The sequence below is a fragment of the Saliphagus infecundisoli genome (assembly GCF_020177375.1).
Taxonomy (GTDB): Archaea; Halobacteriota; Halobacteria; order Halobacteriales; family Natrialbaceae; genus Saliphagus; species Saliphagus infecundisoli.
Genome location: NZ_JAIWHV010000001.1, coordinates 542,277 through 646,955 on the forward strand (window position 1 = coordinate 542,277; position 104,679 = coordinate 646,955).

The 104,679-nt window shown below is 68.6% G+C and carries 121 protein-coding genes, 2 tRNA genes and 1 pseudogene (2 of these 124 running past the window's edge); 56 read left to right on the forward strand and 68 right to left on the reverse strand.

The window, feature by feature from the left end; all coding sequences use genetic code 11:
- The 5 genes from LCF40_RS03010 to LCF40_RS03030 form a co-directional block, all read left to right on the forward strand.
- Positions 1-616, forward strand: the 3' portion of a protein-coding gene (locus LCF40_RS03010; protein ID WP_224827298.1) for a CDP-alcohol phosphatidyltransferase family protein. 134 nt of this gene lie to the left of the window's left edge; only the last 616 of its 750 coding nucleotides appear in the window; the start codon falls outside the window, past its left edge; its stop codon occupies positions 614-616.
- A 25-nt stretch (positions 617-641) separates the two neighbouring features.
- Positions 642-1,109, forward strand: a complete 468-nt coding sequence (locus LCF40_RS03015; RefSeq protein WP_224827299.1) for a hypothetical protein — start codon at positions 642-644, stop codon at positions 1,107-1,109.
- Positions 1,110-1,166: 57 nt separating this feature from the next.
- Complete coding sequence (locus LCF40_RS03020; protein ID WP_224827300.1) at positions 1,167-1,733, forward strand: phosphatase PAP2 family protein; 567 nt, start codon at positions 1,167-1,169, stop codon at positions 1,731-1,733.
- Positions 1,734-1,887: 154 nt separating this feature from the next.
- The gene (locus LCF40_RS03025) at positions 1,888-2,478 is read left to right on the forward strand and encodes a 50S ribosomal protein L15e (protein WP_114575759.1); all 591 of its coding nucleotides are present in this window, start codon (positions 1,888-1,890) and stop codon (positions 2,476-2,478) included.
- A 70-nt stretch (positions 2,479-2,548) separates the two neighbouring features.
- Entirely contained in the window at positions 2,549-2,983 is a 435-nt protein-coding gene (locus LCF40_RS03030; RefSeq protein ID WP_224827301.1) for a universal stress protein, read from the forward strand.
- Here LCF40_RS03030 and LCF40_RS03035 read toward each other — a convergent pair.
- From LCF40_RS03035 to LCF40_RS03050, 4 genes are all read right to left on the reverse strand, one after another.
- Positions 2,980-3,447: a pyridoxamine 5'-phosphate oxidase family protein gene (locus tag LCF40_RS03035; protein ID WP_224827302.1), complete on the reverse strand. Its 468-nt coding sequence runs from the start codon at positions 3,445-3,447 to the stop codon at positions 2,980-2,982. The two genes, LCF40_RS03030 and LCF40_RS03035, sit on opposite strands and share 4 nt — an antisense overlap.
- Before the next feature lie 48 nt (positions 3,448-3,495).
- Positions 3,496-4,863 (reverse strand): PQQ-binding-like beta-propeller repeat protein, encoded by a 1,368-nt coding sequence (locus LCF40_RS03040; RefSeq protein ID WP_224827303.1) that lies wholly within the window; start codon positions 4,861-4,863, stop codon positions 3,496-3,498.
- A gap of 2 nt (positions 4,864-4,865) precedes the next feature.
- Entirely contained in the window at positions 4,866-5,576 is a 711-nt protein-coding gene (locus LCF40_RS03045; protein ID WP_114575756.1) for a phosphoribosyltransferase family protein, read from the reverse strand.
- A 73-nt stretch (positions 5,577-5,649) separates the two neighbouring features.
- Positions 5,650-6,324: a helix-turn-helix domain-containing protein gene (locus tag LCF40_RS03050; protein ID WP_224827304.1), complete on the reverse strand. Its 675-nt coding sequence runs from the start codon at positions 6,322-6,324 to the stop codon at positions 5,650-5,652.
- Positions 6,325-6,407: 83 nt separating this feature from the next.
- Here LCF40_RS03050 and LCF40_RS03055 point away from each other — a divergent pair, with 83 nt between their 5' ends.
- Complete coding sequence (locus LCF40_RS03055) at positions 6,408-7,022, forward strand: methyltransferase family protein (protein WP_224827305.1); 615 nt, start codon at positions 6,408-6,410, stop codon at positions 7,020-7,022.
- Here LCF40_RS03055 and thrS read toward each other — a convergent pair.
- From thrS to LCF40_RS03075, 4 genes are all read right to left on the reverse strand, one after another.
- Positions 7,019-8,968: a threonine--tRNA ligase gene (gene thrS, locus LCF40_RS03060; protein ID WP_114575753.1), complete on the reverse strand. Its 1,950-nt coding sequence runs from the start codon at positions 8,966-8,968 to the stop codon at positions 7,019-7,021. The genes LCF40_RS03055 and thrS overlap by 4 nt on opposite strands.
- A gap of 192 nt (positions 8,969-9,160) precedes the next feature.
- The gene (pyrE, locus tag LCF40_RS03065; RefSeq protein WP_114575752.1) at positions 9,161-9,676 is read right to left on the reverse strand and encodes an orotate phosphoribosyltransferase; all 516 of its coding nucleotides are present in this window, start codon (positions 9,674-9,676) and stop codon (positions 9,161-9,163) included.
- A gap of 74 nt (positions 9,677-9,750) precedes the next feature.
- A complete protein-coding gene (locus tag LCF40_RS03070; RefSeq protein ID WP_114575751.1) occupies positions 9,751-10,296 on the reverse strand; it encodes a CDP-2,3-bis-(O-geranylgeranyl)-sn-glycerol synthase in 546 nt (181 codons plus the stop codon).
- 61 nt (positions 10,297-10,357) lie between these two features.
- The gene (locus tag LCF40_RS03075; protein ID WP_224827306.1) at positions 10,358-10,837 is read right to left on the reverse strand and encodes an FxLYD domain-containing protein; all 480 of its coding nucleotides are present in this window, start codon (positions 10,835-10,837) and stop codon (positions 10,358-10,360) included.
- Positions 10,838-11,011: 174 nt separating this feature from the next.
- On the opposite strand from LCF40_RS03075, the gene LCF40_RS03080 reads away from it, so the two are divergent.
- Complete coding sequence (locus LCF40_RS03080) at positions 11,012-12,055, forward strand: DUF7972 family membrane protein (RefSeq protein ID WP_224827307.1); 1,044 nt, start codon at positions 11,012-11,014, stop codon at positions 12,053-12,055.
- 26 nt (positions 12,056-12,081) lie between these two features.
- Here LCF40_RS03080 and LCF40_RS03085 read toward each other — a convergent pair whose 3' ends face one another.
- On the reverse strand, positions 12,082-12,609 hold the full coding sequence (locus tag LCF40_RS03085) for an HPP family protein (protein WP_224827308.1): 528 nt from the start codon (positions 12,607-12,609) through the stop codon (positions 12,082-12,084).
- A 194-nt stretch (positions 12,610-12,803) separates the two neighbouring features.
- Here LCF40_RS03085 and LCF40_RS03090 point away from each other — a divergent pair, with 194 nt between their 5' ends.
- Together LCF40_RS03090 and LCF40_RS03095 are read left to right on the forward strand one after the other, a co-directional pair.
- A complete protein-coding gene (locus tag LCF40_RS03090) occupies positions 12,804-14,168 on the forward strand; it encodes a TIGR00341 family protein (RefSeq protein ID WP_224827309.1) in 1,365 nt (454 codons plus the stop codon).
- 132 nt (positions 14,169-14,300) lie between these two features.
- A complete protein-coding gene (locus LCF40_RS03095; protein ID WP_224827310.1) occupies positions 14,301-14,477 on the forward strand; it encodes a hypothetical protein in 177 nt (58 codons plus the stop codon).
- 95 nt (positions 14,478-14,572) lie between these two features.
- On the opposite strand, the gene LCF40_RS03100 is transcribed toward LCF40_RS03095, so the two are convergent.
- Entirely contained in the window at positions 14,573-14,965 is a 393-nt protein-coding gene (locus LCF40_RS03100) for a universal stress protein (RefSeq protein WP_224827311.1), read from the reverse strand.
- A gap of 96 nt (positions 14,966-15,061) precedes the next feature.
- On the opposite strand from LCF40_RS03100, the gene LCF40_RS03105 reads away from it, so the two are divergent.
- Entirely contained in the window at positions 15,062-15,898 is an 837-nt protein-coding gene (locus tag LCF40_RS03105; protein ID WP_224827312.1) for a proline dehydrogenase family protein, read from the forward strand.
- 44 nt (positions 15,899-15,942) lie between these two features.
- Positions 15,943-16,716 carry a DUF502 domain-containing protein gene (locus tag LCF40_RS03110; RefSeq protein WP_114575745.1) on the forward strand — a complete coding sequence of 258 codons (774 nt, stop codon included), beginning with the start codon at positions 15,943-15,945 and terminating at the stop codon, positions 16,714-16,716.
- Between the two features lie 12 nt (positions 16,717-16,728).
- Here LCF40_RS03110 and LCF40_RS03115 read toward each other — a convergent pair whose 3' ends face one another.
- From LCF40_RS03115 to LCF40_RS03135, 5 genes are all read right to left on the reverse strand, one after another.
- Complete coding sequence (locus tag LCF40_RS03115) at positions 16,729-17,658, reverse strand: branched-chain amino acid transaminase (protein WP_114575744.1); 930 nt, start codon at positions 17,656-17,658, stop codon at positions 16,729-16,731.
- 99 nt (positions 17,659-17,757) lie between these two features.
- Positions 17,758-18,447 carry a 3,4-dihydroxy-2-butanone-4-phosphate synthase gene (gene ribB / locus LCF40_RS03120; RefSeq protein ID WP_224827313.1) on the reverse strand — a complete coding sequence of 230 codons (690 nt, stop codon included), beginning with the start codon at positions 18,445-18,447 and terminating at the stop codon, positions 17,758-17,760.
- Positions 18,444-19,151, reverse strand: coding sequence for a CTP-dependent riboflavin kinase (locus tag LCF40_RS03125; protein WP_224827314.1), 708 nt, complete (start codon positions 19,149-19,151; stop codon positions 18,444-18,446). The genes ribB and LCF40_RS03125 overlap by 4 nt, the downstream gene beginning before the upstream one ends.
- Before the next feature lie 66 nt (positions 19,152-19,217).
- Complete coding sequence (twy1, locus tag LCF40_RS03130) at positions 19,218-20,228, reverse strand: 4-demethylwyosine synthase TYW1 (protein ID WP_224827315.1); 1,011 nt, start codon at positions 20,226-20,228, stop codon at positions 19,218-19,220.
- 59 nt (positions 20,229-20,287) lie between these two features.
- Positions 20,288-20,593, reverse strand: a complete 306-nt coding sequence (locus LCF40_RS03135; protein ID WP_224827316.1) for a hypothetical protein — start codon at positions 20,591-20,593, stop codon at positions 20,288-20,290.
- Between the two features lie 296 nt (positions 20,594-20,889).
- Between LCF40_RS03135 and LCF40_RS03140 the strand changes: the two genes are divergently transcribed.
- The gene (locus tag LCF40_RS03140) at positions 20,890-21,153 is read left to right on the forward strand and encodes a DUF7968 family protein (RefSeq protein WP_224827317.1); all 264 of its coding nucleotides are present in this window, start codon (positions 20,890-20,892) and stop codon (positions 21,151-21,153) included.
- A gap of 12 nt (positions 21,154-21,165) precedes the next feature.
- Here LCF40_RS03140 and LCF40_RS03145 read toward each other — a convergent pair whose 3' ends face one another.
- On the reverse strand, positions 21,166-21,852 hold the full coding sequence (locus tag LCF40_RS03145; RefSeq protein WP_224827318.1) for an HAD-IIB family hydrolase: 687 nt from the start codon (positions 21,850-21,852) through the stop codon (positions 21,166-21,168).
- A gap of 175 nt (positions 21,853-22,027) precedes the next feature.
- Here LCF40_RS03145 and LCF40_RS03150 point away from each other — a divergent pair, with 175 nt between their 5' ends.
- Entirely contained in the window at positions 22,028-24,109 is a 2,082-nt protein-coding gene (locus LCF40_RS03150) for a hypothetical protein (protein WP_224827319.1), read from the forward strand.
- Positions 24,110-24,148: 39 nt separating this feature from the next.
- Here LCF40_RS03150 and LCF40_RS03155 read toward each other — a convergent pair whose 3' ends face one another.
- Both LCF40_RS03155 and LCF40_RS03160 read right to left on the reverse strand, forming a co-directional pair.
- Positions 24,149-24,286 carry a DUF7503 family protein gene (locus tag LCF40_RS03155; protein WP_198667809.1) on the reverse strand — a complete coding sequence of 46 codons (138 nt, stop codon included), beginning with the start codon at positions 24,284-24,286 and terminating at the stop codon, positions 24,149-24,151.
- Between the two features lie 304 nt (positions 24,287-24,590).
- Complete coding sequence (locus LCF40_RS03160) at positions 24,591-27,479, reverse strand: oligosaccharyl transferase, archaeosortase A system-associated (RefSeq protein WP_224827320.1); 2,889 nt, start codon at positions 27,477-27,479, stop codon at positions 24,591-24,593.
- 86 nt (positions 27,480-27,565) lie between these two features.
- Here LCF40_RS03160 and aglG point away from each other — a divergent pair, with 86 nt between their 5' ends.
- Positions 27,566-28,501, forward strand: a complete 936-nt coding sequence (gene aglG, locus LCF40_RS03165; RefSeq protein WP_224827321.1) for a glucosyl-dolichyl phosphate glucuronosyltransferase — start codon at positions 27,566-27,568, stop codon at positions 28,499-28,501.
- Here the strand turns inward: aglG and LCF40_RS03170 are convergent.
- Entirely contained in the window at positions 28,498-29,409 is a 912-nt protein-coding gene (locus tag LCF40_RS03170; RefSeq protein ID WP_224827322.1) for a glycosyltransferase family 2 protein, read from the reverse strand. The genes aglG and LCF40_RS03170 overlap by 4 nt on opposite strands.
- An 83-nt stretch (positions 29,410-29,492) precedes the next feature.
- On the opposite strand from LCF40_RS03170, the gene LCF40_RS03175 reads away from it, so the two are divergent.
- Together LCF40_RS03175 and LCF40_RS03180 are read left to right on the forward strand one after the other, a co-directional pair.
- Positions 29,493-30,215 carry a phosphocholine cytidylyltransferase family protein gene (locus LCF40_RS03175; protein ID WP_224827323.1) on the forward strand — a complete coding sequence of 241 codons (723 nt, stop codon included), beginning with the start codon at positions 29,493-29,495 and terminating at the stop codon, positions 30,213-30,215.
- Positions 30,208-31,452, forward strand: coding sequence for a CDP-glycerol glycerophosphotransferase family protein (locus LCF40_RS03180; protein WP_224827324.1), 1,245 nt, complete (start codon positions 30,208-30,210; stop codon positions 31,450-31,452). The genes LCF40_RS03175 and LCF40_RS03180 overlap by 8 nt, the downstream gene beginning before the upstream one ends.
- Before the next feature lie 29 nt (positions 31,453-31,481).
- Here LCF40_RS03180 and LCF40_RS03185 read toward each other — a convergent pair whose 3' ends face one another.
- Positions 31,482-32,906: a sulfatase-like hydrolase/transferase gene (locus LCF40_RS03185; RefSeq protein WP_224827325.1), complete on the reverse strand. Its 1,425-nt coding sequence runs from the start codon at positions 32,904-32,906 to the stop codon at positions 31,482-31,484.
- Positions 32,907-33,047: 141 nt separating this feature from the next.
- On the opposite strand from LCF40_RS03185, the gene LCF40_RS03190 reads away from it, so the two are divergent.
- On the forward strand, positions 33,048-34,127 hold the full coding sequence (locus tag LCF40_RS03190) for a glycosyltransferase (protein WP_224827326.1): 1,080 nt from the start codon (positions 33,048-33,050) through the stop codon (positions 34,125-34,127).
- Positions 34,128-34,232: 105 nt separating this feature from the next.
- Positions 34,233-35,657 (forward strand): sulfatase, encoded by a 1,425-nt coding sequence (locus tag LCF40_RS03195; RefSeq protein WP_224827327.1) that lies wholly within the window; start codon positions 34,233-34,235, stop codon positions 35,655-35,657.
- A gap of 67 nt (positions 35,658-35,724) precedes the next feature.
- Here the strand turns inward: LCF40_RS03195 and LCF40_RS03200 are convergent, their stop codons facing one another.
- Complete coding sequence (locus LCF40_RS03200; RefSeq protein ID WP_224827328.1) at positions 35,725-36,519, reverse strand: FkbM family methyltransferase; 795 nt, start codon at positions 36,517-36,519, stop codon at positions 35,725-35,727.
- Positions 36,520-36,580: 61 nt separating this feature from the next.
- The gene (locus LCF40_RS03205; RefSeq protein WP_224827329.1) at positions 36,581-37,855 is read right to left on the reverse strand and encodes a sulfatase; all 1,275 of its coding nucleotides are present in this window, start codon (positions 37,853-37,855) and stop codon (positions 36,581-36,583) included.
- A 180-nt stretch (positions 37,856-38,035) separates the two neighbouring features.
- Here LCF40_RS03205 and LCF40_RS03210 point away from each other — a divergent pair, with 180 nt between their 5' ends.
- On the forward strand, positions 38,036-39,478 hold the full coding sequence (locus LCF40_RS03210) for an oligosaccharide flippase family protein (protein WP_114575727.1): 1,443 nt from the start codon (positions 38,036-38,038) through the stop codon (positions 39,476-39,478).
- Positions 39,479-39,592: 114 nt separating this feature from the next.
- Positions 39,593-40,882: a UDP-glucose 6-dehydrogenase AglM gene (gene aglM, locus LCF40_RS03215; protein WP_224827330.1), complete on the forward strand. Its 1,290-nt coding sequence runs from the start codon at positions 39,593-39,595 to the stop codon at positions 40,880-40,882.
- A 351-nt stretch (positions 40,883-41,233) separates the two neighbouring features.
- On the opposite strand, the gene LCF40_RS03220 is transcribed toward aglM, so the two are convergent.
- The 4 genes from LCF40_RS03220 to LCF40_RS03235 form a co-directional block, all read right to left on the reverse strand.
- Positions 41,234-41,500 (reverse strand): hypothetical protein, encoded by a 267-nt coding sequence (locus tag LCF40_RS03220; RefSeq protein WP_224827331.1) that lies wholly within the window; start codon positions 41,498-41,500, stop codon positions 41,234-41,236.
- A 1-nt stretch (position 41,501) separates the two neighbouring features.
- Positions 41,502-43,643, reverse strand: a complete 2,142-nt coding sequence (locus tag LCF40_RS03225; RefSeq protein ID WP_224827332.1) for a S9 family peptidase — start codon at positions 43,641-43,643, stop codon at positions 41,502-41,504.
- Positions 43,644-43,738: 95 nt separating this feature from the next.
- Positions 43,739-44,758 carry a Gfo/Idh/MocA family protein gene (locus LCF40_RS03230; RefSeq protein ID WP_114575723.1) on the reverse strand — a complete coding sequence of 340 codons (1,020 nt, stop codon included), beginning with the start codon at positions 44,756-44,758 and terminating at the stop codon, positions 43,739-43,741.
- A 54-nt stretch (positions 44,759-44,812) separates the two neighbouring features.
- Positions 44,813-45,040, reverse strand: coding sequence for a DUF5795 family protein (locus LCF40_RS03235; RefSeq protein WP_224827333.1), 228 nt, complete (start codon positions 45,038-45,040; stop codon positions 44,813-44,815).
- 149 nt (positions 45,041-45,189) lie between these two features.
- On the opposite strand from LCF40_RS03235, the gene LCF40_RS03240 reads away from it, so the two are divergent.
- A complete protein-coding gene (locus LCF40_RS03240; protein ID WP_224827334.1) occupies positions 45,190-45,597 on the forward strand; it encodes a CBS domain-containing protein in 408 nt (135 codons plus the stop codon).
- A 47-nt stretch (positions 45,598-45,644) separates the two neighbouring features.
- Positions 45,645-46,064, forward strand: a complete 420-nt coding sequence (locus tag LCF40_RS03245) for a universal stress protein (RefSeq protein WP_224827335.1) — start codon at positions 45,645-45,647, stop codon at positions 46,062-46,064.
- Here LCF40_RS03245 and LCF40_RS03250 read toward each other — a convergent pair.
- Positions 46,061-46,285, reverse strand: a complete 225-nt coding sequence (locus LCF40_RS03250; protein WP_224827336.1) for a hypothetical protein — start codon at positions 46,283-46,285, stop codon at positions 46,061-46,063. The two genes, LCF40_RS03245 and LCF40_RS03250, sit on opposite strands and share 4 nt — an antisense overlap.
- A gap of 77 nt (positions 46,286-46,362) precedes the next feature.
- Here LCF40_RS03250 and LCF40_RS03255 point away from each other — a divergent pair, with 77 nt between their 5' ends.
- From LCF40_RS03255 to LCF40_RS03270, 4 genes are all read left to right on the forward strand, one after another.
- Entirely contained in the window at positions 46,363-47,559 is a 1,197-nt protein-coding gene (locus tag LCF40_RS03255) for a pyridoxal phosphate-dependent aminotransferase (protein ID WP_224827337.1), read from the forward strand.
- 131 nt (positions 47,560-47,690) lie between these two features.
- The gene (gene sod, locus LCF40_RS03260) at positions 47,691-48,293 is read left to right on the forward strand and encodes a superoxide dismutase (RefSeq protein ID WP_224827338.1); all 603 of its coding nucleotides are present in this window, start codon (positions 47,691-47,693) and stop codon (positions 48,291-48,293) included.
- 100 nt (positions 48,294-48,393) lie between these two features.
- Positions 48,394-48,669 carry a DUF5827 family protein gene (locus tag LCF40_RS03265; protein WP_224827339.1) on the forward strand — a complete coding sequence of 92 codons (276 nt, stop codon included), beginning with the start codon at positions 48,394-48,396 and terminating at the stop codon, positions 48,667-48,669.
- Complete coding sequence (locus tag LCF40_RS03270; RefSeq protein WP_224827340.1) at positions 48,666-49,475, forward strand: ATPase; 810 nt, start codon at positions 48,666-48,668, stop codon at positions 49,473-49,475. The genes LCF40_RS03265 and LCF40_RS03270 overlap by 4 nt, the downstream gene beginning before the upstream one ends.
- Here LCF40_RS03270 and LCF40_RS03275 read toward each other — a convergent pair whose 3' ends face one another.
- Positions 49,476-50,042 carry an MBL fold metallo-hydrolase gene (locus LCF40_RS03275; protein ID WP_224827341.1) on the reverse strand — a complete coding sequence of 189 codons (567 nt, stop codon included), beginning with the start codon at positions 50,040-50,042 and terminating at the stop codon, positions 49,476-49,478.
- A gap of 96 nt (positions 50,043-50,138) precedes the next feature.
- Between LCF40_RS03275 and LCF40_RS03280 the strand changes: the two genes are divergently transcribed.
- Both LCF40_RS03280 and LCF40_RS03285 read left to right on the forward strand, forming a co-directional pair.
- Positions 50,139-51,377, forward strand: coding sequence for a helix-turn-helix transcriptional regulator (locus LCF40_RS03280; RefSeq protein WP_114575713.1), 1,239 nt, complete (start codon positions 50,139-50,141; stop codon positions 51,375-51,377).
- Between the two features lie 86 nt (positions 51,378-51,463).
- A tRNA-Glu gene (locus LCF40_RS03285) sits at positions 51,464-51,538 on the forward strand.
- A gap of 18 nt (positions 51,539-51,556) precedes the next feature.
- Here LCF40_RS03285 and LCF40_RS03290 read toward each other — a convergent pair.
- The 7 genes from LCF40_RS03290 to LCF40_RS03320 form a co-directional block, all read right to left on the reverse strand.
- Positions 51,557-52,087, reverse strand: coding sequence for a hypothetical protein (locus LCF40_RS03290; protein WP_224827342.1), 531 nt, complete (start codon positions 52,085-52,087; stop codon positions 51,557-51,559).
- Positions 52,088-52,205: 118 nt separating this feature from the next.
- Complete coding sequence (locus LCF40_RS03295; protein ID WP_224827343.1) at positions 52,206-53,543, reverse strand: aminotransferase class III-fold pyridoxal phosphate-dependent enzyme; 1,338 nt, start codon at positions 53,541-53,543, stop codon at positions 52,206-52,208.
- Between the two features lie 38 nt (positions 53,544-53,581).
- Positions 53,582-54,916: an MgtC/SapB family protein gene (locus LCF40_RS03300; protein ID WP_224926082.1), complete on the reverse strand. Its 1,335-nt coding sequence runs from the start codon at positions 54,914-54,916 to the stop codon at positions 53,582-53,584.
- 57 nt (positions 54,917-54,973) lie between these two features.
- Positions 54,974-55,249, reverse strand: a complete 276-nt coding sequence (locus tag LCF40_RS03305; protein WP_114575891.1) for a PadR family transcriptional regulator — start codon at positions 55,247-55,249, stop codon at positions 54,974-54,976.
- 392 nt (positions 55,250-55,641) lie between these two features.
- Positions 55,642-55,788, reverse strand: a complete 147-nt coding sequence (locus LCF40_RS03310) for a hypothetical protein (protein ID WP_224827345.1) — start codon at positions 55,786-55,788, stop codon at positions 55,642-55,644.
- A 39-nt stretch (positions 55,789-55,827) separates the two neighbouring features.
- A complete protein-coding gene (locus tag LCF40_RS23665) occupies positions 55,828-56,205 on the reverse strand; it encodes a DUF7528 family protein (RefSeq protein ID WP_425600718.1) in 378 nt (125 codons plus the stop codon).
- Positions 56,206-56,349: 144 nt separating this feature from the next.
- Positions 56,350-56,799, reverse strand: coding sequence for a hypothetical protein (locus tag LCF40_RS03320; protein WP_224827346.1), 450 nt, complete (start codon positions 56,797-56,799; stop codon positions 56,350-56,352).
- A 339-nt stretch (positions 56,800-57,138) separates the two neighbouring features.
- On the opposite strand from LCF40_RS03320, the gene LCF40_RS03325 reads away from it, so the two are divergent.
- Positions 57,139-57,864 (forward strand): DUF7117 family protein, encoded by a 726-nt coding sequence (locus LCF40_RS03325; RefSeq protein ID WP_224827347.1) that lies wholly within the window; start codon positions 57,139-57,141, stop codon positions 57,862-57,864.
- Here the strand turns inward: LCF40_RS03325 and LCF40_RS03330 are convergent.
- The 3 genes from LCF40_RS03330 to glyA all read right to left on the reverse strand — a co-directional run bounded on the left by LCF40_RS03330 (position 57,861) and on the right by glyA (position 61,060).
- Complete coding sequence (locus tag LCF40_RS03330; RefSeq protein WP_224827348.1) at positions 57,861-58,736, reverse strand: tetrahydrofolate dehydrogenase/cyclohydrolase catalytic domain-containing protein; 876 nt, start codon at positions 58,734-58,736, stop codon at positions 57,861-57,863. The genes LCF40_RS03325 and LCF40_RS03330 overlap by 4 nt on opposite strands.
- Before the next feature lie 93 nt (positions 58,737-58,829).
- Entirely contained in the window at positions 58,830-59,741 is a 912-nt protein-coding gene (locus LCF40_RS03335) for a DUF7260 family protein (protein WP_224827349.1), read from the reverse strand.
- Positions 59,742-59,812: 71 nt separating this feature from the next.
- Positions 59,813-61,060 (reverse strand): serine hydroxymethyltransferase, encoded by a 1,248-nt coding sequence (gene glyA / locus LCF40_RS03340; RefSeq protein ID WP_224827350.1) that lies wholly within the window; start codon positions 61,058-61,060, stop codon positions 59,813-59,815.
- 311 nt (positions 61,061-61,371) lie between these two features.
- On the opposite strand from glyA, the gene tbsP reads away from it, so the two are divergent.
- From tbsP to LCF40_RS03390, 10 genes and pseudogenes are all read left to right on the forward strand, one after another.
- The gene (gene tbsP, locus LCF40_RS03345) at positions 61,372-62,190 is read left to right on the forward strand and encodes a transcriptional regulator TbsP (protein WP_224827351.1); all 819 of its coding nucleotides are present in this window, start codon (positions 61,372-61,374) and stop codon (positions 62,188-62,190) included.
- 8 nt (positions 62,191-62,198) lie between these two features.
- Positions 62,199-63,686: a PQQ-dependent sugar dehydrogenase gene (locus LCF40_RS03350; RefSeq protein WP_224827352.1), complete on the forward strand. Its 1,488-nt coding sequence runs from the start codon at positions 62,199-62,201 to the stop codon at positions 63,684-63,686.
- 45 nt (positions 63,687-63,731) lie between these two features.
- Complete coding sequence (locus LCF40_RS03355; protein ID WP_224827353.1) at positions 63,732-64,433, forward strand: RNase P subunit p30 family protein; 702 nt, start codon at positions 63,732-63,734, stop codon at positions 64,431-64,433.
- The gene (locus tag LCF40_RS03360; RefSeq protein ID WP_224827354.1) at positions 64,417-65,022 is read left to right on the forward strand and encodes a class I SAM-dependent methyltransferase; all 606 of its coding nucleotides are present in this window, start codon (positions 64,417-64,419) and stop codon (positions 65,020-65,022) included. The genes LCF40_RS03355 and LCF40_RS03360 overlap by 17 nt, the downstream gene beginning before the upstream one ends.
- Positions 65,019-65,553 (forward strand): annotated as a pseudogene (locus LCF40_RS03365) (Rpp14/Pop5 family protein). Before LCF40_RS03360 ends, LCF40_RS03365 begins: the two are co-directional and overlap by 4 nt.
- A gap of 2 nt (positions 65,554-65,555) precedes the next feature.
- Complete coding sequence (psmA, locus tag LCF40_RS03370) at positions 65,556-66,326, forward strand: archaeal proteasome endopeptidase complex subunit alpha (RefSeq protein WP_114575700.1); 771 nt, start codon at positions 65,556-65,558, stop codon at positions 66,324-66,326.
- Between the two features lie 43 nt (positions 66,327-66,369).
- Positions 66,370-67,095, forward strand: coding sequence for a ribosome assembly factor SBDS (locus LCF40_RS03375; RefSeq protein WP_114575699.1), 726 nt, complete (start codon positions 66,370-66,372; stop codon positions 67,093-67,095).
- Positions 67,096-67,135: 40 nt separating this feature from the next.
- Positions 67,136-67,474 carry a glutaredoxin family protein gene (locus tag LCF40_RS03380; protein WP_114575698.1) on the forward strand — a complete coding sequence of 113 codons (339 nt, stop codon included), beginning with the start codon at positions 67,136-67,138 and terminating at the stop codon, positions 67,472-67,474.
- Between the two features lie 108 nt (positions 67,475-67,582).
- Positions 67,583-68,158, forward strand: coding sequence for a DUF7110 family protein (locus LCF40_RS03385; RefSeq protein WP_114575697.1), 576 nt, complete (start codon positions 67,583-67,585; stop codon positions 68,156-68,158).
- A 90-nt stretch (positions 68,159-68,248) separates the two neighbouring features.
- Positions 68,249-68,524, forward strand: a complete 276-nt coding sequence (locus LCF40_RS03390) for a hypothetical protein (protein WP_224827355.1) — start codon at positions 68,249-68,251, stop codon at positions 68,522-68,524.
- 46 nt (positions 68,525-68,570) lie between these two features.
- Here the strand turns inward: LCF40_RS03390 and LCF40_RS03395 are convergent, their stop codons facing one another.
- On the reverse strand, positions 68,571-68,969 hold the full coding sequence (locus LCF40_RS03395; protein WP_224827356.1) for a RidA family protein: 399 nt from the start codon (positions 68,967-68,969) through the stop codon (positions 68,571-68,573).
- An 81-nt stretch (positions 68,970-69,050) separates the two neighbouring features.
- Here LCF40_RS03395 and LCF40_RS03400 point away from each other — a divergent pair.
- From LCF40_RS03400 to LCF40_RS03410, 3 genes are all read left to right on the forward strand, one after another.
- A tRNA-Leu gene (locus tag LCF40_RS03400) sits at positions 69,051-69,135 on the forward strand.
- Between the two features lie 333 nt (positions 69,136-69,468).
- A complete protein-coding gene (locus LCF40_RS03405; protein WP_224827357.1) occupies positions 69,469-70,548 on the forward strand; it encodes a CHRD domain-containing protein in 1,080 nt (359 codons plus the stop codon).
- Between the two features lie 348 nt (positions 70,549-70,896).
- The gene (locus tag LCF40_RS03410) at positions 70,897-71,208 is read left to right on the forward strand and encodes a cupin domain-containing protein (RefSeq protein ID WP_224827358.1); all 312 of its coding nucleotides are present in this window, start codon (positions 70,897-70,899) and stop codon (positions 71,206-71,208) included.
- Here the strand turns inward: LCF40_RS03410 and LCF40_RS03415 are convergent.
- Positions 71,205-73,112, reverse strand: a complete 1,908-nt coding sequence (locus tag LCF40_RS03415; RefSeq protein ID WP_224827359.1) for a beta-CASP ribonuclease aCPSF1 — start codon at positions 73,110-73,112, stop codon at positions 71,205-71,207. The genes LCF40_RS03410 and LCF40_RS03415 overlap by 4 nt on opposite strands.
- 347 nt (positions 73,113-73,459) lie before the next feature.
- On the opposite strand from LCF40_RS03415, the gene LCF40_RS03420 reads away from it, so the two are divergent.
- Positions 73,460-73,954, forward strand: coding sequence for a DUF7984 family protein (locus tag LCF40_RS03420; RefSeq protein ID WP_224827360.1), 495 nt, complete (start codon positions 73,460-73,462; stop codon positions 73,952-73,954).
- On the opposite strand, the gene LCF40_RS03425 is transcribed toward LCF40_RS03420, so the two are convergent.
- Complete coding sequence (locus tag LCF40_RS03425) at positions 73,955-74,716, reverse strand: hypothetical protein (RefSeq protein ID WP_224827361.1); 762 nt, start codon at positions 74,714-74,716, stop codon at positions 73,955-73,957.
- Positions 74,717-74,805: 89 nt separating this feature from the next.
- Between LCF40_RS03425 and nucS the strand changes: the two genes are divergently transcribed.
- Positions 74,806-75,555, forward strand: coding sequence for an endonuclease NucS (gene nucS, locus LCF40_RS03430; RefSeq protein WP_224827362.1), 750 nt, complete (start codon positions 74,806-74,808; stop codon positions 75,553-75,555).
- Positions 75,556-75,561: 6 nt separating this feature from the next.
- Here the strand turns inward: nucS and LCF40_RS03435 are convergent, their stop codons facing one another.
- From LCF40_RS03435 to gvpA, 5 genes are all read right to left on the reverse strand, one after another.
- Positions 75,562-76,938, reverse strand: a complete 1,377-nt coding sequence (locus LCF40_RS03435; RefSeq protein WP_114575690.1) for a GntP family permease — start codon at positions 76,936-76,938, stop codon at positions 75,562-75,564.
- A gap of 182 nt (positions 76,939-77,120) precedes the next feature.
- A complete protein-coding gene (gene mutS / locus LCF40_RS03440) occupies positions 77,121-79,844 on the reverse strand; it encodes a DNA mismatch repair protein MutS (protein WP_224827363.1) in 2,724 nt (907 codons plus the stop codon).
- Positions 79,845-79,889: 45 nt separating this feature from the next.
- Positions 79,890-80,399 (reverse strand): gas vesicle protein GvpO, halophile-type, encoded by a 510-nt coding sequence (gene gvpO / locus LCF40_RS03445; protein WP_224827364.1) that lies wholly within the window; start codon positions 80,397-80,399, stop codon positions 79,890-79,892.
- A 67-nt stretch (positions 80,400-80,466) separates the two neighbouring features.
- Positions 80,467-81,510, reverse strand: coding sequence for a gas vesicle protein GvpN (gene gvpN / locus LCF40_RS03450; protein WP_224827365.1), 1,044 nt, complete (start codon positions 81,508-81,510; stop codon positions 80,467-80,469).
- 4 nt (positions 81,511-81,514) lie between these two features.
- Positions 81,515-81,805, reverse strand: a complete 291-nt coding sequence (gvpA, locus tag LCF40_RS03455) for a gas vesicle protein GvpA (RefSeq protein ID WP_114575686.1) — start codon at positions 81,803-81,805, stop codon at positions 81,515-81,517.
- Positions 81,806-82,132: 327 nt separating this feature from the next.
- On the opposite strand from gvpA, the gene LCF40_RS03460 reads away from it, so the two are divergent.
- From LCF40_RS03460 to gvpM, 8 genes are read left to right on the forward strand one after another with little or no spacing between them, the layout of a single operon-like run.
- Positions 82,133-82,762, forward strand: a complete 630-nt coding sequence (locus LCF40_RS03460) for a GvpL/GvpF family gas vesicle protein (RefSeq protein WP_224827366.1) — start codon at positions 82,133-82,135, stop codon at positions 82,760-82,762.
- Positions 82,763-82,764: 2 nt separating this feature from the next.
- Complete coding sequence (gene gvpF, locus LCF40_RS03465) at positions 82,765-83,019, forward strand: gas vesicle protein GvpF (RefSeq protein WP_224827367.1); 255 nt, start codon at positions 82,765-82,767, stop codon at positions 83,017-83,019.
- A 2-nt stretch (positions 83,020-83,021) separates the two neighbouring features.
- Positions 83,022-83,561, forward strand: coding sequence for an Hsp20/alpha crystallin family protein (locus LCF40_RS03470; RefSeq protein ID WP_224827368.1), 540 nt, complete (start codon positions 83,022-83,024; stop codon positions 83,559-83,561).
- Positions 83,558-84,511, forward strand: coding sequence for a magnesium transporter (locus LCF40_RS03475; RefSeq protein WP_224827369.1), 954 nt, complete (start codon positions 83,558-83,560; stop codon positions 84,509-84,511). Before LCF40_RS03470 ends, LCF40_RS03475 begins: the two co-directional genes overlap by 4 nt.
- Positions 84,501-85,019 (forward strand): gas vesicle protein GvpJ, encoded by a 519-nt coding sequence (gvpJ, locus tag LCF40_RS03480; protein WP_114575681.1) that lies wholly within the window; start codon positions 84,501-84,503, stop codon positions 85,017-85,019. Before LCF40_RS03475 ends, gvpJ begins: the two co-directional genes overlap by 11 nt.
- Complete coding sequence (locus tag LCF40_RS03485; RefSeq protein WP_114575680.1) at positions 85,016-85,354, forward strand: gas vesicle protein K; 339 nt, start codon at positions 85,016-85,018, stop codon at positions 85,352-85,354. The genes gvpJ and LCF40_RS03485 overlap by 4 nt, the downstream gene beginning before the upstream one ends.
- On the forward strand, positions 85,351-86,244 hold the full coding sequence (gene gvpL / locus LCF40_RS03490) for a gas vesicle protein GvpL (RefSeq protein WP_380683279.1): 894 nt from the start codon (positions 85,351-85,353) through the stop codon (positions 86,242-86,244). Before LCF40_RS03485 ends, gvpL begins: the two co-directional genes overlap by 4 nt.
- Positions 86,241-86,522 (forward strand): gas vesicle protein GvpM, encoded by a 282-nt coding sequence (gvpM, locus tag LCF40_RS03495; protein ID WP_224827370.1) that lies wholly within the window; start codon positions 86,241-86,243, stop codon positions 86,520-86,522. Before gvpL ends, gvpM begins: the two co-directional genes overlap by 4 nt.
- 4 nt (positions 86,523-86,526) lie before the next feature.
- Here the strand turns inward: gvpM and LCF40_RS03500 are convergent, their stop codons facing one another.
- Positions 86,527-86,760, reverse strand: a complete 234-nt coding sequence (locus LCF40_RS03500) for a hypothetical protein (RefSeq protein ID WP_224827371.1) — start codon at positions 86,758-86,760, stop codon at positions 86,527-86,529.
- Between the two features lie 206 nt (positions 86,761-86,966).
- Here LCF40_RS03500 and LCF40_RS03505 point away from each other — a divergent pair, with 206 nt between their 5' ends.
- Positions 86,967-87,206 (forward strand): glutaredoxin family protein, encoded by a 240-nt coding sequence (locus tag LCF40_RS03505; RefSeq protein ID WP_224827372.1) that lies wholly within the window; start codon positions 86,967-86,969, stop codon positions 87,204-87,206.
- Between the two features lie 65 nt (positions 87,207-87,271).
- Here LCF40_RS03505 and LCF40_RS03510 read toward each other — a convergent pair whose 3' ends face one another.
- Positions 87,272-87,496, reverse strand: coding sequence for a hypothetical protein (locus tag LCF40_RS03510; RefSeq protein WP_224827373.1), 225 nt, complete (start codon positions 87,494-87,496; stop codon positions 87,272-87,274).
- Between the two features lie 24 nt (positions 87,497-87,520).
- On the opposite strand from LCF40_RS03510, the gene LCF40_RS03515 reads away from it, so the two are divergent.
- Positions 87,521-89,263 carry a MutS-related protein gene (locus tag LCF40_RS03515; protein WP_224827374.1) on the forward strand — a complete coding sequence of 581 codons (1,743 nt, stop codon included), beginning with the start codon at positions 87,521-87,523 and terminating at the stop codon, positions 89,261-89,263.
- A gap of 77 nt (positions 89,264-89,340) precedes the next feature.
- Here LCF40_RS03515 and LCF40_RS03520 read toward each other — a convergent pair whose 3' ends face one another.
- The 12 genes from LCF40_RS03520 to LCF40_RS03575 form a co-directional block, all read right to left on the reverse strand.
- Positions 89,341-89,616: a hypothetical protein gene (locus tag LCF40_RS03520; RefSeq protein ID WP_224827375.1), complete on the reverse strand. Its 276-nt coding sequence runs from the start codon at positions 89,614-89,616 to the stop codon at positions 89,341-89,343.
- A 116-nt stretch (positions 89,617-89,732) separates the two neighbouring features.
- Positions 89,733-91,493 (reverse strand): YcaO-like family protein, encoded by a 1,761-nt coding sequence (locus LCF40_RS03525; RefSeq protein ID WP_224827376.1) that lies wholly within the window; start codon positions 91,491-91,493, stop codon positions 89,733-89,735.
- Between the two features lie 51 nt (positions 91,494-91,544).
- A complete protein-coding gene (locus LCF40_RS03530; RefSeq protein WP_224827377.1) occupies positions 91,545-92,009 on the reverse strand; it encodes an RNA-binding protein in 465 nt (154 codons plus the stop codon).
- Positions 92,010-92,038: 29 nt separating this feature from the next.
- A complete protein-coding gene (locus tag LCF40_RS03535; protein WP_114575671.1) occupies positions 92,039-92,254 on the reverse strand; it encodes a DUF1918 domain-containing protein in 216 nt (71 codons plus the stop codon).
- Between the two features lie 46 nt (positions 92,255-92,300).
- Complete coding sequence (locus LCF40_RS03540; protein ID WP_224827378.1) at positions 92,301-92,954, reverse strand: hypothetical protein; 654 nt, start codon at positions 92,952-92,954, stop codon at positions 92,301-92,303.
- Between the two features lie 57 nt (positions 92,955-93,011).
- Positions 93,012-93,692 carry a type 1 glutamine amidotransferase domain-containing protein gene (locus LCF40_RS03545; RefSeq protein ID WP_224827379.1) on the reverse strand — a complete coding sequence of 227 codons (681 nt, stop codon included), beginning with the start codon at positions 93,690-93,692 and terminating at the stop codon, positions 93,012-93,014.
- 50 nt (positions 93,693-93,742) lie between these two features.
- Positions 93,743-94,729 carry a DHH family phosphoesterase gene (locus tag LCF40_RS03550; RefSeq protein WP_224827380.1) on the reverse strand — a complete coding sequence of 329 codons (987 nt, stop codon included), beginning with the start codon at positions 94,727-94,729 and terminating at the stop codon, positions 93,743-93,745.
- A 72-nt stretch (positions 94,730-94,801) separates the two neighbouring features.
- Positions 94,802-95,794, reverse strand: coding sequence for an ornithine cyclodeaminase family protein (locus LCF40_RS03555; protein ID WP_224827381.1), 993 nt, complete (start codon positions 95,792-95,794; stop codon positions 94,802-94,804).
- A gap of 42 nt (positions 95,795-95,836) precedes the next feature.
- A complete protein-coding gene (locus LCF40_RS03560; RefSeq protein ID WP_114575666.1) occupies positions 95,837-96,061 on the reverse strand; it encodes a DUF8015 family protein in 225 nt (74 codons plus the stop codon).
- A gap of 324 nt (positions 96,062-96,385) precedes the next feature.
- Positions 96,386-96,811 carry a DUF3054 domain-containing protein gene (locus tag LCF40_RS03565; protein WP_224827382.1) on the reverse strand — a complete coding sequence of 142 codons (426 nt, stop codon included), beginning with the start codon at positions 96,809-96,811 and terminating at the stop codon, positions 96,386-96,388.
- A gap of 55 nt (positions 96,812-96,866) precedes the next feature.
- Complete coding sequence (gene tpiA, locus LCF40_RS03570) at positions 96,867-97,511, reverse strand: triose-phosphate isomerase (protein WP_224827383.1); 645 nt, start codon at positions 97,509-97,511, stop codon at positions 96,867-96,869.
- 39 nt (positions 97,512-97,550) lie between these two features.
- Positions 97,551-98,087, reverse strand: coding sequence for a multiprotein bridging factor aMBF1 (locus LCF40_RS03575; RefSeq protein WP_224827384.1), 537 nt, complete (start codon positions 98,085-98,087; stop codon positions 97,551-97,553).
- Between the two features lie 121 nt (positions 98,088-98,208).
- Between LCF40_RS03575 and LCF40_RS03580 the strand changes: the two genes are divergently transcribed.
- Complete coding sequence (locus LCF40_RS03580; RefSeq protein ID WP_224827577.1) at positions 98,209-98,862, forward strand: cyclase family protein; 654 nt, start codon at positions 98,209-98,211, stop codon at positions 98,860-98,862.
- Between the two features lie 31 nt (positions 98,863-98,893).
- On the opposite strand, the gene LCF40_RS03585 is transcribed toward LCF40_RS03580, so the two are convergent.
- From LCF40_RS03585 to hisC, 3 genes are read right to left on the reverse strand one after another with little or no spacing between them, the layout of a single operon-like run.
- Positions 98,894-99,502, reverse strand: a complete 609-nt coding sequence (locus tag LCF40_RS03585; RefSeq protein ID WP_224827385.1) for a CDP-alcohol phosphatidyltransferase family protein — start codon at positions 99,500-99,502, stop codon at positions 98,894-98,896.
- Positions 99,499-100,014 carry an adenylate kinase family protein gene (locus LCF40_RS03590; protein ID WP_224827386.1) on the reverse strand — a complete coding sequence of 172 codons (516 nt, stop codon included), beginning with the start codon at positions 100,012-100,014 and terminating at the stop codon, positions 99,499-99,501. The genes LCF40_RS03585 and LCF40_RS03590 overlap by 4 nt, the downstream gene beginning before the upstream one ends.
- Positions 100,011-101,105 carry a histidinol-phosphate transaminase gene (gene hisC, locus LCF40_RS03595; RefSeq protein WP_224827387.1) on the reverse strand — a complete coding sequence of 365 codons (1,095 nt, stop codon included), beginning with the start codon at positions 101,103-101,105 and terminating at the stop codon, positions 100,011-100,013. The genes LCF40_RS03590 and hisC overlap by 4 nt, the downstream gene beginning before the upstream one ends.
- Positions 101,106-101,194: 89 nt before the next feature.
- On the opposite strand from hisC, the gene LCF40_RS03600 reads away from it, so the two are divergent.
- A complete protein-coding gene (locus LCF40_RS03600; protein WP_224827388.1) occupies positions 101,195-102,157 on the forward strand; it encodes a hypothetical protein in 963 nt (320 codons plus the stop codon).
- A 63-nt stretch (positions 102,158-102,220) separates the two neighbouring features.
- Here LCF40_RS03600 and rpsB read toward each other — a convergent pair whose 3' ends face one another.
- The 5 genes in view from rpsB to LCF40_RS03625 are tightly spaced (at most 7 nt apart) and all read right to left on the reverse strand, a layout consistent with a single transcriptional unit that may run on beyond the window.
- Positions 102,221-103,009, reverse strand: a complete 789-nt coding sequence (gene rpsB / locus LCF40_RS03605) for a 30S ribosomal protein S2 (RefSeq protein WP_224827389.1) — start codon at positions 103,007-103,009, stop codon at positions 102,221-102,223.
- On the reverse strand, positions 103,006-104,217 hold the full coding sequence (gene eno, locus LCF40_RS03610; protein ID WP_224827390.1) for a phosphopyruvate hydratase: 1,212 nt from the start codon (positions 104,215-104,217) through the stop codon (positions 103,006-103,008). Before eno ends, rpsB begins: the two co-directional genes overlap by 4 nt.
- Positions 104,214-104,399, reverse strand: coding sequence for a DNA-directed RNA polymerase subunit K (locus tag LCF40_RS03615; RefSeq protein WP_114575656.1), 186 nt, complete (start codon positions 104,397-104,399; stop codon positions 104,214-104,216). Before LCF40_RS03615 ends, eno begins: the two co-directional genes overlap by 4 nt.
- Complete coding sequence (locus LCF40_RS03620; RefSeq protein ID WP_114575655.1) at positions 104,399-104,593, reverse strand: DNA-directed RNA polymerase subunit N; 195 nt, start codon at positions 104,591-104,593, stop codon at positions 104,399-104,401. The genes LCF40_RS03615 and LCF40_RS03620 overlap by 1 nt, the downstream gene beginning before the upstream one ends.
- Before the next feature lie 7 nt (positions 104,594-104,600).
- A protein-coding gene (locus LCF40_RS03625; RefSeq protein ID WP_114575654.1) for a 30S ribosomal protein S9 crosses the window boundary here: on the reverse strand, positions 104,601-104,679 show its 3' portion. 320 nt of this gene lie beyond the right edge of the window; 79 of the gene's 399 nt are visible here — the last part of the coding sequence; its start codon lies off the right edge, out of view — the gene reads right to left on this strand; its stop codon occupies positions 104,601-104,603.

Sequence of the window (104,679 nt, forward strand, 5' to 3'; positions counted from 1 at the left end):
GCTCGTCGTCGGGGTGGCCTGGACGGGTCAGCTCTGGTACGTCAACTACGCCGTCGGGGCGAAATCGACCCTCGGCAGGCTCGGCCTGGCGAACGCGCTGACGATCCTCCGGGGGGCGCTGTACGCGGTCGTCGCGGGGTTCGTCGTCGTCCCCGCGGGGACGGCGCTGGCGTGGGTCCCCGCGGCGTGTTACGGTGCCGGCGTCCTCGTGGACAGACTCGACGGCGCCGTCGCGCGCACGGTCGGCCGGGAGACGGAACTCGGGCGGCGCCTGGACATGGCGTTCGACACGTTCGGGTTCGCCGCCGCGCCCCTCGTCGCGGTGCTCTGGGGCCTGTTGCCGGCGTACTACCTCGTCCTTTCGGCTGCGCGGTACGTCTTTGTCGCCGCCGTCGGACTCCACCGCCGGCGGGGCGGGCAGGTCCACCCGCTTCCGGACAGCGACCTCGGGAAGTACCTCGCGGGCGGCCAGATGGCGTTCGTGACCGTCGCGCTCGCGCCGCCCGCACCGACCGGCCTCGTCCACGCCGTCGCACCCGTCGTCCTCGCGCCCTCGCTTGCCGTCTTCGCGCGCGACTACCTCTACGCCACCGGCCGGCTCGGCGCCGAGGACTGATCCCCTTTCGAACCCCACGAACGGTATGCTCTTTCCGACCCACCTCCTCGCGGCGGCGTTGCTCTCCCGGGTCACGCGGCTGCCGGCGGCGTGGCTCGTCGTCGGCGCGGCGGTTCCCGACCTCGTCGACAAGCCACTGGGGGTCCTCGGCGTGACCGCCTTGTTTCACTCCGTGGGCCACTCGCTGGTCCTGGCCGTCGTCGTCGTGCCGATCGCGCTCTCGGGGCGGGCCGGCCTGGCGGTCGCGACGGGATGGGCGTCCCATCTCGCCCTCGACGTGACCCACGTCGTCGTCAACGGCCGGCCCGCCGACGCGTTGTTCGCGTTCTGGCCCCTGATCTCGCCGCCGGATCCGCTCGGGCTCCCGCCGGGCGCGTTCGTCGGGTACTATCTCGGTTCGCCCGCGTTCTTCATCGAGGTCGCCGTCTGGACGACGCTGGCGGCCGTCGCTCTCCGGAGTCGTCTCCGGGCTCGCCGGGCCGACGCGGGGTGATCGATCGCGGGGTGGCCGACCAGTGAGACTAATCCCGCGCGGCCGTAGCGTCGGTGCATGGACGCCGTTCTCGTCGAACTGCTGGAGGTCGTCGTGTGGCTCGACCACCGCGCGGTCGAACTGATGCTCGCGATTCGACACCCGGTGGTGACGAAGTTGCTGACGTCGGTGACGGGCCTCGGGTCGGCAACCGCGGCGCTCGTCTTCCTCGGCGTGTGCAGGCTCGCGGGGTGGACCGACGAACTCCGGTCGGCCGGGATCGCCCTCGGGCTCGCCGGCATCGCCGTCCTGGCGTTGATGTGGACGATCCGGCGCCCGTTCCCCCCGGAGCCGGTCTGTCTGACCGACGGGTCCCCCACGGTCGCCACCTCCTTTCCGTCCGGACACGCCGCCGTCGTGGCGGTGTACGCGATGACGGCCCGTCGCTCGGCCGTAGTGCCGGTCGCCCCGGTCGCCGTCCTGGCGGGGGCGGTCGCGGTCTCCCGGGTCTATCTGGGGACCCACTACGCCTCGGATACGCTCGCGGGGCTCGTGATCGGCGTCTGTGCGTTCGTCCTCGCCCTCCGGCTCCGCGAGCGTTTCGACCTTGACGCCGCCGTCGCGGGGCTTCGGTCCCGTCAATGACTCCCGCCGTCGGGGTTCGAAGCCCTTATACTCACAAACCGGATAGCTGGGGGCAACTACTGGACGGCGGGCACCAGTGGGCACCCGTTCGGAATCGGCCACGGGTCGGCATGTGACCTCTCGGGGTTGAACCGGAAACGCCCGCAGGTACACCATGGCAAAGAGCTTCTACTCACACATCAAGGAGGCATGGAAGGACCCCGGCGACGGAAAGCTCGGGGAGCTCCAGTGGCAACGAAAACAGGAGTGGCGCGACCAGGGCGCCATCGAGCGCATCGAGCGCCCGACCCGCCTCGACAAGGCCCGCGGACTGGGCTACAAGGCAAAACAGGGCGTCGTCGTCGCACGCGTCGCCGTCCGGAAGGGCACTGCCCGCAAGCAACGCCACAAGGCGGGCCGGCGATCGAAGCGCCAGGGCGTCAACCGGATCGGCCGCCGGAAGAACATCCAGCGCATCGGTGAGGAGCGCGTCACCCGGAAGTATCCCAACCTGCGGGTGCTCAACAGTTACTGGGTCGGGGAGGACGGCTCCCAGAAGTGGTTCGAAGTGATCCTCGTCGATCCGAACCACCCGGCGATCGAGAACGACGACGACCTGGGCTGGATCTGTGGCGACGACCACGAGAACCGCGCGCTGCGCGGACTCACCGGGGCCGGCAAGAAGAACCGTGGTCTCGACAACCGCGGCACGGGCGCCGAGAAGGTCCGTCCGAGCAACAACGGCGACCGCGGCCGCGGGAAGTAACGGCTTGCGTCGTCGGGAACCTTGTGACGCGTGGCGGGCACTTATTCCGGTGGCGACCGTATCGCCAACCATGGCGTCACACGTACTCGTCCCGGTCGACGACTCGGAGCGATCCGCAGACGCCCTCGAGTTCGCCCTGAACGAACACCCCGACGCCCGGATCACCGCGATCCACGTGATCGATCCCTCGGACTTCTACGCGGCGACGAGCGTCGAGACCGGCGGGATGGTGGACTACGAGCAGCTCCGCCAGAGCCACGAGACCCGCGCGGACGGGATCCTCAAGGACGCCCGCGAGCAGGCAGCCGAGCACGGCATAGAGATCGAGACCGACGACGTCGTCGGCAGCGTCCCGGGGTCGATCGTCGACTACGCCGAGGAGGAGGGCGTCGACCACGTCGTGATCGGTAGTCACGGCCGGACCGGTGCGAGCAGGATTCTCCTGGGAAGCGTCGCCGAAACCGTCGCCCGGCGGTCGCCGGTGCCGGTGACGATCGTCCGCTAGCGCTCCGGAACCGACGCGAGACTTCCCGCGTACGACTGGTCGCGGGCGACGACGGTCTCCGGTTCGAAGCGGATCAGTCCCCAGCGGTCGGGATCGAGGTCGTGGAACATCGGATCCCATTCCTCGCGGTCGGGGCCGAGATACTTTCCGAGCAGGTGCTCGACGCGTTTGCCGTCGAGCGGGACGATCGAGGCCTCTCCGCGCATCCCGACGTGTCTGACCAGTCCCTCCGTCGGATCGAAGTCGACGACCGCAAGCGCCGTCTCCGGACGCTCGCGGACGCGTTTCGCATAGGACTTCTCGACGGTGTCGGCGATGATCCAGACGCACTCGTCCTCCCAGAGAAACCACAGCGGTGATATCCGGGGACGGCCCTCCGGGGTCGCGGCTCCCAGGAAACAGAACAGCGGACGGTCGAGCACCGCCTCGATCCCCTTCTCGAGGGTGTTCTCGACGATCTCCATGGACCCAACGATGGGCCGGGGGGACGAATAGGTTTCCCGAACCGAGTTTCAGGAGTCGCCGACCAGGCAGTAGGCGTGGCCCGGGACGTCGACGATCACGTCGGCGTCCTCGCCGTCGTAGTTCGAGACGACCGCGCGTTCGGCGTAGTAGATCCGGCCGTCGCGGGGGACGACCTCGCTCGTGACGGTGCCCCGGTTCCCCACGCGCCACCGCCGGTCTCCGGTCTCCGCGTCGAGGGCGTAGGCGCCCGTGTCGTAGGAGCCGACGAGGACCGTCTCCCCCGTGGTGGCGAGTGCGCCGATGACGTCGCCGCCGACGTCGGCCCGCCAGACCTCCTCGCCGGTTCCCGCATCGAGCGCGCGGACGGAGTCGTCGTGGCCGCCCATGTAGACGACGTCGCGCTCGGGGTCGACCGCGGGGTCGCACATCACCCGCTTTCCGGTGTCGATCGACCACTCCTCGCTCCCGTCGGAAAGCGAGACCCGGTAGAAACGACCGTCCCAGGAGCCGAAAAACGCCGCGCTGTCGTAGAGCGCGGTCGTCCCCTTGAGCTGGGCGCCCCAGGTGAACGCGCCCCCTTCCTGGGGGTCGCCGTCGGGGCCGTCGGGGCCGCCGGCCTGGAACTCCCAGGCGAACTCCAGGGAGGGGAACTCCCAGGCGTAACAGACGCCGTCGTTCGAGGCCGTCACCAGCCGCTCGGCGTCGGGATCGATCGCTATCGAGGGGTGGGGCATCCCCCAGATCCGGTCGTCCGACCAGAGGGTCGCGCCCGTCTCCGCGTCGACGGCCCACAGCGCCCCCTCCTTCGGCCGGCGGTACTCGATGGCGACGTAGAGGACGCCCTCCCAGTAGGCCGGGCTCGAGCCGATCGCGACGGGGTCGTCGAAGGAATCGGTCCGCCACAGCACCTCGCCACTGGCGACGTCGAAGGCGTACAGCGCCCCGTCGTAGCCGCCGACGTAGGCGACGCCGTCGACGACGGCGGGCGTCCCGTGAAACCCCTGGTAGGTCGCCTCGGTCTGTGTGGTCCAGAGGTGGCGCCCTTTCGGATCGCGGGCGTGGACCCGGCCGCTGTCGGCCGGAATGATGACCGTCTCGCCGTCGGGGGTCGGAAGCGGCGTCGACTTCGCGGCGGTGTGGCCGATGTAGTTCGCCGGGATCGCCCAGTTCTTCGAGACGGAGTCCGGAACGGTTTCGTCGGGGTAGTAGCCCAGCCGCCGGAGCCCGCCCCGGTACATCGTGATCGCGTCGTCGTCGGGGTACGTTTCGGTGTAGGGAAGCGGGTCGTGGGCGAGGTCGCCCTGGTCGCGGTCGTAGGTATGGGAGTCCGCCCTGGGCGAGGTACAGCCCGCGAGCCCGACCAGACCGGCAGCACTGACGGCCTCGAGGAGCCGGCGGCGGTCGGGAACCGGCACGGTCAGACCCTCGTCAGCGCGCCGACGGGCGCGTCGGTTCGCGCGCGGGCGCGTTCGATCCCCTCCTCGCCGGCGGCGATCAGCGCAAAGACGCCCGCGACGGAGGCGTCCGCGCTCCCGACGATGTCCAAGAGGAGCTCCTGGGTCTCGCCCGAGCGGATGAGGTCGTCGACGACGAGCACCGAATCGCCGGGCTCGATCGCCTCCGCGGGGAGGTAGTAGGTGAGTTCGATCCCCGACTCGAGGCGCTTGCGGGCCTCGATGAACTCCTCGACGGCGGTCTCCTTGCTTTTTTTCGCGTAGGCACACCGGACCCCGGCGTCGCTCGCCAGCGAGGCCGCGAGCGTGATCCCGTCGGTCGCCGCGGTGAGCACGACGTCCGGGCGGTCGAACTCGAATGCCGTCGAGACGACGGGCGCGACGAGGTCCAAAAAGGGCTGGTCGAAGACGGCCCCCGAGTTGTCGACGTAACCCTCGCCGTCGACCCGGATCCGGGCCTCGAGTTCACGCTCGATTGCGGCCCGGCCGACGTCCTCGACGATCCGCTCTGCGCGGTCTACCCCCGGGAGGACGTGGCCGTTAACGTATCTGTTGAGATCCCCCGCCGGCAGGCCGGTCTCCGCTGCGAGCTCGTCGTAGGTCCGCGTCTCCTTCAGCACGGAGAGCACGTCGACGGCCCGCAACTGGAGGACGGCCTTCTCGGCTCTGTTCATGCCCGTTCTGGGCCTCTCCACGGCCATGTGGGTTTCGATCGCGAGCGTCCCGGGGATGGCCACGTTCGTGGCCTCACGAACGGTGCCCGCGCCGCTCGACCAGCCGGCGGACGACCCGCGCTTGTCCCTTCTGGAGCAGGGTCGCGGCCGTACTCGGGGCACAACCCAGCTCGTCGGCCACGTCCTCGACGCCCGCCTCGCGGGGGACCTCGAAGTAGCCGAGGTCGGCTCCCGCCGAGAGCGCCTCGAGCTGGCGGTCCGTGAGCTCGCCCCCGATCGGCGCCGACCGGGCGTCGTACTCCCCGATCGTCCGGACCGTGACGCCGATCTCGTCGGGGAGGCCCTCCATCATCGCCTGGAGGTCCGTACCCGAGCCGACGACGGTCATCGAGAAGTCCGCGTTCGCGTCGTAGACGATCGGCGGGACGACCAGCAGGTTCAGGGCGGCAAACGCCCCGCGCCACCGGACGTCCTCCGTGCGGGTCTCCTGGCAGACGTAGACGTAGAACGCGTCGTCGTCGATCGGCGTCAGGTCGTACCACCGGACCGACTCGACGCCCTCGATCGCCTCCCGGTAGGGGTCGAGGTCGGCCTCCGTGTAGAACAGCTCGTACTCCACTCCCTCCCTGCCGGCGACGTTCCAGGCGACGAGCTCCTCGCGGCGGACGACCTCCCGCTCGCGAATGAACCGCTGCATCGGGTGGAGCATCTGCTCCGGTTGCGAGAGGTGGACGTCGAGATACTTCATGGCGGTTCCTGACCGCGCTTTGTTATAAATGATCTAGTGAGTCCGCGAGAAGCTCCAGGCCTCCCGCGACCCGACGATCGGACATGATCGGAGATGGTTTCGCGTCCGTGTCGCTGACGACGGCCGCGTTCGCCGTCGCCCTCGTCCTCGTCGTCGCCAACCTGTCCGCCATCGTCGCCAGCGCCGTCGGGGTCGCCGACCTTTGGCCGCCCGGCGAGCGGGGCTGGTACTTCTACGCCCACTGGGGGCTCTCCCAGGTCGTCAACGTCGCCCTGTTCGCGCTGGCGATCGGAGACTGGGGCTCGCTCGGCCTGCCGATCCCCGTGGTGGCCGCCGGTGGCATCCTCTTCATCGGCGGGATGGCCGCCGCGCTGGCCGCGGGCTACGACCTCGGCGTCTCCGAAACCTCGGGACTCGAGGGCGACCTCCGGACCGGCGGCTGGTATCGCTACTCGCGGAACCCCCAGTACGTCGCCTACGTCGTCGCGACCGTCGGCTTCGCCGTCGTGGCGAACTCGGTCCTGGTGGCCGCCGTCTGTCTCCCCCTCTTCGGCTGGTGGCTCGCGCTCCCTCTCGCCGAGGAACCCTGGCTCCGCGAGCAGTATGGAAGAGCGTACGAGCGGTATGCCGAGCAAACGCCGCGATTCGTCGGCCGGAAAACGTTCCGGGAACTCGCTGGATCGCGCTCGTCCGTTTAATCGGCGAGGAAGTCAGGCTCCGACCGCTTCTCCGCGCGTTCGGCCTCGAGATGTTCGCGGAACTCGCCGGTTCCGACGTCGAACTCCTGGTCCTCGAAGCGGTCCCGGACCGAGATCGTTCCCTCGTCCTCCTCGTCGTCGCCGACGATGATCTGGTAGGGAACCCGGTCGTCGTGGGCCGCCCGGATCTTCCGTTCGAGGGTCGCGTCCCGGTCGTCGACCTCGATCCGGAAGCCCTCGAACTCGTTTGCGACGCGGTGGGCGTAGCCGAGGTTGTCGTCGCTGATCGGCAACACCCGGACCTGTTCGGGCGCGAGCCAGAGCGGGAACCGGCCCTCGTAGTGCTCGATGAGCATCATGAAGAAGCGCTCGTAGGAGCCATACAGCGCGCGGTGGATCATCACCGGCTCGTGTTCCTCGTTGTCCTCGCCGACGTAGGAGAGATCGAAGCGGTCGGGCATGTTGAAGTCGAGTTGGACGGTGGGGCCATCCCACCCCCGGCCGATGGCGTCCTCGAACTCGAAGTCGATCTTCGGGCCGTAGAATGCGCCGTCGCCCTCCTCTACGTCGTAGTCGTAGTTTCGCTTCTCGAGGACGCTCTCGAGTTGGTCCTCGGCGCGCTCCCAGATCTCGTCGCCGCCGACGGACTTCTCGGGGCGGGTCGCAAGCGCCATCCCGTAGTCGAGGTCGAACGTCTCCAGGACCTCGATGATCACGTCCATGATCGCCTCGACCTCGCGTTCGATCCCCTCGGGGGTGAGAAAGAGGTGGCCGTCATCGATCGTGAACGCCCAGGTCCGCGAGAGTCCCGAAAGCTCGCCGCGCTGTTCCTTGCGATACACTTTGCCGTTTTCTGCATAGCGGATCGGGAGGTCCCGGTAGCTCCAGGAGTGGTCCTGGAAGATCGCGGCGTGTCCGGGACAGTTCATGGGTTTGAGGCCGAACTCGTCGTCGTCGACGTCGAAGACGAACATGTCGTCGACGTAGTTCTCGTAGTGGCCCGACTTGTGCCAGAGGTCCGTCTTGAACACGTGGGGCGTCTCGACGTAGTCGTAGCCCGCGTCCTCGTTGAGCTCCTCGACGAAGCGTTCGAGTTCGCGCAGGACGGTCTTCCCGGCCGGGTGATAGAGCGGGAGTCCCGGCCCCGTCACGTCCTGGATCGAGAAGAGGTCCATCTCCGCGCCGATCTTGCGGTGATCGCGCTCTTCGGCCTCCTCCATCCGCGTGAGGAACGCCTCGAGGTCGGTCTCGCTCTCGAACGCGGTCCCGTAAATCCGGGTTTGCATCGGATTCTCTTCGTCGCCGCGCCAGTAAGCGCCCGCGATCTCGAGGAGCTTTACCACGCCGACCTCGCCGGTCGATTCGACGTGGGGGCCCGCACAGAGGTCCGCCCACTCGCCCTGGCCGTAGAACGTGACCTGCTCGCCCTCCTCGGCGAGCTCTTCGAGGAGTTCGAGCTTGTAGGGTTCGTCCGCGAGCCGGTCGCGGGCTTCCTCGATCGACACCTCCTCGCGTTCGATCTCGTAATCGGCGGCGACGATCTCCTCGATTTCGGCCTCGAGGGCGGCGAAGTCGTCTTCGTCTACGTCGAGGTCGTCGAAGTCGTAGTAGAAGCCGTCGTCGGTCGGTGGGCCGATGGCGAGCTTCGGGTCGTCGAACTGGCGTTCGACGGCCTGGGCGAGACAGTGGGCCGCCGAGTGGCGCATCACCCGGAGGTACTCCTCGCTGTCCTCGGTGACGATCTCGAGACGGGCGCCGTCGTACACCGGCTCTTCTTTGGCGACGAGCTCGCCGTCGAGTTTGCCCGCGACGGTGTCGCTGCCGAGACCGGGACCGATCTCGTAGGCGCAGTCCTCGACGGTCGCGCCCGCCTCGACGGCGAGCTCCGAGCCGTCCGGCAGGACGACGGCGATCTCCGATCGTGACTCCGAATCTGGTTCTGACATGGCTGTAGGGTGGTCAGGGTGGTCCGTTCGCGGGCCCGCGCTCGCGGTCGCTTCCCGTGCCGTCGGCTGGTCGATCGAGAGAGACGGGACGGGGTAGGTGTGGGTTAGAAGCGGGCGCGGACCCCTGTAAAACGGACACCTACCATCGTGGCTACGGGTAGTTCCGACCGGGATAAAAGCGTTGTGATGCCCTCACTGTGCGTCGAGCAGGTCGCTCGCGGTCACGAGCGCCTCCATCTCGACGCCGGCGTCCTCGACGGCCTCGCGGCCACCCTCCTCGCGGTCGACGACGACGAGGGCGCGCTCGACGGTTGCGCCCGCGGATCGGAGGGCCTCGACGGCATCGACCAGGCTCGTTCCCGTGGTGACGACGTCCTCGACGACGACGACCTCCTCGCCGGCTTCCAGGTCGCCCTCGATTACGTTCCCCGTGCCGTACTCCTTGCGCTGTTTGCGCGCGATGACGTAGGGGAGGCCGCCGGCGACGCTCGCGGCCGCCGCGAGGGGGACGCCGCCCAGGGCGACGCCCGCGAGTTTCGTCCCGCGAGCACGCTCGGCGAAGGCGTCGGCGATCGCACGCAGGCAGTCGGGATCGGTCTCGAAGCGGTACTTGTCGACGTAGTAGTCACTGGTGCCCCCGTGGGAGAGCTCGAACTCGCCGTAGCGGACGGCGTCGGCCGCCCGGAGTGCGTCGAGTATGTCGGTCATCGCTCGGAGGCGCGGGCCCGACGGGGATAAACGGTCCGGAGCACGCCCGTCGTAGCCAGGCTGGCGCGGCCCGATTACCAGGGTTCGTCCTTCAGCCCCAACCGATAGGCGACGGCGTTCGTCGAGACGTGGAGCAGGGGCGTGATGACCAGGATCACGGCAAGCACCGGCAGGGTGAACGTCTCCACGAACCAGTCGGGGGCGGCGAGGAAGGCGAGCAACAGGGAGACGACGACGAAGTCCAGTTGATCGAGCCCGGGAAAGGCGGCCCCGCGCTCGCGGCCCGTCCGGCGCTTGAGAAAGGAGGCGAGGACGTCGCCGAGCATCGCGCCGAACGGAAGCGCGAGGATCACTGCGGGGGGAAACGTCGGCAGGTCGGCGCCGAGAGCGGCCCCGACGTCGCCGGCGACGGCGTTCAGGGCGACGGCGAGGAGGGCGCCGGCGGCGGTGCCGACGGCGGTCCCTCGCCAGCTCTTCCCGTCGCCCAAGATCCGCCGCCCGCCCCAGGTCCGCCCGCCGTCGATCGGGCGCCCGCCGCCGGCGAGCACCGCCGCGTTGTTGGGGACGTAGGCGGGAAGCATCGCCCAGACGGCGACGGCGATCGTCTCGAGTACGGTCATGGCGGGCCGAACGGACGGTCCCCTCTTAAAGCGGCCGGTAGCCGCGGTGGCCGTCGTCCGGTTACGACGGCGTTCCGAGGGCGGCGATGTCGTAGCTCGCGATGGCAGTGGGGGCCTGGAGGACGACGACCGTGAACGACCAGCGCTCGCCGCCGTCCAGGTCGCCGGCCCGGGCGAGATACCAGCCGAGGTAGTCGCCGGCGTCGTCGTACACCCGGACCCGGACCTCGGCGATGTCGATCGGGTCGCCGGTATTCTCGACGACGCCCTGGACCGTCGAGCCGAGGTAGCCGTCCTCGAGGACGAACTCGTGCTCGCGGAGCTTGATCGCCTCGAGGGCGGTCGCCGACTGGTGGGGGCTGGTGATCGCGACCCCCTCGGCGGCGATCAGCTCCTCGACGGAGCGGCCCTCGCCGTCGGCGTCGATCTCGCCGTCCTCGTAGGTCGGGTCCCCGCCGCCGTCGCTACAGCCGGCGAGAGCGGTCGCGGTTCCGGCGCCGACGGCGGCAAGCAGGCGGCGACGGCTCGTCGCGGGCGTCATCGGGAGCGATCCCTCGTACGGACGGCGGTTCCGGTCATGGTCGTCCGGAGGAGGCGGCTCCATTTCAGTGTGATCCTTGAATCCGCTCCCCGGGGGCGGAGCCGCCGGGCTCCGAGGGCGCGAACCGACTGCGCAACGCGGGACGTTTTTACTCCGTACGCGAAACGGGAGGACATGAGCGACGTCGAACCCGGTGACGGGAACCCGTATGCCCTCGATGAGGGGGAGCCGGGTGTGGTCGCCAGGCTCCGGGACTGGATCCTGCTCGACGGGGACCGGCTGGTCCTCGCGGCGATGCTCTCAGCGGCGATCTTCGTTCTCTTTCTCGGACTGAACGCCCTCGACGTGATCGCCTTTACTAACGACAACTCGATCACCCGAGCGGCGAGCGGGATGGTCGCAGGGACGTTCTCGCTCGTGACGCTCGTCGTCTCGATCAACCAGCTCATCCTCTCGCGGGAGTTCTCGGCCGTCGGCGAGGCCCGCGAGCGGCTTGAGGGCGTCATGGACCTCCGTCGCGAGGTCGAAGCGGCCGCCGAGGTCCCGGCGAGCCCGACCGCCCCGGCGCGCCTGCTCAAGCTCCTCCTCGAGACGATCCACGCCAGGGCGGGAACGCTCGCGGAGAGCGTGGAGGGCCAGGAGAACGAGGAGGTCCGGGAGGCGGTCGGGGAGTACGCCGACTATGTCCGGGAGAGTACCGACCGGATCGACCGACGCATCGACGGCGCCCGTTCGGACACGTTCGAGGCGCTTTCGGCCTCGGTCCGCTACGACGACGCCTGGCAGTTCTACCTCGCAAGACGCCTTCGGAACCGACACGAGGAGGAGCTCAACCGGGGAAGTATCGAGGCGTTCGACGACCTGGTCGAGGCCGTAGAGCGCTTCGGCGTCGCCCGCGAGCAGTTCAAGACGACGTACCTCCAGCGCGAACTCACCCGTTTCTCCCAGCTGACGATCCTCTGTGGGGTGCCGGCGATCCTCTCGGCGCTGCTGATCGGCTTTCTGTACGCCGACGTCGGCGGCCCCGCGATCGCCGTCGATCGCCTCCCGGTCGTCGTCTGTGCGTTGCTCACGGTCATCGTCTCGCCGCTCGCGCTGATGGCGTCGTACATCCTCCGGACCGCGACGATCACGCGCCGGACCGCCTCGACCGGGCCGATGCTGCCCGGCAAGGAGTTTCGGGACCGGCCGTTCGAGCGCCGGGACGGCGAGGAGTGATCCTCGCGGGACCGGGCCCCAGCGGTTCACTGTGGCGGCTCGTCGACTCCCGTCGTCGGAAGCACGTGATCGGCGACGGCGAGAGCGGAGATGGCGAACATGATGATCGCCGCGTCCAGCAGACTGGTCAGTAGCCCCAGGCCGACGATGAGCGTGGTCGCACACGCCGGAGCGTGGCGCAGATCGGTTCGAAGCATCGCGGCGGTCGTCAGTCCGACGGCGACGAACCCCGCACCGGTCAGTTGCAGTCCCGGCATCGAAAACGCCGGCGGGAGGTCGGTGACCGTGAGGCCGGGGGCGATCGTATGGTAGGCGATCAGCCCGCCGATCACGCCGAACAGGTGGCCGCCGATCGTCCGCTGCCACTGGCTCGTGGCCGCCGACGGGGTCACGGCCAGTGCGTACGCCGAGGGGCCGAGGCTCGGAAACAGGAACGGCTGTCCCGTCGCCCAGGCCAGCAAGACGAGAAGTACGAGAAGACTCAGCGTCCGCCCCGTCGAGAGCAGCGCCTCGCTCGTGGTCGGACGGTCCCTCAGCGGCTCCAGTACCTCCATACCGTCAGTTCATACTACGGGAGAAAAACGCACTCGCTTGCACACTGATCGGCCCGCGCCGGAATCTAACTGGATACTGTCACGACTCGAACGATCGGGCCAGGGATTCGAGACGGGAGAGGCGGGCCGGTATCGTGATTCGATGTCGTTGGGGAAGCCGTGAGTTTATTCGATTCATGGGACAAGGAGGCGGCATGCGCCTCGTACAGATCCGGATCGCAACGGAGGTGAAAGAACGCGTTCTCGACACGTTCGACGAGGAGAACATCGAGTACGTCATCGCCGATGAAGGCGGCGACGGCGACGGGGTTATCGCCTACTTCCCGCTTCCCGACGGTGCAGTCGAGAAGGTGTTAGACCGGCTCCGGCGGGACGGGCTCGACGAGGACGCGTTTACCGTCATCACCGACATCCAATCGGCGACCACTCCGGCGTTCGACGAACTCGAGAGCCAGTACACCCAGGGACCCGACGACGAAGTCGGGCTCTCACACGCGACGTTGCGGACGAACGCGAGGGAAGTCACGCCCAGCCGGACGCTGTTCGTCACGTTCGCCGCGCTCAGCGCCATCGTCGCGGCCGCCGGACTCGTCCTCGATTCGGCCATCGTCATCGTCGGTGCGATGGTGATCTCGCCGTTCGCCGGGTCCTCCCTCTCGGCGAGCGTCGGAATGGTGATCGGGGACCACAGATCGGTCCTCGATAGCTTCAAATCCCAGCTCCTCGGTCTCGGCGTCGCGATCGGGAGTGCGACCGCTGCAGCGGCCGTCTTCAGATGGGGGTATCTCGTTCCGCCCCGACTCGCCATCGAGAACATCTCGCAGGTCAACGCCTTCTCGATCCCGATCGTGCTCACGTTCGTCATCGCGATCTTCGCCGGGGCCGCAGGCGCGCTCGCGCTCGCGACCGATCTCGACGTCTCGCTCGCCGGCGTCGCGGTCGCCGCGGCGATCGTTCCGGCTGCTGCGGCCATCGGGCTCGGTATCGTCTGGGCGAAACCGTCGCTCGCGGTCGGTGCACTCGTCCTCCTGGTGATGAACGTTCTCCTGATCAACGTCTCCGCGTTCGTCGCCCTCACCCTGTTCGGCTATCGCTCGTCCTCCTCGAGCCGGCTCCGGGATCACCTCCGATTCGATCTCCGGTCGACCGCATACGCGATTCTGGCTGGCGTCGTTCTCGTCGTTCTCGTCGCGTCGGTCGTGAGCACGATCCAGTACCTGATCCTCGTCGAGACTGTCAACCACAACGTCGACGACGTGCTCACCGAGGAGGAGTATCGCCACCTCGAGCTCATCGACGTCCAGACCGATTACAGCGGGGACTCCCTCTACCCCCGGAACAGCGAGGGCACCGATAGCGTCACCGTCGTCGTCGGCCACCGGACGACCGGGGAGAACCCACAGCTCTCGGCGGCACTACAGCGCCGAATCACGGCGGACACGCCGGGAACGGTCTCCGTACGCGTTCAGTTCGTGAACTACCAGGTAACGAACTCGAGTTCCGAGCGCGGATCGGATCGACGCTTATCCGGACACCGCATCACCGCTCGAGCCGCGTGAGTTCCCGATCACGCCCCAACCGGGTTCGTCGGCCGCGACCGTCGTCGTGGCCACGAACGCTCGGCTCTCCGCGAGGGGTCCCCGCTGACGAAGGCCGGAGCTACTAACGACGGGGCTCCCGACCAACACCCGATGACCGGCGGGGGAGACGACGATGTTCCGGCGTCACAACCCGATCCGACGATCGGCGAAGATGGCCGCCTCGAGGCGCTCGCCCAGTGGGTCTACCTCCATGGCTCCCGGGGCGTCCTCTCGGCGCTGTTGCTCGGCGTCGTCTTCGTCGCCTGCCCACCGGGATCTGCGCCATAACCCCGGCGGTTCGGGGATCGAGTTCCCGACTCCTCCCGTACCGACCGTCACGAGCCGGGAGCGCGACCGTCTCGAATCGGGTACGGCCGCCGGACTCACCGCGAGGGGCCGACGATCGTTACCGGCACCGGCGAGCCACGGGCGACCGCCTCGGCGACGCTCCCGAGCAGCATCCGAGAAACCCCGGATCGGCCCGCGCTCCCGATCACGATCTCGTCCATCTCCTCGGCGGCGGCGACGATCGTTTCGGCGGGCGTTCCCGAAGCGACGCGGGTCCCGATCTCGGTTCCGTGGTCGGCGGCGAGATCCGCGATCGGTTCGAAGAACTCGGGGTCGCCGTCGGCGCGTTCGCCCCCGTAGTGGGCCTCGAGTTCGTCGACGACGTGGATCGCCGTCAGTTCGGCGTCGGGAAAGACCTCGAAGGCGTATTCGACGGCGGCGATCGAGGGCTCGGAGCCGTCGACCGCGAGGAGGATCCGGCGAGTCATGGGCGGCGATAGGGTCCACTCCGGCTAAAATCCCGGGTCCGGCGACGGCGGCCCGATCCGACAACGCCCTTATAACAGGCGTCCGAACGCTCCGGTATGCTCCCGCCGATCGCGAGCCGGTTCGTCGCCGGCGAGTCGCCCGCGACCGCGCTCCAACGGACCCGCGAGCTAAACGACCGGGACGTCGGCGCCATCCTGAACCGCCTCGGGGAACACTACGACGAGCCCGAACCCGCGGCGGAAGACGCCGCGGCCTACCGCCGGCTCGTCGGCGACATCGCCGACGGCGGCCTCGACGCCTGCATCTCGATCAAGCCCTCACAGCTCGGTCTCGATCTCGGGGAATCGCTCTTTCGAACCCATCTCGAGGACGTCGTCGCCCGCGCCGCCGATCGGGGCGTCTTCGTCTGGATCGACATGGAGGATCACACGACGACCGACGCGACGCTCGACGCCTTCGAGGACCTCGCGCGCGAACACGACGGCGGGGTCGGCGTCTGCGTCCAGGCGAACCTCCGGCGGACCCGCGAGGACGTCGAACGCCTCGCGGGGGTTCCGGGGAAGGTCCGGTTCGTCAAGGGTGCCTACGATGAACCCGCCGAGATCGCCTACACCGACGGCGAGGCGATCGACCGATCGTACGAGGAACTGCTCTCGTACGCGTTCGAGCAGTACGAGGGGGGGATCGCCGTCGGCAGCCACGACCCCGCGATGATCGAGCACGCGACCGATCTCCACGCAACCCACGGCACGCCCTTCGAGATCCAGATGCTGATGGGCGTCCGCGAGGAGGCCCAGTACGACCTCGCCGCCGACTACCCCGTCTACCAGTACGTCCCTTACGGCGACCGGTGGCTCTCCTATTTCTACCGGCGGCTTGCCGAGAAGACGGGGAACCTCCGCTTTGCCCTGCGGGCGATCCTCGGCCGGTAGAAGGGAAGCGCTCATAATCCCGTGGCGTGAGGCTGACGACATAGATGTCCTCGTGGAAGCGGGATTTCGCGAGCGGGCTCGTCGTTCTCGGCCCGATCCTCGTCTCGCTGTACCTCCTCTTCTGGCTCTACGGCTTCGTCGCCGGCTTCACGCCCGCGGTCATCCTCGATGCCGAGGCCCTCCAGTGGTTGGTCCCCGGCAGCGGCGACCAGGCGGCCCAGACCCGCCGACAGCTCGCCCAGTTCGTCCGGGTCACGACGGTTCTCGTCGTCTTCGCCGCGCTCACGCTCTCGATCGGCTACCTGATGCGGACGACCGTCGGCGGGCTGGCCGAGCGGATGGTCGACGACGTCGCAAACCGGGTGCCGGGGCTGCGGGTCGTCTACAACGCCTCGAAGATGGCCGCCGAGACCGCCTTCGGCGAACAGGACTCGCTGCAGGAACCGGTCAAGCTCGAGGTCTGGGAGGGGCTGCGGATGACCGCCTTCCGGACGGGAAAGACGACCGACGACGACCGCGAAGTGCTCTTCCTGCCGACCTCGCCGAACATCACCACTGGCTACGTCATCGAGGTCGAGCCCGACCGACTCATGGAGATCGACGAGGACGTCGAGGACGCGCTCACCCGGATCCTCTCGGCGGGCTTCGGCGACGCCGACAGACACGGCGGGATGGACGCCGGCGTCCCGATCGACGTCGTCGACGACCGGGAGTCGGCCGCGGCCGTCGCCGACGGCGCGGTACGCGAGGGAACGATCGACGCCGGCGAGAGCACCGATCCCGGCGACGACGGAGGCGGAGGCAGCACCCGAACGTGACGGCCGGTCGTCTCAGACGTACGTGAACCAGTCGTCGTACCCCTCGGCCTCGCCCTCGACGATCTCGAAGAACCGCTGCTGGATCTCCTCGGTGACCGGGCCGCGGGTACCCTCGCCGATGACGACGTTGTCGACCTTCCGGATCGGGGTGACCTCCGCCGCCGAACCCGTAAAGAAGAGTTCGTCGGCGGTGTTGAGCTCGCCCCGCGAGAGCGAGGCGGTGTCGGAGACGGTGTACCCCAGCTCGCGGGCGATTTCGATCACCGAATCGCGGGTGATGCCGTCGAGGATCGACTCCGAGAGCCCGGGGGTGTAGATGGTGTCGTCGCGGACGAGAAAGAGGTTCTCGCCGGGGCCTTCCGCGACGTTGCCCTCCTTGTTGAGCACGATCGCCTCGGCGTAGCCGTTCCGGCGGGCCTCCTCGCCCGCGAGCATGCTGTTGACGTAGAGGCCGGTGGTCTTGGCGTTCGTCGGGATCTGGCTCGAGGCGTGTTTGCGCCAGGATGAGACCATCACCTCGATCCCCTCCTCCAACGCCTCCTCGCCGAGGTAGGCGCCCCAGGGCCAGACCGCGATCGCGGTCCGGGTCGGGCAGTCGCCCGGGCTCACACCCAGGCTCTCGTAGCCGTAGAAGGCGATCGGGCGGACGTAACAGGATGCGAGGTCCTGGCGCTCGATGAGTTCGGTCGTGGCCTCGGTGAGTTCCTCGAGGTCGTGATCGATCTCCATCTCGTAGGGTTTGGCCGACTGGAACAGCCGTTCTATATGCTCTTCCCACCGGAAGAGCGCGGGGCCGTCGGCGGTGTCGTAACAGCGCGCGCCCTCGAAGACCCCCGTGCCGTAGTGGAGCCCGTGGGTGAGGACGTGGATTTGGGCCTCGTCCCAGGGCACGAACTCGCCGTCCATCCAGATCGTGTCGACGTCCATCTCCTCGAATCCCATGCTCTAACGGTTCGGGGAGGTCCTCTTTATGATTGCGGGACCGGTCCCCGTGGAGGTCGCTACGGAGGACTCGCGAGCTCGCGGGCGAGAACGGCCCGTCTATCCCAGTCGGTCGGCGATCGTTCGCCCCTCGAGATAGACCAACCCGTGGCGGTCGGCGTACGCGCGGGCGTCGGCGGGCGCGAGGGCGCCGCCGGTCTGGTCGTCGAGCATCTCGCAGACAACGACCGCGGGCGAAAGGTCGGCGGCCTCGGCGAGGGCGATCCCGAGTTCGGTGTGGCCCTCGCGTTCGGAGAGCCCGCCGCGGGCCGCCCGCAGCAAGTGGACGTGGCCGGGGGCGCGGAACTCGCTCGCGAACTCGGTCTCTCGAGGGGCGCTCGCGGCCTCGCCGAGCGCCCGGATCGTCAGCGACCGATCCGTGTCGGTGATCCCGGTGTAGGTGTCGCGGTGGTTGACCGTCAGCGAAAAGGACGAGCGGTCGTCGTAGGCGACGTCGTGGCCCTCGGTCGCGGGGTGATCCACCGTCTCGCCGTAGAACGGGAGCTCGAAGGCGTCCGCGACGGCATCCGAGAGGGCGACACAGATCAGCCCGCCGGCATCGTTTCGCATCCGGGCGACGGCCTCGGGGGTGGTCGCGCCCGCGGGGTAGATCAGGTCGGTCTCGCCCTCCCGGTCTTCGGCGTCGTGGACGCAGACGGGCTCGCCCGCGGCGAACGCCTCGAGGGCGGCCGCGAGCGGGTCGCCCCCCTCGTGTTCGCCCTCGCCGACCTGCCGGTGGCGTCGGGTCATGGCTCGGCCCCGACGCGGATCGTGAGACGGTCGCCGTCGGCGAGATCGAGTTCCTCGCGGAGCTTCGCGGGGGCGATGAGTTCGAGCTGGTCGTCGTCGTGGTGGGTTCGCTCGGGGGCGATCGTGTGGGCGCCCTCGTAGGCCTCGCCGCCGGCGGTTTCGACGCGCGCCGGCCGGCAGACCGCGGGGCCGTACGTCCGCTCGTCGTCCTCCCAGCCCTCGATCGGGACCGGGTCGAGCCCGCTCTCTGCGCTCCGCCGGCGGACGCTCTCGCTCTCGAGATCGACGTTTAGCGTGCCGGGAAACGGCTCGTAGCCCAGTTTCTCCTCGAACTGCTCCTGGTAGCCCGGCAGCGAGATGTAGTGGCGGCCCTCGCCCATCCCGCTCGTGACGACCCCCTCGAGTTCGAGCTCGGGGTCGCGCTCGAAGATCCGCCGGTAGGCCTCGTATTCGCTTCTGAGGCTCCGTTCGCCGCTCTCGGTGATCGCGACCCACTGGCCGTCGCTTACGGTGTCGCGGTCGATCAGGTCGGCGCCCTCCAGGCGCTGGAGACGCCGGGAGGCGGTCTGGTTGGAGGCGTCGAGGCGGGAGGCCAGCTCCGAACAGGAGGTCTTGACGTCGCCGGCGAGCCCGCCGTCGAGCGCGAGGAGCTTGAGGACGGCGAGCTCGTCGGGGCCGACGGCGGCCGCCGCGGTCGCGTTCATGGCCGCGGCTTCGAGCGGGCGTGGCATAAGCGTACCGGATGTGGGGAGCGTACCGATTATGGGACGCTACTCGGCCCAGAACTCGCTTCCCTTCTTCAGCTTCGGAACCCAGGTGTCGGCGGTCTTCGAGAGCAGGGCGACCCGGGACGCGGGGACTTCCTTCACCTCGTCGTGGTCGGGCATGTGCTCGCCGACCTCCTCGGCGAAGGCGACGACGTCCTCGTGGTCGGGCATCGACGACCGGTCGAGACGGCCCCGGGAGTGGCCGACGTGCATGTACGCCTTCAGCTCGACGAAATCCGGTTTCGCCCGGCGATAGAAGCCGGCGTACCAGTCGGGGCTGTGCATGTTCTCGCCGTCCACAAGCGTCGTCCGGAGGACGGTCCGAGTTTCGTCCTTCGCGGCGAGAACGTCCATCGTGTCGATCAGCTTCTCCCAGGCGTCCTCCTCCATCGCGCCGACCACGTCGTCGAAGGTGTGGCGCTCGGGGGCGTCGACGCTGACGTACAACTGGGTGGGATCGCACTCGGCGAGCATCTCCGGACGGGTGCCGTTCGACACGAGGAAGGTAGTGATCCCCCGGTCGTGGAACGCCTCGATCAGCTCCGGTAGATGGGGATACAGCGAGGGCTCGCCGTCGAGGCTGATCGCGACGTGGCGGGGTTCCATCGACTCCTCGAAGACCTCGCGGGGGACCTCGTCGTTGCCCCCGAAACCCGACAGCAGCTTCTTCTGGAGTTCGAGGGAGGCGTCGACGACGGCTTCGGGGTCGTCCCACTCCACGCCGTCGAGTTCGTAGGCGTGGCCGTTGTGATCGCGCCAGCAGAAGACACAGCGCTCGTTACAGCGCACGACGGGGGTCATCTGGATGCAGCGGTGGGACTCGATACCGTACCAGATGTTCTTGTAGCACTTTCCCTCGCCCCGGAGGGCGTTCGCCGTCCAGCCACAGGTCTGGGCCGCGGTGTGGTTCTCGCTGTGGTAGTCCGGGCTCGAGACCTGGGCCGGCCCGTCCTGGCCGCCGTCGGTGTCCGGGCCGGCTCCCGACCCGGCATCGCGGTCGGCGGAGTCGCTCATTGGACCCGCTTGCACCGGCGCCGACAAAAGGCGTGTGGTGTGGTCGCCGTCGCTCGCCGTCACTCCCCGTTCGAGCCGGGGCCGCCGGGGAGCTCTCCCGGCTCGGCCGGGCCTTCATCCTCGAGGACGACCTCCCGCTCAAAGCCGTAGAGGACGAGCCCGGTGTTGCCCGTCATGATCACGCCGGTCGTCGGTGCGGTGGGGACGAACGCGTACAGCGAGACGCCGGCGGCGGCGGTCCCGCCGGCGACGACGGCCCACAGCAGCGGTCGGGGGACGCCCTTCTTCTTCGCGTCCCGCCGGACGTACCAGAAGAGCGCCACCGACGCCGCGAAGCCGACGAGGGCGACCGCGGTCGATGCCATACCGGGGGTCGGCGCGCTCGGCGCAAAAGCGTTCCGCGTGAGGCCGACGCGTCGTCGTCTCCACTCTCTTTCGGGCCCGGCTTTCGTGCGAGGGCAGCCGTTTTTTGCGCCCGGCAGGCCAACGACCGCTCATGCCCGGAAACCACGAGTGCCCTGTCTGTGGCGACGTCCTCGACTCCGAACGCGAACTCGAGGAACACGCACTGGAGGAACACGAGCGCAACCTGAACAACAACCGGTAGTCCGCCGGCCGTGCCGGCAGAAGGCGTTTCTCGGTCGGTCGCGAAGGGAACGCGATGAGCGACCGCGACGGGGTGGCGGCGACGGTCGTCGTCTCCTACGGCCCCGCGGCCGACGGGATCGGGGACGCCCTCGGCGAGCCGAGCTACCGGCGATACCTCCGGCGGGCCCACGAGGGGCGGGTCGCCGCGGGCGAGGAGTGGCCGGAGTTCGTGAGCCGGGGCTGTGGCTCGAGGGCAGAGGTCGTCCTCCGGATCGAGCGCGTCGAGAGCGGATCGCGGATCGGCGAGGACACCGCCGTCGAGTTCGTCCCCCGATAGTCGTCCCCGGGTTCACTCCCCGCTCGCGCGAACGCGCTCTACGACGGCGAGGGTGCCGTCGGCGTGTGTCTCCTCGAGGACCTCGTCGGCCGCCTCGCGGGCGTCAGCGTCGGCGTTTGCGACCGCGAAGCTCCGGGAGACGACCTCGAACGTCGAGACGTCGTTGATCGAGTCGCCGACCGCGACCGCCTCCGCGACCTCGATACCCGCGGCCTCCCCGAGCGCGAGCAACCCCTGGCCTTTCGTCACCGTGGGATCCTTGACGTGGTAGGCGTAGCCGGTGTCGATCACCTCGAGGCCGTAGTCGGCGGCGATCGCCTCCAGGGGGTCGCGGGGCTGGTCGCGGTTGATCGCCACCTCGGTCGCCCGCCAGCGGTTGATCGTGTCGTCGCCGCCCCAGCCGGCGGCGTAGCCCGCCTCCCGGTACTCCTCGAGGACGGCCTGGGCGGCCGCTCGGTCTGCCGTGACGGTCACCTCCTCGCCGGTGTAGACGACGCCGCCGTTCTCGGCGACGGCGATCTCGGGAATCGCCAGGAAGTGACAGAGCGCGATCGGGTAGGGAAAGGCCTTCCCGGTTGCGAGCACGACCGGCGCGTCCCATTCGAGGAGGGGGTCGAAGATCCGGGGGTCGATCCCGAACCCCTCGGGGCGGGTGAGCGTGCCGTCGATGTCGAGGACGAGCGGCGGGTCCGAAGCCATTTGCCCCGGGTTCGGTCGCTCGGGCCTAAACCCTCGCGGTCGGCGTCGTACGAACGGCTCTCGCGCCGGCTCACTTGTCCCCGCCCGGTCGTTAACCGAAACTGGTATGTATCTCCCGGCGGCGGATAGTTTTTGGTGGTCCGAACGGTATCGGGGGGTAACAAGGACCGGTGGCATGGTGATCGAATTCGACGGCACGACGGAGCCCGCAGGGCTCGAGATGTACGATCCGATCGAGCAACGGCGACTGCACATCCGAACGCCGGAACCGGCCACGCCCCGGCCGATCCCGGAGACGGAGTTCTGTTTCCCGGTTGACACGGCCTGTGCGATCGAGACGGAGTCCGTCGTCTTCGACCAGAAGTACTCCGTCGACGTCCACGACGGCGACGGCCGGTGGGAGAAGGGGTTGAAGGCCGGCGAGACGATCCATCTCGGGGCCGACGAGCAGTTCGTCGGCCTGGGTGGGCCGATCAAGGTCTACTGTCGGGTTGCCGGCGACGCCCGGCTCGAGGCCGGGATCAACTCGATCCGTCTCGAGTTCTCCGAGCCGACCGACGTCGAGATCGGCGCGCGCTCGCTCCATGAGAACCCCCACGGGACGATCACCACGCCCGACGACCCCGAGTCGATGATGAGCGCGGTCTCCGCGTTTTCCTCGGCGCTCAAGACGACCTCCCCCGAGCGGTCCTGGCCGACCCTTCGGGGCCACCCTCCGCTGATCGAGCGCGGGCCCGAACTCGACGTCCCCGACCCGATCGAGCCGATCGAGACGCCGGTGACGATCGAGGTGCCCGCGACCCACCGGAACGTCTACACCGTCGCACCCCTCGCGTTCTACCTCGGCGCCGACGTCCGGCCCGGCGGCGATCCCGCGATCGTCACCGACCGCGACCGCTACGAGCTCGGCGTCGGGATCTCCCTCGAGGACGACGTCGCCCGGACGCTCAAACACGTCTTCCTGCTCGACTGTCTCGTCCGCATGAACGGGCTCTTCCAGTACGACCTCTACGAACGCTCGGCCCTCGACGGGCGGCTCCCCTTCTCGCTCAGTGAGACGTATCGCGCGTCGCTTACCGAACGGCTCGATCGCTACCTCGACGTTCCCGTCGACCTGCTGGAGCCGTACGTCCCCCGCTGGTCGCTGACCGCCCACGTCCCCTCGATTCCGGAGGGCATCGAGGTCCTCCCGTTCGTGGTCAACGAACTGGGGATCGTCCGGGAGCCAAGCGGACAGCGCGTCGAGTCGGTCGCAGACCGGCCCGCCGGGGAGGCCCAGCTCCTCCGCTCTGCGGGCACCGCCCGCGCGCCGGTGTTCACGCCCGGGGAGGACGACGGGCTCGACCTCGTCGAACCCGACGTCACCGGCGAGTCGATCGAACACGCCTGGTTCGGCTCGCAGGTCCCCCGTGGCGCCTCGAAGGGGACCATCGAGGCGTTTCGAAGCCAGCTCGAGCGCGGCGAGCGCAACCGCTCGATCGAGATCCTGCTGGTCTGCAACGACGCGCGGATGATCGAGGAACATGACGTCCTGGACGATACCTACGGCGCGCGCGAGACCCTCCCCTTCGACGTCCACTCGGAGTTCGGCGTGACGACCGACGAACTCGCCGATCTCTTGACCGACGGCGGCTACGACTTCCTCCACTACATCGGCCACGCGACCCCCAACGGCCTCCGGTGTTCCGACGGCGAACTCGACGTTCGGACGCTCCCCTCGATCGACCTCGGCGTCTTCTTCCTCAACGCCTGTCGCTCCTACGAGCAGGGGTACGCGATGGCCGAGCGCGGCGCCTTCGGCGGCGTCGCCACCCTCGCCGACGTCGCCAACGAAGGCGCCGTGGAGATGGGCGAGACCATCGCTCGGTTGCTGAATTTGGGATTCCCGCTTCGTGCGGCCCTTGAACTTGCACGGGAGACAACAGTTTTGGGTAATCGGTACTTGATCGTCGGGGATGGATCTACCGATATTGCTCAGACCGACGGAGGAGCGCCTACTGTCGTCAAGATAGAAGAGCAAGGTGATGTCTACGATGTTGTCCTTCGGACTTATCCCACCAAAGAACTCCCCGTCGGAACAGTCAGCAGCCCAAATATTGAATCAAATATCGAAAAACGCCTGACTCCATGCGATATGGAACTTGGGACTATAGAGCATCCGAGGCTCAGCGAGTATCTTCTGTGGATAGACGTCCCAATCTTACACGGCAACGAGTTGATCTGGAACGAGAACCTTACTTCGATTGATTTCCTGTAGCAGGCAACCGGCTTCAACTACCTATCATCTGGCTGATCTTCACGGACCGGGATTTGAAGAGACAGCTCCTGCTGCCACCGATCCAGCCTGGCTGAGCAGCAGCATCACGGTGAACAGCGCGCCGATCATTCGGGGGTTCGATTCGATGTACGCCTTGAGGTCGTCTTTTGCTTCCATCGCACTCTAACAATAATTTCCTTTGGTAATCAACTTATCTAAAAGTTCCAGAGGGATTATTTAATAATTGTAGGCATAGAGAAGACGATTCGTCACCGGGTTATCGGATTTACTTGCTCTTTCCGTATAATGATTTGGGGGGATATCGCCGGTCTGGAGCCCTCGCTGTGTACTCTTGCCGTTCGACATCTCCGATGGATCCGACGGCTGGAAAGTCCGTCAATCTGAACCCCTTCGTACCAATCCCGCCTGTCGGAGAACGTCGCGCGCGCGGCGGCGGTTCCGACACCGGGTCGTGCGTGGGCTACCGCGCCCTCGCCGGCAGCCGGAGGTCGGCGGTGTCGTCCGCGGAGTCGTTCTCCCCGTCGCCGCTCTCGTTCCCGTCGTCCACGCTCACGCCGACCGGCTCGCCGTCGGCCGTCGTCTCCGCGGTCGGATCGGGGACCGTCTCGCCGCCCGCCTCGAGTTCGACGTCGATCCCCTCGCCCTCGACGACGGCGGTCTCGGGAACGGCGGTCTCCCCGACGTAGGCCTGCTCGACGCTCCCGTTCTCGCCCGCGGTGCCGACGAAGACCTCGTAGTCGCCGGTCGCCTCGACGTTGCTGTTCGTGTAGCCGTCTTCGGTACCGAGTTCGTCGGTCGTCGCGTAGGGGACCGTCAGCTCGAACGACCCGTTCTCGACCTCCGCCTGCTGGGTGTAGGTGAAGTTTCGGCCCGGGCCGGTCTCGAGTTCGACCGTCGCGTAGGCTGTCGCGTTCGCCGGGGCGTCGTCGACCGATCCCGTAAGGGTCGCGCCCTCGACGCGCTCGAAGGTCTTCACCGAGGAGACGACGTGGGACTCGATCCCGAAATTGGTGGGTTCGCCGGCCACACGGGCCGTGGCGTACCGGTCGTAGAACGAGCGGGTCTGGGCGTTCCACTCGCCCGAAAGCGGCGTGCCGTCCATGAGCCGGAGGTTGTCGAACCGTTCGGAGTCGAAGTACGTCGAGCCCTCGTAGGCCGTACTCCAGACGGCGTAGTCATTGTTCTCGTAGACCAGCCGGTAGCCTTCGAGGCCGCTCGCGTCATCGAGATACAGCGAGGCGAGCATCGTGTCGTAGTAGTCGTCGGGCGCCGCGAGCAACCGCTCCTCGCCGTCGACGGTGTACTCGCCCTGGCCGAAGTAGCTCCCGTAGCTCGGGCCCGCCCACCGGGTGATCGGGCCGAACTTCCCGCCGGCCATCTCGTCGTCGATCATCACGTACCGCATCTCCTCGTCGCCCGCCTCCACGGACTCGAGTTCCTCCGTCGGTCGGTCGACGACCGGCTCGCCCGCGGAGATCCCGTCCAGAACCGCCTCGCCGCGGCGTTCGGACTGGGCGGTCAGGAAGGCGGCAGCCGAGCGCGCGTTCTGCTGGAAGGGGTTCGCGTGGGGGATCCGCTCGCCCTGGACGGTTATCAGGTGGCCGTAGTCCCACCACGACATCACGCCGTAGGCGCCCTCCGGGTAGTCGAAGTCGCCGTCGGCGGGGCGGTCGTAGACGCCGTAGTACTCGAGTTCGTCGGCGTTGCCGGCGCCGCCGTAGTTGCCGGGCTCGGGGCTGTTGCCCTGGAGCCACTCGTTTGCGCCGTCCCAGACCATCGCGTCGGAGTGGGGGCCGGTGTGGTCGCCGGCCTCCCAGGCCGTCGTGTCCGCGAGCGGCAGCGCGATCGGCGCGAACAGCAGGACGACCACGAGCACGACAGCGATTGCCTGGTAGGTCTCGATCGACGAGAGGGTCTCCCGGGGGTCGGCGTCGAACTCGACGCGGACCAGGCGAGCGACGTCGGCGACGAGGACGGCGTTGCCCGCCGCGACGGGCAGGGCGAAGTAGTAGAAAAAGCGGACCTGGGTCATCGCCATGCTCGTCAGGAACGCGGCCCAGACGATCACGAGGGTGTACTCCGCGCGGTAGGGCCGTCCGGTCAGCGGCCGGGCGAGCAGGAGCGCCAGCCCCGCGAACATGGTGTAAAACGCCGTTCCGAACTCCTCGACCGATCGCTGGCGGAAGTTCTCGGGGGGCTGGGCCTCCGAGATCGTCAGCGTGCCCGTCGAGGGATCGATCGGGAGCAGCCGACTCGTGAGGTTGCTCACGAGCGTCTCGTAGACGTCGGGGAGGACGACCGCGAGCGCGGCCAGCCCCGCGGCGGCCAGCCCCGCGACGGCGACCGGGTAGAGCCGCCGGTCGATCCCCCGACGGTCCCAGCCGCGGGCGAGAGCGGCGAGGAAGACCGATCCGGCGGCGACCAGCGCGGCGGTGATCGGCTGGAGGTAGCCGAAGCTCGTGATGCTCGTTCCGGGCTCTTCGAGCAGCGCCAGCGTCCCGACGGCGGCGGTCCCGAGCGCGACGACGCCGACGAAGGCGACGTGGTCGGGGGAGACGCCGCGAACGTAGTCCACGACGAGATGGATGCCGAAGAAGACCCCGACGATCCCGATCAGGACGATCCCGGAGGGCCAGACCCAGATGTAGCACGTCAGGGCGATCCCGGCGGCGACCGCGTAGAGGGTCGGGGTCCTGAGCCCCCGCCAGTCCCGATCCAGGAGCTGCTCGTAGACGGGCTTGTGGCGTTCGGCCACCCCGAGGGCGACCATCAGCGCGAGCACCGCGACGGCCATGAACAGCACCTCGCCTGCGGTGTGGTCGAGCTGGCCGGCCGTCGTCCGCCGGAAGAACTCGCCCGAAAAGAGCGCGAGCAGGAGCACCGAGACGACGCCGCCGAGTCGTCCGCCCAGCCGGCGCCCGACGAAGTAGATCGGGACGGCCGTGAGCGCGGCCATCGCGGGAACGATCAGCAACGAGACGAGATACAGCGTCTCCGTCGAGGGATCGCCCAGCCCGGCGACCATCGCGACGGTGACGATGATCTGGTCGAACAGCGTCCCGAACTGGCCGACGTACCGGCCGGTGGGAAAGCCGGTCCAGACCTCGAACGGCATCGTATGCGGGTAGTGTTCGGCGGTCCACTGCACCGTCCGCCAGTGGTACCACGGATCGATCCCCGCGAGAGCGGGCTCGCCGTCGTTCGTCAGGAACCGTTCGTACGAGCGAGCCCGCGAGCGAAACATGAAGCCCATCGCGAGCGCGACGACGATCAGCGGATACTCCTCGAGCACGTCCACGATCCCCGCACGGACGGATCGCCCGTCCGTGCGGTCGGCGTCGCCACCCATTGGGGCCACACAGCCCCACGCCGAGAATAAGTCTTCCCATACGCCGACGGAAACGCTTATTCCTGCCCTCTGGCAATCGCCAGTCGATGGAAGTCTCCGTCGTCGTCTGTACGCACACGATGGAGCGCTACGACGTCTTCGCCGACTGCCTCGAGAGCGTGCTCGCCCAGACGTACGAGCCCCTCGAGGTGATCGTCGTCGTCGACGGCAACGAGGCGGTCTACGAGCGCGCCCGCGAGGAGTTCGGCGGGCGCGAGGGACTCTCGATCCACCGGAACGAGGAGACCCGCGGCGTCTCCTACAGCCGGACGCGGGGCGCCGAACTCGCCTCCGGGGAGGTCGTCGCCTTCATCGACGACGACGCGGTCGCAGAACCCGACTGGATCGCCGAACTCGCCCGGGTGTACGACGAGGGGACCGTCGCCGTCGGCGGACGGGTCGTCCCCGACTGGGTGGAGGGAAAACCCGACTTCTTCCCCGCGGAGTTCTACTGGCTCGTCGGCTGTGACGAACGCGGGATGGGCGAGCACATGGAGGAACTTCGCAACACCTACGGCTCGAACATCTCCTTTCGGCGCGAGGCCTTCCTCGCCGTCGGCGGCTACGACGGCAACACCGGACGGAAGGGCGACCGTCACATCCAGGCCCACGAGGCCCCGGTCTGTATCCGGCTCCGGGAGGCGACCGGCCGGGGCGTGATCTACAACACGCACGCGAGGGTCAACCACACCCTCTTTCCGTATCGTGGGGACTTCCGCTGGCTCGTCGCCCGCTCGTTCTGGCAGGGGTACTCCAAACGGATCATGGACCTCCTGCTCCCCCAGGCCGCCGGCGACAAGGGTGACTACCTCCGCCAGCTCCTTGGCCGGTTCGTCCCGATGCGTGTCCGGGACCTCCTGGAGGAGCCCACGGTCCCGAAGCTAAAACAGCTGGTCGCGATCCTCGTGTTCACGGCGGCGGTCGGCTTCGGCTACCTGTACGGGCTCCTCCGGGCGAGCGACTCGCTCGTCGGCGAGGACTAACGGGAGTCGAGTTCGGGCGGCCCGGACCGCGAGCCCTCCCCCGAGTCCCGGCGGGCGGCGAGGTACTCCCGACCGTAGCCCAGTCCCCTGACGCCGACCATCGCCTTCGCGAGCGCGCCGAAGGCCAGGCGGTCCTCGAGGGGCAGACTCCGATCCGGTGACTTGACGCCCGTCGGTCGGGGCGGAACGCCCGGGGTACCGTAGCGCTCGGGATGGTAGCGCTGGAGCTGACAGAGCCCGCGGCCGACGCGGAAGTCCTTCCGTACGAGGGCTGGAAGGGAGTCCCGGACGGGGTGGAACATCGTGACGTCGCTCGCGAAGTGCATCTCGTAGCCTGCGTCGTGGACCCGGTTTCCGAACTCCTTGTCGCCCCCGGAGATCAGCCGGTGGTCGAAGAGGCCGACGTCCTCGAACACCTCTCGGCGGACGAACAGACAGCAGGTCGGGGCGAACCCCTGACGTTCGACGTACTGCTCGACCGGGAACCCCGTATGGTGGTCGTAGCGGGCCACGAGCGAGGGGGTTTCCGGGAGCGTGAGTTCGACGGTACAGCCCATGTAGTCGGCGTCCGCAGACCGGAACGTAGCGAGCGCCGATTCGAGCCAGCCCTCGGGCACCGTCATATCGGCGTCGACGAACGCGAGCACCTCGCTTTCGGTGTTCCGGACGGCGGCGTTTCGGGCCGCGTACGACGACTGGATGCGGTCCTCGCGGAGGTGTGTGACCGACCCCTCGGAGGCGTACCGGCGGATCACGTCCGGGGTCTCGTCCGTCGAGGCGTTGTCGACGACGCAGAGAGGCGCTCCCCGGTCGTCGGTCTGGGGGCGCAGCGACTCGACCGTCGTCCGTACTCCCTCGGGATCGTTGTAGACGGGAACGCAGACGGCGACCGATGGTTCGTGATCCATACGACGATTCACCCGTCGAGAGCACGGCCTCATCAAAAAGCCCATTGGTAGCTGCCTCGAAGACGGAGAGAACCCCTCTCTCAATGAAACAGATCATACTCGCGGCCGGGAAAGGCACCCGGCTCCGGCCGCTGACCGCCGACGACCCGAAACCGCTCGTCACGGTTTCCGACGGGGACTCGATCTTCGACCTCACCATGGACGCATCCGAACGCGTCGGATCGATCCGGGAGGCCGTTGTCGTCGTCGGCTACGAGGCCGATTGCTTTCGCTCGGCCGTCGGCGCCCGCTCCGGGGACGTCCCCATCTCGCTCGTCGAGAACGAACGCTACGACTCCACGGGGCCGGTCCACTCGCTCTCGCGGGGGATCGAGGCGGCCGGCGACGGCGACTTCGTCGTCCAGAACGGCGACACCATCTACGGCCCCGACGCCCTGCGCGCGGTCACGGACTCCGACGCCGACGGAATCTACCTCGCCGTCTCCCCGGCCGAGGAGTTCTCGCCCGACGACATGAACCTGACAATAGAGGATGGCCGCCTTGCGGAGGTCGGCAAGACGATCTCGGGCGAGCCGGTCGCCAAGTCCGCCGGCCTCGTCGCCGTCCGCGGGGCCGCCTCCCGCGAGGCGTTCGACGACGCGGTCGAGACCCTCCTCAAGAGCGAGTCGCGGGTCTACTGGCACGACGTGTTGAACGAACTGACCGCTCGAGGGATCGGGGTCGAGACCGTCGAGGTCGATGCCGACTCCTGGTCGGAGATCGACACGGTCGAGGATCTTGAGCGGGCGCGGACGATCCATGGCTGACCCGATCGACCGGCTGACCGGGAGCCGGACGGTCGGCCGCGCCGGCCGGGCCGCCACGACCGGAGCCGCCCGGCTGGCAGGGAGCCGCGAGGACCTGTACGTCTTCGGCTCGAACGCGGGGGAGTTCTACGCCGACAATGCCAAGTACCTCTACGAGTGGGTGCTGGCGAACGAACCCGACGTCGAGGCGGTCTGGATGACGAAGAACCGGCGGGTGTACGACGACCTCCGGGCGGCGGGCAAACCGGTCGAGATGGTCCTCTCGCGGACGGGGATCTCGACGCTGCTCCGGGCGGACACCGGCTTTTTCACCCACTCGACGGCGGACATCGCCCCCGACACCGCCCTCGTTCCCGATTCGCTTCGCCTGGTCAACCTCAGACACGGCGAGTCGGTCAAGAACACCCAGCTCTGCCCGTCGAACCCCGAACTGGTCTCGCCGGAGAAGGTCGCCCAGTCGCGGCGGTGGCGGGCGAGCGGGGTCACGATCGCCGCGACCTCGCCGTTCGTCGCGGACGTCCAGCGGCGGTGTCTGGGCGTCTCCGAGGACCAGCCCGTCGTCACCGGCTACCCGCGCCACGACCCACTCTGGACCGGCGGCGACCGGGGGGCCTCGGCGCGGCTCGCCGACCAGGCGGGCTTCGATCGCGAACGGACCGACGAGACCGTTCTCTACGCGCCGACGTGGCGCCAGTACGATCCGGTCCGTGCGAAGGACTGTTACACCGAGTTCCTCCCCTTCGAGGACCTCGCCGCCGACGACCTCTCCTCGCTGCTCGAGCGCCACCGTGCGGAGCTATTGTTCCGGCCCCATCCCCACGACCTGGCGAGCGACCGCGTCCACCGCCGCCTGGCCGAGATCGAGGGGGAGGTCCCCCGCGCGAGCGTGCTCGGTCCCGACGACGTAAACGACGTCTACGAGATCCTCCCCGCGGTCGACGTCCTGGTGACCGACTACTCCTCGCTGTACCACGACTACCTCCCCCTGGATCGGCCGATCGTCCTCGTTCCCTACGACGTCGAAACCTTCGCCGAGGAGGTCGGCTTCGTCTACGACTACGAGGAGCGGGCGCCCGGTCCGCGGGCCACGACGTGGGCGGCGTTCGAACGAGCCCTCGACGACGCCCTGTCGGGCGAGGACGGCTACGGCCCCCGGCGGGAGGACCTGCGGGATCTCCTCTACGAACACCAGGACGGGGAGGCGTGTCGCCGGTTGATCGACCGACTCCGTTCCTGACTCCGATGACGGGTCGGTTTCGACCCGCGTTATGCGTATCCCAGCGATTCGAGCCGCCCCATCGCGTCCTCGGAGATTTCGTCTTCGATCTCGGACGACCGGTCCTCGGCCACCGCCCGCTCCTTGACGGCGGTGATCTCCTCGGAGAAGTGCTCGAGCGCCCAGCCGGGAACCTCGACGTCGGTCTCGAGTTCGGTCTGCGAACTCGGGGCGTCCGGGTCGATCTCGAACCGTCGGCTCCGTCCCTGCGAGTCCCACTCGACCTTCTCGGTCCCCCGGTAGGCACACCGGATCATCCGGTCCCAGTACTCCAGGTCCTCCTCTTCAAGGTTGCCCCGGTGGGACGAACAGATCCCGACCGTCTCGGCCGCGATCGACTCCCGGAAGACGTCGGGCGTCTCGCCGTTGGCCAGCCCGCAGATTAGCCGCCGGAGATCGACGTGGGAGAACAGTCCCTCCTCGATCCGGTCGTAGCCCGCAGGCGGATTGACGAGCACGAACGGGACGTGGAGCAGTCCCTCCGAGAGGCTGCTCGTGTGTTTGTAGAGGCCGTCCTCGGACGGGTAGCCGACGTTCTCGCCGTGGTCGGCGGTGACGATCACCGTCGTCTCCCGGTCGGTCGATTCCCGGAGGTGGTCGATGTATCCGCCGATCACCCGGTCGGTGTACTCGACCTCCGCGGCCATGAGCCGCCGAAGGTCGCGGAACTCCGCCTCGAACCGTTCGGGATCGTCGGCGAGGTTGACCTCCCAGTCGTCGAGGCCGAACGACCAGTCGGCGGGGAGGCCGTGGATCGACTCGTCATAGGGAAGCCGCGGGGACCGGGGGCCGTGGGTGTCCATCACGTTCGCGAAGAGGAAGAACGGCTCGTCGGCGTCCTCGAGGAGCCGTTTCGTGCTCCGTGCGATCGCGCGGGCGCCGTCGTCGAGCGGGCTGGCGATCCCGACCCGCGGGAGCGCGTAGTGGACCTGGTTTGCGACGCCGTTGGCGAGGCTCTTTGCGGGGTGGTCGTGGCCGGCGACCGTCCGCGCGAACGCGAGGTACTTCCGGACGCCCTCGCGGTCCTCCCGGTCGTGCCAGGCAGGGACGTCGAGCCCCTCGTTGAACACCGTTCCCCTGCTCACGTCGATGAAGGAGTCGAACAGCCGGTCGAACCCGAACTCCGATCGCGCGTAGGCGTTCGCGGAGACGCCGATCGCGGTGTGGTCGGGGAGGTCGCCGATCACGGTCTCCGCGCGATCGAGCCCGAAAAACGAGGGGTTGTGCGAGTGGATGCCGTGTTCGGAGGGGAGCGTTCCCGTGAACATGCTCGCGTGGCTCGGCACGCTCCAGCAACTCGCCGCCCGGGCCCCCTCGAAGGAGACGTCGGCCCGGCGCCGGATCTCGCGTGCGTACTCGTCGAACAGGTCCTTTCGGGCCGTGTCGAGACAGACGAGGACGACGTTCCGGCTCATACCGGGACGTGGCCCCGAGAATCCAAATAGACCACGGTCGCGTCCTCACTCCGCGGGATCGCTCGAGGGCGTGCTCCGTGCGGGCCGAAGCCGAGCGAACCCAAACCAGTTATGGGCCCGTACGCCGATGAGCAGTAGACGATGGGCCACGTCGCAGTGTTTCTGACTTCGATGGGGATCGGCGGCGCCCAGCGCGTCGCGTTCAACCTCTGTTCGGGTCTCGTTCAGAACGGCCACACGGTCGATCTCGTTCTCGTCTCCGCCGAGGGGGACCTTCTCGAGGAACTCCCCCCGGAAATCTCGGTCGTCGGGCTCGACGCCTCGCGGGTGACGACCAGTGCCCTCCCGCTCCGGCGATACCTCCGGGCGCGGGAGCCCGACGTCCTCTACGCGATGATGACCGAGATCAACGTCGCCGCAGTCGCCGCACACCGACTCGCCGGGGTCGGGACGCGGCTGGTGGTCAGCGAGCACAACATGCCCTCGGCGAGCGCGGACGGGATCAAAGACCGGCTCGCGCTCCGGCTGGCGGCTCTGGCGTACCCCTACGCCGACCGGACGGTCGCGGTCTCACGCGGGGTCCGCGAGGACCTCCGCCGGGTCGTCGGCGTGGAGGCCACGGTGATCCACAACCCCGTCGACGTCGAGCGGATCAGGCGCCGCGCCGGCGAGCCCATGGACCACGACTGGTTCGCAGACCCCTCCCTCTCGGTGGTGACGAGCGCCGGCAGACACGTCCCCCAGAAGGGGTTCGACACGCTCCTTCGCGCGTTCGCCGCCCTCGCTGACGACGACGCCCGGCTCGTCCTCCTGGGCGAGGGCGAGCAACGGGCGGCGCTCCGGCGGCTGGCCGACGACCTCGCAGTCGGTGAACGGGTCGCGTTTCCCGGCTTCGTCGACAACCCCTTCAAATATATGGGACGGGCCGACGCGTTCGTCCTCTCGTCGTGGTACGAGGGGTTCGGGAACGTCCTCATCGAGGCGATGGCCTGTGGGACCCCCGTCGTCTCGACGGACTGTCCGAGCGGCCCGAGCGAGATACTCGAAAACGGCACCTACGGTCCACTGGTCCCCGTGAAGGATCCCGACCGGATGGCGGGGGCGATCGACGAGGTGCTCTCCGACCCGCCCGACTCCGAGGCGCTCTCGATGCGCGCCGACGAGTTCTCGATCCCGGTGGTGACGGCGGCCTACGAGGACGTGTTCTTCGGCGAGGAGTAGCCCCGTCGGCCGTCTCGGGGCCATCGAACCGGATTCGTGATTCTGGCGGGACTCGCCCCCGCCTCGAGTGGTGGGCTTTTTGCGCCCCGGCGCGTGCGATGGGCCATGGAGCGGCCCAACGTCCTCTGGATCACCCTCGAGAGCGTCCGTGCGGACCACACGCCGCTGTACGGCTACGGCCGGAACACGACTCCGTACCTCCACTCGCTGTGCGAGCGCGAGGACGCGACCCTGTTCGAGAACGGGATCGCCGCCTCCATCTGGACGCCGCCGTCGTCGGCGTCGATGCTGACCGGAACCCACCTCTCGACGCACGACCTGGGAACCGACGGGAAAGCCGGGTACAAGATTCCCGACGGCCTTGAGACGCTGCCCGAACGCCTTTCCGAGGCGGGCTACGAGACGGCGCTGTTCTCCTCGAACTCGTTTCTCTCGGCGGCGACGGGTCTCGATCGGGGCTTCGACTACTCGAAATTCGTCCGGATGACGCCCTCGAACTTCGCCGGGATCGACGAGGTGGCCAGGGATAGCTGGCGCTGTCTGTTCGATCGGGTCCTCGCGAACCCGACGCTCGATCTGGGGAGGCTCCGGCAGGACGTCCGCGACGGAAAGAACGACCTGGTCCGGGATCAGGCGAGGCGCTGGCTGAAGCGTCGGTGGTCGGGCACCTCCCCTTTCTTCGCGTACGCCCACGTCTTCTCGCCCCACCACCCCTACCTCCCGCCCAGCCGGTATCTGGACGCGTATCCCTCCGACGCCCCTCTGGACGTCGAGGAGGCGTGTTCGCTCGTCTCCGACCTCTATGCGGACGGCGAGGAGATGACCCGGCGGGTCGCGACCGGTCTCGACCTCACCGACGGCGAGTGGGAGGCGATCCGGTCGCTGTACGACGCCGAGATCCGCTTCGCCGATCGGACGACCCACGAGATCATCGAGACGGCCCGGTCGCGTTCGGATCGCGATCTCGTGATCGTGGTCACGGCGGACCACGGCGACCTGTTCGGCGAGTACGGACTCCTCAGCCACGACCTCGTCTGTCACGACGGGCTGGTCAAGGTCCCGATGGTCACGGCGGGAATCGACGACATCGCCGACGGACCCAACGAACTCTCACAGCACGTCGACCTCTCCTATACGATCGGCGCGCTCGCCGGTGCATCCACCGAGGGGTTCGAGGGCCGCGACCTGCGGGAACCGGGTCGACGGTACGCGATCAGCCAGCGCGGTGTCGCGGACCTCGAGGCCTACCGGGAGCACGACCCCGACTTCGGCTCCGAGTTCTTCGAGGACCCGATCACGGCCGTCCGGACGACGGAGCACAAGTACGTCACCGACGGGCGATCCGAGCGGCTGTATCGGTTGCCCGACGAGTCCCAGGACCGACTGGCCGACGAGCCCGAAACGGCGAGCGAGCTCGCGGCCGTCCTCGAGCGGGAGGGAATCGAGTGGTCCCGGGGCGACGACGGCGAGCGATCGGAGTTCGACGACGAGACGAGAGGCCGGCTCCGCGACCTCGGATACATACAGTAGGTCCCGGGCCGGCCGACCGACGCCAGCGACCGGAGCCGTCGATCGGCGTCCTCCGGCCGACCGAGCCCTACTCCCCTCCCTTCGACGCCCGGAGAAACGGCTGGCTCCCCCGCACTTCCATTGGTTCGATCGCGAACCCGGCGTCCTCGAGGCGGCTCTCGACGCCCGCGAGGGAGACGCCGTGTTGGGGATGGACCTCGACGTAGACGAGGCGTGCGCCCTCGAGTGCCCTTTCGGCACCCTCGAGGACCTGGTCTTCGGCCCCCTCGACGTCGATCTTGAGCACATCCGGCCACCGGAGGCCGCGTTCCTCGATATAGGCGTCCAACCGCTCGGCGTCGACGGGGATCGACGACCCGCCGTTGTCGAGGACGTTGTGGGTTCCCTTTCCGACGATGCTCCCGCCGACGGCGAGCGAGACGGTCCCGGAGTCGTCCGAGACGGCGACCCGGTGGATCCGCGTCACCCCCCTGTCGCCCGTCTCGCGGACGTTGTCGGCGAGGCGGGCGGCGTTCTCCGGGTGGGGTTCGAACGCGTGGACCCGACCCTCGGTGACGACCTGCTGTGCGAAGCAGGTGTACGTTCCGACGTTGGCCCCGACGTCGTAGACGACGTCCTCGGGCTCCAGATCGGCGAGAAAGCGCTCGAGGACTGCCCGCTCGCCGCCGAGGTCGTCCATCCAGAAGTTTCGGACGTGGGCGTACTCGGGGGCGCTTTCGGTGTGAAACCTCGCGGTGAGGCCGCCGACCTCGGTGGCGAGCGTCGCGCCGTTTCGGTACCGGAGTACGGAGTTGTACGCACGACTCGTCGGCTCGAGCAGTCCGGCCCGGTCCAGGGCCCGTTCGAGGTAGGCGGCTCCCATCCGCGAGGTTCCGACGGCCAGCCGGTTATGCGCGGGCCTTCCATGTGACGGCCCTCCTTTTTCACTGGTAGCCCAGGGCCTCCAACCGCCGCTTCCGTTCGGCCTCCTCGACCCCCTTTACCGTTCCGCCTGTGGTCTCGACGGCGGGGAACTCGGCTTCCTCGAGTCGCTCCCGTCCCTCCTCGGAGACCTCCTCGATCCCGCTTTCGGTCCCGTCCCGTCGGACGAACGCGACGCCGTCGGGTTCGGTGAGCCGGATCGAGGTGTTCGACTTCGAGATCACCCGTCTCGGATCGGTCTCGGTCAACGGATGGGCGGTCTCCGGAATCGCCGGCGACGAGATTCCCGTTACTCGAGCGATCGTCGCCAGGACGTCCGCGTGCTGGACGAGGTGGTCGAACGTCTCCCCGGCGTGGGCCCCGCCGGGATACTTCACGAGCAGCGGCGTCCGCACGAGCTCGTCGACCGGATCGACGTCCATCGGGTGGAACATCAGCCCGTGTTCGCCGAACAGTTCGCCGTGGTCTCCGACGACGACGATCAGCGCGTCGTCGTAGACGCCCCGCTCGCGCATGGTTTCGAACAAGCGTGCCAGCTCCCGGTCGAGGTACCGTATGTTCGAGTCGTACAGCGACTCCAGAAACGCCATGTCGTCCTCGTTGACGGGATCTCTCGTGTGCTCGTAGGAGTTCAGGTGCTCGATCTCCTCGTAGGAGCGGTCGATCTCGGGGCCGTCGACGGCCTGGTCGGGGTGAAACGGCTTGTGGGGGTCCATGTAGTGACCCCAGACGAAGTCGTCGGCCTTGCCGAGCCGGCGCACGACGAACTCGGTGACGACGTCGGCCGTCGTCTTCGGGTTCGGGAACGGGTGGACGACGCCCTCCTCCCCGTTCGATTTCGCCGCGTCCCGGAGCCTGCGCAACAGCCGGTAGGCTTTGACGACCGTCTCCGAGTCGCGGAGAGCCTCGATGCGCTTGAGCCGTTCGACGGGCGACCGGGAGTCCGGCGGCGAGAGGTCGTGAAAGCGGTCGAACCCGCGATCGTACCCCCGTTCGGCGGTCAGATGCGCGTTGTTCGAGAACCCGGAACTGGCTCCCCCCAGTATCTCCGCGATCGTCGTCGCTTCCGACCGGAACTCGCCGTTGCCGACGACGGGGTAGCCCGTCACGATCCCCGGGAACGCGTGTGGCGTGGCGTTGCCGTGAGAGATCGCGGACGTGAACCGTGCGAACTCCCGTTCGAAGAGCGGGAACGACTCCGGGAAACAGTCGGGCGTCAATCGATCCGCCCGGAGCGTGTCCACCGTGAGCAGTACGACCGGCCCGTCGAGGTTCATACCTCCGCTTTCTGGCTGGGCGTGAAAACGGTGGCGTCTCGACCGCTCGGCGTCGCTCGACGGCGACGGCGGTCGTCCGAGCGAACTCGCGGGATCCGCTCGCGTGGGGCCACCGAAACCGCGTGATGACAAGCGATAAGTCCGTTCGCCGCGCCCGATACGGCAGGTAGTCTTCGAGGAATGCGTCTCGGCCAAACGTCGATCGTCTATCTCGTCTCGAAAGTCGTCGGCTCGCTGCTGGGGTTCGTCGCGACGGTCTACTTCGCGCGACTCCTGGGCGAGGAGGTGCTCGGCTACTACTCGATCACGCTCGCGCTCGTCGCGTGGCTCGCGATCGCCGGGAAGATCGGTATTACCGGTGCGATCGTCAAGCGCGTGAGCGAGGGCGAAGAGCGGGCGTCGTACATCACCGCCGGCGGGCTGATGATGGGGGGTGTGTTCGTCGTCATCGCCCTGGCGACGCTGGCCTTCCGGGGAGCGATCGACCGCTACGTCGGCGCGCCGGTCGCGGTGTTCGTCGTCCTCCTCGTCTTCGCCGAACTGCTCCGGTCGTTTGCCTTCTCCTCGCTCCAGGGCCACCACCTCGTCCACGTCTACGCGCTGCTCGCGACCGTCAAGATGGGTCTGCGAAGCCTCGCACAGATCGGGCTCGTCGTGGCCGGCTGGGCGCTGAGCGGGATGCTGGTCGGGTACGCCGCCGGCGCCATCGTCGTCGGCATCGCCTCGCTGTGGATCCTCGGGTTCAGGCCCGCGATGCCGCGCCGGGAGCACTTCGGGCGGCTGGTCGAGTTCGCGAAGTTCTCCTGGCTCGGAAACATGCGCGCGAAGACGTTCGACTCGGTCGACATCATCGTGCTCGGCTTTTTCGTCCCCGCGGGGCTGGTCGGGATCTACTCGGTCGTCTGGTCGATCACACAGTTCCTGAACATCTTCGGGAGCGCCATCAGCACGACGCTGTTCCCCGAGATCAGCAAGGAGGCCGCCGAGGACAACTCTCGGGCCGTCTCGAACCTCGTCGAGAACGCCCTCGCGTACGCCGGCCTGCTCCTGATCCCCGGCCTGATCGGCGGGGGGCTTCTGGGGGATCGACTGCTGCTCATCTACGGCGAGGGGTTCGTCGAGGGAACGAGCGTGCTCGTGATCCTCGTCGCCGCGCTTCTGGCCTATACGTACACGATGCAACTGCTCAACACGCTCGGAGCCGTCGACCGCCCCGATCTGGCCTTCCGTGCCAACGCCGTCTTCATCGTCTCGAACCTCCTGCTCAATTTCGCGCTCGTTCCCACCGTCGGCTGGGTCGGGGCCGCGGTCGCGACCTTCCTCTCGGCGACCGTCGGGCTCTCGCTTTCGTTTCGGTACGCCCGAACCCTCGTCGACTTCGCGGTTCCCTACGCCGAGATCGGCCGCCAGTGGATCGCCGCGGCGGCGATGGGCGGGGTCGTCTACGCCGCGCGGGGGGTCGGGGAAACGTATTGGATCGCCGACTACAACGCGCCGTTCGTCGTCTCGCTCGTGGGGGTCGGCGCGGGCGCGTACATCTGCGTGCTGTTGGTCATCTCGACGCGGTTCCGGACGACCGTGACGGACAACCTCCCCTTCGACGTTCCAGTGGTTGGGGGCTGACGGGGTCGTTCCGGCCGCCGACGGCTCGAGATCCCGGCCGGTCGGTACGATCGCGACCCGCCCACGCCGTCCGAACCCAAAAACCACTAACCCCCACCCGTTCTCTCTCCGGCCATGAACGTCTCCATCATCGGCAGCGGCTACGTCGGGACGACGATCGCCGCCTGCCTCGCCGACCTGGGCCACGACGTCGTCAACGTCGAGATCGACGAGGACATCGTCGAGACGATCAACGCCGGCGAGGCGCCGATCCACGAGGCCGGCCTCGCCGAACGGATCGCCGCCCACGCCGGCGACGGGCTCCGGGCGACGACCGACTACGGGGCCGTCCGCGATACCGACCTCACCCTGCTCTGTCTGCCCACGCCCCAGAACGACGACGGCAGCCTCGATCTCGCGATCATGCGTGCGGCCTCCGAGTCGCTGGGCGACGCCCTCGCGGAGAAAGAGGGCGACCACGTCGTCGTCGTCAAGAGCACGGTCCTGCCGGGGACGACGGAGGGCGTCGTCGGCCCCATCGTTCAAGAGCGCTCGGGCAAGCGCGTCGGCGGCGACCTCCACCTCGCGATGAACCCCGAGTTCCTCCGGATGAGCACCGCAGTGGCGGACTTCCTCGAACCGGACAAGGTCGTCGTCGGCACCGACAGCTCGGTCGCGAGGGGCGCGGTCCGGGAACTGTACGAGCCGATCGTCGCACGCGAGGAGACCCATCTCGTCGAGACCGGGGTTCGCGAGGCCGAACTCATCAAGTACGCCAACAACGCCTTCCTCGCGGCGAAGGTCTCCCTGGTGAACGAACTCGGCAACATCTCGAAAGCGTACGGCGCCGACGCCTACGAGGTCCTGGATGCCGTCGGCCTCGACGACCGGATCTCCGACCGGTTCCTCCGCTCGGGACTGGGCTGGGGTGGCTCCTGTTTCCCCAAGGACGTCAACGCGATCCGCGCGGGCGCCCGCGAACAGGGGTACGACCCCTCTCTGCTCGATGCCGTCGTCGAGGTCAACGACAAACAGCCCCGGAAACTGGTCGATCTGCTCGAGGCGGAGGTTCCCCTCGAGGGTGCCCGGATCGCGGTGCTCGGCCTCTCGTTCAAACCCGACACCGACGACGTCCGGAAATCGCGCGCGCTCGACGTGATCGACTATCTCACGGAGCGCGGCGCCGACGTCGTCGCCTACGACCCCGTCGCAAGCGAGAACGTCCGGCCCGACTACCCCCACGTCGAGTACGCCGACTCCGCGAGCGAAGCCCTCGCGGGTGCCGACGGCGCGGTCGTCGCGACCGACTGGGCGGAGTTCGACGATCTGGACTTCTCGGGGATGAACCGCCGGGTGCTCGTGGACGGTCGCCGGATCGCCGTCGACGAGGGGGGACTCGAGGTCTACGAGGGGCTGACCTGGTAGCGCGTCGGAGATCGGACGGCCCGGATCGGGACGGTCCTGGGTCCATCGAGCAGTGGACGGGATTGATTTCGTAGAACGTTCGACGGGTTTTCCACTCGGAATATGAATCTATCTTGATGAACCCCAGGAATTTATCAACTGAAGGATAACAATTCTTTTTACATGGGACAATCCAACTCTACGACAGTTGGTGTCAAAATCGTGTCCGTCTACTGCCTTCTCATCGGAGTTGGTAGTCTCCTGCTGGCTGTTCAGGGGTCACCGTTACATTGGATTCTCACTCCCGTTTCCTTCGCTGCTGCGTATGGATTGTGGACGCTCTCGTTGCGGGGATTGGTGGCTGCAATGGTTCTATTCTTCGTCGAAGCGCTCCGGGGTGGGATTGATGTACTTGGTGGTGACACTGGTGCCATGATCACCGTTGTACTTTCTCTCCTTCTCACGATCTATCTGTATAGTCAACGGAACCGCTTCGAGTAGCTCCGTCACCCTCCTCTCATACCGAAGACAGGAGCCGTAGGGGAACAGTTGTACGGCATCCTTGTGGTCGCCCGTACCTGCTCCCGAGAGCTTCCCAACGGGTCGCGGGTGTTCCGGAAGTGACGTACCGCGGTCCATCTCAGTCGTCCTCGTCGCTATCGTCTCCGTTCTCGTCCTTGCCGTCCTCCAGCCGCCCGTGGATGTCTTCGCTTTCTTCCTCGACCGCGGGATCGTGACGGCAGTACCACGCCAGCACCTCCTCCAGCCGGTGGATCGCCCGCTCTGGGGTGCCGACGTTGTGGTGTTCGTCGGGATACAGTACGAGGCGGGCCTCGCCCGCCGACTTCTTGGCGGCGACGTAGAACTGTTCGGACTGGGAGGGCGGACACCGCCAGTCCTCCTGTCCGGCGGTGATCAGGAGGGGGGTCTCGATCTCGCCGGCGTCGAGGATCGCCGAAGAGGCATCGAATTTGTCGCTCTCCTCCCACGGAAGCCCGTACTCGTTTTCCATCCAGTTGTGGGAATCGTCGGTGCCGTAGGAGGATCGAAGATCGTAGATGCCGTGTTCGGGCGCCGCGGCGGCAAACAGGTCGGGCCGTTGGGTGACGAGAAAGCCCTGGGCGATCCCGCCGTACGAGAAGCCGTAGCCGAACACGCGATCGGGGTCGGCGATCCCCTCCTCGACGGCGAACTCGACGCCGGCGGCGATGTCCTCGACCTCGACGGTGCCCCACCGCCCGCGAAGGGTCTCGGCGAACTTCCGGCCCCGCGAGGAGCCTCCGCGGTAGTTCGGGCGGAGGACGGCGTATCCTCGGGAGGTGAGCGCCGCGTGGGCGAAGCTAAACATCGGCTCGTCGTAGGAGATCGGGCCGCCATGGATCGCGACCACGAGCGGCGCGGGCCCGTCCTCGGCGGCGTCGAACTCCGGCGGGGTGTAGAGGACGCCGTCGATCGTCCAGCCGTCGCTCTCCCACTTGACGCGCTCGGCGGCCGGCATCTCGTACTCCCCGATCAGCTCCTCGTTGGCGTTCGAGAGCCGGGTCAGGGAGTCGGGCTCCTCGTCGGCGTCCAGGTCTCCGACGCCGACGCTATAGACGTCCTGGCCGTCGGCCGGATCGGAGAGGACGATGGCCGCGCGGTCGCTCTCGGGGTCGGCGTGAAATCCCGCGAGCGCGCGGTCGTCGCCCTGGGCCTCGAAGACGCGTTCCGGATCGTCGCTCTCGCCGTCCCCACTACCGCTACCTCCGACGCCGTCGATCCGGAGCAGTCGCGTCCGGGAGTCGTCGGCGATCGGGATGTAGATCGTCTCCTCGTCGGTCCACTGGGGTCCTCCGGTGCGGGCGACCGACCGGTCCAGATCGGGGGTCAGCGACTCGTAGCCCTCTCCGTCGTGGACGTAGACCTCGCTGGGTTTACACCAGTTCTCGGGATCGCCGGCGGCAAAGGCCAGCCGGTCGCCCGACGGCGACCAGGTGGGAGCTCCACAGCCGAGGTCCCCGTCGGTCAACCGTTTCAGGTCCGAGCCGTCGGGGTCGATCGTGTAGACGTCGGCGACCATCGTGTCGTCGGGCTCGTCGGTCCGCGTCGAGAGGAAGGCGATCCGGTCGCCCGCGCCCCACGTGGGCTGGAGCCCCCGGAGGCCCTCCATCGCCCCGCCGCCGTAGGCGTCGTCGAGCCGGTCGGGCTCTCCCTCCTCCCCGACGCTCACGACGAACAAGTAGGTCGTGACGGTGTCGGTGTAGCCGACGCCGTCGAGTTTGTGCTGGAGCCGTTCGGTCTCGATCGGGGCGCCCTCCTCGCGGCGACCCTCGAGATACGCCTCCTCGGCCTCGTCGGGGTCCCGTGCCGAGACCACCAAGCGGTCGGCCTCGGGGCTCCAGTCGAACTCGCGGACTCCTTCGTCGAACTCGGTGAGCTGAGTGGCGTCGCCGCCCAGCGCGAGGTCGAACAGCCAGACCTGGCTCTTGGGGTCGTCACCTCCATTTTCCTCGTCCTCGTCGTCCCGGCCCACGCGCCGTTCGGTGTCTTCCTCGCGGCCGGCGAGGAAGGCGAGCCGGTCGCCCTCGGGCCCCCATTTGGGCGAGCCGGCGCCGGGGAGCCGGGTCAGGCGGTGTGGCTCCCGCGAGCCGTCGGCGGGCGCGACGAACAGCGAGGCGACCGGCTCGTCCTCGTCGGGATCGTACTCGGTGGTCGTAAAGGCGACCCGATCGCCGTCGGGCGAGACGGCGACCTCGCCGACCTGGGTCAGATCGTAGTAGGTCTCGAGGGGCAGTTCCGACATGCCCTCTCCTGTCGACCGGACGACTATATACTTTCGGCGCCCACGTGAACCAGTCCGCAGAAGCCGTTCCGCCGCGATCGCACGGATCAGCCCGTCTACAGCTCGATCCGTTCGCCGGTCTCCGAGGAGTCGTAGGCCGCGAGGATCGTGTCGACGGCCACGCGGGCCTCGCGGGCGGGCACCTCCGGCTCGCGTCCCGTTCGGATCGCCTCGACGAAGTCCCGGACGACGCCGACGTGGCCCGCACCGCAGTCGTGGGCCACGCCCTCGACCTCAAGGGACTCGGTTTCGGCACCGTAGTAACTCTCCTCGCCCGTGCCGACCTCGATCGAGAGCTCGCCGCCCTCGATCTCGAGGGTGCCCTCGGTGGCGTTCACTTCCGTCCGCCGGGAGCCGCCCTTGGTCGCCGTCGTCGCCTGAATCGTACCGAGCGCGCCGCTTTCGAACCGGACGGCGATGGCGGCGGTGTCCTCGCTCTCCATCTCGCGGGCGAGCGTGTCGGTCATCGCACTCACGCTCTCGACGCCGCCCAGCAGCCATTGGAGGCGGTCGATGGCGTGGATCGCCTGGTTCAGCAGGACGCCGCCGTCCATCGAGCGGGTGCCCCGCCACTCCCCGGAGTCGTAGTAGGGCTGGGAGCGAAACCAGTCGACCGTCAGCGACGCGGAGACGGGGTCGCCGAGTTCGCCCTCCTCGATCGCCCGCTTGGCCCGCCGGGCGTGGGGCTCGAACCGTTTCTGGTAGACGCCCGCGAGGGTGACGCCCTCCCGCTTGCAGGTGTCGATCATCCGGTCGATCCGGTCGCGGTAGACGTCGAGGGGTTTCTCACAGAGGACGTGGGCGCCGGCCTCGGCGGCCTCGCAGGCGACGTCGGCGTGGGTGCCACTCGGGGTGCAGACGCTGACCGCCTCGACGTCGCTCTCGCGGACCATCTCCCCCGCCTCCGCGTGGGTTTCGGCGTCGGGGGCGTGCTCGGCGACGAACTCCCTCGCCGCGTCCTCGTTTACGTCCGCGCAGGCGACGAGGTCGGCGTCCTCGACGTCCGCGATGGCCTCGGCGTGCGTGTTCCCGATCCCGGCACAGCCGACGATTCCGTATCGGAGGGAGTCGTCCATACGCCGGGGGCGCCCTCCGGGATTCAATAGTTTGGGGTCGCCCCCCGATCTCGCCTATTCGCGGTTGGTCTCGGCCCAGGAACACTCCTGGCACTTGTAGCCGGAGACGAACTCCGTGACCGTGGGCATGTAGCCGACCGTCAAGACGTCGCCGCCACAGTCGGGACACTCGCGGTCGGCGTCCTCGATCGCCTCCGCCTCGAGGACCGACTCGCCCTCGATCAGTTCGGCGAGTTTCTCCGCTGTCACCATCCGTCCCTCGACGACGCGGTTCTCTGGCATCGGGTCGACTGGGGGTCCGGCCCTCCCTAAACGTTTCTCCGGCAGCGTCGATAGCGTCGATAGCGTCGGTCCCGGAGGCCGACGGGAGGTCGCGCGGTGGGTGTCTCCGGTGTCGATACGCCTATCCCGGTGGCTCCGAACTACGGGGTATGGACGACATCTTCGTCGCGCGGCTCATGTCCGCGGAGGTCCAGTCGGTGACCGCCGACACGCTGGTCGAGACGGCCGCCGAGGCGATGATCGAGGACGGGATCGGTTCGCTCGTCGTCGTCGACGACGCGGGCAGGGTCGAGGGGATCCTGACGACGACGGACTTCGTCGGCATCGTCGCCGAGAGCCAGCCGAAAGCCGAGACGACCGTCGAGCGCTACATGTCGACCGACGTCGTCACGATCGGCCCGCAGGCGTCGATCCGGGACGCCGCGGACACGATGATCGAACACGGCTTCCATCACCTCCCCGTCGTCGACGACGACGAGGGGGTCATCGGGATGCTGACGACGGTGGACCTAGCGGCCTATCTCTCCCACGTCCAGACGCCTTCCCCGTCGAAGTAGCCGCCCGAAAGCCCAGCGTATTAGCGTCCCGGCCGCCACCACCCCCCATGGATCAGCGGATACTCGTTCCCTTCGACGGATCGAAGCCATCGACGGTCGCGCTCACTCACGCCCTCGAGGTCCACCCGGGCTCTGCGATTACGGCCCTCTACGTCGCGGACGCGAACGGGTTGGGCCCGATGGAGGGAGACCGTGCCGAGATCCCCGAGGAGGAGGCCGATCGCGCCTCGGAGGTCTTCGAGGAGGTCCGCAGCCGCGCGGAGGTCTACGAGGCGACGGTCACCACGGACGTCCGGGCCGGCGATCCCGCCGAAACGATCGTCGAATACGCCGACGCGGAGTCGATGGATCAGATCGTCATGGGCAGTCACGGCCGGTCGGGGCTCTCGCGGATCCTGACCGGCAGCGTCGCCGAGGAGGTCGTCCGCGAGGCGCCCGTCTCGGTCACCCTCGCCCGCTCGCGCTAGTCCCGAAACCCCTTGGGCTGGTATCGTCGCTCGAGGCGTGCGAAGACGATCCCGGTCGAGAGCGCGGCGACGGTGGCGAACGCGGGGTCGCCGATCGCGCCGCCGGTCGCGGCGACGTAGAGGGTGTAGAGAGCGAGCACCGGGGCCGCGAGCCAGGCGAGTGAGGAGACGAGGCTCAACGCGAGGGCGGCGTAGAACGTCGGTTCCCGCTCCTCTGCCATCGCCGGGGGTCGGGGCCCGTTCGGAATAATCCTGCCGGTTGCCAACCTCTTTGGCGACCCCGCCCGTCGGCGTCGCTATGAGCCACGGGTCGTCGGGAGACCGGATCTCCGCGCGGGCCGCCGCCATCGGCCCCCAGCGGATCCGCGCGATGTTCGACCGGGCCGCCCGACTCGAGAGCGAGGACGACCGGGACCTCGTCCACCTCGAACTCGGCGAACCCGACTTCGACACTCCCGCCCACGTCGTCCGGGCGGCCGACGAGGCCGCCAGGGCGGGCCGGACGAACTACACCGCGAACGCCGGCCTGTTCGAACTCCGGGAAGCGATCGCCGACTCGCGGGAGCCCCGGCCCGACCCCGCAAGCGAGGTGATCGTCACGAACGGCGGCGTCGAGGCCTTCCACCTCGCACTCGAGACGGTCTGTGATCCGGGCGACGAAGTCGTGGTTTCGACGCCGGCCTGGCCGAACCCGATCTCGCAGGCGAGGATGGCGGGCGCGGAGCCGATCGAGGTTCCGATGCCCGCCGCGGAGGGGTTTTCGCCCGATCCCGACCGGATCGTCGCAGCGATCGGGCCGGAGACCGCAGCAGTGATACTCACCTCGCCCGCGAACCCGACGGGGCGGACGTTCGGAGCGGAGGGGATCCGGCGAGTTCTGGGGGCTGCGGCCGACCACTCGGCGTTCGTGATCGCCGACGAAGTGTATCGAGGACTGACCTACACCGACGTCCCGCCGCCGGCCGCGGCGATCGCCGACGACGACCTCCGAAAATGGCTGCTCACGGTCGACTCGTGTTCGAAGCGGTACGCGATGACCGGCTGGCGGGTCGGCTGGCTCGTCGGGTCCGGGGACGTCGTGGGCGCGATGACGAGACTCCGGGAACACACCACCTCCTCGACGAACGCGCCGGCCCAGTACGCCGCGATCGCCGCACTGACGGGTCCCGAGGAGCCGATCGAGGAGATGGCGCGGGCGTTCGCGCGCCGCCGGGACCTGGTCTGCGATCGGGTCGACGAGATCCCGGGAGTCTCGCTCGCCCCGCCAGAGGGCGCGTTCTACGCCTTCCTCGACGTGAGCGACTTGGAGGGCGAAAGTCAGGCCGTCGCCGACCGGCTCTTGGAGGAGTACGGCGTCGTCACCGCGCCGGGGACCGCCTTCGGGGCGGGCGGCGAGGGCCACCTTCGGCTGAGCTTCGCGGCGGGGATCGATCGGTTGGAGGAAGGTCTCGATCGCCTCGAACGAACGGTCCGCGACGAGCGCGGGGCGGGGTGATCGGCGAGTGGGCCGCGCGGACTCGAGGCGGGTTGACCGCGGGAAGGCGGGCTTCTATGGGAAATGCTATCATCGTACTCCTCAACCTTTAACACCTGAGACAGTGATAGTAGGCCTAGAGGTGTCACACAATGACTGAACACGAACTTCCGGAGCTGCCGTACGATTACGACGCGCTCGAACCGTCGATCTCCGAACAGGTCGTCACCTGGCATCACGATACCCACCATCAGGGGTACGTGAACGGGTTGAACAGCGCCGAGGAGACCCTGGCCGAGAACCGCGAGTCCGGCGACTACGGCTCGACGGCCGGCGCGCTGGGGAACGTCACCCACAACGGCTGTGGACACTACCTCCACACGCTGTTCTGGGAGAACATGTCCCCCGACGGCGGCGGCGAACCCGAGGGCGAGCTGGCCGACCGCATCGAGGAGGACTTCGGCTCCTACGAGGGCTGGAAAGGCGAGTTCGAGGCCGCCGCGAGCGCCGCCGGCGGCTGGGCGCTGCTGGTCTACGACCCCGTTTCGAAGCAGCTTCGCAACGTCAAGGTCGACAAACACGACCAGGGCGCGCTCTGGGGCGCTCACCCGATCCTGGCGCTGGACGTCTGGGAACACTCCTACTACTACGACTACGGTCCCGACCGCGGCGACTTCGTTTCGGGCTTCTTCGAGGTCGTCAACTGGGACTCGGTCGCAGAGGAGTACCAGACCTGCCTGGATCACTTCGAGTAGACGACTCGGTCGCTACATCACCGATTTCTTTCGACGCCTCCCGATCAGCCACGGCTCTACGATCCACACCGTTTTTCCGTTCCGTCGAGTAGATCCGGCCATGCCCGTCGCACGATCAGAGTTCGACGAGATCGTTCCCTGCGAGTTCTACGACCCTGCCGACCTCTTAGAGTCAGACGAGCTGTACTCGGTCTATGAGATCGCCCGACTCCTCCAGGGGTTAGATCCCGACGCCGAGATCGAAGTCGAGACCGAGGAGGTCCTGCTCGACTGGGCGATCCCGTGGGTGATGGTCAACGCCGACGACCTGGCCGTCGCCGAGCCGAGAAGCGACGACGAACCCGGCTACTACGGGCTCCGCGACGGCGAAGAATGACGGCGACGGTCCTCGTCGTCGGCGCCGATCGGGTCGACGCGGGGAAGACGACGTTTTCGACCGGCCTGCTCGCCCGGACCGGCGGGCGGGGGTACAAACCCCGAGCGGGAAACGACTACTGGTTCGACCACGACGACTGTCTCGCTTCGCTCGCGGAGGGCCGCCTCCACGGGAAGGACGCCGCCGCTCTCGCCGACGCCGAGAGGGGCGATCGAACCCCCGAGGAACTGAACCCGATCCACCGGCTGTGGCGGCCCGCACCGGCGGGTGGATCGGGGCTGCTCGGCCGGAGCGACCGCGAGTTCGTCGTCGACCGCGTCGGCGAGCGGTTCGTCGTCAACGCCGAGGCGTCGGTCCCCGATCGGGTCGCCGAGGCCCTGGCCCTCGAGGACGCCCCCCGGGTCGGCTCCGTTCGAGAGTTGAACGAGCTGACCGAGGCGCGGTATCTCCCGCTGTTCGACGAACTCGCCCGCGAGGTCCGGTCGGCGGAGTTCGCTGTCGTCGAGTCCTACGGCGAGGTCGCCCTACCCCTCGATTGTGAGCCAGCCGCGGTGGCCGCCGTCGAGCCGGGCCGGGTCCGGCTCTATCGGGGCGACCGCTACCTGCGGGCCTGCGAGGTGGCGACTTCCGCCCCGCGAGAGGGGCGGATGGAACGGCGGGTCGGGGACGTCGTCGACTACATCGACCCCGTCGGGAGCCGGCGGCTCCCGGCGCTTTCCTCTCGCGAGCGGGCCGATCCGGAGCGGGTCGCGGACGCCTACGGGGAGGTGTACGACGCGCTCCTCGAACTCCTCGAGGGGAGATAACTACTGGCGGGCCATCCGCCCGGCGAGTTCGATCGTCCCGGAGGGATCGTCGGTCACGCTCGGGCCGTGTCCGGGGTGGAGTTCCCGGAGGTCGGGGCCGACGCGGTCGGCGAGGCGGTCGATGCTCTCGACGAGCGTCGCCCGGTCGCCCTCGGGGAGGTCCGTCCGGCCGAACCCGCGCTCGAAGACGAGATCGCCCGCGAAGCAGATCCCCGGCTTGGGGGCATACAGACAGACGTGGTCATCCTTGTGGCCCGGCGTGTAGAGGACCTCGTAGTCGTGGTCGCCGATGGCGAGGGCCTCGCCGTCGTCGAGTTCTCCGTCCCCCGCGTCGGGGTCGTAGGCGAGGACCTCGGGGTCGAACGCCTCCCGGAGTGCCCCCAGATTGCCGACGTGGTCGGGGTGGGTGTGGGTCAGCACGATCCGTTCGGGCTCGATCCCGCGCTCCTCGACGGCGGCGACGGCGTCGAAGTTCGCGCCGGTATCGACCAGCGTCGGGCGGTCGCCGGCGACCAGGAAGGCGTTGCTCGTAAAGGTATCGACGCCGTCCGCGAGGTTCGAGATCATGCCCGGCCTTCGGCGACCGGCCGTTTGTGCGTGTCGGGTTCTATCAGGACCCCGGATTCACAAGCTCTTTTAGCTACGGGACGTACTGTAGGACGAATGTCCCGGTCGGCCGCCGTTGCGCTCGTCGTCGCCGTCGTCGTCCTCGGCGCGTGTGGTCTCGTCGTCGCGGATGGCCCCGGCCAAACCAGTTCGGGATCCGACGATTCGGCGGTTTCGGAGTCAGCTACCGGACCCCTCGAGAGCGACACCGCGGTCGAACGGCCGGCGACCGTCGTCGCCCCCGACGAGTTCGATACGACCCGGTTCGAGGTCGTCGTCTACGAGAACGGGACGGTGACCTGGACCCACCGCCACGAACGCCAGCTCGACAACCAAGAGGTCGAGGAGTTCAAGTCGTTCGCCGAGAACTTCGAGGAGGACGAGGAGAGCCCGCTGTACACCCGCTTTACCGAACAGGCGGGGGCGCTGATCGGCACCGGGAGCGAGCAGACCGACCGCGAGATGGAGAGCAGGAACTTCAATCGCTCGGCGGACGTCGAGTACCGTCCCGGTCCGATGGGCGTCGTCGAAATGCGCTTTACCTGGACGAACTTCGCCGAGGTCGAGGACGACGGCACCGTCGTCGTCGGCGACGTCTTCGACGGCGGGCTCTACATCGGCGAGAGCCAGTCCCTCGAGCTCGTCGCCGGCGAGGACCTCGAGTTCCGCGAGGCCCGACCCGAACCCGAGTATCCGGGCACCTCCCTGGAGGCGGCCTCGTCGGTGACCTGGTCCGGCGAACACGAGTTCCTCGACGGCCGGCCCTACGCGGTCCTTGAGGATCCCGACGAGGCCGCGGCCGGAGCCAACGAGGGCACCGAGGGCCTGCTCACACCCGTAGAGGGATCGACATGGCTGGTCGCGGGCGGCTTGCTGGTCGCCCTCGGGATCGGAGCCGTCGTCGCCCTCGCCTGGTATCGGTCGTCGGAGGGGGCCGCCGAAGAGCGAAGAGGGACGGACACCCCCGAACCGAGCGGGGAGCCGGCCACCAACGGCGCGGGGACCACCACGGCGGCCGAGGGTGCCGGCGCGGCCCCCGGTGAGCCTGACCCGATCCCCGAGTCCGAGCTGATGACCGACGAGGACCGGGTCGTCCGGCTGATCCGGGAGAACGGCGGTCGGATGAAACAGGTCAACATCGTCGAGGAGACCGGCTGGTCGAAGTCGAAGGTCAGCATGCTGCTCTCGGAGATGGAAGACCAGGGAACGGTGAGCAAGCTCCGGGTCGGCCGCGAGAACATCGTCAGCCTCGAGGGGTTCGAACCCGAGGCGACGAAGTCGCCGTTCGAGGAGTGATCCGGCCGTTCGAGCGTGTGCCAGACCGGGCCACTGGGGGCTCGAAACGGAACGCTTAAACACGATACGGAGCAACGATAGGACAGGCTCCGTTGGTGTAGTCCGGCCAATCATCTTGCCCTCTCACGGCAAGGACCAGGGTTCGAATCCCTGACGGAGCACTTCTTCCGATCCGCGTTTCAGACGTCTCTCGTCTCGGATCCGGCCTCTACGTCCTCGGTCGCTCGTGCTTGGGCCGCGTCGTAGGAACTCCCCAGCGAGATCAGAAAGCCGATCATCGCGGTGATCAACGCGATCGTGCCGACCCCGACGACCGCGGCCGCGAGGAGCGCCCCGCCCAGAAGCCGTGCCGACGTCAGCAGCGAGACTGCGGTGACGGCCGCGATGAGCGTGAACAGGCGGGCGAACCGGCCCGTGTCGAACCCCTCGCGGTCGGTCTCCGTTTCGGCCGGATCGCCATCGTCGCGCAGTTCGGCCAGGACGCCGACGTACTCGCCGCCGCCCTGGACGTGTCCCAGCGAGTGGATCGAGTGGGCGACCCAGAGCCCGCCTGTGAAGTTGACGAGCGCGACGAACGACACCAGTCCAAACTGGCCCTCGACGAACAGTCCCGCGAGGACGGCGCCGAGGAACGTCACCACCATCAGCCCGTGGGTCACGAGCGAACGGGTTCCGAACTCCTCGAGTCTGTGTACGTGTGGCACCCTCATATGGGATGTTCGACCCCGACGAGTATAATTCGATGGCCAAACGAGCCCCCGTGGCGACTGCCGGGACCCATCAGGGTGCACACCTGCCCGACGCTCCCGGCCGGTGAGCGGGAACCGGCTACCCGGCGTCGTCGATCGACTCGGCCAGCAGGTCGCTCGCGAGGGCTATCTCGCGGGTCGTGACGTCGAGCGGTGGAAGCAGGCGGAGGGTCTTGTGGCCACAGCCCAGCGTGAGCAGGCCGTTTCGGAGCGCGGCCTCGACGACCGCCTCCCGGCGCTCCTTGGTGTCGAACTCGACGGCGAGCATGAGGCCGAGCCCGCGGACGTCGATCACCGATTCGCGCCCGTCGGCCATTTCCTCCAATCGTGTACGGAACTGCTCGCCCCGGTCGCGGACGTTCTCGAGGAGCCCCTCCTCGCGGATGACGTCGATCGTGAGCGCGCCCTGCATCGCCCCGAGGATATCGCCGGCGCCCCACGTCGAGGAGAGGCGGGCCTGTTCGTCGGGGAAGATCTCGGATCGGGAGACCGTCGCCCCCACGCGAAGGCCCTTCGCGCTCGTGATCACGTCCGGCGTGAGGTCGTAGTGGTCGATCCCCCAGAGTTCGCCGGTGCGACCGAGCCCCGACTGGATCTCGTCGGCGACGATCCGGAGACCGAAGCGTTCGCGGAGGGCCGCGAGGTCCTCTATGAACGCGGGATGGGCGGGCCGGTAGCCGCCCTCGCCCTGGACCGGCTCGACGATCAGGAAGGCGACCTCGTCGGGATCGACGGTGCCCTGCTCGGGGTCGAGTTTGTCGGCAAGGACGTTGCCGCCGGGGCCGTCGGTCTTCCACCGGCGCTCGTACTCCTCGGAGCTCGAGGGGAAGGGGATTTCCATGACGCCGGGAACCTCCGGGTAGCCCTTCCGGTGGACGGCTTTCGAGCGGTTGAGCGAGAGGGCACCGAGCGTCCGGCCGTGGAAGCCCCCCTCGCAGGTGACGGCGCGATGTCTCCCGGAGGCATAACAGATCTTGATCCCGTTCTCGACGGCTTCGGCCCCGGAGTTCGAGAGAAACACCCGATCCATGCCGTAGTGGTCGGTGATCTCGACGAGCTGTTCCATGAGCTGTGTGGGGCCGGGAAAGTCGGGGGAGTCGACGGGGCCGCCGGGGCTGACGTAGAAGTCCTGGCCGGCGATCTTCGAGGGGTCGGGGAGGTCGAACTCGTCGAACCGGTCGGAAATCGCGGGGTGATTGTAACCCAGCGGCGCGGAGGCGACGTGGCTCGTGAAGTCCATCAGGACGTTGCCGTCGACGTCGGTACAGAACGGGCCGACGGCGGGCTCCCCGGCGTCCCAGACGAACTCGTAGACGTAGGTGCTCGGCGCGGCGACGGCGTGGTGGGCCTCGACCCACTCGCTGGCCCGGTCGCCGGGAACGTGCTCGACCCGCGGCTCGGTCGTCTCTCGGTCCATGCCCTCCAATCGGGGCCGTCGGGATTAACCCTTGGTGGTCAGAGCACGACGAGAAGCGAGGCGAGCCCGCCCCCGATCAGGAGGACGGCGCTGTAGGCCGCGACCCGGTTTCGAAACCGGGTGTTCGAGGACGTCGCCGTGAGCACCGCCTTGACGACGATGCTCGAGACCGTCGCGAGCAGGATCGCGACCGTGGCCTCCGGCGCGGCGAGCTGGCCCCCGCGGTAGAGGACGACCGCGGACGTCGTCGCGCCGGCACTGGAGACGAGCCCGCTCGCCACCGCGGTCGCGTAGAAGCCGAGCGTGCCGAACCAGACCTCGGCGACCGAGCCGAAGACGAGGACGACCAGGAAGACGGCGCCGAACGCGAGGGCGTTCTTCAGCGAGAAGGGGCTCTCGAGGTCCATCGGGGTCGACTCCGACCAGTCGGCGGTCACCCCCGCGATCAGCACGGAGAGGACGATGACCGCTCCCAGCGGAACGATCGCCTCGACGAGCGGCGAGACGCCACTGCCGACGGTGAAGGCGACGGCGATCGCCAGGTTGCGCACGGCCATCGCGGCGTCGGCGAGCAGGATCGCGGCGACGGCGTAGGAGGCGGCCTCCGAGCGCTGGTTGACGTGATCGAGCATCGTCCCCACGACGGCAGTCGAGGACGCGAGCCCGCCGAAGAAGCCGGTGACGGCGATCCCTCGGCCGCCGTAGGTCGAGACGATCGCGTAGTTGACGATCCCGATGCCGGCGACGGCGACGACCATCAGCCAGATCACCTGGGGCTCGAGCTCGATCGTGGTGACGCCGAGGTCGAGGGGGTACGTCGAGGGCAACAGCGGGTAGACGACGAACGCGAGGATCGCGAACTCCGTCGTCGAGCGCATCTCCTGGCGGGTGAGTCCCCACGCGAACTCGTGGAGCTCGCGTTTCAAAACGAGCAACAGCGAGGAGAGGACGGCGACGGTCACTCCCTCGATGACGAAGTCGGCGGCGACCAGGGCGCCGACGCCGTAGGCGACGAGCATCGAGACCGAGGTCGTAAGCGAGAGGCCGCTTCCCTCGTCGTCGTCCAACAGCCCCTGGACCGCCAGCAGGATTCCCTGGACGATGACCAACAGCCCTCCGAGAAGGAGCAGGCTCTCGCCGGCGTCGGCCTCGAGGACGAGCACCATGAACACCGCTCCCAGTAAGCTGATCAGCGAGAACGTCCGGATCCCCGCGGACTTCTGGGACCACTCGCGCTCGAGCCCCAGGAACATCCCCAGGGCACCCGCCAGCGCGATCCTGACGACGGACTCCTCCAGGGGAGCTTCCGCGATCTGCAAGACGACGGCGGGGACGGCCTCGTTCACCCCACGACGTAGCAGCGTGGGGGTCATAAACGGCTCGTTACCCGATGGGGCCGCCCGAGACGCTCACGGACTCACCGGATCCGGCTACACCTCGACGTACTGGCCCTCCCACTCCCGGCGGGCCTCGATCTCTCGACGTCCCCGACGGGTGAGCGTGTAGACGTTGGTCCGGCGGTCCTTCTGGCCTTTCTCGACCAGCCCCTTGTCGACGACGGTGTCCAAGTTGGGGTAGAGCCGCCCGTGGTGGATCTCGCTCTCGTAGTACTTCTCGAGTTCCTCCTTGATCGCCAGCCCGTGTGGCTCCCCTTCGCCCGCGATCACGTACAGCAGGTCACGCTGGAATCCTGTCAGGTCGTACATTGGGTAGGTCTCGTTCACACTCATTACCGAACTATAATAAGTATTCCGAGACAGCCGAGAACCGGTGTCATCGTCTCCGAGAACCGACCCTGGCCGGTTCCGAACCGGTCACGAACTCGAGGAGCGACCGACTCCGGATGCGCGGGTTCGGAGCCGTATACGGTTCCGTGTCGTCCGGGCGGGGGCGTCGCTTTCGGTCGTGTGGATCGAACAGGAATGCGACCCGCGGGGCGTGAAAAAGGCCACGCGGGTCGCGTGCCGCCCTGAATTGGTCCCCGCTGACGCTTCGGCCCTCCAAGCGAAGCGTCACCTGACCAAATTCGGGGGAACGACTTAAAGCTACCGGCAATCTCCGAGAAGCCAACGGTGCTCCCTCCGAGTCCGCGACCGGTCTACATGTGTTCCTCCTCGAGGACCCACCCCAGCGCCCGCTTGTAGTGGGTGAACAGTTCTCGGACGCCGTCGTGGCGCATCTCCTCGCTCTCGAGTTGGTCGGCCAGGTATTCGTACTGTTCGCGGATCTCCTCTTGGTCTCGCATACGCCGGTTACCCGGCGGAGCCGGAAAAGCTGACTGCCCTCATCCGTCCCGGTCCTCTCGCTTCCGGGCGCACAGGGGCTGGCGCCCGACCAGCCGACAGGGAAAGGCCGGGTGTTCGGCGAAGTGGTGGACGAGCATGTGGCGCCGTCGTCCGGTGACGCCGGGCCACTCCACGTCGGCCGCCACGAACGTCGCCGGCAGCGCGTCGAAACACGCCCGACAGTCGGCGAACGACTCGAAGACCTTGCGGTGGCCCGCCGCGGTGCCGCGGCGTTCGACGACGTAGGCGCCGTCCTCGCGGCGGCGGCCGACCGTCCGGAGGAAGTCCCGGTCGGAAGCCGTCGTGGTGCCGTCGGGAGCCGGTCGGGGCGTGCGTCTCTCGCTACCGCCGGGGGATTTCCCGATCAGGAGTTCGATCGCTCCGGGTCATGTGACCTGCTACGACCGATCGGAGGAAAGCGGTTGGGGTGGTGTGGTCCGTTCTCACAGGCTGACGCGTGGCTGGCCAGTCACCGGTAAACGAAAATTGGGAGACTCGACCGGCAGTGGGTGCGGCGGGCGTTACTCGTCGGAGTCGTTGCCGAGGCCGGTGTCGTTGTCCTCGGTATCGTTCATGCCGGAGTCGTTGCCGAGGCCGGTGTCGTTGTCCTCGGTATCGTTCATGCCGGAGTCGTTGCCGAGACCGGTGTCGTTGTCCTCGGTGTCGTTCATACCGGTGTCGTTGTCCTCGGTGTCGTTCATACCGGTGTCGTTCTCGTCATCGCCGAGACCGGTGTCGTTGTCCTCGGTGTCGTTCATACCGGTGTCGTTGTCCTCGCCCATCCCGGTATCGTTCTCCTCTTCGGTCTCGGTTTCCTCCTCCGTTTCGGTCTCCTCTTCGGTCTCGTTTTCGGTGTCGTTTCCGTTGCCGTTGCCGTTACCACCGCCGTCGCTACAGCCCGCGAGGGTCAGCGCACCGACGGTACCTGCGACGGTCACGAACCTGCGTCGACTGAATCGGTCTTCGGTCATACACTCACCCGCTATGCCTGTCCTGTTGGTTCCAATGGGGCCTGCAGTTGCCGCACCTTCATAACGGAGTGGATATTCGTTGTGAAACGGTGGCATAAGTAGAAAGAGGGGGTCTCGCTCGCCCCCGAACAGTCCCTCACCCGCGCGTGGTCGAGAGTCTTCTCGTCACGAACGTCCCGTGGCCGGGCTCGAATCCGCGGTCCGCCGAAACCAGCGTGGCCCTGTTCCGTCGAACGTCTCGACCCGTCTCGACCCTCGCTAAGCGGCCGATGGGTTCGCCGCCGAGCAGGGCGGACGGCGAACGGAGGGTCTTTCCCCGCGTCCGGCCTACGCCCGCGCATGAAGATCCGGGGCGAACGCGAGTGCACCGACTGTGGCACCCGCTGGTCGTACTACGAGACCGGCAGCGTCGGCTGTCCGGCCTGTAGCAGCCTCCGGAGCGTCGGCACGGGCGAGCGGACCGAACACACCGACCTCGACGCCGCCCTCGAGCTGACCGAGGTCCGGGGGCTGATCGACGACGCCCCCCTCGAGGAGGTCGCCGAGCGCGCGGCCGAGGAGGCCCGATCCTACGTCAGACGCCGGGGGTTCGTCCGTGGCGGGGACCTGATCGATCTCGACGAGTCGTATCTCGCGGCCGCCGAGTTGCGCTACGTCGCCGACGTCCTCGCCCGGACTCCCTCCCACGAGCGGACCGACGAGGGGGAGCTGTACTTCGTCTCGCTCCTCCGGGACGCCGACGGCGGCGAGCGCCCGCCCGTCGCGGAGGTTCCCCACGGCCTCGCGATGGCCCGCGGGCTCGCCTACGCCGAGGCCGTCCGGGAGTATCGTCGGGACGTCCGGAGTTGGCTCGAGGGCCGCGAGCTCGCCCCCGACGAACGCGGCGCCCTCGACTCGCTCGGCGAGCACGTCACCCGGATCCGGATGCTCGACGGCGACGTCTCCCCGCAGATTGCGGAACGGCTCGTGGAGACGGCCCGGGACCTGGGGAGAGCACTCCGGGACGGCGACGAGGTCGCGCTCGCGCGCGCAGAAGACCGTCTCGAGGCGCTCGACGACGTTTAGGGGAGGGAGACATCGGTCCCCGACTGGATGCTCGCGGCCTTGACGGTGTTGTAGAGGAGCATCGCGCGGGTCATCGGGCCGACGCCGCCGGGGACGGGCGTGATGGCACCCGCCGTCTCGCGGGCGCTCTCGAAGGCGACGTCGCCGACGGCCTCGCCGTCGACGTGATTGTAGCCGACGTCGATCACCGTCGCCCCCTCGGCAAGCATCGAGCCGTCGATCAGTTCGGGGACGCCCGCGGCGGCGACGACGATGTCGGCTCCACGGGTCTTTTCGGCGAGGTCGTCGGTCCGGGAGTGACAGACGGTGACGGTGGCGTTGCCGTCGGGCGCCTTCCGCAAGAGGAGGTTCGCCAGGGGCTTGCCGACGAGGTTCGAGCGCCCGACGACGACGGCGTCGGCGCCCTCGGTCTCGACGCCGGCGGCGTCCAGCAACTTCTGGACGCCGTGGGGGGTACAGGGCCGATAGCGCGGGTCGCCCCGGACGAGCCGGCCGACGTTTTCGGGATGGAAACCGTCGACGTCCTTCAGGGGAGTGACGCTGCGGAGCGCGCGCTCGGAATCCACCTGGTCGGGGAGGGGCGTCTGGACCAGGACCCCGTGGACGTCCGCGCGCTCGTTGAGGTCGGCGACGACGGCCATCAGCTCCTCGGTGTCGGCTCCCGAATCGACGTCGCGATGGAAGTCCTCGATGCCGACCTCTCGGCAGTCCTCGCGTTTCATCGAGACGTAGGTCTCGCTCGCGGGGTCGTCGCTCATCAACACCGTCGCCAGCCCCGGCTGGACGCCCGCGTCCGCCAGCTCTTCGATCGACTCGGCTAACTCCTCCCGGAGGGAGGCGGCGACCGCGTCGCCGTCGATGATCTCGGTCATGGTCGAGAGGGCGACGGCGACACCCTTCAAACCTCGGATCCGTGCCTATCTCGCCTGGCTACCCGGGAATTGTATCCACGAACGTGGGTATCGCTACGCTCGCCGCGACAGCGCGCGGGCGAGACGGTCCTCGGCGGTCGAGAGGTCGGCGAGCACCCGCGCCCCCTCCCGCAGGACGGGGTGGGTCGTCGGGATCGACTGGTAGAAGTACGCGTACATCGTCCATGGGTCCGGGAACCCGCCTCGGAGGGCGTGTCCCGACTGGATCTCGTCCTGGCGGTCGGCGAGGACCTCCCCGAGCTCCGTTCGCAGCCGATCCACCTCCCGCCACCGCTCCCGGAGCTCGTCGAACGACTGCCCGGGAAGGGGCCGGTCGTCGAGCCGGTCGAGCGAGCGCTCGAGCCCCGATAGCGTCTCACCGTAGCTCTCAAGGGAGGCGATCTCGGCGTCGAGGGCGTCGACGAGGTCCTCGCGGCCCTCGCGGGCGTCGGTCGCGGCCTGGACGAGCGCGCGCTCGACCTGGGGCGTGAGGCGGTCGCCGGAGGCGAGGGCGGCCGCGGCGTCGGGGTCGAACTCCGCGGCGACGTTTTCGGCGAGTGGTTCGTCGTACTCCTCCTCGTAGTGGGGGACGGCCATCACCGTCTCGCGGTAGGCCTCCCGGACGTCACGTATTCCGTCGCCCGTCGCGTCGGGCGGGCGGAGGAGCGTTTTGGTCCGTGGGCCCGCCGCGGGTTCGCGGACGGTCGTCTCCGGAGAGGCGGTGTCGATCCGGTCGATCCGGCGGGCGAACCGGTCGAACGCCCGGGCCTCGGTTCGGGTTCGCTCGCGCTCGCTCTCGCAGGCCTCTCGAGCTTTGGGGAGGAAGACGAGTCCCAGGACGGCCAGCGCGGCGAGCCCGACCCAGAGGAAGACGAGGGTGTGGTCGATGGCGCTCGCGGCCACACACTCGAGTCCCGAGCAGCCGGTCTCGAAGTCGTACGGTCGTTGTGAGTAATGCGTCGGCATCGGTCGTTGTCAACCGATATCACAGCTACCACGTCAATAACCGTTTCCCCTCTCCCGAAGGGATGCCAGTTCTACTCGTAGAGGGGGTTTTCCGCACAGAGCTCTGCGACCTCCTCGCGGACCGCCTCGCGGACGTCCCCGTCGTCGGGCGCGTCGATCACGCGTGCGATCAGGTCCGCGACGGTCTCCATGTCCTCGGTATCGAACCCGCGGGTCGTGAGCGCGGGGGTGCCCGCGCGGATCCCGCTGGGGTCGAAGGCCGAACGGGTCTCGCCGGGGACCGTGTTCCCGTTGAGGACGACGTCGGCCGCCTCGAGAGCCTCCTCGGCGTCGCCGCCGGTCGTGTCGGGGTTGGAGGGCCGGAGGTCGACGAGCACGAGGTGGTTGTCGGTCCCCCCCGAGACGACCTCGAAGCCGCGTTTGGCGAGGCCGTCGGCGAGGGCCTCGGCGTTTTCGACCGTCCGTTCGGCGTACTCCTCGAACTCGGATTCTAAGGCCTCGCCGAAGCCGACGGCCTTCCCCGCGACGTTGTGCATCAGCGGGCCGCCCTGGCCGCCCGGGAACACCGCCGAATCGATGTCGTCTGCGTACTCGTCGTCACACATCACGATCCCGCCCCGACCCGACCGGATCGTCTTGTGGGTCGAGCCGGTGACGAAGTCGGCGACGCCCACGGGGGAGGGGTGGACGCCCGCCGCGACGAGACCCGTGATGTGGGCGATGTCGGCGAGGTGGAGCGCGTCGGCGTCCTCGGCCGTCTCCTGGATGCGCTCCCACTCGACCTCGCGGGGGTACGCGGAGTACCCCGAGACGACGATATCGGGCTCGAACTCGGCGGCGTGGTCGGCGAGGCCGTCGTAGTCGAGATAGCCCGTCTCGGGGTCTACCTCGTACTGTTCGACCTCGTAGAGCTGGCCGGTGAAGTTCGCGGGGTGGCCATGAGAGAGGTGGCCGCCGTGGGTCAGATCCAGCGAGAGGACCTTATCGCCCGGCTCGAGCATGGCGAAGTAGACGGCCTGGTTGGCTTGCGTACCGGAGTGGGGCTGGACGTTGACGTGGTCGGCGCCGAACAGCTCCGTGGCGCGTTCGATCGCCAGCTCCTCGACCTCGTCGGCGAACTCACAGCCGCCGTAGTACCGGGAGCCGGGATACCCCTCGGCGTACTTGTTGGTGAGCACGCTGCTCTGGGCGTCGAGCACCGCCCGGCTGACGTGGTTCTCGCTCGCGATCATCTGGAGGCTCGACTCCTGACGATCGATCTCGCCCTCCAATGCGTCGGCGACGGCCGGATCGACGGCTCTGACGCGGTCGTGGTTCATGTTCGAATCGTATCCTGGCTCGGCCATAAGTGTACCTTTCACCCGAAGATCGACCGATGAAAGCCCCTCGTTGGCACGACTCACGGGACCGCTTCTCGATTAATTCCGATGGATATATCCACACCTCATAGCTAATAATATCAGGATCTTCGGACCTAAACCAGCTCGAAAGATCGATGATATAGCCTCGATCGGAGAGAAATGACGAAAGAACGGACAAAAATTACCGGTAAGGTGGTCCGACTATAAGTTGAGGCGAACGAACGGCCGACAAAATTAAGTAAGTAGCGGACTTTTAGTTGACCAGTAAGATGAGCTCAAATTTACTCGATAGCGGGATCGACGAGGTCCTCTCTGCGGTCCTCGCCGAGGCGAGCGGGGAGATCTACATGGTCAACCCCTCCCGCGAGGGCGTCGAGTCGTTCGTCGCCGTCGCGACCGAGTTCGACGAGGAACTCCCCTTGGTCCGACTGCTCGCCGACGAGCGGACCCTGAAGGACGTGATGGAGGACTTCATCGTCGCGAGCAACGCCGCCGACCTGGTCGCCGACGGCTCGCTCTCCTTCCGGACGCTCGACGAGAGCCCCGAGAACTCGCTTCTGATCACCGGCGACCGGGTGGTCGCGGTCGTCGCCGCCGGCGACCGCGTCGGCGGGCTCGCGACCGACGACGAGGGGTTTGTCGAGGCCGCCACCGAGGCCTACGCCGATCGCTGGGACGCAGCCGAGGAGTTCACCCTCCGGACGCCGCCGATCTCGCGGGTCCGGGAGACCCTGGCCGAGGAGATCTCCGAGGAGGCCGAGGCCGACTTCGTCGCGATCCTCGACTCGTTGGAGACCGCCCGCGGCGACGGCGAGGGGTTGGATGAGGTCACCATCTCGCTGCTCGTCGCGGCGAAAAACGACGCCCTGCTGTACGATATCAGCAAGTGGGGCGAGGACGTCGGCATCGCCTCCAAAGCCACTTTCTCCCGGACGAAGACCCGCCTCGAGGAGATGGGTCTCATCGACACCGAGAAGGTCCCGATCGACGTCGGCCGGCCCCGACTCCGGCTGAAGATCGGCGACGACCGGCTCCGGGACGCCGAGGGCGGGGACCTCGCCGCCAGCGCGACGGACGTTCTGGGCTGATCGGTCGGATGACCCGTCGCTCCCGCCGCCGGGTTCTCGCGACGGCGGGAAGCCTCGTGCTCGCCGGCTGTACGTTCTCGCGGTCCGACGGTGATGAGAGCGGAGAGGACACTGGCGAGACGCCGGAGGTAACCGATACGCCGACAGGATCGCCCGAGGGGAACGATACCGACGAGAGCAACGCGAGCGACGGAAACGGATCGGACGAAGGGTCCGCGACCGACGACCTCGAGACGGAAACCGAGCCTACTGACGAGTCGGGGACCGACACGGAGACCGGGTCCACCGACGGGGAGGCCGGCGGTGAACCCGAAACGGAGACGAACGGGACGGAGGCAGACGGCGAGGACGACGGAGACGACGGCGAGGACGGCGACGACCCCGAGCCGCCGACCGACGCCCCGGCGCTATCGGTCGATCGGAAGCCGCTCGTGACGGGCCTGGAAGTCCCCTGGGACCTCGCGTTCGCGCGGGAGGAAGCCTTCCTGACCGAACGCGGGGGCCATCTCACGCGGATCGACACCGAGCGACTGCTCTCGGGCGAGCCGATCGACGCGGCCGACTTCGAGGGCCGCCGCGAGTGGCCGGCCGAGAGCCTGCTCGGTGTCGCGGTCCATCCCGAGGAGCGGTGGGTGTACGTCGCCGCCCACGCCGACGGCGAGACCAGAGTCGAGCGGTTCGACCCCGATACCCCCGGCGACCGCGAGCCGATCCTCGAGGGGATCGTCGGCGACCACACGATCGGGACGGGGCTCGCGTTCGGTCCCGGGGGCGATCTCTGGGTCACTGCCGGCACCGCCGAGCGCGACCCGGCCCGGGATCCCTCGACGCTCGGGGGGACGATCCTGCGGCTCCGGCCCGACGGAACGCCCTCCCCGGCGAACCCGGGGCTTGCGGACCCGCGGGTGTTCAGCTACGGCCACCGCAACCCCCAGGGAGTGGGGTTCCTCCCCGACGGGACGCCGGTCGCGACCGACCACGGGCCCGAGGGGCGAGACGAGATCCGCCGGCTCCGCCCCGGCGACGACGCGGGCTGGCCGGTCGCCCGCGGGGGACCCGACGATCCGGAGTACGAGGCCTACGGCGAGGAGTACGCGCCACCCCTGGTCAACACCGGCGAGGAGACGTGGGCACCGGGGGGCTGTACGGTCTACGACGGCGGGGCGATCCCCTCCTGGCGGGGCCGGCTGCTGGTCGCGACCCTCTCTGGACGGCACCTCGACGTCGTCACGCTGACCCCGCCCGGGGCCGACCTCCCGCCGGTCGGCGACCGCGGCCGCCGGTTCGACGCCGACTGGCTCGACGACGCCTACACGGCGACGGCCCACCGGGTCCTTGAGGACGAACTCGGTCGGCTGCGGGGCGTCGTGGCGGCTCCCGACGGAACCCCCCTCGTGCTCACGTCGAACCGCGACGGGATGACCCGCGCGGACGAGCCGTTCCCTCGCGAGCGCGACGACGCGGTCGTCCGGCTCCGGCGTTCTAGTCGCCAGTGAGCGACAATCACAACCCCCAAGTCCGCGGTCCCCCCTCTTCGGGGCATGTACGAGGCCGTCCATTCCGGCGCCGACGGCGAGTGCGCCGACCGGCTCGTCGGGACCGCGGCCGACTACGGCTTCGAGGGGGTCGTCCTGTGGCTCGACCCGGACGCTGAGTCCGGGATCGACCCGGAGGCCCTCGCCGCCGAGCACGGGATCGACGTCGTCGCCGGCGTCGAGATCCGGGCGGGGAGTCCGGGCGAGGCCGACGGACGCGTGAACGCCCTCCGCGAGGAGCGGACGGTCCTCGCGGTCCGTGGCGGAACCGACACGATGAACCGCTTTGCCGTCGAGCGCCCCGAAGTCGACGTGCTCGCCCGCCCGATGGCCGGCGACGGCGACGTCAACCACGTGCTCGCGAAGGCGGCCGTCGAGAACGGCGTCCGGCTCGAGTTCTCCCTGTCGCCCGTCCTCCGGCAGAGCGGCGGCCGCCGCGTGCGGGCGCTCCAGTCGCTTCGCAAACTCCGGGAGGTCGTCGGCTACTACGACGCACCCGTCGTCGTGAGCGCCGATCCCGAATCCCGGTTCGAGCTCCGGGCGCCCCGGGAACTGGCCGCGGTCGGCGAGGCGATCGGCTTCGACCGGGAGACCATCGAGGACGGGCTGGCGGAGTGGGGCCGGCTGGCCGAGCGAAACCGACGGATCGACTCCGAGGCGTTCATTGAGCCCGGGGTCCAAGCGGGACGGTATGACGAAGACCGTTGACGACCACGCGGCACGCTTCGACGAGAAAGCCGACGAGTACGACGACGGCGGCTCTCCCGAGTATCTGGAGTGTCGCGATCTGGTGATCGAGCACGCCGACCCCGGCCCCGACGACGTCGTCCTCGATCTGGGTACCGGAACGGGTGCGATCGCGCTCGCGCTCGCCGACCGGGCGGATCGGGTCGTCGGCCGGGACGTCAGCGAGGGGATGCTCGCGGAGGCGGAGCGGAAGGCCGCGGAGGCGGGGATCGAGAACGCCGCGTTCGGGATCGGCCGCTTTCGCGAACCCGACTACGACGGTCCCGTCGATATCGTCACCACGAACTTCGCGCTCCACCACCTCGCCGACGAGGAGAAACGGGAGGCGATCGAGCGGATCGTCGAACTCGGTCCGCGGCGGTTCGTGCTGGGCGACGTGATGTTCTTCGGCGAACCCGACCCCGACGAGCCGTTCTACTCGCCCGAGGTGGACGACCCCGCGACCGTCGGGATGCTCGCGGACGCGCTCACGGATGCCGGCTTCTCGCTGACCGCCGTCGAGCGCGTCGCCGACCAGGTCGGCGTGCTCGTCGCCGAACGCCGGGTATGAAACATCTCCCGAAACACCTCCGCCCACGGTGGCGGTATCTCGCGGTCCGGATCGACCTGCCCGCCGGGGAGACGGTCGGCCGGCGGGCGTTCCAGCGCGAACTGTGGTACGCCGGCCAGAACCTGCTGGGCGACCCCGGCAGCGCCGACGCCGTGCTCTCGGTCGTCCGGTTTTCGGTCTCTCCGGGCGGCGGGTCGGCGGTCGTCAAGGCCCGCCGCGGCGAGGAGGGGCCGGCGAGGGCGGCGCTGGCCTGCGTCGATACCGTCGAGGGGACGCCCGTCGGGCTCTCCGTCGGGGGAATCGGCGGGACGATCCGGGCGACGGCGGAGAACCACCTTTGAGGCCGCCGACTCACCACGTTTGAACCTTTGTATCGGGGAGCCCGACGGGCGGGAAGAAAAGTATTTAGGACGCCGTCGGCAAGGTTCGGGAGAGAGAAACGTCGTGTTCGATACTGCCGAGCGGGTCGTCGCGCACGCGAGTCGATCCGCGGGCGCCGGTGTACGTATCCACGACAGACCTCGGATCTAACTATGCAGGGACAACAACAACAGCAGGCCTACGACCGTGGGATCACGATCTTCTCGCCGGACGGACGGCTCTACCAGGTGGAGTACGCCCGGGAGGCGGTCAAACGCGGCACCGCCAGCATCGGGGTTCGGACGGCCGACGGCGTCGTACTCGCCGTCGACAAGCGCGTCCCTTCCCCGCTTCTGGAGGACTCGAGCGTCGAGAAGATCCACAAGGCAGACGACCACGTCGGCATCGCGAGCGCCGGCCACGTCGCCGACGCCCGCCAGCTGATCGACTTCGCGCGCCGCCAGGCCCAGGTCAACCAGCTTCGCTACGGCGAGCCGATCGGCGTCGAGGGGCTCACGAAGGAGATCACCGACCACATCCAGCAGTACACCCAGGTCGGGGGCGCACGTCCGTTCGGCGTCGCCCTGATCGTCGGCGGCATCGAGAACGGCGAGCCCCGCCTGTTCGAGACTGATCCCTCGGGAACCCCCTACGAGTGGCAGGCCCTGGCGGTCGGCGCTGACCGGGGCGAACTCCAGACGTACCTCGAGGACAACTACGACGAGGAGGCCGACCTCGCGGGCGGCATCGCGCTCGCGCTCGACGCGCTGGCCTCGGTCAACGACGGCTCGTTGCTCCCCAAGGAACTGGGCCTCGCGACGGTCGACGTCGAGACCGAACAGTTCGACATGTACGACGAGGAACGCATCGAGGCCGAACTCGAGGAGAACGACCTGCTCGACGACGGCGAGGACGACGAGAGCGACGAGGACGGCGAGGAGTAGTCGGCAGGAAAGTTCTTTTAGGCACCCTCCGCTAGCTCCGGGCATGATCTCGCTCGACGAGGCGGTGACCGCGCGTCTGGAGTCCCACGGCGCGCGCTTCGAGGTGCTGGTGGATCCCGACGCGGCGCTGTCGATCAGACGCGGGGAGTTCGAGGGCGACTTGGAGGAGGTGATCGCCGCCGAGGACGTCTTCGAGGACGCTTCCCGGGGGGATCGCCCCGCCGAGAGCGACCTCGAGGACGTGTTCGGAACGACCGAACCCCTCGAGGTGATCCCCCAAGTGATCCGCGAGGGCGAGATCCAGATCACGGCCGAGCAGCGCCGGGAGATGCAAGAACAGAAGCGCCGCCAGCTGATCGACCGGATCGCCCGGAACGCGGTCAACCCCCAGATGGACAACGCGCCCCATCCCCCGGAGCGCATCGAGAACGCCCTGGAGGAGGCGGGGTTTACGGTCGATCCGATGGAGCCCGTCGAGAACCAGGTCGACGATGCTCTGGACGACCTCCGCCCGCTCATCCCGATCCGGTTCGAGGAGGTGACGGTCGCGGTTCAGATCCCCGCCGAGTACGCAGGTAGTGCCCAGGCGAAGATCCGCCAGTACGGCGACCTAGAGCGCGAGGAGTGGCAGCCCGACGGCTCCTGGATCGGCGTCGTCACCTTCCCGGCGGGCCTCCAGAACGACTTCTACGACGTGGTCAACGAGAACACCAGCGGCGAGGCCGAGACCCAACTCGTCAGCGACAAAGACGAGTTGAGTACCCGGTAAGGGCGCAAGGACTATCCGGATCACTCCCGTATTGGAAGGCATGACGTTCCAACCGAACGCCGGCCTCGACCAGTCGGAGGTCGACGATCGCGTCGAGCGTGCGATCGAGGAGAACGAGGTCGTCCTCTTCATGAAGGGCTCTCCAATGATGCCCCAGTGTGGCTACTCCCAGCGCGCCTTAGAGCTCATCGGGAGCCACCGCGAGGAGTACGAGACGGTGGATACCCTCGAATCCCTCGAGGAGTACCGGGCTGCCCTCTCCGAACACAGCGGCTGGGAGACGATCCCCCAGACGTACGTCGACGGCGAGTTCGTCGGCGGCAGCGACGTCTTAGCGGAGCTCGACGAACGCGGCGAGCTGGCGGAGACCCTCGGGTGACCGCTTTCCGGGCCGACACGCAGGACCGATCGGTCCGGAACCCAATAGCAGGTCATATAAATCACGCACGCGTACTACCCCCCAAGGCTGCCGACACCTCCCCCCATCATGTCAACTGAGGAATCCGGCCACGTGTATCGGCTCCACTCGACGCTCGAGTTGCCACTAGAAGAGCTCCACGAACACTTCGAGGACGCCTCGTTGCCTCCGGCGATCACCGACGTCGAGATCACCCGCCGGAACAACACGCTGATCCTGAAGGCGGTCTCCGACGACGAGACGGTCAGCAAGTACACGCCATCGGCCCAGCTCAAGGCCAGCGTCACCGAGAACCGGGTCTACGAGGAGGACCCCGACGAGCGGCGCAACTCCTTTCGGTGGGACGAGGAAGAAGAGGAGATCGAGTCCGAACTCGTCGAGTTCGCCGCGTTCAAGGGCGACCGCGAGACCGTCCTCCAGAACTCCCTGTTGCAGTACGAGATGTTCCGCGTCCTCTGTGGGATCGCAGAGGAGTGCGAGAAGGGAACGCTGACCGCGATCTCCGAGCGCGACGGCGACTTAGAGGCGACCCGGATCGTCGACGGCGAGGTCCGCCCCGCCGACGTCGAGGTCGTCGAGGGCCCACGCGACCGGGGTTCCTCCCAGAACGGCGTCGACTGGCGGGACAACAAGTTCATCAGTTGATTCCGGTCTCCTCGCGGTTCGTGGGACGTGGCCCTCTCGAGTGATTCCCACCCCACGGATTTAGGGTCCAACACGGGGTACGGTAGTCGTATGCCGGAGCCAGAGCTACCGATGTTGCCCGACGGCACCACGCTCAGATGGACGTACCTCGAGCGCGGACCCTACGCGGACGTCGTGATCTTCGCGACCGTCGAGGACGGACGGATCCAGTTTCAGGGCGACTCCCGGAGCCCCTCGGGGGCGACCCGCGAGTTCGACCAACTGATCCGGGGCGAGGAGGGCTACACATGGGACTACCCCTGGGAGGAGTGGGAGTGGCACACCGGAACCGAGTGGGTCCCGATCTCGCGGCTAACGGAGGAGTGAACAGGGTCCTTGGCCGGGCAACCCCAACTCGCGCTCGGGCGTCCCTTCAGCCGAGCGGAACCTCGACCTCGAGTTCGACCAGCAACGCCTCGGTGGGAAGGCCGTCGACCCCGAGGACGGTGTGACACGGGTACGGTTCAGCCAGAAAGACCTCGCGGTAGACGGCGTGGAACGGCTCGTAGGTTCGCCTGACGTCGACGAGGTAGCTCGTCAGCTTGATGACGTCGTCGAGGCCGTAGCCGGAGCCGACGTCAGCGAGGAGGGTTTCGACGTTCGCAAAGGCCTGGCGGCTCTGGGAGGCGACGTCGTCGCCGGCGGGCTCCCCGTCGGCGGTAACCCCGACCTGACCGGAGACGTACAGCCGCCCGTCGGCGACCGTCGCGGGCGTGAAGTGGTGGGGTCTGGAGTCGGCGAGCCCGTCGGGGTGGATCTCGGTACGGTCCATGGAGGTCCCTCGTGGCGCCGTTCGATAACCGTTCGGTCGGACCGACAGGTTCTTACTCGACTCGCGGGTACGCCGGAGTGCGCGCGGGTAGCCAAGCCAGGCCAACGGCGCAGCGCTTAGGACGCTGTCCCGTAGGGGTCCGCCGGTTCGAATCCGGTCCCGCGCATACTTCTCCGGGCATCTCCGCGAGGAGAAGCATCGTGAGGAGGATTCGAATCAGGGAGTGGCGCGAATGACGTGAGCAGAACGACCGTGGTTCGAATCCGGTCCCGCGCATACTGCCTCGAATGCCCATGAGAGGTATGTATGCGCAATGATCGGAGAGATCCCTGCGAGTCACAGCCCGGAAGCGCAGCGAAGCGAGCACGTCTTCGCGTGTGGTTCGAATCCGTTCTCGCGCATAGTTCCCCGAGCCTCTCCGAGAACTCACACGAAGAGTTATCCGTGGCGGTGCAGACTACCCGTCTGTCTTCACACGTGTGATGTGGGGGCAGTCATCATGGAACTTACACGGCAGACCCGCCGGCGGGTCCTGCAGACCGCCGGCGTCGCGATCGGCAGCGGTATCGTGATGGGGACGGCGAGCGCGGACCACGAGGAGACGTGGATCTTCCAAGCCGAGTTGACGGGGGAGGCGGAAACCCACGACGTCGAGACGACCGCGAGCGGCCACGCGACCTTCGAGATCCCGCCCGACGACCACCGGATCCACTACTCGATCGACGCCGAGTGGCTCTGTCACGCCACCCAGGCCCACATCCACCTCGGCGAGGTGGACGAGGACGGCCCGGTCGTCGTCTGGCTCTATCCCGAGGAGGCTCAGGAACCAGAACCGATCGAGGGTCGCTTCGACGGCACCCTCGCCGAGGGCACTTTCACCGCCGACGACCTCGTCGGGCCACTCGAGGGCGCCGACGCAGACGAAATCGTCACGGCGCTGATCGAGGAAAACGCCTACGTTAACGTCCATACCGAGGCCTATCCCGCCGGAGAGATCCGGGGTCAGATCCGCCCCGACGCCGACACCGAGGATGCGATCACGGAAGCCAGGGGCGGGGAGAACCAAGAGGGGGAGGAGGCGGGTGAAGGCGAAGGCTCCGGGGACGAGGACGGGGGAATAGATGATCAAGACGAGGTCGTGACCGACGCCGCGGACGCCGACCTCTCGCTCGGAGCGATCAACGTTGCCGACAAGGGCGACGACGAGTTCGCCGGGCTGTTCGTCATGATCGAAAACGACGGCGACGCCGCTATCGATTTCACGGGCTGGACGATGCGGGACCGGCGCGAGGACGGGGTGGTGGGTTCTCCTGACGGGCCATCGCCGTTTCGCTTCCCGGACGGATTCACGCTGGACGCCGGCGAATTCGTCCGGATCCATACCGGCGGCGACGAGAGCCAGGACAGGGACGACACGCTCCACTGGGGGCTCCGGACCCAGGTCTGGGACGAGACCGGAGACACCGTGATCGTTGAGGACGCCGAAGGCGACGTGGCCCTCGAAGAATCCTACGACAACGGAGATCGGAGGGCCACAACGCGCAGGTTCGTCAGCCGGCGCTCCTCGCAGTTCATCTAAGGCCTACCCCGTTCTTTTCGGCGTTCTGTAACCTCCGGATCGGGCGTCGTTCGCCGGAACGACGAACCTTCGATTTCGCGCCGCCTGCTCGCGTGTCACACCCGTTCGCGCTGATCGGGGGCCACTGAATCAACGAGAGACGCACCGTGCGAACATCGCGCTTGCTCCGTCTTCGGACGGTGAAACCGCGCGAAGGTCTGCGAACCCTTCGGTTTTGCCCTACTCGAGTCAACCAAATCTCCTTTCAGTCCGTCAGGACAGCGTCTGCATCGCCGGCGAGAATCCGGTTTTCAAAGGCGGGAGTTCGCTTGCCATCGCCCTTTTCACTCCGTCGAGCCAATCCCTATCATGGACCTCATCGACACCGACGAGGCCGAGGGCTTTTTCACCGTGGTCGGGGGCACCGAGCGCTCGGACGCGGCGACGATGATCTTGGAGTCCGGCCAGTCCACGGGCGGGCCATCGAACCGCCACCCCGACAGCGATCAGTGGCTCTACGTCAAATCCGGGGTGGGGGAGGTGACCCTTGAGGGCGAGACCCACGAGATCGGACCGGGCGACCTCTTCCTGATCGAGGCCGGAGAGACCCACGAGATCGCAAACGGCGGCGAGGACGACCTCGAGACGGTGAGCGTCTATGCGCCCGCGGAATACACCTAAAGGAAGCGAAAGGTTTCCAGGTTCTTCGGCGCGAACGTCCGCACGTTGTGGTCGTGGTAGAGTCCCGAGGAGAGGTCCTGGACCGAGCGTTCGTCGCCGTGGACACAGAGGACCTTCTCGGGGCGGGGGCTCATCGTCTTGACGTAGTTCTCGAGGCCGGCGCGGTCGGCGTGGCCCGAGAAGCCGTCGACGGTCTCGACGTCCATGTTCACGGAGACGGTGTCCCGGCCGTCGCCGACGGCGACGTCCCGCCGGCCGTTCTGGATGCGCCGGCCGAGCGTGCCCTGGGCCTGGTAGCCGACGAACAGCAGCGTCGAGTCCGAGTCCGGGCCGAGCAACTCGAGCCAGGACATGACCGGGCCGCCGGTCATCATTCCCGATGTCGAGAGGACGATGGCGGGGTCGCCGTCGGCGACCTCCTGGCGTTCCTCGCCGCTCTCGATGTGGTTGAACTCGTCGGCGAGGAAGGGGTTGTCCTCGCCGTGGAAGATCCGGCTACGGAGGTCGTCCCGGAGGTATTCGGGATAGGTGGTGTGGATTGCGGTCGCCTCCCAGATCATCCCGTCCAAGTGGACGGGCATCGAGGGGATCTCGCCCTCGCGCATCGCCTCCTCGATGACGAGCATGATCTCCTGGGAGCGGCCCACGGCGAACGCGGGGATCAGGACCTTCCCGCCCTTCTCGTGGGCCTCCCGGATGAGTCGCTTGAGCTTGCGTTCGGAGTCGTCCTGGTCGGTCTGGTAGTCGTTTCGCCCGCCGTAGGTCGATTCCATCACGAGCGTCTCCACTCTGGGAAAGTCGTTGACCGCGCCGTCGAACAGCCGGGTGTCGCCGTAGTGGATGTCGCCGGTGAAGGCGACGTTGTAGAGGCCGTCGCCGACGTGGAAGTGGGCGACCGACGAACCGAGGATGTGGCCGGCGTTGTGCAGCGTGAGTTTGACGTCGGGTGCGATGTCGGTGACGTCGCCGTACTCGAGGGGGATCGTATGCTTGATCGCCTCCCGGACCATCGCCGACTCGTACGGTGGGGTCCGGCCCTCCTTGGCGGCGACGTCTAAGTAGTCGAGGGTGAGCAGACCCATCAGGTCCCGCGTCGGCTCGGTGGTGTAGATCGGGCCGTCGTAGCCGTACTTGAACAGGAGCGGGATCAGTGCGGAGTGATCGAGGTGGGCGTGGGTGAGCACGACCGCGTCGATGTTCTGGGGACCGGCGCCCAGGGCCTCGGGGGCCTGGAGGTAGGGGACCTCGCCCTCCGCGCCGGGTTTGTCGCCACAGTCGACGAGCACGCGGGTTTCCGGCGTCGAGAGGATGAACGAGGCCCGGCCCACCTCGCGACAACACCCCAGGGTCGTGATCCGGACGTATTCGTCGTCGGACATCTCCTCGCGGTGGATCTGGCGCCCGACTCGCTCTAGGATCTCTCGGCGTTCCTCGCGTTCCTGTTTGAGGAAGTTCCGGACGTTGGTGACCGTCGAGGACTCGATGGGCGGGGTCCGCACCACTTCGGGGGTCCACCCCACCGTTTTCGTGATCTCTCTGAGGGTCGCGCCGCCGCGCCCGATGACCATCCCCGGCTTCTGGGCCTCGATGACGACCTCGCCGGTGTCGGCGTGGAAGTCGAGGTCGGTGACGCCCGCTTCCTCGGGGACGACGTCCATGATCTCCTCGCGGGCCCGCTCTGGCTGGGAGAGCACGCTCGGGTCGGGCCGCACGGTGATCCGTTTCCGGAGCCGGCTCGCCAGGCCGCGCACGAGGTCGTCCTCCTGGGCGAACCGCTTTGGATCCCGGGTGTAGACGACCAGCTCGGGGCCCTCGTAGGCGACCGATGTGACCGAGACGCCGGCGGGGAGTTCGTCGGTGATCGTTGCTTCCAGTTCGTCGAGTTGCTGCTCTACAGTACTCATAGTCGACAGAGGGTCGTCGGCGTCCGCGTCCACGGCGTCCCGGCATCCATCCCGGATCCGACCGGTGTGGCCCGATCGATCGGGTGGGAGACGCGTCGGGACGGGGTCCGGGAGGAGGGCCACGGCTCGCACGCCTCGCCCGTGGAGGGCCGGGCCCGTGCCGTGAACCGTCTGCTATCCCGAATCATCGTGACAGTAGTCCGTGGTATCATCGACGGGCGCGCACGTATGGCCGCACCCGTCTCGGGCGGGACGATTTTCGGAGAGAACCCGCTTGGACGTAGGTAGTTGCCGGTGCATATAAAAGCCTTCGCAAACCCCAGAACCCCGGGCGTCGAAGGGGACGTATGGACCCACGCCTCGAGCTTACCCCCGCCCGGGTCGCCGCCGAACGCAATCGGATCCGCGACCGCGGCGAGCGCGTCGTCCCCCTCATCAACGACGTTCGCGGGGAACTCGGCGAGCGGTTCGGGATCGACGTCGCGCCGGTCGACCGGGCGGCCTACCGCGAGGAGGTCGACGCGGTGTTCGCCGACGGCGATCTCGCGGTCAACGTCGCCGCTCTCGCCTCTCTCCTCCGCGGACTCGACGTGGAGGGTGATTATCCCGGCTTCGTCGTCGACGAGCTGCTCGGCCGGGAGCTCGCGGCGACGATCGCGGGAACCCAGCCCCTGCGGACGCTCGGCGAGGCGACCTTCCACTACGCCGATATCCACGTCCACGGCTCGCCCGGTGAGGCGGCCGGCGTCGACGACCTCGAGGCCGCACTGGCGGCCGGCTTCGGCGAGCGGCTGTCGGGTTGGAGGTGGCCCGACGAGGAGAGTCCGTTCGCAGTGGAGTGATCAGTTCCCGCCCGTCGCCGCACCCGCCGACTCGTTGTCTCCCGTGGAGCCGTTCGCGGCACCCTCCTCGCCCGCGGAGTCGTTGCCTTCCGTGGTCCCGTTTGCGGTCGGCACGTCGGCTCCCGCCGACTCGTTGCCTTCGGTCGTCCCGTCGTCTGCGGTCGCGTTGCCGACGGTCGTTTCGTTATCGCCGGTCGCGTTACCTTCCGTCGAACCGCTCCCGCCCGCTCCCGCCGACTCGTTCGCGGCCGGTCCTCCCGTGGCTCCTGTGGCCTGCTGGCTGATCTCCACGAACCGCCCGCCGGGGAGCAGGCCGTCCATTTCGCCGGCGTTCAGCGCCTCCCGGATCACTGCCGGATCGCCGTCGATCAGGAGCACTCCCGCCTGAACGATCGTCTCCTCGACGGTCAGCCCGTCCGTGTCGGCGGCGTATTCCTCTACGGCCTCGACCTCCTCGGTGACGAGCTCGAGTTGGCGCTGGCGGAGTTCGCGCTGGGCTTCCATCTGGCTGGTCTCGTTGTTCTCGATGCGTCCCCTGAGCTCCTCCTGGATCGCCCGGACCTCCTCCTGGTCGGGCTCGACGAACGCGGTCACCGCCGACTCGGGAACGTCGGCGTCCTCGACCTCCGGCGGCGGTTCCGGGGTGTCGCCGGTGTCGTCGGTGCCGTCGCCGCCCGAAAGCGCCGAACAGCCCGCGAGCGCGACCGCGGCGCCCGCCCCCGCGAGCCGCAGAACCCGTCGTCGGTTGTGGTCCTCGCTCATGCCCGAAGACGGGCGCCGGAGGCGGATACGCCCTCCGATCTCCCCGCCGGACCGACCGCCTTTTGGCGGTCCGGTCGCTATCCCTCGGCGTGAATCGGGACGGAGCCGAACCCGTAGACGTCGCTCGCACTCTCCGGGAGCCGGCGCCGGCGGCCGCCCGCGAGGCGATCGAGCGCGGGATCGACCGCGAGGCGCTCGTGACCGTCGTCGGCCGCTGTACCGTCGAGTACGACGGCCGAGCGGCGAGCCGCCTGGAGCCCGGTGACCGGCACGTCATGCTCAAGCCCGACGGCGCGACCCTGGTCCACACCGACGAGGGCCAACAGCCGGTCAACTGGCAACCGCCCGGCTGCGACCACGGCGTCTCGCTTTCCGACGGCGCCCTCCGGATCGAGAGCCTGCGCTCGACGCCCGCCGAGCGTCTCGCGGTCACGTTCGAGCGGATCGACCAGGTCTCGGCCTTCGTTCTCGCCGACGAGCGCGAACTCGCCGTCGTCGGCACCGAGGAGGACCTCCGCGAGCGGATCTTAGAGGAGCCCGCGCTGGTCGAACCCGGGTTCACCCCGCTCGCGACCGAACGCGACACGCCCGCGGGCGCGGTCGATATCTACGGCGAGGATAGCGAGGGCCGCGCCGTGGTCGTCGAGCTCAAGCGCCGCCGGGTGGGTCCCGACGCCGTCGGCCAGCTCCGCCGGTACGTCGATGCTCTGGAGCGAGACCTCCACGCCGACGCCACGGTTCGGGGAATCCTCGTCGCGCCCTCTGTGACAGACCGGGCCGAGCGCCTGCTCGCCGAGCACGGCCTCGAGTTCGTCGCGGCGGAGCCGCCCGAGCGCTGATCGGGGTTACGCCAGTGGGAAGACCGTCGAGACGACCATGGTGACGACGAACCCGGTGATCGCGACGATGGTCGTCAGCGCGGTCCAGATCTTGAACGTCTCCTCCTGGGTCAGCCCGCCGATCTCCTTGACGATCCAGAACCCGCTGTCGTTGTACCACGAGAAGATCGTCCCGCCGGAGCCGATCGTCATCACGAGGTAGACGGGGTTGACCGAGAGGTCGCCGATCAGCGGCGCCATGATCCCCGCGGTCGTCAGCAAGGCGACGGTCGCAGAGCCCTGGGCGATCCGGATCGTCGCCGCGATCACGAACCCCGCGACCAGAAGCGGGATGCCAAGCCCCTCGAGGGCGGTCGCGATGTAGTCGCCGATCCCCGAGGCCGCGAGCATGGCCCCGAACGCGCCGCCGGCGGCGGTGATCGCCGCGATGTGGCCGCCGCTCTGGAGCGAATCGACGAGTTCGTCCGACCAGGTGTCCCGGTCTATGGCCTCCGTCCGGAGGTAGGTCGCCGCCGCGGCGAGGGCGGCGGCGGTCAGCGCGATGTTGGCGTCGCCGACGAAACTCGCCGTGACGTCGGCGGTCCCGCCTTCTACGAGGAATCCGGCGTCGATCAGCGAATCGACGGTCGTGTTCGAGGCGATCAACACGACCGCAAGCAGGATCGGAAGCGAGGCCTCGACCATGCCGGGCAGCGCCGACGTCGGCCGGTCGGCGAGTTCCTCGACGCGCTCGACCGACGATCCCATCGTCTCCCGGAGCGGGACCTCGATCCGGCTGTTGATCCACTTGCCGTAGAGCACGCCGGAGACGAACACCGTCGGGATCGCGACGACGATCCCGACCAGCATTGTGTATCCGAGGTCGACGCCGAGTTCGAGGGCGACCGCGAGCGGGCCGGGCGTCGGCGGGACGAAGCCGTGGGCGGTGACGCCGGCCGCGCCGACGATGGTGATGAACAGCGCGTAGTCTCTGCCGGTCCGGGCGCGCATCGACCGGGCGAGGGGCGCAAGTAGAAAGAAGACGTTGTCGAAGAAGACCGGAATCGCGAGGACGCCGCTTGCGCCACCGAGCGAGAGGTAGGATCGTTCCTCGGAGGTAAACGACTGGAACCAGCGGACGATCCGTTCGGCGGCGCCGCTTTCCATCATCGTCTTCCCGATGACGGCGGCCATCAGGATCGGGATCCCGACGCCGGTCATCGTCTCGCCGAACCCCGCCGCCGTCTCGGCGGGGACCTCGTTCAGCGGGACTTCGGCGGTCGCGGCGCCGACGACCAGCGTCGCGATCACCAGTCCGATGAACGCCGGGATACGAAGCCAGACCAACAGGGCGACGACCGCGACGAGTCCGATACCGAACACGATCACCGGGTTCTCGAACATGGCTCGACCAACCCATCGCCGCTTCAAATACCCTTGTATTCATCGTTACCGATTAATGGTCTTTCGAACGGAAACGTGGATAAAAACGTCCGTTCGAGCCGTCACCGATCCGTGACGGTGAGAACCGGACAGTCCGAATCCGAGCAGCACCGACCGCGTGACGCTCCCGAACAGTGGCCTGCTCACTCCTCGAGCAACCCCTTCAGCCGATCGAGTTCCGTCAGTGCTTCGACGGGCGTGAGGTGAGCGAGGTCCAGCGCGCGGAGTTCGGCCGCGACGTCGTCCGGGAGGTCCGACGAATCCGGCGTGGATCGCGAACCGGAAGGTCGCTCGCCGCCATCGGCGGTCGCCGTGGCGGTCGTTGCCGACCGTCTCTCGCCGGTGGGGTGTGCATCGGTTCCGGCGTCGTTCTCGCCCGATCCGCGTTCGGCCGCGGTCGCGACCAGTTCCCGGGAGCGCTCGACGACGTCCTCGGGGACGCCCGCGGCGGCCGCGACCTCGATTCCGTACGATCCCTCGGCGGCACCGGGTTCGATCTCGTGGGAGAAGACGACCTCGCCGTCGTCCTCGCCGGCCTCGAAGTGGAGTCGCTTGGCACCCTCTAACGCCGCCGCGAGTTCGGTCAGCGGGTGGTGGTGGGTCGCAAAGAGGGTCAGTACCTCCTCGGCGTGGAGGCGCTCGACGATCGCCCGCGCAATGGCGAGCCCGTCGGCCGTGGAGGTGCCCCGTCCGACCTCGTCCAGGAGGACCAGCGACCGGCCGTCCGCCTCCTGGAGGATCGTCGCCAACTCCTCCATCTCGACCATGAACGTCGAGCGCCCGCCCGCGATGTCGTCGCTCGCCCCGACCCGGGTAAAGATCCGCTCGAGGGGCGCCAGCCGGGCGCTGCGAGCGGGGACGAAACTCCCCATCTGGGCGAGGACGGCGATGCAGGCGACCTGGCGCATGTACGTCGACTTCCCGGACATGTTCGGGCCGGTGATGACCGCGAGCCGGCGTTCCTCGTCGAGGCGGGCGCCGTTGGGGACGAACGATTCCCGGGTGCGCTCGACGACGGGGTGGCGCCCGCCCTCGATCTCGATCACGGGATCGTCCGCAACGACCTCGGGCCGACAGTAGTCGTACCGGGCGGCGACGGTCGCCAGAGAGACGAGCGCGTCGACGGTCGCCAGTGCGTCGGCGAGGTCCTGGACGCGCTCGACCTCCTCTGCGACCTCCCGGCGAATTTCACGGAAGAGTTCGTACTCCCGGTCGTCGGCCCGCCCCTCCGCGCGAACGATCTCGCCCTCGCGCTCGCGGAGTTCGGGCGTGACGAACCGTTCCGAATTCTTCAGCGTCTGGCGGCGCTCGTAGTCCTCGGGCACCGAGTCGAGGTTCGGGTTCGTCACCTCGATGTAGTAGCCGTGGACGGAGCTGTGATCGACCTTCAGCGAGTCGATACCGGTCCGCTCGCGTTCGCGCTCGGCCAGATCGTCGATCCACACTTTTCCCTCGCGCGCGGTCGCCCGCAGATCGTCGAGATGCTCGTCGTAGCCCTCGGCGACGACGCCGCCCTCGGTGATCTCGACGGGCGGCTCCGCGGCGATCGCGCTCTCGATCAGCTTCCGGACGTCCGCCAGGGGGTCGAGGGCGGCGTGCAGTCCCCGAAGACGGTCGCAGTCGGCGTCGGCCAGCGACTCTCGGATCTCGGGCACCGCCTCCAAGGTCGTCCGCAGCGACTGGAGGTCCCGCGCGTCGGCCCGTCCCCGCGAGATCCGTCCGATCAGGCGTTCGAGATCGTAGATCGCCGCGAGGTCCTCGTGGAGCCGTTCGCGAGCCCTGACGCCGCCGGCGAGTTCGGAGACCGCATCCAGTCGTGACTCGATCCGGTCGGGTTCCAGCAGGGGTCGGCGCAGCCAGTCCCTCAATTTGCGGCCGCCCAGCGCGCTCGCGGTCTCGTCGATCACCCCGATCAGGGTCGCGTCCTCGCGGCCGTGGACCGCGCGCGGCTCGAACAGCTCGAGGCTTCGGAGGGCGACGGCATCGAGAAGGAGGTACTCCCGAGGGTCGTAGCGGGTGACGTGGGTGATGTACTCGAGTCGGGTCCCCTCCTCCGGGTCGTCGGGCGAGCCGTCGCCCTCTCCATCGGATGCACCCTCGTCTACACCCCCGCGGGCGTACTCGGCGTACGAGAGGAGGGCCCCGCAGGCCCGGATCTCGGCGTCGCCCCCGAGAACCCGGTTGGGGTCGCCGAAATATGCCTCGACCCGTTCTCCGGCCCGCTCGCGGTCGAACGCGCGACTCTCGTAGGAGGTCATCATGCAGTCGCGGTCGGCGGGAAGGAGCTCCGGCGAGATGTCGGGGCCGACGACGGCCTCGGCGGGGGCAAAGCGGCTGATCTCGTCGGCGATCGCCGCCTCGGAGCTCGAGCCGGTCGTCAGGAAGTCGCCCGTCGAGACGTCGAGGAAGGCGACCGCGAGGCGCTCGCCAGAGCGCGCGAGCGCGGCCACGAAGGTGTTGTCCTCGCCGGCGAGCAGTTCGTCCTCGGTGAGCGTCCCGGGGGTGACGACGCGAGTGACCGCGCGCTCGACGACCCCCGGGCTCTCGCCGGGTTCTTCGACCTGGTCGGCGACCGCCACCCGATATCCGGCCTCGAGGAGGGTCTCGATGTAACTCTCGGCGTTGTCGATCGGAATGCCGGCCATCGGGTACTCGCCGGTCGAGTCCTCGCGGCTCGTGAGCGCGATCTCGAGTATGCGGGCACAGCGTTCGGCGGCCTCACAGAACGCCTCGTAGAAGTCCCCGACCTGGAAGAGCACGAGCGCGTCGTCGTAGCGCCGACAGAGCGCCTCGTATTGGGCCATCATCGGCGTCAGCTCGTCGCGTTTCTCGGCCATGGCGTCGGGTGGGCCACACGCCGGATCCATACCGCTGGTCGAGACGCCGACGGCCAAAAGGACTGCCGGTTCCCCTTATTCGAAGGCGGCGGTGTCCCCGCGGCGGTAGCGATCGAGCCGGCGGTAGCCCTGGATGACGCCGTCCTCGTCGAGTTCGATCTCGTAGCGGCCGATGACGTCCTGGGTGTCGGGCACCGCCCGGCGCTCGACGACCTCGACGATCGCGCGCCACCCCTCCTGGGTCGCGGTGACCTCGGTGACGCCGTCGAACGGGCGTCCGATGAGTTCGCCCGCGGTCGCCTGGACGGTCTCCCGTATCGCGAGGACGCCCTCAATCCGGTCGTCGTCGGCGTCGACCTCGCCGGCCTCCTCGGGATCGACGCCGACGTCCTCGGGCTCGGTGAGCTCTTCGTCTTCGTTCCGGTTCTCCGACTCGTCGCTCTCGGTCTCTGAGTCGCTCACTGTTGGATCACTCTCGTCGTGTTGGTGACAGAACCCGTCCTCGCCCGCCGGACGCGAGCACCGCTCGCCGCCGACGGTTCGTGCCTTGCACTGCGCGTCCGATGCGGTGTCGGCTTCGGCCATGAGTGGGGTGTTCGGGTCCCTGTGTGGTAGGTGTGTCGCCGTCTCTCGACTGCTCGGCCCCGCAGACCTACGCGATCGCGGACTCGATCCGGTCGCGGAGTCCGCGCAGGTCGTCCTCGCCGGCGACCTTCGGCGCCAGCACGTCCGCGAGCACGTCGGCGAGCGTGGCGTCGTCCGCGTCGTCGCTGCCGAACACGACCAGCCCCCTCGCGGCCGTGATCGCGGCTCGGGTGCCGACGACGACGTCGCCGTCGAGTTCCTCCCGTACTGCTCTGGTCGCCTCGACGACCCGCTCGATCCGCTCCTCGTCGAGATCGGTGTGGGCGGCGACGATCTCGCGTTCGGTCTCCTCGTCGTAGAAGCCGACATGGACGCCGACGGTGCGATCGAGGAGGGCGTCCTGGGGGCGGTGGACGCCGGCGTACTCGATCGTGTTCGAGGTCAGGACCGCGCGGAACTCGGGGTGGACGTCGATCGTTCGCTCCGAGCCACGTTTGCCGGGCCGTTCGAGGATTCCCTCCTCGAACGCCGATAGCAGGACGTTGTGGGCGGCGGGCGGGCTCCGGGAGAACTCGTTGTAGACGAGCGTCGCGCCCTCGCGGGCGGCGACCGACAGCGGGTTGTCGACCCACCGCTCCCGGACGATCTCAGTGTGTTTGCGGACGCCGCTGACGTACTGATCGTCCTCCTCGTAGCGCTCGGCGCCCGCGTGGGCGCCGACGAGCGCGGCGGTGTCGACGGCCTCGTCGCCGTTGATCCAGACGACCGGCCGGCCCCGGTCGGCGGCGGCCGCGAGCGCGAGGGCGGTCTTGCCGGCGCCGGTCGGACCGATCAGGTGGACCGGCTGGTCGGCGGCCATCCAGCCGGTGATCCGGTCGGACAGCGCTTCGATCTCGTCGGTCCGAACGAAGGGATCGGGGGCGGCTTCCTCTGGGCTCATCAGCCCGTCGGCGTCGCCGGCGTCCCCGCTTCCGGCGCTGCTGGCCGATCCGGACGCATCGGCGGCCCCGTTCGATCGCAGGCGCTTTTTCGCCCACCGTCGCTCCTTTTGCTCGCGGTCGGTCGCGATCTTCCGGCCCCGGACCTTGCGCTCTCTCGATCCGTCGGCCATCGAGTTATTCGGAGGCCGACTGCGGCGAGGACTCGGGTCGCGTCTCGACGTCGAGTTCCTCTAAGTCCTCCAAGTCGCCCTCGGAGGTCGCCTGTTCGATCTTGGATATCTCCTCGGCGTAGTGGAGGAAGGTGTCGACGCTCGCGACGACCACGCGGGCCTCGACGGTCAGCAGTTCGATCCCGACGACGGACACTCGCGCCCAGACGTCGATGACGACGCCCTTGTCGAGGATACGGTCGAGAACTTCCGCGAGGCTCGAGGAATCCGGCCGGCTACGTTGTGGTTGTGCCATAGTCGCGTCCTCACTTCGCGGACGGATCAGTATGACGGTTCAGTCTGCCAGTGCAAGCACCATCATAAGGACTGGCCGACGCGACGGGACGTCCATGATGGGGAGCCGATCGCTCGCCGGTAGCCGTCCCGCCTCCGTCCGTTTCCGGCGTCGGTTCCGCCCGGGACCGACCGGGCGCCGACGCAGGCGGCCCCGGAAACCGATCAGTAGGGCATCAAATCCGGCAACTTATCCCTGCGTGAGCGGAAGGACGAGCATGAATCGCGACCGGACCGACGGTGGCCACGACGGTCACGGGAGCCGAGCGGAGCCCGGGGTGACCCGCCGGTGACGAACCGCTACGTCTACGGCGTCGTCGAGGCCGGCGACGGGGTCGACCGCGAGATCGACGCGGTCGGCGGCGCCGACCGGATCTACACGATCGAGCACAGCCGGCTGGGCGCGGTCGTCTCCGACATCGACACGACCGAGCCCGAACGGACCGACGAGGACGCCCGCCGCCACGACGATATCCTCCGGGAGCTGATGGACGGCGGCGAGCGCACGATCGTTCCGATGCAGTTCGGGATGGTGTTCGACAACGACCGCGCGTTGAAGAACGTCCTTCGAGGCGGGCGCCCCGCCTTCCGGCGGGCGCTTTCCGACGTCGAGGGCCGCGTCGAACTCGGGCTCAAGCTCGTCCGCGAGGAGGGGGCGGAGGTCGACGACGACGCGGTGAGAGGAGCCGTCGACGACGAACTCGAGGAACTGGCCGCCGACAGCGTCGAGGAGGGACTGTTCAGCGACCGGCTCGTCTTGAACCGGTCGTATCTCGTCGACCGGGAGAACCGCGAGGCGTTCGACGAAGCCATCGGCCGGCTCGAAGCGGAGTTCGAGGAGGGCGGCGACCTGCTCGTCCAGTATACGGGTCCGTTCGCCCCCTACAGCTTCGTCGACGTCCACATCGGGGCCCAGTGACCATGTTCATCGTAGACGACCTCCTCGTTCGGCCGTTCGTCGGGATCGTGGACACGCTCCACACCCTCGCACTGAACGAGCTGTACGACGTCGAGGCCATCGAGGACGAACTCAAGGAAAACCAGTTGCTGTACGAACTCGGCGAGCGCCCCGAGTCCGAGTACGAAGAGACCAGAGAGCGACTCGAGGCCGAACTCGAACTCGCCCGCGAGGTCCACGAGGACCTCGCGAGCGGGCGCGTGGAGGTGAAGACCTGATCATGACCGACCGACCACCGAACGACGGAGACCGGAGCGACGACCGGCGAGAGAGCGCCCGCGGAGGGTCGTGGATCTCGACGCTCATCGACGCCCTAGAACGCCTGGAGAACCGGTCGGGCCGGTCCGGGCTCGACTACGACGTCTCGATCCGGTCGGGTCTCGAGGGCCTGGGCGGCGATACGGGACTGTCCGAGCGCGCCGGGCGGCCCTCGCGCGCCGGGCGGCCCTCGGGGCCGCCCGGCTCGCGCGGGGGAGACGGAGGCGGCCGCGTTCGGCGCCGTTCGGACGACCACCACGTCTCGACGCGGACCTACGACGACGAGGTGATCGTCACCGCCGACATCTCGGGGGCCGATCCCGACGACGTCACCGTCGGCTTCGACGACTCGACGCTCGTCGTCGGCGTCGCCGGCCGGGAGCTAGAACGCGTCCACGTCCCCTGGCCCGACTCGGCCGCCGACGCCGTCGTCCGGAACGGCATGCTCACCGTCACCGTCGAACCCGACGACGAGGACGGCGAGGGGGGCGAGACACGATGAGCGATCGGTTCGAGGAGCTCCTCGAAGCCGCCGAGGACGCGATCGACGACCTCGACGAGATGGATCTCGAACTCGAGGGGAGCGACCCCGACGACCGAACTCTCTTCGAGGAGCTGACCCACGACCAGGTCGAGTCGCTAGTCGGTAATCTCGAGGCCCTCTCGGAACTCGTCGAGGAGGCGATCGACCTCCTGGAGGCGATCGAGTTCTCGGAGCTCCCCGAGGCGATCGACCGCGAGACGGCCCTCGAGGCGATCGACACGGGCGAGATCCCCGACGCGATCGCCGACGGCGAGAGCGACGACGTCGTCCGGATCGGGCGGCTGGCCCGTGCGATCAACGTCACGGAGCTGTGGGACGCGGTCGACATCTACGACCTCCTCGAGTCCGCCCGCGAACTCGACGACGAACTCGAGGAGGTAGAGGAGGAAAGCGAGGAGGGAAGCCTTCTGGACGAGGCGGCGGAGTCGATGATCGACGAGGAGGGTGGAGACGGGGAGGGGTGGACCGACGACCTCGGCGACCTGGGCGACGAGTTCGGGGAGGAGTTCGCCGAGGAGGTCGGCTCGATCGACTTCAGCGACGGCGACTCCTTCGGGATGGACGCTGAGGAGACCGAGGCCTACCAGGCGATGATCCAGCAGGCCGCGATGGCGGGGATCGACGAGTTCCGCGAGGCGCTGATCGCGACCCACGGCGAGTTCCAGTCTCTCTACGAGTTCAACAGAGAGAAGATGCGCCGGACCGACCGAAGCTCCTCCTCGCGGAACCCGACGGCGGCCTCGACGATGCCCGTAGAGCGGGGCGACCTGCCTTCCGTCGCCCGGACCTCGACCGTGCCCCGGAAGGTCCGTCACTCGAACGGTCCCACCCGAAAGCGGATCTACGGACGGCGGTTCGAGGCGGAGCTAGAGCGCCAGCGCGCCCAGCGGGGTGACGATGGTCGATAGCGTCCAGCCGAGCAGACAGCAGGCCGACCTCGCGGAGGTCGTCGAGATGCTGCTGGACAAGGGCGTCGTGATCAACGCCGACATCGCCGTCTCGGTCGGCGACACCCAGCTCCTGGGGATCCAGCTCCGGGCGGCGCTGGCCTCCTTCGAGACCGCCGCGGAGTACGGCCTCGAGTTCCCCGAAGGGACCGACATGGAACGAGTCGCGGCGGCCGTCGGCGACCCCTCGATCGCCGAGGAGGAGGCGACGGCACCGATCGACGCGACCCGCGGGGTGAACGTGAGCGAGGAGAGCGAGGCGAACGATCGCAGCACCGACAGCCGGAGCGCGCGCCCCGATCCCGAGACGCCGACGGGGGGGGACGTCGACGTCTTCGACGGCGGACCGCTCGATACGGACGACGGGTCCGAAAGCGAGGACGGGTCCGAAAACGACGACGGCGGTGCGGACGAGAGAGCGGAGGCGGAGGCCGAACCCGGCGGCGACGGCGGTGGAGGTGGGGAATGACCACGATCGACGTCGAGGGCGGGGAGGCAAGCGACGGCGTCATGACGCTGGTCGTGACGGTCGTCGAACTGCTCGTCGACGCCTTGGAGCGGGAGGCGATCCGCCGGATGGAGTCGGGGACGCTCTCCGACGAGGAGGTCGAACGGCTGGGCCAACAGCTCGCGGCGATCGAAGCCGAGATCGAGCAGTTGAAAGACGATCAGGGGATCGAGGAGGGCGTTTCCGACCTCCGGGGGGATCTCGACGGGATCGTCTCGGACGCGATCGAACGCCTCGGAAGCGAGACCTCGCCCCACGAGCCCGGCTACTCCGTGTTCGGGGGTGAAGGGGAGTGACGGGGGACGGGCCGCTCGATCCGGGCGTGGCCGCCGGCGACGTCGATGCTGCCGACGCGGAGGACGGCGAGGGGCCCCCCGAGATCGACGAGGGACGATACCTCTACTGTGTGGTTTCGGTCGACGAGGGGAGCCCGGTCGAGGCCTTTGAGGCGACGGGCGTCTCCGACGAACCCGTATCGGTCGTGACGAACGGCGGGATCGCCGCGGTGGTCCACTCCTGCGAGGAGGTCTACGACTCGGCGGACCTCGGGCGCGTGCGGCGGTGGCTCGTCCGCCACCAGTCGGTCGTCGACGACGCCGGGGAGGCCTTCGGCACGCCGATTCCCTTCCAGTTCGACACCATCCTCCGGGGTGACGACGAAGCCGTCGAGGAGTGGCTCGCCGCGGAGGGCGACCGGCTTCGGGAGTTGCTGGCGTCGCTCGCCGGCCACTGGGAGTACCGGGTCGAGGTCGTCGAACGGGACCCGCCGTCCGCGGATCGGCTAGAAGAAACGGACGAGGAGCTCGCCGACCTCCGCGAGCGCATCGACGGGAGCGGGGAGGGAACGGGGTTTCTCGTGGAGAAGCAGTACGAGAAACGCGTCGAGACGCTGCGGGAGCACCGCCGGGCGGAGCTCACGGCGGATCTCGCCGACCGCCTCGCCGAGCACACACGCGAGGTCCACGAGCTCGACCGGTCGCCGGCCGCGGATCTCGCCGGAGGCAGTGGGAGAGAGCGGGAGGGAGAGACGATCTGCCGGCTGACGCTGCTCGTCGCCGAGGAGCGCGAGGAGGCGGTCGGTGCCGCGCTCGATCCCGTCGCCGATCGGGAGGGGATCGAGGTCCGATTTACGGGGCCGTGGCCGCCGTACACGTTCGTTCCGGAGCTTGGCGGGGGTGAAGAGTGAAACCCAGCAAGGACGAGGACGCCCTCGTGGACCTCCTCGACGTCGTCCTCCGCGACGGCGCGATCCTGCGGGCGGACGTGATCGTCACGGTCGCGGACGTCCCGCTCGTGGGGATCAAGCTTAGTGCGGCGATCGCGGGGATGGAGACGATGACCGAGTACGGCCTCTTTTCGGAGTGGGACGCCCGCCGGCGGGCGGCGGCGGTCGATCGCCGGCAGTACGACGACGGCGAGCACGGGCCCCTCGACGTCGGCGACGAAAGCGAAAACGGCGAGTGAAAAATCAGGCGTGCTCGGGCTTTCGCCGGGTCAGTGTGACCCCGCCCGCGACCGTCGCACTCGCGTCGGGATCGACCTCGTTGTCGGTTCCGGTGTAGGTGTAGCTCCCGGTGGCCCCACAGAGGGTACACTCGTAGCGTTCGTCGATCTCGCGGAGCAGTTCGTCCGCCTCGAAGTAGACGCGGCTCCGGGTGATCTGGAGGAACTGGGCGGTCTCGCAGTTCGCGCATTCGATCATGGCAGTGCACACCCGGTATCGGATCGTAGTTATCCGGGCTGTAACCCGGGCGGTCGCGATCCCATCCTCCGATTACCCCGGATATACACCGTATTACCCCGGAGAATGCGATCGTTTACCCGCGAAACCGGGCGATGCCGACCGCCTTTCCGGCGGGCTCGACCGCCACCCTCGGCTCTTTTAGGCTCCGGCGGCGAGTGACGGGCATGGCGATCACCCTGTACCAACTCGAGGGCTGTCCGTACTGCGAGAAGGTCGCCGACCGACTCGACGAGATCGGAATCGGGTACGAGACGGTCTGGACCGACGCCCTGCACGCCGATCGCAACGAGGTCAAGCGGGTCTCGGGACAGCGGGGGGTCCCCGTCCTGGTCGACGAGGATCGGGGCGTGACGATGTCCGAATCCGATAACATCCTCGAGTACGTCGAGCGGACGCTGGCGTAGGGGCGGACAGCGGGCTGCCGGCGGGGGAGAGGGGCCGTATGCGGGCCCTGCGATCGCGGCCCGGGCTACAGTCTCCGCATAACGAAGGTCGTCTCGACCGTCCGGTCGGCCGCGGGGAGGAGATCCCCGCCGGAGTCGCTCGCCGACGCCGGCCCCGCGGTCGTCGGTTCCCCGACCGGCTCATGTCTCTCTCCGGGCGGCGTCCCCACCGCCCGGCCCCACCGCCACCCGGCCCCCGTCGCCGTGGGGTCGCCGGGCCTCCGTTTTCGGCCGCCGGTCACAGTCTTCAAGACGGTTCCTCCGAACCATCGGGCATGCGACTCGAGGAGTACTGGGGCGTCGGGCCGAAGACCCGCGAGCGGCTGGTCTCCGAACTCGGCGCCGAACGGGCGGTACGGGCGATCGAGCGCGGGGACGTCCGGGCGCTGTCCGACGCTGGGCTGGCCCGCGGGCGGGCGACGCGGATCCTCCGGCGGGCCACCGGCGGCGAGGGGATGGACACCCTCGCGACGAGCGACGCCCGCCGGGCGTACAAGGAGGTCCTCGACCTCGCGGTCGAGCACGCGGTCACCGGGCGGGCCGCAGACCGGATCCGGGTACTGACGCCGCTGACGACCGTCGAGGCGATGGACGACCGCCTCGATAGCGTGCTCGGGGCCCGCGAGGCCTGGGCAGGGCTCCCCGAGGGAGAGCGCGAGGCGGTCCTCGCGGCCTACGGCCGCTACGACGACCGCGGCGGAAGCGACCGCGCCGCCGTCGAGGCCGCTCTCGCCCTGATCGACGCCGGGGTCGAGGCGGGGCCGTTCGGCGCGATCGCCGACATCGACCGCGAGCGCCTCGCGGCGGCGGCGACCGCGCTCGAGGGCCTGGAGGACGAGGGGGTCCGGGAGGGCGCCGACGAGGAACTCGACCGGCTCCGGACGGGCCTGGGCGCCGTCGAGGACATGGACGCCGACGCGCTCTCCCTGATCGAGGAGCTCCAGTCCGCGGGCGTGGCGGACGTCGAGGGCTTTCGGGACGCGTTCGAGGAGCGGCTTCGCTCGGAGGCCGACGTCACGATCGACCGGGTCCGGGCAGCGATGCCGACGGACGCGACCGACGCGACCGACTTCGTCGGGAGCACGTTGCGGGAACTCCGCTCGGAGCTCCGGGAGGCCGCCGACGACCGCGAGCGGGCGGTCCGGGCCGACCTCGAGGAGACCCTCGAGGAGACGAAAGCGGAGGTCGAGGTCGCGATCGAGGCGGTAGACGAGATCGCCTTCCACCTCTCGCTGGCCCGGTTCGCCGAGGCCTACGACTGCACCCGCCCGGCGTTCCGGGAGGGAAGGGAGGCCTCGCTCGCGGTCGTCGGGGCGCGCAACCTCGCGCTCGCCGCGGGCGGGGAGGCGGTCCAGCCGGTCACCTACGCGCTCGGCGACCACGGCGTCGATGAAGTCCCGCCCGGGCGGGTCGCCGTCCTCACCGGCGCGAACAGCGGCGGGAAAACGACGCTGCTCGAGACCTGCTGTCAGGTCGTCCTGCTGGCGACGATGGGGCTGCCGGTGCCCGCCGAGCGCGCGGAGGTGACGCCCGTCGAGTCGCTCGTCTTTCACCGCCGTCACGCCAGCTTCAACGCGGGCGTCCTCGAGTCCACGCTCAAGTCCATCGTCCCGCCCCTGTCGGGAGAGGGCCGAACCCTGATGCTCGTCGACGAGTTCGAGGCGATCACCGAGCCCGGAAGCGCCGCCGACTTGCTCCACGGGCTGGTCCGGCTGACGGTCGGCCGGGAGGCGCTCGGGGTCTTCGTCACCCACCTCGCCGACGACTTGGAGCCCCTTCCCCCCGAAGCACGCGTCGACGGCATCTTCGCGGAGGGGCTCGATCCCGACCTCGATCTGGTAGTCGACTATCAGCCCCGCTTCGACACCGTCGGGCGTTCGACCCCGGAGTTCATCGTCTCGCGGCTGGTGGCAAACGCGGGCGATCGAAGCGAGCGTGCGGGTTTCGAGACCCTCGCCGAAGCGGTCGGCAACGAGGTCGTCCAGCGGACGCTGGCCGACGCCCGCTGGGAGGCGTAGGGAGCGGCAGCCCGCCGAATCGGCCACTTCACAGCTACTCTCTTCCGAGCGCCGACTCGTGCCCGTCCGGAGCCGGTTCATCGGCCCCGGCGTTCGAAACCCAGGACGCCACAGCCGACGGCGACCGACGCGATCGCGTACGTCACGACCGGCGTATCACATCGGTTCACGCCTCCGTCCGGCGAGTAGACCATCGATAGCCCGGCATAGCTGTAATACTCGAACCCGCCCGGCGGATCGCCTCTGTATCCAACGTCGGTACAGTACGTCGACGGTAACTCCGGGAACGTGAGCGCGATGACTGCAGTCAGAACGCCCCCGATCAGGAGGAAAACCGCCCCGAGCGCCGCCATTCGGCTCCGCATGAATACATCTTATAAATACACCTACATAATGGTACGGGGCCGAGGCTTCGGTTCGTTCCTCACTCCCGGCTCTCTCCAACTCCATCCCGCTACCGGGGGGTGACCTACGGATACGGGTGGAACTCGCGGTCGAGTCGGGGCTCGAACCCGAGGCTCTCGGGGACCGTCCCGGCGCGCTCGCCGAAGAAGGGCTCGCCCGTGAACAGCGGCTGGGCGCCCGGCACGACGACGCGAACCGCCTCGAACCCCAGGTCGGCGACGTCCGGCGTCGTGATCCGGGCCGCGTAGGGCGTCAGTCCGCTCGCCTCGACGCGGGAGACGACGGCGTCGAGGGCCTCGCTCCCCTCGGGAACCGGATCGGGGCCGACAGAGTCGGCGGGAACGCGCCCCTCACAGTCGAGGAACTCCCGGACCCGCTCGGGGAAGTCGGCGTACTCGCCGATCGCGCCGGAGGCCGCGTCGCTTCCCTCCTCGCCCATCGACCGAAGCTCCATCCAGTTCTGGATTGCCTCCTCCAGGGCGCCTCTGGCGGCCGCGTTCGCGTCGAGGCCCGCCGCCGAGCCGATCGCGAAGCGGGGCCACTCGCCCTCCCGCGAGACCGCACAGGCGACGACCGGGACGTCGACGTCCTGGGTCACCAGAAGCGGCGTCACCGACAGGCCCTCGCCGCGGGCGCGGCCCGCGAGCGCCTCGAATCCCTCGTCGTCGACGGCGAGCTCGAGGGGCTCGTACGTCGAGTACCACGAGAGCATCGCCGCGTCGCGCTCGATGGTCTCGGTCAGCCCGGCGAGCAGGGCACCGACCGTCGAGGAACCCAGCCCGAGCCCGGTCGTGATCGCGGGCACCAGCCGCTTTCCGGGCTGGGGGAACTGGACGGCCGCCGCGGGCAGGTACGCCGACTCGCCCGTCGATAGCTCCTCGCCTGCGACCCAGCGCCGCTCGGCGTCGGGGTCGATCTCCGGGGCGGAGTCGGGTCTGACGAGGTCCGTCGGCGAGACCGCCCGCCCGAGATCGGCGGGCGGCGCGTGGTGGAAGTCCGTCTCGCGGTAGACTCCGGCACAGTAGCGCTCGAGAGCCTCGCCGACGGCCTTCATCATCGCCGGGTTCCAGTCCTCGGCGACCCCCGCCGCGTTGGTGGGGGCCGCGGCGTCGCTGAAGGCGGTCGTGTCCGCGATCGTCGCTAGGTAGTACGGCGCCGGGAACGACTCGACCTCGCCGATCGTCGAAACGATCCCGACCCGGTCGTCGATCGCCGCCTCGGCGCGGGAGACCGCGGCCTCGACTCCCAGCGAGTCGTCGTCCCGCCCGAGGTCGCGCTCGCGCTCGCGACCACACTCACAGCCGGGAACCGGGAGGAGCCGGCGTCTGGCGTGGGGGAGTTCGACCACCTGGCCCATGATCGAACGGTCGTCGTCCTCCAGCAGGGAGACGAACTCCCGGCCGGCGACCGCGCCCGCCAGGCGGGCGACGTGGCGGGGGACCTCCGGCGTCTCAGCCCCCTCCGGTGCGTCCGCGCTCGTCTCCCCGTCTTCCTCTCCGCCGGGATCGCCACTCGTCGATTCGACCCGCGTTCGCAGGCAGTCATAACAGCCGGGCTCGATCCCCGGAAAGCCCGCGACCGCGGCGTCGACGCCCCCGCTCCCGCCGACGCCGCCGACTTCGACGGCGATCCAGGGCGTCCCGCCCGCCATGGCGGCCTCGTTCGCCCGCTCGAGCGTCCCGCTTCCGGAGCGGGCGGCGACGACCGCGAGGTCGGCCTCCGCGACGCCCGCGGGGTCGCCCTCCCGGACCCGGACCTCGACGTCCTCCAGGGCGGCGACGACGGCCTCCCGAACGGGGTCACCGCCGACGATGTGTACGTCCATACGAGCCGCTTGACCCCCACTGGGAAAAGCGACCCGCTCGCGGATGAGCGATTAGCCGCTGGCCTCCTCGTGGTCCTCGCCGGATTCCGCCTCGAGTTCCTCCAGCACCTCGCGGGCGTTCTCGACGGCGGCTTCCTTGGTCGCCGGGTAGGCCTCGACCTTCGCGCGGACGGTGATCCCCTCGCCTATGACGACCTCCCCCTGGAAGGCCGCCTGCTTGTCCACTCTGAAGAAGAGTTCCGTGTTCTCGGTCACCCGCTCGTCGAGTTCGGAGACCAGCCGGTCTCCCTCCTCGATCGCCGCGAGACGCGCGAGGACGGTCCGGATCCCGTCGGCGTTCTCGACGCGCGCCGAGAGGACGAGGATGCGGTCGCCGTAGTGGCCCTCGCTCTCGGCGCGCTCGATTTCGAACCCGTCGGGGAGGAGGGTCCGAAGCGCCGACTCGACGCGCTTTTCGTCCTCGGTGGCGTAGCAAAACGTCCGCAAGTCGACGTAGTGAAGCGGGATATGTGGCATCTCGGACAGTGCAGCGGGATCGCGGGACCTTACTCCTCGGCGTCGACGTCGTCCCCGTCGTCGTCTTCCTCGGCGGCCTCCAGGGCGTCCTCGGGGACGCCGGTCTCCTGGCCCTCCTCGAAGCTCACGGTGTAGGTGGTGTCGCCGAACATCGACTCCATCGTCTGGGTGACGGTCCCGGTCTCGCCGTCGAACTCGCTGTGTTTGTCCGACAGGACGACCCGGTCGTCTTCCTCGAAGCTCATACCCCTCCGTTCCCCGCCGTCGGGTAAAAGTGGACTGATTCGGCGGCTACTCCTCGTCCTCCTCGGCTTCGTCGGCTTGATCGGCTTCGTCGGCTTCGTCGTCCTCGCCACTTCTGTCGGCCTCGTCCTCGTCCGTTTCCTCGTCGTCCTCCCCGACCATCGAGACGCCGCTCGTGGGGGGCTCGTCGGGGACGGTCGTTTTGTCCTCCTCGGGAACGGCGTCCTCGCCGCTCGGACCCGTCATCTCGGCGGGCTCCGCTGCCGTCTCGACCTCGCCGGCCTCGCCGACGTCGTGGCCCTCGGGCTCGCCGACGCCGCTCGGGGGTATCGTGTTCGCGGCGGCCATGTCGTCGTCGGTCTCGCCGGGCGTCACGTCGTCGGCCTCGATCTCGTCGCCGAGGGTCTCGTCGAGTTCCTCCGAGCGGTCCCCGCGGCCGCCGTCGGTCGCGTACTGGCGCTGGACGAGCCCGATCATGATCCAGCCGGCCCCGAACAGCAGCTTCGCGAACCCCCGGCTCCGGTTCGACCGCATGAGCTGGAGCCCGCGGACCACCGAGATCGCTCCGGCGGCCATCGAGATCGAGCCGTCCCGCCCGTACTCGCCGATCAGCTTCCGGACCGGCTCGGGGATCGCTCCGACGGCTCCTTCGGCAGTCTCGCCATCGGCGGTTCGCGCCATCGTGGGAATCATGGGACTCATCGTGTGTCCACGGGTTACCGGTCCCGGCAGAAAGGCATGTACCCGGCAGGGGCGTGTTCAGCCCTCGAGTTCGTCGAGGAGGGTCTCGGCCGCAGCCGCCGAGGATTCGGGGCCCCGCGCCGTGATCAGGTCGCCATCGACGGTCACGCTCGTCTCGGCGTCGAGTTCCGCGTCCCAGTCGCCGCCGGCGGCCTCGACCTCGTCCTCGACCATGTACGGCAGCTTCCGGCCGTCGTCCATCCGGTCGGCGTCGTCGACCATCCCCTCCTCCCACTCGTTGGGGAAGCCGGTGACCGACCGGCCGTTGACCAGGAAGGCCCCGTGGCGATCCCGGGTAAAGGCGAGCAGGCCGACGGCGTGACAGACGACGAGCGCGAGGCCCGCCTCGTCCTCGACGGCCGCCGCGAGCAGCCCGCGAGCGTGGCGGTCCTGGTTGACGTCCCACTCGGTGCCGTGGCCGCCCGGGAAGACGACGGCGTCGTACTCCTCCGCGCTGGCCTCGGCGACCGGGATCGGGTCGTTGAGCCGCTCGTCGCTCGCGTGGACCTCCTCGACGTGGGCGGCGGTCTCCGCGCCGACCTCGTCGGGATCGATCGACCGTTCGTCGATCACGGGCGGCGAGCCCGACGGCGTCGCGACCGTGATCTCGACGCCCGCATCCGAAAGCGTCTCGAGCGGTTCGACGCATTCCTCTCCCCAGTAGCCTTCCTCGCTGACGACGAACAGGGCTTCTGTCATCACCCGCCGTAGGGGCGTCGGCGCCAAAAGCCCTCGCCGGAGACTGCAGGCTACGCGAGCCCGAGTTCGGCGAAGAACCGGCCGGCGACGCGCTCGCCGGCGAGCGCGAGCAGGCGGTCGTCGTCGACCTCGGCGGCGAACAGCCCCAACGTGATGCGGCCGCCGGCCATGTCGTGGTGGCCGCCGACGGCACCCAGATCGCCGTAGGCCCGCTCGACGGCCTTGCCGACGTGGATCCGGGGGTCGATCGAGCGCGCGGAGAGCCGGATCGTGCTGTCGGTCACGCCGTAGACCAACACCGTATCGACGCCCTCGACGTTGAGCAGGTAGTCGGCGGCCTGGGGGAGCGCGTCGGTTTCGGTGGTCCGGCCCGCGCTCGCGACGAGCGCCGATCCGCGGCGCTCTCGGGAGGCAATCGCCCGGCCGATGGCGTCGATGGTCTCCGGGGTGAACGCGGCGCCGTACAGTCCCTCCAGGACCTCGAGATCGGCTCCGGGGTAGACCGCGAGGGCCGCCTCGTACTCCCGGATCGTCGGCTCGCGGACGAAGTCGAGGCGCTCACGGTGCAGGGCAAAGAGCAGCGCCGACGCGAGCCGGGAGGAGAACGGGATCGAGAGTTCCAGACAGTACTCGACGAGGATCGTCGCCGTCGCGCCGTAGCCCGTCCGGACGTCCGAAAACGCCGCCTCCCTCTCGGTACCGGGGTGGTGGTCGACGACGATGGTCGGCTCGAGGTCGGCGCCGACCCGCGAGGCCGGTCCCGCGTGATCGACGAAGGCGACCGAGTCGTACTCGCCGAAGTCGACGTCGTTGACCTTCCGGACGCCGATCTCCAGCACCTGGACGAACGCGCGGTTCTGCTGGTGGGAGATCTCGCCGCCGTAGACGATGACGGTCCGCTCGACGCCCTCGCGTTCCGCGATGGTCTCGAGAGCGAGCGCGCTCGCGAGACAGTCCGGATCGGGGTTGTCGTGGGCGACGACCGCGAGCGAGTCGATTTCCTGAAGGGTCGCCGCGAGCTCCGCCGCGCGGGACATGCCACGGAGTACGCGGTCCGAGGGTTTGAACCCGCCGCCCCCGCCCGTCCCGAGATCGGTGGCGGGGACGCCTCAGCGCCCAGTCAGCGCCTCGCTGGCCGGCGCGAAGGGTATCTCGGTGCCCAATCCCTCCTCGCGGGCACGTTCGTAGAGCATGGCGCCCGCGGCGACCGTCTCGATCCCGGTCCCGCCGCTGTCGAACACCGTCAACCCCTCGTCGTCCGTCCGGCCGGGCGCCTCGCCCGCGACGACGTCGCCGAGTTCGGCGTGGACGTCCGCTTCGTTTACGGCGCCGGCCTCCATCGCCGCGATGAACGAACCCGCGTCCTCGGTCACGCGCTTGCGGAGGTCGGGGACGTACGTCGCCCGCGCGATCGTGTCGGCGTCGAGTTCGCGTTTGTCGGGATGGTACTGACCCATCGCGGTCACGTGGGCGCCGGCCGCGAGGTCCGCGCTTTCGACGACCGGCTCGCTCGCCGTCGTCGCCGTGATCACGATATCGGCGCCCTCCGTGGCGGCCGCCGCCGACTCGACCGCCCGCACGTCCGCCGAAAGCGAGTCGTCGAACTCGCTCGCGAACGCCTCGCGGTTCTCGACCGTCGGCGAGAACACCCGAACCGTCTCGAGATCGCGGACGGTCGCCGTCGCCCGGAGCTGGCCCCGCGCCTGGGCGCCGGAGCCGATCACTGCGACCGTCCGGGCGTCCTCGCGGGCGAGGGCGTCGACGCCGACGGCGCCCGCCGCGCCGGTCTTGTAGGGATTCATGCTCGCACCGTCGAGGAGGGCGAGGGGCTCGCCGCTGTCGGCGTCGAAGATGGGGGTCACGAACCAGGCGTCCTCGCTCCCGAAGCCGGCGGCGTAGATGTAGCCGCCCATCGCGCCCGTCTCCGGGAGGAGGGCGCCGTAGCTCGTCAACATTCCCGCGGGCTCCTCGCGCATAAACCGTTCGCGGGGTTCGGCGGGCGCGCCCTCGCCGCGCTCGCGGTAGCCCCGGCGAACGGCCTCGACGTACTCCGTGGGCGTCGCAAGGCCGGAAACCTCCTCGCTCGTCAGAAACAGCGTCATGGACGGGAATACGGGCGCGAAGAGAAAAAAGAGGCGATCGGCTCAGTCAGCGTTGAGCGGGGACTGGTTGCTTCGGGCGGGTCGGCCGGCCGCGGGCGAGTCCGTGGGTGCGTTGACGAACATCGCGTGGCCGATGAGGCCGATGGCGACGACGGCGCCGACGGGGACGGCGGTCGTCACGGAGGCGCCGACGACGGTCAGTGCGGCCGTGATGCCGAGCAGTGCGAGCGGAATGAGGCCCAAGACGATGTCATAATATCCAGCCATAATCTACTCCATAGTATGGGAAATAGCCATATAAGTGTTCCCCATAATCGGGGAATATTGATTCGGGAAGTGCTGTGGAATCACTGAGAACGGGACCGATAACTTATACGAGTGTTATTTCTCGTGAGAACGGCCGAATCATACGGGATCAGCCACTTCCTGCATTATCTATCAGGAACTCCAATACCCGGAGTTCTCCCTCAAATGTGTGGTTTCGTTCCGAGAAGAGATCCGAACGACCACTCATCATCGAAAAATCCTCTCGACCGGAACTGGTTGTCGATACGAACGGTTTCGAGGAAGGTTTCGGCTACGTCGGTCGCTTCAGCGGCGCGCGGAGACGGCCGCGACCGCCCCGCGCCAGACGACCAGTACGACGAGTCCCAGGCCGGCGATCACGAGGTTGAACGGCCAGGCCGCGCCGCCGTCGAAAGCCGGCGACGACCGCAGTATCAGGCCGACGTTCGCGGCCGCGAGCCAGCCGACCGTGACGAGCCGGATCGCCCGCCCCGGGGACGCGAACGCGTCGGCGGCGTACAGCCCTGCGAGGGCGGCGACCGGGAGCCAGGCGAGCACGAACGGGGCCATCGTCTCCGCGGTCGCGAGCGGGTCGGCGAGCGGATCGGTCCCGTGCTGGATCACGCCGACGATCAGGAGCCCCGCCAACAGGAGGAGGTCGCCGGCCGCCACGAGGGCCGTCCGGTGATCGATCGCGACCAGCCCGGAGCGCGCGCGTGCGGTCTCGCTCATGGCCGGGAGTCGGGACTCCGGGCCTATCGCTCTCCCGGTTCGGTCGTGCCGCGCTTCAAAGGGGTTCGACCAGCGCCTCGAGCGCTTCTCGAGGATCGTCGGCCTTCGCGACGCCGCTTGCGAGCAGGACGCCCTCCGCGCCGAGGTCGGCCGCGGCGAGGACGTCCTCGCCGTCGGTGATCCCCGCCCCACAGAGCACCGACACCTCGCCATCGACGCCCGCCGCGGCCGAGACGGCCTCGGCGACGATATCGGGATCGGCCGTGCTCACGGGGGTCCCGGTGCCGATCAGTTCGGGGGGTTCGACGGCGACCCGGTCGGGACCGAGCGCCGCCGCGGCGCCGATCTGGGCGGGGTTGTTCGCACAGACGACCGTTTCGAGGTCCGCCCGGTCGGCCGCCCGGACGGCGCCGTCGATGTCCGCGAGCCGGCGGCGGCGCTCGGAGTGGTTGATCAGGGTGCCGACCGCGCCCGCGTCGGCGACCGTTTCGGCGAGCGTCCCGCCCGTGTTGCTGCCGTGTGCGATCGGGTCGACGTGTTGGGCCCAGGTCTCGACGCCCGTCTCGGCGACGCGCTCTATATGGGCGGCCTGGGGGGCGACCGCGAGGGTCGCTTCGGTCTCCCGGTCTACGTCGCGGACGGCTTCGGCGACCTCGACCGGGTCACACGGATAGGTCTTCAGGTTGACGAGGACGAACATATCCCAGAGGGTGGCCGGCGGAAGAAATAGGTTTCGACGCTAGTCCTTTCGCTTGACGACGTCCCCCAGCGTGTAGCTGCCCGTCGAGGAGCCCCCGCTCCACTCGGAGTCGCCCCCGGCGCCGCCGTCGGCCGAGAGCCCGATATCGAGGAACCGTTCGAGTTTCGACTGGACCCGGTCGCTCGGCAGGGTGTCGCCGCGCTCGAGTTTGCGGATGAGACTCGCCTTCTCGTTCAACTCGTCGGCGAGATCCGACTGGCTCAGCTCCCGGTCCTCGCGGGCCGAGCGGATCCGCTCGTCGTAGTCAGTGACGAGTTCGTCCATGTCGTCGAACATGTCCGGGGGCGAGCCGCCGCCACCGCCGGCCGAGGCGGTGGTTCCCCCCGTCGAACCGGATCCCGACCCCGAGGCGGAGTCGGAGTCCGTCGAGTACTTGGTCGACGTACTCGACGCGCTCTCGGTACGTACCTCGGTGCCGAAGTCCGTGCAGTCCGAGCAGACGTCCAACTCGGCCCCCTCGATTTTGACGGTCTTGGGAGACGACGTCTCGGCGCCACACATCTCGCACTGAACCATAGCCGATGCTATACCCCGGCGCGGCTTAAAGGATGCGACGACCCGCGTCCGGTGAGGGTCCCGCGGGCGACGACTTCCGGGCCCGTGCACAATCCATATCCCCGACTCCGTCGTTCGACCGATCGTGTACGACCTGTCACACCCAATCGAACCCTCGATGCAAACGTTTCCGGGCGATCCCGACGTCAGCCTCGCCGCGACGCGGGAGTTCGCGATCGACGGCTACCGGGTGCGCGAACTCGGCTGTGGCAGCCACACTGGGACCCACGTCGACGCCCCCGCACACACCGAACGCGACGGGAGGGCCCTCGAGGAGTTCCCCATAGAGCGGTTCGTCCTCGAGACGGTCCGGGTCGACTGCCTCGACCTCTCGGCTCGCGACCCGATCCTGCCCGACCGGGTGCCCGAGAGCGACGTCGACTGCGTCGTCTTCCACACCGGCTGGGACGACCACTGGGAGACCGATCGGTATCTCGACCATCCGTATCTGAGCCCCGAGACCGCCCGGCGGTGTGTCCGGGAGGGGTACGCCGTCGGCACGGACACGTTGAACCCGGACCCGACGCCGTCGCCGAACGCCCGGGAGGCCGAACCCGACGGGGCCCCGGCACACCACGCCCTGCTGGGGGACGACCGGCTGATCTTCGAGAACCTGACCGGCCTCGATCGGGTGCCCGAGCGGTTCGAACTGCGCGCCCACCCGCTCCCGATCGGCGGCGACGGCGCGCCGGTTCGTGCGGTCGGGGTGGTCGATCCGGACGACAAGCCGTCCTAACTGCTCCGCCGTATCGGTCGGCGGATGGCTTCTAGAGGGCCCGCCAGGCGTAGAGAAACCGCTGGACGGCAGTCAGGTGGCCGATGACCGCGAGGAAGACAAGCAGCCAGCCCACGATCGTCAGCCCCGCGACCGCGCCGCCAAGCGGGTAGGCAAGCACGCCGACGACGGCGATGATCGCGAGCCGGTCGGCCCGCCCAACGAGCCCGCCGTAGACCCGCTCGAGCCCGACCGCCTGGGCCTGCGTGCCCAGGTAGGAGGTCATCACGACGCCGGTCACCGCGAGGAAGCCGAGCAGGAACGAGCCGATTCCGGCCGCGAGCCCGCCGATAATGACGATGTCGGCGTAGCGATCGAGGACGTGATCCAGCAGGTCGCCGCCGGCGGAGGCGACCCGCTGACGGCGGGCGAGCGCGCCGTCGATCACGTCGAGCCAGCCGTTGAGGAGGACGAGGAGGGCGCCGACGGCGTACCAGCCCCGTCCCGAGACGCCCCCGAGGGCGAAGGCGACGGCGGCCGCGACCGCCACCGCGAACGCGAGCATGCTCACCCCGTTGGGCGTGAAGCCGGCCCGGTCGAACCCCTCGACGAACGGGTCGATGACTCCCGCGACGTACGGCCGCAGTTGGTCGAGGGTCACGCCAGATACCCCACGAAGTCGACCGTTCCCGCGCTCGGCTCCCGGGTCCCCTGCCGGACCGCATGGATCTCGTCGGCGACCGCGCCGGGCTCCCGATCCGTGGTGTCGATCTCGTACACCGCCTCCCGACCGTGGCGATCGACCGCTTCGGCGAGGATCACGTCCAGGGCCTCGCTCTCCGCGTTCTCCCGGGCCTTGGCCTCGGGCTCGCCGCGCTCGAGTAGCCGGTCCTCGAGATCCTCGGGATCGCATCGCAGGACGGCGACCCGATCCGCCGGAAGGTGGTGGGCGAGGTGGGAGTCGAGGACGCAGTCCTCGCGGTCGGCGAGTCGACTTTCGAGGGCGTCGAGATCGACGATCGCGCTGTCGCGGTCGGTATCGACGCCCGTCGAGATCCCCTCGTTTTCGATCAGTTCGTTGCAGTGGACGACGTCGATCCCGTACTCGCGTTCCAGGAGGTCCGTCGCCGTCGTCTTTCCCGTTCCGGGGGTGCCGGTGACTGCGAGTCTCATCGTTCGGCCTCCGCGGATCGCTCGGCCAACACCGCGTTCAGTTCCTCGATCGCCCGGTCGGTCTCCTCGTCCGTGCCACAGGTGATCCGGATGCACTCGGGGAGTCCGAAGCTAGAGCAGTCCCGGACGATGACGCCCCGCTTCTGGAGCGTTTCCGTTACTGCGGTCGCGTCACCGACCTCGATCAGGACGAAGTTGCCCTCGCTCTCCCAGACGGGTGCCTCGACGCGTTCCTCGAACGCCGCCCGGGCCGCGGCGGCCGACTCCACCGAGCGGGCGACGTGTTCCGTATCGTCGAGTGCCGCGAGGCCGGCCCGGCAGGCGACCTCGCTGGCGGCGAAGGGAGTGTTGACCCGGGCGTAGGCGTCCGCCCAGGCGGCGGGAACGAGCGCGTAGCCCAGCCGGAGGCCCGCGAGCCCGTAGGCCTTCGAGAACGTCCGGAGGACGGCGACGTCCTCGCGGCCCTCGATCAGCGCCAGCGCGCTCTCGCGATCGGCGAACTCGCCGTAGGCCTCGTCGACGACGATCAGGGTTTCCTCGCCGGTTCGCTCGGCGATCGTCTCGACTTCTGGGAGGGGGATCGTCGAGCCCGAGGGGTTGTGGGGGCTCGTGAGGTAGACGATCCGCTCGCCGTCGTAGGTTCCGAGGACCGTCTCGGCGTCCTGGGCGAAGCCCTCTCCCTTCGAGAGCGCGTACTCCCGGACGTCGCCGTGGTGAAAGCGGGAACTCATCCCGTAGTAGGCGAATCCGGGATCGGGAACCAGCACGTCGTCGCCCGGCTCGAGGAAGGCCCGCGAGAGGTAGTCGATCGCGCCGTCACCGCCGTTTGCGAGCCACACCTGTCGGGGATCGACGCCCCGGCGGTCGCCGATCGCTTCCCGGAGGTCGGCGTGGGCGGCCTTGGGGTAGTCGTTGACCTCGCCGGCGGTCTCGCGGATCGCCTCGACGGCCGCCGGCGACGGACCGTGGGGGTTCTCGTTCGAGGAGAGAGTGACGAACTCCCCCGGATCGCGGCCGAGTTTCCGGGCGACTTCCTCGATCCCTCGTCCCGCCTCGTAGGTGGCGTGATCGGAGAGGTCGCGCGTGTGCATACCTCCTCGTGCTCCCGGCAGGTATTAAGGATGCTCACCTGGTGACGGACACCGCCGGCTCTTTTGTCGCCCGCCACGATCGACTCGCTATGACCGAGGAGCCATCCGTCGACGCGATCCGCGAGGGCCTGGCCAGCGACGACCCCGAGAGCCGCCGCGAGGCGATCCGGTCGCTGGTCGAGGGCCGCGAGGACTGGGAGGGGCTGGACCACCTCGTCCCCGACCTGGTCGAGGCTCTGGACGACCGGACCAACGCCTGCCACGCCCTCGACGCCCTCCACGGGATGAGCGAGGACGAGCCGGAGGCCGTCGCGCCCGCCGTCCCCGAAGTCGTGGAGTTTCTCGAGGTCCGCGAGGGTCTCGAAGGCGAGACGCCCGAGGCGTGGCTCGCCGAGGGCACGGTCGTGGAACACGACTCGCCGGCGACGATGCGTGCCCACGGCAAGCGCCGGTTGCGGGCCGTCTCCCTGCTCGGACGCGTCGCCGAGGCCGATCCCGGGGCCATCGCCGACGACGCCGGCGTCCTCGTCGCCGTCGCCGGTCGAGGCGACCATCCCGAGATCCGGACCGACGTCCTCGCGATCCTCGCGACCGTCGCCGAGGCGCGTCCGAACGCCTTCGAGGGCGGGATCGAACCGATCGCGGCGATCCTCGAAAGCGACGCCGACGTGACCGTCCGTGCCAACGCCGCCTTTCTGCTCGCGATCCTCGCCGAGGAACACCCCGAATCGGTCGCCGACGCCACAGCCTCCCGCGGGGACGCCATCCGGGAGATGCTCGAGTCCGACGAGGACGTGGCCGCGAACGCCGCCGTCGGGCTCTGTGCGTACGTCGCCGAGGAGCGCCCGGAGGCCGTCGAGCCGATGGCCGACTCCGTCCTCGCCCTGCTCGACCACGACCTGAAAAGCGTCCGGGGGAACGCGGTCTGGACGCTCGCGGCACTCGACGACGAGGGGATAGACGAACGGCTCGCGTCCGTCGCCGAGGACGACCCCAGCGAGGACGTCCGCGAGCACGCCTCGGCGGTGCTCGACGATCGGTCGGCGGAGTGAGCCCGGTCGCCGTCGCTGGCCGACGGAGAAGCGTCCGGAGAACGTGAATATCTCGAAACCGAATCAGGGCATGCTCTCGAAGTCCTCGAGCGCGTAGGCGGGTTCGGCGCCGCGGCGATCGAGGGTCTCGTTGGCGAGCAGCCAGTAGACGACCGAGAGGGCCTTGCGACCCTTGTTGTTCGTCGGGACGACCAGATCGACGTTGCTGACCCCGTTGTTCGAGTCACACATCGCGATGACGGGGATGCCGACGGTGATGGCCTCCTTGACCGCCTGGGCGTCGCCGATCGGGTCGGTGACGACGACGACGTCGGGTTCGATGTAGCCGTCGTACTTCGGGTTCGTCAGCGTCCCGGGGATGAATCGGCCGGTGCGCGCGCGGGCGCCGACGGCCTCGGCGAACTTCTCGGCGGGGAAGCGGCCGTACTGGCGGCTCGAGGTGATCAGGATCTGTTCGGGCGCGTAGTTCGAGAGGAAGTCCGCGGCCGTGCGGATCCGCCCGTCGGTCTTCGAGACGTCGAGCACGTAGAGCCCGTCGGTCCGGACGCGGTGGATGAACCGGTCCATGTCCTCGGTCTTCTGTTGGGTCCCGATGTGGACCCCCGCGCCGAGGTAGTCCTCGACGGGGATCAGCAGGTCGGCCTCCTCGTCGCTCATCACGTCGTCGTCGAGCGTGGGGCCGGCCGGCTCGTCGCTCGCGGCCTCGTCGACCTCGTTCGATTCCTCTCCGTCCGTGGACTCGACGTCGCCGTCGTCCTGGTCGGACCCGGGGCCCATCCCCGCGTCCGGCTCCTCGTCGATCTCCTCCTCGGCGGCGTCGAGCCCCTCCTCTTGGGTTTCGTTCTCAGTCATGTTGCGTCGTCTGCGATCCGGATGAGTTCGTTCAGCTTGGCGGTTCGCTCGCCGCCGACCGCGCCCGTCTTGATGAACGGAGCGTCGGTCGCCACGGCGAGGTGGGCGATCGTCGTGTCCTCAGTTTCTCCCGAGCGGTGGGAGACGACCGCGTCGTAGCCGTTCTCGGTCGCCAGCTCGATCGCGTCGAAGGCCTCGGTTAGCGTCCCGATCTGGTTCGGTTTGACCAGGATGCTGTTTGCCGCCCCGCGATCGATTCCTTCGGTGAGGCGCTCGGTGTTCGTGACGAACAGGTCGTCGCCACAGACGAGCGTCCGGTCGCCGACTTCCTCCGTCAGCTCCGCGAACGCGTCGTAGTCGTTCTCGTCCAAGGGATCCTCGACGTAGACGAGGTCGTACTCGCGGACGAGGTCCGCGATGTACTCGATCTGTTCGTCGGTGTCGCGGCTGATCCCCTCCGACTCGTACTCGTAGGTTTCGGAGTCGGCGTCGTACATCTCGGCGGCCGCGACGTCGAGTCCGAACCCGATCTCGAAGCCGACGTCGTCGGAGACGAGTTCGACCGCCTCGGCGACGATCTCGAAGGCCGCCTCGTCGTCGATCGAGGGCGCCCACGCGCCCTCGTCGCCTTTCCCCGAGGGATGGCCGCGTTCCTCGAGCAGGTCCGCGACCGCCGCGTGGACCGCGGCGTTGGCAAAGACGGCCTCGGAGACGCTCGGCGCCCCGACGGGCGCCGACAGGAACTCCTGGATGTCGGTCGCGTCGGCGGCGTGTTCGCCGCCGCCGACGACGTTCCCCAGGGGGATCGGAAAGTTCTCCCCGCGGAAGGTCCCCCCGAGGTGCTGAAAGAGCGGCGCGCCGAGCACGTCGGAAGCGGCCTTCGCGGCGGCCATCGAGATGGCGACCGCGCTGTTTGCGCCGATCTCCGAGAAGTCGTCGGTGCCGTCGGCACCCCGCAGGATCGCGTCTATCTCCCGCTGGTCGCCCGCGTAGGCGTTGCCCACGAGCCGGGGAACGGCGTGTTCTCTGGCCGCGGCGATCGCCTCGCCGGGCGGGCGTTCGACGGCCTCGTACTCGCCCGTCGAAGCGCCCGAGGGCGCCGCCGCGCGGCCGAAGCCGCTACGCTCCGTGTGGACGTCGGCCTCGACCGTCGGATTCCCCCTCGAGTCGAGGATCTTCCGCAGCGAGACGTCCGTGACGAGCGTCATCGTCGATCCTTCCCCCGCTTGACCGTAAAGGGCAGGGCGCCGGCGTCGTACTCCTCGGCGGCGATCAGGATCGGTTCCGACTGATCGGTGTCGATCAACACCGGCGCGCCGTAGGAGACCTGCAGCGCGCGTGCGCCGAGGATGCGTGCCTTCTCGTAGCGGTTGTACTGTTGGCCCTGCATTATTGGTAGGGTGAGACGACGTCGACGAGGTCGGTGTGGCTGACGAGCATCCGCCGACAGCAGTAGCGGTCGACGCCCAGCTCGTCGAGGACCGCTTCGGGATCCTCGTCGCCCTCCTTAGCTCGCTCCTCGAACTCCTCCCAGTGTTCGCCCACGACGCTGCCACAGGTGAAACACCGGACCGGTACCATCATGGGGAGATCACCGGTAGGACTTCTGGTAGCGTGCCCGTGCGCCGGGGCCGCCCCACTTCTTGGGTTCGGACTGGCGGACGTCGTTG

What these genes read in the sequence shown, in the direction of transcription:
- LCF40_RS03250 (WP_224827336.1), bottom strand. Translation starts at nt 46,285, where the DNA reads ATGGCAGAGGAGCGGGAACCGACGTTCTACGCCGCCCTCGCGTTGAGC.
- LCF40_RS03190 (WP_224827326.1), top strand. Translation starts at nt 33,048, where the DNA reads ATGGGCCACGTCGCAGTGTTTCTGACTTCGATGGGGATCGGCGGCGCC.
- LCF40_RS03270 (WP_224827340.1), top strand. Translation starts at nt 48,666, where the DNA reads ATGACGGCGACGGTCCTCGTCGTCGGCGCCGATCGGGTCGACGCGGGG.
- LCF40_RS03330 (WP_224827348.1), bottom strand. Translation starts at nt 58,736, where the DNA reads ATGACCGAGATCATCGACGGCGACGCGGTCGCCGCCTCCCTCCGGGAG.
- gvpA (WP_114575686.1), bottom strand. Translation starts at nt 81,805, where the DNA reads ATGGCACAACCACAACGTAGCCGGCCGGATTCCTCGAGCCTCGCGGAA.
- tbsP (WP_224827351.1), top strand. Translation starts at nt 61,372, where the DNA reads ATGAGCTCAAATTTACTCGATAGCGGGATCGACGAGGTCCTCTCTGCG.
- LCF40_RS03555 (WP_224827381.1), bottom strand. Translation starts at nt 95,794, where the DNA reads ATGACGCTGTTTCTGACGAGCGAGGAGGTTTCCGGCCTTGCGACGCCC.
- aglM (WP_224827330.1), top strand. Translation starts at nt 39,593, where the DNA reads ATGAACGTCTCCATCATCGGCAGCGGCTACGTCGGGACGACGATCGCC.
- LCF40_RS03535 (WP_114575671.1), bottom strand. Translation starts at nt 92,254, where the DNA reads ATGAGCTTCGAGGAAGACGACCGGGTCGTCCTGTCGGACAAACACAGC.
- hisC (WP_224827387.1), bottom strand. Translation starts at nt 101,105, where the DNA reads ATGCACACGCGCGACCTCTCCGATCACGCCACCTACGAGGCGGGACGA.
- gvpJ (WP_114575681.1), top strand. Translation starts at nt 84,501, where the DNA reads ATGGTCGATAGCGTCCAGCCGAGCAGACAGCAGGCCGACCTCGCGGAG.
- LCF40_RS03045 (WP_114575756.1), bottom strand. Translation starts at nt 5,576, where the DNA reads ATGAACAGAGCCGAGAAGGCCGTCCTCCAGTTGCGGGCCGTCGACGTG.
- LCF40_RS03185 (WP_224827325.1), bottom strand. Translation starts at nt 32,906, where the DNA reads ATGAGCCGGAACGTCGTCCTCGTCTGTCTCGACACGGCCCGAAAGGAC.
- sod (WP_224827338.1), top strand. Translation starts at nt 47,691, where the DNA reads ATGACTGAACACGAACTTCCGGAGCTGCCGTACGATTACGACGCGCTC.
- mutS (WP_224827363.1), bottom strand. Translation starts at nt 79,844, where the DNA reads ATGGATCCGGCGTGTGGCCCACCCGACGCCATGGCCGAGAAACGCGAC.
- LCF40_RS03140 (WP_224827317.1), top strand. Translation starts at nt 20,890, where the DNA reads ATGAGCGACCGCGACGGGGTGGCGGCGACGGTCGTCGTCTCCTACGGC.
- LCF40_RS03410 (WP_224827358.1), top strand. Translation starts at nt 70,897, where the DNA reads ATGGACCTCATCGACACCGACGAGGCCGAGGGCTTTTTCACCGTGGTC.
- LCF40_RS03360 (WP_224827354.1), top strand. Translation starts at nt 64,417, where the DNA reads ATGACGAAGACCGTTGACGACCACGCGGCACGCTTCGACGAGAAAGCC.
- LCF40_RS03355 (WP_224827353.1), top strand. Translation starts at nt 63,732, where the DNA reads ATGTACGAGGCCGTCCATTCCGGCGCCGACGGCGAGTGCGCCGACCGG.
- LCF40_RS03475 (WP_224827369.1), top strand. Translation starts at nt 83,558, where the DNA reads ATGAGCGATCGGTTCGAGGAGCTCCTCGAAGCCGCCGAGGACGCGATC.
- LCF40_RS03375 (WP_114575699.1), top strand. Translation starts at nt 66,370, where the DNA reads ATGATCTCGCTCGACGAGGCGGTGACCGCGCGTCTGGAGTCCCACGGC.
- LCF40_RS03590 (WP_224827386.1), bottom strand. Translation starts at nt 100,014, where the DNA reads ATGAGACTCGCAGTCACCGGCACCCCCGGAACGGGAAAGACGACGGCG.
- LCF40_RS03195 (WP_224827327.1), top strand. Translation starts at nt 34,233, where the DNA reads ATGGAGCGGCCCAACGTCCTCTGGATCACCCTCGAGAGCGTCCGTGCG.
- LCF40_RS03405 (WP_224827357.1), top strand. Translation starts at nt 69,469, where the DNA reads ATGGAACTTACACGGCAGACCCGCCGGCGGGTCCTGCAGACCGCCGGC.
- LCF40_RS03235 (WP_224827333.1), bottom strand. Translation starts at nt 45,040, where the DNA reads ATGCCAGAGAACCGCGTCGTCGAGGGACGGATGGTGACAGCGGAGAAA.
- LCF40_RS03025 (WP_114575759.1), top strand. Translation starts at nt 1,888, where the DNA reads ATGGCAAAGAGCTTCTACTCACACATCAAGGAGGCATGGAAGGACCCC.
- LCF40_RS03070 (WP_114575751.1), bottom strand. Translation starts at nt 10,296, where the DNA reads ATGACCGTACTCGAGACGATCGCCGTCGCCGTCTGGGCGATGCTTCCC.
- LCF40_RS03310 (WP_224827345.1), bottom strand. Translation starts at nt 55,788, where the DNA reads ATGCGAGACCAAGAGGAGATCCGCGAACAGTACGAATACCTGGCCGAC.
- LCF40_RS03090 (WP_224827309.1), top strand. Translation starts at nt 12,804, where the DNA reads ATGCGCCTCGTACAGATCCGGATCGCAACGGAGGTGAAAGAACGCGTT.
- LCF40_RS03305 (WP_114575891.1), bottom strand. Translation starts at nt 55,249, where the DNA reads ATGTACGACCTGACAGGATTCCAGCGTGACCTGCTGTACGTGATCGCG.
- aglG (WP_224827321.1), top strand. Translation starts at nt 27,566, where the DNA reads ATGGAAGTCTCCGTCGTCGTCTGTACGCACACGATGGAGCGCTACGAC.
- gvpN (WP_224827365.1), bottom strand. Translation starts at nt 81,510, where the DNA reads ATGGCCGACGGATCGAGAGAGCGCAAGGTCCGGGGCCGGAAGATCGCG.
- LCF40_RS03155 (WP_198667809.1), bottom strand. Translation starts at nt 24,286, where the DNA reads ATGGAAGCAAAAGACGACCTCAAGGCGTACATCGAATCGAACCCCCGA.
- LCF40_RS03280 (WP_114575713.1), top strand. Translation starts at nt 50,139, where the DNA reads ATGTCCCGGTCGGCCGCCGTTGCGCTCGTCGTCGCCGTCGTCGTCCTC.
- LCF40_RS03220 (WP_224827331.1), bottom strand. Translation starts at nt 41,500, where the DNA reads ATGGACCGCGGTACGTCACTTCCGGAACACCCGCGACCCGTTGGGAAG.
- LCF40_RS03390 (WP_224827355.1), top strand. Translation starts at nt 68,249, where the DNA reads ATGCCGGAGCCAGAGCTACCGATGTTGCCCGACGGCACCACGCTCAGA.
- LCF40_RS03180 (WP_224827324.1), top strand. Translation starts at nt 30,208, where the DNA reads ATGGCTGACCCGATCGACCGGCTGACCGGGAGCCGGACGGTCGGCCGC.
- LCF40_RS03415 (WP_224827359.1), bottom strand. Translation starts at nt 73,112, where the DNA reads ATGAGTACTGTAGAGCAGCAACTCGACGAACTGGAAGCAACGATCACC.
- LCF40_RS03240 (WP_224827334.1), top strand. Translation starts at nt 45,190, where the DNA reads ATGGACGACATCTTCGTCGCGCGGCTCATGTCCGCGGAGGTCCAGTCG.
- thrS (WP_114575753.1), bottom strand. Translation starts at nt 8,968, where the DNA reads ATGTCAGAACCAGATTCGGAGTCACGATCGGAGATCGCCGTCGTCCTG.
- LCF40_RS03145 (WP_224827318.1), bottom strand. Translation starts at nt 21,852, where the DNA reads ATGGCTTCGGACCCGCCGCTCGTCCTCGACATCGACGGCACGCTCACC.
- tpiA (WP_224827383.1), bottom strand. Translation starts at nt 97,511, where the DNA reads ATGTTCGTCCTCGTCAACCTGAAGACCTATCCGTGTGACCCGGTCGAG.
- psmA (WP_114575700.1), top strand. Translation starts at nt 65,556, where the DNA reads ATGCAGGGACAACAACAACAGCAGGCCTACGACCGTGGGATCACGATC.
- LCF40_RS03085 (WP_224827308.1), bottom strand. Translation starts at nt 12,609, where the DNA reads ATGGAGGTACTGGAGCCGCTGAGGGACCGTCCGACCACGAGCGAGGCG.
- gvpO (WP_224827364.1), bottom strand. Translation starts at nt 80,399, where the DNA reads ATGGCCGAAGCCGACACCGCATCGGACGCGCAGTGCAAGGCACGAACC.
- LCF40_RS03105 (WP_224827312.1), top strand. Translation starts at nt 15,062, where the DNA reads ATGCTCCCGCCGATCGCGAGCCGGTTCGTCGCCGGCGAGTCGCCCGCG.
- LCF40_RS03050 (WP_224827304.1), bottom strand. Translation starts at nt 6,324, where the DNA reads ATGAAGTATCTCGACGTCCACCTCTCGCAACCGGAGCAGATGCTCCAC.
- LCF40_RS03290 (WP_224827342.1), bottom strand. Translation starts at nt 52,087, where the DNA reads ATGAGGGTGCCACACGTACACAGACTCGAGGAGTTCGGAACCCGTTCG.
- LCF40_RS03620 (WP_114575655.1), bottom strand. Translation starts at nt 104,593, where the DNA reads ATGATGGTACCGGTCCGGTGTTTCACCTGTGGCAGCGTCGTGGGCGAA.
- LCF40_RS03035 (WP_224827302.1), bottom strand. Translation starts at nt 3,447, where the DNA reads ATGGAGATCGTCGAGAACACCCTCGAGAAGGGGATCGAGGCGGTGCTC.
- LCF40_RS03575 (WP_224827384.1), bottom strand. Translation starts at nt 98,087, where the DNA reads ATGGTTCAGTGCGAGATGTGTGGCGCCGAGACGTCGTCTCCCAAGACC.
- LCF40_RS03420 (WP_224827360.1), top strand. Translation starts at nt 73,460, where the DNA reads ATGGACCCACGCCTCGAGCTTACCCCCGCCCGGGTCGCCGCCGAACGC.
- LCF40_RS03325 (WP_224827347.1), top strand. Translation starts at nt 57,139, where the DNA reads ATGAAGATCCGGGGCGAACGCGAGTGCACCGACTGTGGCACCCGCTGG.
- LCF40_RS03550 (WP_224827380.1), bottom strand. Translation starts at nt 94,729, where the DNA reads ATGTCCCGCGCGGCGGAGCTCGCGGCGACCCTTCAGGAAATCGACTCG.
- LCF40_RS03225 (WP_224827332.1), bottom strand. Translation starts at nt 43,643, where the DNA reads ATGTCGGAACTGCCCCTCGAGACCTACTACGATCTGACCCAGGTCGGC.
- LCF40_RS03385 (WP_114575697.1), top strand. Translation starts at nt 67,583, where the DNA reads ATGTCAACTGAGGAATCCGGCCACGTGTATCGGCTCCACTCGACGCTC.
- gvpF (WP_224827367.1), top strand. Translation starts at nt 82,765, where the DNA reads ATGTTCATCGTAGACGACCTCCTCGTTCGGCCGTTCGTCGGGATCGTG.
- LCF40_RS03095 (WP_224827310.1), top strand. Translation starts at nt 14,301, where the DNA reads ATGACCGGCGGGGGAGACGACGATGTTCCGGCGTCACAACCCGATCCG.
- glyA (WP_224827350.1), bottom strand. Translation starts at nt 61,060, where the DNA reads ATGAACCACGACCGCGTCAGAGCCGTCGATCCGGCCGTCGCCGACGCA.
- LCF40_RS03150 (WP_224827319.1), top strand. Translation starts at nt 22,028, where the DNA reads ATGGTGATCGAATTCGACGGCACGACGGAGCCCGCAGGGCTCGAGATG.
- LCF40_RS03245 (WP_224827335.1), top strand. Translation starts at nt 45,645, where the DNA reads ATGGATCAGCGGATACTCGTTCCCTTCGACGGATCGAAGCCATCGACG.
- LCF40_RS03565 (WP_224827382.1), bottom strand. Translation starts at nt 96,811, where the DNA reads ATGAGCGAGACCGCACGCGCGCGCTCCGGGCTGGTCGCGATCGATCAC.
- LCF40_RS03135 (WP_224827316.1), bottom strand. Translation starts at nt 20,593, where the DNA reads ATGGCATCGACCGCGGTCGCCCTCGTCGGCTTCGCGGCGTCGGTGGCG.
- LCF40_RS03560 (WP_114575666.1), bottom strand. Translation starts at nt 96,061, where the DNA reads ATGGCTGGATATTATGACATCGTCTTGGGCCTCATTCCGCTCGCACTG.
- LCF40_RS03125 (WP_224827314.1), bottom strand. Translation starts at nt 19,151, where the DNA reads ATGAACGCGACCGCGGCGGCCGCCGTCGGCCCCGACGAGCTCGCCGTC.
- LCF40_RS03485 (WP_114575680.1), top strand. Translation starts at nt 85,016, where the DNA reads ATGACCACGATCGACGTCGAGGGCGGGGAGGCAAGCGACGGCGTCATG.
- LCF40_RS03545 (WP_224827379.1), bottom strand. Translation starts at nt 93,692, where the DNA reads ATGACAGAAGCCCTGTTCGTCGTCAGCGAGGAAGGCTACTGGGGAGAG.
- LCF40_RS03265 (WP_224827339.1), top strand. Translation starts at nt 48,394, where the DNA reads ATGCCCGTCGCACGATCAGAGTTCGACGAGATCGTTCCCTGCGAGTTC.
- LCF40_RS03540 (WP_224827378.1), bottom strand. Translation starts at nt 92,954, where the DNA reads ATGAGTCCCATGATTCCCACGATGGCGCGAACCGCCGATGGCGAGACT.
- LCF40_RS03615 (WP_114575656.1), bottom strand. Translation starts at nt 104,399, where the DNA reads ATGCAGGGCCAACAGTACAACCGCTACGAGAAGGCACGCATCCTCGGC.
- LCF40_RS03210 (WP_114575727.1), top strand. Translation starts at nt 38,036, where the DNA reads ATGCGTCTCGGCCAAACGTCGATCGTCTATCTCGTCTCGAAAGTCGTC.
- eno (WP_224827390.1), bottom strand. Translation starts at nt 104,217, where the DNA reads ATGACGCTCGTCACGGACGTCTCGCTGCGGAAGATCCTCGACTCGAGG.
- twy1 (WP_224827315.1), bottom strand. Translation starts at nt 20,228, where the DNA reads ATGAGCGACTCCGCCGACCGCGATGCCGGGTCGGGAGCCGGCCCGGAC.
- LCF40_RS03600 (WP_224827388.1), top strand. Translation starts at nt 101,195, where the DNA reads ATGACCGAGGAGCCATCCGTCGACGCGATCCGCGAGGGCCTGGCCAGC.
- LCF40_RS03500 (WP_224827371.1), bottom strand. Translation starts at nt 86,760, where the DNA reads ATGATCGAATGCGCGAACTGCGAGACCGCCCAGTTCCTCCAGATCACC.
- LCF40_RS03110 (WP_114575745.1), top strand. Translation starts at nt 15,943, where the DNA reads ATGTCCTCGTGGAAGCGGGATTTCGCGAGCGGGCTCGTCGTTCTCGGC.
- LCF40_RS03230 (WP_114575723.1), bottom strand. Translation starts at nt 44,758, where the DNA reads ATGGACGACTCCCTCCGATACGGAATCGTCGGCTGTGCCGGGATCGGG.
- LCF40_RS03015 (WP_224827299.1), top strand. Translation starts at nt 642, where the DNA reads ATGCTCTTTCCGACCCACCTCCTCGCGGCGGCGTTGCTCTCCCGGGTC.
- LCF40_RS03350 (WP_224827352.1), top strand. Translation starts at nt 62,199, where the DNA reads ATGACCCGTCGCTCCCGCCGCCGGGTTCTCGCGACGGCGGGAAGCCTC.
- LCF40_RS03425 (WP_224827361.1), bottom strand. Translation starts at nt 74,716, where the DNA reads ATGAGCGAGGACCACAACCGACGACGGGTTCTGCGGCTCGCGGGGGCG.
- LCF40_RS03320 (WP_224827346.1), bottom strand. Translation starts at nt 56,799, where the DNA reads ATGACCGAAGACCGATTCAGTCGACGCAGGTTCGTGACCGTCGCAGGT.
- LCF40_RS03300 (WP_224926082.1), bottom strand. Translation starts at nt 54,916, where the DNA reads ATGACCCCCACGCTGCTACGTCGTGGGGTGAACGAGGCCGTCCCCGCC.
- LCF40_RS03525 (WP_224827376.1), bottom strand. Translation starts at nt 91,493, where the DNA reads ATGGACGTACACATCGTCGGCGGTGACCCCGTTCGGGAGGCCGTCGTC.
- LCF40_RS03295 (WP_224827343.1), bottom strand. Translation starts at nt 53,543, where the DNA reads ATGGACCGAGAGACGACCGAGCCGCGGGTCGAGCACGTTCCCGGCGAC.
- LCF40_RS03100 (WP_224827311.1), bottom strand. Translation starts at nt 14,965, where the DNA reads ATGACTCGCCGGATCCTCCTCGCGGTCGACGGCTCCGAGCCCTCGATC.
- LCF40_RS03030 (WP_224827301.1), top strand. Translation starts at nt 2,549, where the DNA reads ATGGCGTCACACGTACTCGTCCCGGTCGACGACTCGGAGCGATCCGCA.
- rpsB (WP_224827389.1), bottom strand. Translation starts at nt 103,009, where the DNA reads ATGACTGAGAACGAAACCCAAGAGGAGGGGCTCGACGCCGCCGAGGAG.
- LCF40_RS03115 (WP_114575744.1), bottom strand. Translation starts at nt 17,658, where the DNA reads ATGGGATTCGAGGAGATGGACGTCGACACGATCTGGATGGACGGCGAG.
- LCF40_RS03505 (WP_224827372.1), top strand. Translation starts at nt 86,967, where the DNA reads ATGGCGATCACCCTGTACCAACTCGAGGGCTGTCCGTACTGCGAGAAG.
- ribB (WP_224827313.1), bottom strand. Translation starts at nt 18,447, where the DNA reads ATGACCCGACGCCACCGGCAGGTCGGCGAGGGCGAACACGAGGGGGGC.
- LCF40_RS03520 (WP_224827375.1), bottom strand. Translation starts at nt 89,616, where the DNA reads ATGGCGGCGCTCGGGGCGGTTTTCCTCCTGATCGGGGGCGTTCTGACT.
- LCF40_RS03175 (WP_224827323.1), top strand. Translation starts at nt 29,493, where the DNA reads ATGAAACAGATCATACTCGCGGCCGGGAAAGGCACCCGGCTCCGGCCG.
- pyrE (WP_114575752.1), bottom strand. Translation starts at nt 9,676, where the DNA reads ATGACCGACATACTCGACGCACTCCGGGCGGCCGACGCCGTCCGCTAC.
- LCF40_RS03380 (WP_114575698.1), top strand. Translation starts at nt 67,136, where the DNA reads ATGACGTTCCAACCGAACGCCGGCCTCGACCAGTCGGAGGTCGACGAT.
- LCF40_RS03515 (WP_224827374.1), top strand. Translation starts at nt 87,521, where the DNA reads ATGCGACTCGAGGAGTACTGGGGCGTCGGGCCGAAGACCCGCGAGCGG.
- LCF40_RS03075 (WP_224827306.1), bottom strand. Translation starts at nt 10,837, where the DNA reads ATGACGCCCGCGACGAGCCGTCGCCGCCTGCTTGCCGCCGTCGGCGCC.
- LCF40_RS03205 (WP_224827329.1), bottom strand. Translation starts at nt 37,855, where the DNA reads ATGAACCTCGACGGGCCGGTCGTACTGCTCACGGTGGACACGCTCCGG.
- LCF40_RS03200 (WP_224827328.1), bottom strand. Translation starts at nt 36,519, where the DNA reads ATGGGAGCCGCCTACCTCGAACGGGCCCTGGACCGGGCCGGACTGCTC.
- LCF40_RS03470 (WP_224827368.1), top strand. Translation starts at nt 83,022, where the DNA reads ATGACCGACCGACCACCGAACGACGGAGACCGGAGCGACGACCGGCGA.
- LCF40_RS03170 (WP_224827322.1), bottom strand. Translation starts at nt 29,409, where the DNA reads ATGGATCACGAACCATCGGTCGCCGTCTGCGTTCCCGTCTACAACGAT.
- LCF40_RS03335 (WP_224827349.1), bottom strand. Translation starts at nt 59,741, where the DNA reads ATGCCGACGCATTACTCACAACGACCGTACGACTTCGAGACCGGCTGC.
- LCF40_RS03160 (WP_224827320.1), bottom strand. Translation starts at nt 27,479, where the DNA reads ATGGGTGGCGACGCCGACCGCACGGACGGGCGATCCGTCCGTGCGGGG.
- LCF40_RS03275 (WP_224827341.1), bottom strand. Translation starts at nt 50,042, where the DNA reads ATGATCTCGAACCTCGCGGACGGCGTCGATACCTTTACGAGCAACGCC.
- LCF40_RS03055 (WP_224827305.1), top strand. Translation starts at nt 6,408, where the DNA reads ATGATCGGAGATGGTTTCGCGTCCGTGTCGCTGACGACGGCCGCGTTC.
- LCF40_RS03020 (WP_224827300.1), top strand. Translation starts at nt 1,167, where the DNA reads ATGGACGCCGTTCTCGTCGAACTGCTGGAGGTCGTCGTGTGGCTCGAC.
- LCF40_RS03435 (WP_114575690.1), bottom strand. Translation starts at nt 76,938, where the DNA reads ATGTTCGAGAACCCGGTGATCGTGTTCGGTATCGGACTCGTCGCGGTC.
- LCF40_RS03080 (WP_224827307.1), top strand. Translation starts at nt 11,012, where the DNA reads ATGAGCGACGTCGAACCCGGTGACGGGAACCCGTATGCCCTCGATGAG.
- LCF40_RS03395 (WP_224827356.1), bottom strand. Translation starts at nt 68,969, where the DNA reads ATGGACCGTACCGAGATCCACCCCGACGGGCTCGCCGACTCCAGACCC.
- LCF40_RS03255 (WP_224827337.1), top strand. Translation starts at nt 46,363, where the DNA reads ATGAGCCACGGGTCGTCGGGAGACCGGATCTCCGCGCGGGCCGCCGCC.
- LCF40_RS03530 (WP_224827377.1), bottom strand. Translation starts at nt 92,009, where the DNA reads ATGCCACATATCCCGCTTCACTACGTCGACTTGCGGACGTTTTGCTAC.